Genomic DNA, 113,977 nt, shown 5'->3' on the forward strand with positions numbered 1-113,977 from the left:
TGGGGAACCCGATTCTTTCCTCAAGGGAGAATCTGATTTTGACCTTAGAGACGACACGGTCGTTGCAACTCCCAAAAGATCTGGGTGTTGCAACGACCGTTAGAACCCGCCTTTTCCGGGCGGGGCTTTTTTGCGGACTTGAAGTTGCGGACTTAGAGTTCGACGCCGAGCAGGGCGTCGACTGCGTCCCCGAACAGCGCAGCGTCCACTTCCGACGCTGCCGGGCTGCCGGCGTCGACGGCGGCCTTTGCCCATTCGTCGACCGCGGCAAGCGCGCCGGGTGCGTTCAGGTCGTTCGAAAGTTCGCCGCGCATCCGGCCCAGCAGCGCCGCAACGGTTCCGGCCGGCGCAGCGTCGCGGGCCGCGCGCCAAAGCGCAAGGCGTTCCTTCGCCGCTTCAAAGCCGTCCGCGGTCCACGACCAGTCGGCGCGGTAATGGTTGGCAAGGATCGCCAGGCGGATTGCCGCGGCTTCTTCCCCGTCGGCGCGCAACTTGGAGACCAGCACGAGGTTGCCGAGAGACTTGCTCATCTTCTCGCCGTCGAGCCCCACCATCCCGGCGTGGGTGTAGTGCCGGGCAAGCGGCACCCCGCCGATCGACCATGCGTGGCCCGCTCCCATTTCATGGTGCGGGAACACCAGATCGGATCCCCCGCCCTGCACTGTGAAGGGCGCGGGCAGGTACTCGCGGGCGATCACCGTACACTCAATGTGCCATCCGGGCCTGCCCTCCCCCAGGCTGGCGCCGGGCCAGCTCGGCTCGCCCTCACGCGCCACCCGCCACAGGAGCGGGTCGAGCGCATTCCGCTTGCCGGCACGTCCGGGGTCGCCGCCGCGTTCGGCGAACAGCGGCAGCATGTCCGCCTCGCTCAGACCGGAGACGTCGCCAAGCCGCCACGCTTCTTCACTGTCCGAATGCTTTCCGGCCTCGTCGACGTCGTAGTAGACATCGCCGTCGGGCTCGCCGCCGGTGCCGTCCACGCGGTAGGCGAGGCCGTCGGCGATCAGCTTTTCAATGGCGGGCACGATCAGCGGTATGGCCTCGACCGCGCCGACATAATGGTCCGGAGCGAGGACGTTCAGCGCCGCCATGTCGGTCTGGAACAGCTCGATCTGGCTGGCAGCGAGCTCCCGCCAGTCCACACCCGTTGCATTGGCGCGCTCCAGCAACGGATCGTCGATGTCGGTGACGTTCTGCACGTAGGACACGCGCTGTCCGCCGTCGCGCCAGGCACGGTTCAGCAGGTCGAAGGCCACGTAGCTTGAGGCATGGCCCATGTGAGTGGCGTCATAGGGCGTAATGCCGCAGACATAGAGGGATTGTTCCGCCCGGACCGGGATATCCACCATGGCGTTTTTGGCGGTGTCGAAGAGCCGCAGCTGGGGCATGGAGCCGGGAAGCTCGGGTACTGGGCGGGAGGTCCACGATTTCACAGCCTCAACGATAGTGCTAGGCGCTGATGACATTGAAACCGAGGAGCAGGTAGAGGGCGAGGCCGAGGAGGATCCGGTACCAGACGAACAAGCGGTAGCTGCGGGTGGAGACGTACTTCAGGAACCAGCCGATGATCACATAGCCCACAGCGAACGCGATCACCGTGGCGAGGGCAGTTTCAGGCAGGCCGTAGGGCCCGGTGATTCCGTCCTTGCTGAGTACCTTGTACAGCTGGTACAGGCCGCTGCCGAAGACTGCCGGAATTGCCAGCAGGAAGGAGTAGCGGGCCGCGGCTTCGCGGGTGTACCCCATGAACAGGCCGGCCGTGATCGTGCCGCCGGAACGTGAAACACCGGGAACCAAGGCCAGGGCCTGCGCGAGACCGTAGAGGATGCCGTGCTTGTAGCTGAGATGGGTGAGGTCACGTTTCTGCTTGCCCGTTGCATCAGCCACGGCGAGGATCATGCCGAAGACGATCAGCATGGTGGCCACGATCCACATGCTGCGGAAGACCGATTCGATCTGGTCCTGGAAGAGCAGGCCCAGGACGATGATCGGCAGGCTGCCCAGAATCACCAGCCAGCCCATCCGGGCGTCGGGATCATTCCTGCTGACCCTGCCCCGCAACGAGCCGAACCATGCCTGGACGATCCGGACGATGTCCCGCCAGAAAAACACGATGACGGCGGTCTCCGTACCCAGCTGGGTGATCGCCGTAAAAGCGGCGCCGGGATCGGCCGAATTGGGCAGGAAAGCGCCGACAATCCGCAGATGGGCGCTCGAGGAAATCGGCAGGAATTCGGTGAGTCCCTGTACCAGGCCGAGGAAGGCTGCTTCTATCCAGTTCACGTGAATGACCCTACGTCATGATGTCCCTGAAGTGCCCGTAAGCTAGCACCATGCAGCAGCGTTACGTCGGCAACAGCGGCCTGAGGGCCTCGGTTCTTTCCCTGGGCACCATGTCCTGGGCGCAGGAGACCGATGAGCAGGATGCAGTGGAGCTGCTCCATACTTTTGTCGACGCCGGCGGCACCGTAGTGGACACCGCGGCGTCCTACTCGGGGGGCGAAGCCGAGGCCATGCTTGGTTCCATGCTTGGTGATGTGGTTGCGCGCTCCGAACTGGTTATTTCCAGCAAGGCCGGAGCCTGGAGCAGGGAGGGCCGCCAGAGGGTGGACGCCTCGCGCGGCGCGATGCTCTCCACCCTTGATGCCAGCCTTGCGCGGCTCGGAACGGATTACCTCGACATCTGGTTCGTCCAGTGCTGGGACGGCAACGTTCCGCTCGAGGAAACCTTGTCTGCCCTGGAGCTCGCGCTGCGCAGCGGACGGGCACGCTACGTGGGCATCTCGAACTTCAACGGCTGGCAAAGTGCCAAGGCCGCCGCCGTCGCGGGGTTCCCGATCGTGGCCAACCAGTCCGAGTACTCCTTGCTTAACCGCAGTCCGGAAGCTGAACTGCTGCCCGCCGTCGAAGATGCGGGGCTCGGCCTCATTGCCTGGGCTCCGCTGGGCCGCGGCGTGCTGAGCGGAAAATACCGCGGGCAGATTCCCGCCGGGTCCCGCGCGGCCGGCGACCGCCTGGCCGGCTATGTGGGCAAGTACCTTGAAGCAAGGGATGCCCGGGTGGTCGAGGCGGTGCAGATGGCGGCAAAGGGCCTGGGCCGGTCGGCCGTTGATGTCTCACTGGCATGGCTGCTGAACCGTCCGGCCGTGGCCACTGCGGTGGTGGGGCCGCGGGACGCGGTCCAGTTGAAGGAACTCCTCGACGCCAAGCCTGCGCCACTTCCGGCCGAAATCGCGCGGGCGCTGGAAGACGTCTCCGCCTAGCTGCGGCGCTACTGGAGGCTACTGGGCCGTCCTACAGATCGCGTTTATTGATCGAGGATTTCCAGTTCGTCTTCGTCGAGCAGTTCGTCATCTTCGTCATCGCCGTCGTCCTCTTCGTCGAAGACCTGCAATGGCGTGACTTCCGCGTAAGCCTCGTACAGGGCATCTTCGTAAACTTCAAAGGCGTCCGCGACGGCAAAGAACGCCGCTTCGACGGTAGGATCGCCTTCACCCCGGCGGGCGGAAGCGGCAACGAGATGCTCCTCCAAAGCTGCTGTCAGTGACTGAAGCGCGACACGCGGATCGATGCTCATGACTTCACGTTAGCCCGAAAAAGACGAAAATGGAGAGGGATGAGGGAACAAATTCTAGGCAGTTCCGTGGAACGCCAAAGGGACAACGCAAGGCAGTACGAATACCTGGTACTGACAGTGTCGCCTGACGATTCCGTGCCGGATGCCCGCCGCCGCCTCGTTGAACACTCCGAGTACGGCAAGTGGGAACTGGAGCGCAGCGTGCTCTACATGGGCGGCGGCCGCCGTTACTGGATGCGCCGGAGGGTGTTCAGCGTCCAGCGCACCGTCTAGTGCTTGCCGCTTCCGGGGTCAACGCTCCAGCGGCCCGAGCCAGGCATTGGCCACCGTGTTGTGCGCGGACTCATCGTTGGACGGATGGAAGATCCCGGCCAGCACGTCCCGGTACAGCCGTTCGAGCTCCGCTCCCCTGAAGTAGCTCGCACCCCCGGATACGCGGATGGCGGTGTCCACCACCGCGCGGGCGGTTTCCGTGGCACGCAGCTTCAGGCCCACCAGCTTCGCAAACCAAAGGCTTCCGTGGTCCGCCCCGGTATCCACGTCACGGGCGAGGCCCGCCAGCTGCGTCTGCACGGATTCCAATGCCATGGCGGCGTCGGCGATTTTCCAGCGGATGTCCGGATCCTGGGCGAAGCTCCGCCCGCCGAACTTGGCCGAAGTACGGCGTTTGACAGCGTCCAGGGCGAGCTCGAAGGCGCGCTCTGCCAGGCCGGTGTAGACGGCGGCAAGGAGGGTTTCGAAGCAGGCAAAGATCGCGAATATCAGGGGATCCTGGTTGGGGCCGGGCGGCAGCTTCCGGAAGATCCGTTCCGGGGGAATCACTGCACCCTCGAGCAGTGTCGAGTTGGACTGGCTGGCACGCATGCCGAGCGTATCCCAGTCCTCGGCGGTGGAGTGCCCCGGCGCTTCCCGGTTGAGGATTCCGAAGACCAGTTCGCCGGCGCCGTCCCGGGCGGAACTGTCCTTGCCGAAGGTTCCCAGGCGGGTCCATGCCGGTGAGAGGCTTGTGAAGATCTTACGTCCGGTGAAGCTGTACCCGCCGTCCGCCAGCGGCGTTGCAACGGTACCGGAATCGAAAAGCATGGAGTCATTGCCGGCCTCCGAGATTGCGAAGCCGAACACCTCACCCCGCCCCGCGTCCTCCAGCACGAAGGAAAGGGAATTGTCGCCCAGGCTGGCCAGGACGCGCGCGACGCCGGTCCACACCAAGTGCATGTTCACTCCGAGCGCCGTGGCGGGCGCCGCCCCGGCAAGCCGGCGCTGCAGGGCGGCGACCTCAGCAAGCCCGAGGCCGCGTCCGCCGTCGGACTCCGGAACGAAAAGCTTCAGGTAGCCGGCGTCGGCCAGTTCCCGGAGGTCTTCATGGAAGAAGGCATTGTCCCGGTCATAGCCTGCTGCCCGGGAGCGGATCCGTTCCAGCAGTTCGTCCGGCAAGATGTCCTCGGGGATCACGGCGGGCTCCTAGTAGTTGCTCAGAAGCCTGTTCAGGACCCGTGTCCCGAACTTCAGGGATTCGGCGGGGACGCGTTCGTCCACACCGTGGAACATGCCGGTGAAGTCGAGTTCGTCCGGGAGCATCAGCGGGGCGAAGCCGTATCCGGTAATGCCGATCTTGCTCAAGGACTTGTTGTCGGTTCCGCCGGAGAGCGTGTAGGGAAGGACCTTCGCGCCCGGGTCCTCGGCGTGCAGGGCATCGATCATGGAGTCCACGAGGTTGCCCGCGAACGGCACTTCGAGCGAGACATCGCTGTTGACGTAGCTGACCTCAACGCCTTCGCCTGCCAGCTGTTTGATGGTCTCGAAGACGAGTTCCTGCTGTCCGGGCAGCGTGCGGCAATCCACGAGGGCCTCGGCGGACTCCGGGATCACGTTGTGCTTGTACCCCGAACGCAGCAGGGTGGGGTTGGAGGTATTCTGCAAGGTGGCGCCCACGAACCGTGCCACCGTGCCGAGTTCCTTGAGAAGGAGATCCGGGTTGTCGGCGTCGAATTCGACGCCGGTGAGTTCGGTGACCCCGTCCAGGAACTGCCGTGTAGTGGGCGTCAGTTCGATCGGCCACTGGTACTCGCCGATCCTGGTGACGGCCCCGGCAAGCCGGGTGATGGCGTTGTCCGTGTTGATTTGGGAGCCGTGGCCTGCCCGGCCGTGCGCCATGAGGCGGAGCCAGGAAATGCCCTTCTCCGCGGTCTGCAGAAGGTAGGTGCGCTTGCCGCCGATTGTTGCCGAAAACCCGCCGACCTCGGAAATCGCTTCAGTGGCGCCGTCGAACAGTTCGCGGCGGTGCTCGACGGCGTAGCGCGCCCCGTAGGTACCGCCGGCCTCCTCGTCGGCGAAGAATGCGAAGACGATGTCGCGCTTGGGTTTGCGTCCGCTGCGCGCGAAGTCGCGCATCACGGAAAGGATCATGGCGTCCATGTCCTTCATGTCCACGGCGCCGCGGCCCCAGATCAGGCCGTCCTTCAGTTCGCCGCTGAAGGGGTCCACCGTCCATTGGTCCTTGAGCGCGGGAACGACGTCGAGGTGGCCGTGGACCACCAGGGCGCCGGCCGAAGAATCCTCGCCGGCCATCCGGGTGACGACGCTCGCCCGGCCGGGTGCGGACTCGAAGATTTCGACGTCGAGGCCCACTTCGCTGATCAGTCCGGCGGTGTACTCCGCCGCGGCCCGCTCACCCGGCCCCGAGTCGTCGCCGAAATTCGAAGAGTCTATCCGGATGAGTTCCTGGCAGATCCGGACAACTTCGTCTTCGGGGCGGATCTCAGTCATGGAACTCTCCTTGCTGGGTTCGGGGCACGTTCATCCGGCTGCACAGCATGGCAGGCGCGGCACTCCCCAGCCTACCTACGCGCGGGCGGGTGCAGGGGCAGGGCGTTGATGTTTCCTCTGCCGCGGAATGCCCGGGCGCCTGCCGGCGCGCGCCCTCGGCACGTCAGCGCCGGAAACACGCCTAATGCGTGGAATTCATGAGACATGAGTCACATTGGCGGAAATTGCAAAAATTCGTCATTAAACAAACGAGGCGGAAAAACAACGAGGCCCGAATTCATCAATTGAATTCGGGCCTCGTATTTGTGCGCGGAGGGGGACTTGAACCCCCACCCCCTTTCGAGGACTAGCACCTCAAGCTAGCGCGTCTGCCATTCCGCCACCCGCGCAGGTGGTATTCGGAGCATCCTCAACGCCTTGCGGCGCTTTGCTTTCCTCCGAAGCAGCGAGAAAAACTCTAACACGGTTCGCGGCGATTAAAAAATCGGGAGGCGGCGGATGGCGCCGGAAATGCCGGTGCCCGTGATCGTCCGGCGGCGGACGCACCCCAAGCAAACGGAACGCCCGTGGCGGGAGGCCCGGTTAATCCAGGGCCGCCACCGAACCCCTGAAATGGCGACGGCCGCCGCGCGGGTTCCACCCCGCGAAGTCCGAACGGGACCACTGCCCCGCATCGTCGCGGGACGTGCTGATTTCCAGCGCCACGCGGGCCGGGAGGAAAACCGGGGTCTCGAAGGCGACCTCCCAGCTGAAGGCATCGCTCCTGGCCGGTCCAACCTCAGCGAGGGCCCGTGACGCGAGGTACATGCCATGGGCGATTGAGCGCTTCAGTCCCAAGGCTTTAGCTGACAGCACACTCAGGTGAATCGGATTGAAGTCACCGGAGACGCCCGCATAGGTTCGTCCCGCATCCACGCCAAGGGTCCACAGGGCAGTGGGGTCGGGTGGGCTGAACGGGGTGTCAGTGCGGGCCGCCTGGACGCCGTTCTTGTCCGTTCCCGGGAGGAAGAAGCCTTTGGCGAGGTAGGCGGACACCCCCTTCCACAAAAGGCCGCCGTCGGTGCCCCTTACTTCGGCCACCAGGTCCACCAGGGTCCCCGCCCGGTGGCCGCGCAGGTTCTCGACCACCGCCGTGATGTCCAGGGGTTCCGAAAAGTGAACGGCCCGGTACTGCTCCACCCGGTTCTCCAAGTGGATCATGCCCAGGAGCGGGAGCGGGAAATCGTCCCGGTTCAGCACGCTCATTGCAACAGGGAAGCACAACGCATGAATGAAGCCGGCAGGCAGGTAATCCCCGGCACTCTCGCCGAGCAAGTGCTGAAAGGCCGTCAGCTTTTCGACATCGACTTTTACGTCGCGGAGTTCGTGCCGGACGCGGGGAAGGACAGCGGCCGGCCGGACGCCGGAAATCCGCCGCCGTGCCGCCGTTGCCGCCGCGTTCAGGTAGAGCATGGACAGCGCCGGCGCCTCCTGCAGGAGTACCGTCTCGCCGGCGTCACCGCCTGTCTCCGGGCTCATGCGCCCACCAGGTTTTGTCCGCAAACCCGCAGCACCTCGCCGGAGATTCCGCCGGCGGCATCCGAGGCCAGGAATGCAATGGCCTCTGCGACGTCGCCGGGGGCGCCGCCCTGCTGCAGCGAGTTCAGCCGGCGCGCGACTTCCCGGGTCAGGAGCGGGATCCGGGCGGTCATTTCTGTTTCGATGAAACCGGGGGCCACCGCGTTGATGGAGCCGCCGCGGGCAGCCAGGAGGGGTGCGCTGGCGCGGACCATGCCGATCACGCCGCCCTTGGACGCGGCGTAATTGCTTTGGCCGCGGTTGCCGGCGATGCCGCTGGTGGATGCCACGGACACGATCCGCGGCGCCACGGGAAGGGCCGCTGAACCGAGGACGGCGTCGTTGATGCGCAGCTGCGCGGCGATGTTTACGGCGATGACCGAGCGCCAGCGTCCTTCGTCCATGTTGGCCAGGAGCTTGTCCCGTGTGATGCCCGCATTGTGGACGAGGACGTCGAGGCTTCCGTGCCGTTCCAATGCATGGTGGATGATCCGCTCCCCGGCGCCGGGGACGGTGATGTCCAACTGCAGGGCCGTTCCCTTCACCTCGTTGGCGACCTCCGCCAGGTGGTCCCCCGCCATGGGAACGTCGACGGCCACGATCGTGGCGCCGTCGCGGCGAAGGGTCCGCGCTATGGCGGCACCGATCCCCCTGGCTGCCCCGGTAACGACCGCGACCTTCCCTTCGAGCGGCTTGTCCGGGTCGCCGGGCTGCCTGCCGGAAGCCGTCGAAACGGCAAGGAACTGGCCGTCGACGAAGGCGGAACGGCCGGAGAGGAAGAAACGCAGCGCGCCCAGCGCTCCCGGGCTTTGGGGCTCTGCATCGCTGCCGAGCAGGATGCCGTTGGCCGTGGCCCCGTCACGAAGTTCCTTGGCCAACGAGCGCACCAGCCCGTCGATGCCCTGGCGGGCAGCCGCTTCGGCCGGATCCGTTGCTGATTCCGCCGCGCGTGAAACGGCGACGACCCGCCCGCCGGGGGCAAGGTCACGCAGGGAGCGGGCACCAGTCAGCACGGGGATTTCAAGGTCCTCCGGCCGCCGGACATCGTCCAGCATCAGGATGATGGCCCCGAGCTTTTCCTTGGGCAAGGCGTTGCGCCGCACGTCCAGGCCCCACGAGAGGAGTTCCGCCGCCAGGGCTTCCGCTCCCCGTCCTTGGCCCTCATCCTGCCTGCCGATAACGAGCACAGGCCCGGGCACCAGCGGGTCGCCCGCCTTGTACCTGCGCAATTCGACCGGCCGGGGCAAGCCGAGCCTCCCTGCGAGGTCGCGGCCCAATCCGTGGCTGACGAATTGTGTGTACTTGTCGCTCATGCCTGCTCCCCCTCCGCAGCCGGGTACGCCTCGAGAATGGCCACCACGCCCTGTCCGCCTGCCGCGCAGATGGAAATCAGGCCCCGGGTCGGGCGCCCGTCCACGACGCCGCGGTCGTGGAGCATTTTCGCCAGGGAGGCAACGATGCGGCCGCCGGTTGCGGCGAATGGGTGGCCGGCCGCGAGCGAGGAACCATTGACGTTGAGCTTGTTGCGGTCGATTGAGCCGTACGCACCCGGAAGGCCGAGCCTTTCGCGTCCGAACTCCTCGTCTTCCCAGGCAGCAAGGGTGCTGAGCACGGTGCCCGCGAATGCTTCGTGGATTTCAAAGAAGTCGAAGTCCTCGAGGGTGAGTCCGTTGCGGGCCAGGAGCCGCGGCACCGCGAACGCCGGCGCCATCAGCAGACCGTCCTTGCCATGGACGAAGTCGACGGCCGCGGCCTCTCCGTCCAGGACGGTGGCCAGCTTGGGCAGGCCCCTTTGGTCCGCCCATTCTTCGCTCCCCAGCAGCACTGTGGCCGCGCCGTCGGTGAGCGGTGTGGAGTTCCCGGCCGTCATGGTCGCTTCAGTGCCAAGGGTCTTGCCGAACACGGGCTTCAGGGTGGCGAGCTTCTCCAGGGAAGTGTCCGGGCGCAGGTTCGAATCCCGGTTCAGGCCCCGGTAAGGGGTGAGCAGGTCGTCGAAAAAGCCGCGATCATACGCTGCAGCGAGGTTGTGGTGGCTGTTGTAGGCGAGTTCGTCCTGGGCTTCGCGGGTGATCTTCCACTGCGCCGTGGTGAGTGCCTGGTGCTCGCCCATCGACAGGCCTGTGCGGGGCTCACCTGTATCCGGGGCATCCGGTGCGATGTCCTTGGGACGGAGCCGGGACAACGCCTTCAGGCGCGCCGGAAGCGTCTTGGCGCGGTTGAGATCGAGCAGCACTTCGCGCAGCCCTTCGCTGACGGCGATCGGGGCGTCGGAGGCCGAGTCCACGCCACCGGCCACCGCGGAATCGATCTGGCCCAGCTTGATCTTGTTGGCCAGTCCGAGCACGGTCTCCAGGCCCGTGGCACAGGCCTGCTGCAGATCGTAGGCGGGGGTTTCCGCGGACAGGGCCGAACCAAGGACGGCTTCACGAGTCAGGTTGAAGTCCCGGGAATGCTTCAGCACGGCACCTGCGGCAACCTCTCCGAGCCGCTCCCCCTGCAGGCCGAAACGGGCAATCAATCCGTCCAGTGCGGCGGTGAGCATGTCCTGGTTGGAGGACCGCGTGTATGCGCCGCCGCTGCGGGCGAAGGGAATCCTGTTGCCGCCGATGACCACCGCCCTGCGGAGGCCGCTCGCTTCAGGCGAACGCCGTCCCTGCTGCTGCTGCGCGTGGCTTTCTTCCGGTGACAGTGCTGCTTCGGGCATCCGTTGCTCCTTCGCTCGTTCGGGTTACTGATACCCAGCGTACCTGATACGCTGGGTATCGTGAACAGCGTCACAGCATCCAAGCAAGCCCCATCCAAGCAAGCGGCCGCGGGCTCCGCCGGCAACGCCGGAACGGGGCCGGCGGATTTCGTTGCGCCCGCCGTCGACGGCCGTGCAGCCCGCTGGCAGGGGCACCGGGAAGAGCGCCGTCGGGACTTGATCAAAGCAGCACGCAAAGCCGTCCACACGCTGGGCCGCGACGCCTCCATGGAGGACATTGCGGCAGCGGCCGGCACCTCGAAGCCGGTGTTCTACCGATACTTCGGCGACAAGGCCGGGCTCCAGCAAGCCATGGGGGAAGTGGTCCTGGCCCAGATGCAACGGAAGATGAAGGAGGCGTTGGCTACTGCCACGACGGCACGCGAGGGCCTGTTCGCGATGGTTTCTGCTTATCTGCAGATGGCCGAGTCGAGCCCGAATGTCTACGCCTTCGTTACCCGGTTGCCGCACGGCGACGCCGGCCAGCAGGATGCGATCGCGGCCTCCGGCGCCTTGGGGCACTTCTTCGAATCGGTCAGCGCCATGATGGCCGCCCCGATGCGCGAACACCTCGGTCCCGACGCCGAGATCCTGATCGGCTATTGGCCGACGGCAGCCATCGGCATGGTGCGCAATGCCGGCGAGCTGTGGCTCAGTTCCCCGGCCTCCCCCGCCAAGCCCGATCAGCACGCCATGGCCGCGCACATCACCGATTGGCTCTGTGTTGGGATCGCGCCCGGGAGCAGAGCCGCGCAGAACCAGCAATGACCAAAGCCAGCAATGACCCACCGTTTGGAAACCGCGAAGGAATCACATGACTGAAGTAGTGGACCGCGCCGCATCCGGCATCAAGCCCGCCGGATCCGGAAACGCCGGCGCGCCGGCCGTCGATGTCGCAGCGCTCGGCGAACAGTTGCTCGGCCGCTGGGCGGATGTCCGCCGTACGGCCCGCGAGCTGGCCGCCCGCCCCGAGGTGCACAAGATCGAGGGTTTGACCCACACGGACCACCGGAAGCGCGTGTTCGCGCAACTGGGCTACCTGGTGGAGAACAATGCCGTGCACCGGGCTTTTCCCGCGCGGCTGGGCGGCTCGGACGACCATGGCGGGAACATCGCAGGGTTCGAAGAGCTGGTCACGGCGGATCCGTCGCTGCAGATCAAGGCCGGCGTCCAATGGGGCCTTTTCGGCTCAGCTGTCCTTCACCTTGGCACGGCCGGGCACCACGACAAGTGGCTGCCCGGCATCATGAGCCTGGAGATCCCGGGCTGCTTCGCCATGACCGAAACCGGCCACGGCTCTGATGTTGCCAGCATCGCCACTACGGCCACCTACGACGAGGCCGCGCAGGAATTCGTCATCCATACGCCGTTCAGGGCCGCGTGGAAGGACTACATCGGCAACGCTGCGAACGATGGCCTCGCCGCCGTCGTCTTCGCCCAGCTTGTGACCCGCAACGTCAACCACGGTGTCCACGCCTTCTACGTCCCGCTGCGCGACCCGCAGAGTAAGGAATTCCTCCCCGGCATAGGGGGCGAGGACGACGGCGTCAAGGGCGGGCTCAACGGCATAGACAACGGCCGCCTGCACTTCAGCAACGTGCGGATCCCGCGGACGAACCTGCTTAACCGCTATGGCAGCGTCTCCCCCGAGGGCGAATACAGCTCGCCGATCGCCAGCCCCGGCCGGCGCTTCTTCACCATGCTCGGGACCCTGGTGCAGGGCCGGGTGTCACTGGATGGCGCCGCCGTGGCCGCGAGCAAGGTCGCGCTGAAGGCAGCCATCCAATACGCCAGCGAACGGCGCCAGTTCAACTCCTCCTCCCCCGTGGAAGAAGAGGTGTTGCTCGACTACCAGCGCCACCAGCGGCGCCTGTTCACCCGCCTCGCCACCACCTACGCGGCAGGGTTCGCCCACGAGCAGCTCTTGGCGAAGTTCGATGGCGTCTTTTCCGGAAAACAGGACACCGACGCCGACCGGCAGGATCTTGAAACACTTGCCGCCGCGCTCAAACCGCTGAGCACATGGCACGCCCTGGACACCCTCCAGGAATGCCGCGAAGCGTGCGGCGGAGCCGGCTTCCTGATCGAGAACCGCTTCGCCTCGCTGCGCTCCGACCTCGACGTCTATGCCACCTTCGAAGGCGACAACACGGTACTGCTCCAGCTCGTGGCAAAGCGGCTGCTGGCGGACTACGCCAAGGAATTCCGTTCCGTGGACTTCGGTGTGCTTGCCCGCTTCGTGGTGTCGCAGGCCGCAGACGTCGCACTACACCGCACGGGCCTGCGTCAGGTGGCCCAGTTCGTCGCCGATACCGGTTCCGTGCAGAGGGCCGCGTTGGCCCTGCGGGACGAGGAAGGCCAGCGCACCCTCCTGACGGACCGGGTGCAGTCGATGGTCGCCGAGGTCGGCTCGGCACTGAAGGGCGCGAACAGGCTGCCCCAGCACCAGGCGGCGGCCTTGTTCAACCAGCATCAGGACGACCTCATCGACGCCGCCCGCGCCCACGCGGAACTCTTGCAGTGGGAGGCCTTCACCGAAGCGCTCGCCTCGGTGAAGGACCCGGGCACCCTGCAGGTGCTGACCTGGCTGCGCGACCTCTTCGGTCTGTCCCTGATCGAGACCCACCTGTCCTGGTACCTCATGAACGGCCGGCTTTCGATGCAGCGCGGGCGGACTGTCGGCGCCTACATCAACCGGCTGCTGGTGAAAATCCGCCCGCACGCCCTCGACCTGGTGGACGCCTTCGGATACGGTCCGGAACACCTCCGTGCAGCCATCGCCTCGGGAGCCGAGCAGCAGCGCCAGGACGAGGCACGCGACTACTTCCAGGCACAACGGGCCAGCGGCTCCACCCCGGTGGAGGAAAAGAACCTCCCGGCGATCAAACGCTGAATCGCGCTCAAACGCTGAATCGCCGGAAGTAGAAAACAGCGACGGCGGCGCCGCACCTACGCAAGATTGCTTGCCGAGGTGCGGCGCCGCCGTCGTCCTTCTACCGGTCGGTTCCTTGCCTAGCGGAGCCCGGGCTTATCGAGCACCGAGCGGTAGACCTCAAGGGTGGTCTGGGTGATCGATTCCCACGAGAAATGGACTTCGGCCCGGGCCCGGCCGGCGACGCCCATGGCCTTCGCGCGCTCGGGGTCTGATACCACCTCGGTGAGGGCCGCAGAGAAGTCTGCCACGAACTTCTCCGGATCCAGCGGGGTGCCCGTCCCGTCGGTCACCTGCTCCAGTTCCACCAACAGGCCTGTTTCGCCGTGGTTGACGACCTCCGGGATGCCGCCGGTGGCGCTGGCGACTACCGCGGCACCGCAAGCCATGGCTTCGAGGTTCACGATGCCGAGCGGTTCGTAAATGGACGGGCAGGCGAAGGCCGTGGCGTGGCTCAGGACCTGGATGAGTTCCTTGCGCGGCAGCATGCGTTCGATCACGATGACGCCGTCCCGTCTGCCCTGCAGGTCTTCGATCAGGGCTGCGGTTTCGGCGGCGAGTTCCGGAGTGTCCGCGGCCCCGAGGCAAAGGACCAGCTGGACGTCGTCCGGCAGCTTGGACGCGGCACGGAGCAGGTAGGGCACACCCTTCTGGCGGGTGTTGCGTCCGACGAACACCACACTCGGCTTGGCCGGATCGATGCCCAGGGCACGGACATGTTCCTCGCCGGCATCGGGCTGCCACAGCTCCACGTCGATGCCGTTGTGGACCACGCGCACCTTGGCGGGATCGACCTCCGGGTAGCTGCGCAGGATGTCCTGCCGCATGCCCTCGGACACGGCGATGATCGCGGCCGCCGCTTCGTAGGCGGTCTTCTCCACCCAGGAAGAGAGCGCATAACCGCCGCCGAGCTGCTCCGCCTTCCACGGGCGCAGCGGCTCCAGGCTGTGCGCACTGAGGACGTGCGGAATCCCGTGCAGCAGCGATGCGAGATGGCCGGCCATGTTCGCGTACCAGGTATGCGAATGCACGAGGTCCGCCCCGGCGATGTCGGGCACGATCCGCAGATCGACGCCCAGCGTCTGAACGGCGGCGTTGGCCGCGGAGAGATCTTCCGGCGTCGAATATGACGTCACAGTTGCCCCGTGGAAGTCGGCGTCGCGGGGTGCGCCGAAAGCGCGGACCTGCAACTCGACATGTTTGGCAAGGACCCGGCTGAGCTCGGCAACATGCACTCCGGCACCGCCGTAGATCTCGGGAGGAAATTCTTTAGTCACAATGTCTACGCGCATGGTGCCTAACGTAGTCGTTCCCCGGTATCTGTTCTAGTGTGAAGGAGTCCGGCAGCCCGGGCTCTCGGGGGGCTTCAAGACGTACAGGGAGAAATACACCAATGGCGTTGAAAAAAGTATTGGCGATCGTATTGGCTGGCGGCGAAGGGAACCGCCTCATGCCACTGACGGCGGATCGGGCTAAACCGGCGGTGCCGTTCGCCGGCGGGTATCGATTGATAGATTTCGCGTTGTCGAACCTGGTCAATTCGGGGTACCTGCAGATCGTTGTGCTCACTCAATACAAGTCGCACAGCCTTGACCGCCATATTTCGGAAACGTGGCGCATGTCCACTCAGCTCGGCAGGTATGTCGCCTCGGTTCCGGCCCAGCAGCGCGTGGGCAAGAGCTGGTTCCTCGGCAGCGCCAACGCGATTTACCAGTCGCTGAACCTGATCCATGACGCCAACCCGGACATCGTCGTGGTGGTCGGCGCGGACCACGTCTACCGGATGGACTTCTCGCAGATGGTGGAGCAGCACATCGCCAGCGGGGCCAAGGCCACCGTCGCCGCCGTGCGCCAGCCGCTGTCCATGGCCAACCAGTTCGGTGTCATCGAAGTGGACCAGAACGATCCCCAGAAGATCTCGGCCTTCGTCGAGAAGCCGGCCGAAACCGCCGGCCTCGAGGCGGATCCCAGCCAGTTCCTGGCCTCCATGGGCAACTACGTCTTCGACGCCGACGCCCTGGTGGATGCGCTCCGCCTCGACGCCGAGCGCCTGGACACCAAGCACGACATGGGCGGAGACATCATTCCCTATTTCGTGGGCAAGGGCGAAGCCGGCGTGTACGACTTCACGCTCAACGACATCCCGGGATCCACTGAACGCGACCGCACCTACTGGCGCGACGTAGGGACCATCGATTCGTTCTATGACGCCCACATGGACCTCATTTCGCCCGTGCCGGTGTTCAACCTCTACAACTCCGAATGGCCGATCTACACGCGCCAGAGCATTTCCCCGCCCGCCAAGTTCGTGCGCGGAGAAAACCAGACGGTGGGCTCGGCGTTGGATTCGATCGTGGCCAGCGGCGTGGTGGTTTCCGGGGGCATCGTGGAGGGTTCCGTGCTCGCCAACGACGTCTACGTAGGCACCGCCAGCCGGGTCCAGGACTCCGTGTTGATGGATAAGGTCCGCATCGGTGAAGGCGCCGTGGTCAACCGGGCGATCGTCGACAAGAACGTCCAGATCCCGGCCGGCGCCGCCATCGGCCTCGATCCGGAACTGGACCGGGCCCGCGGCTTCAAGGTTACCCAGTCCGGGATCACCGTCCTCGCCAAGGGGCAGCTGGTCCCGGAACCCGAGGAAGCTGAGCTGGCGCTTTCCGCCGAGTACCGGCGCACCCTGCCGAAGGCCGTCAAGGCAGTAACCGAGGGCCTTCCCGAAGCCCGTGAGTCCTTGGAGAAGACCGCCGAAGCCCAAGCGACCGCCGTCTAGCTCCCGACGGCCGGGCGCCGATAAGAAGCAGCTGCTCCCCGTGCACCGCGCGGGAGGCAGCTGCTTTTGAGGCCCTTCCGCGGGCCTGTAAAATCGGAGCAATGAGCTCCGAGTTGACCCCTGATGAGATCCAGGCCTGCCTTAAGGTCCTGAACACGATCCACGCCTACGACGAGGAGCACCCGGACTACCTCGCCGTCCGCCGTGCCACCGGCAAGATGTTCAAGGCGGTCAAGCGCCACCGCCGGGTCACCAAGCGGGATTCCATCGCCGAAGCGGACCGCGCCGTGATGGCCTTGACCGCGACAGCGGCTCCCGACCGGATCGACGACGAAACCCGCGGCAACAAGCTCGCCAGCTCGGCCACCGGTGAGATCGCCGGACACCTGATCCGTTCCCGGCCCTGCTACATCTGCAAGCAGCACTACACCCAGGTGGACGCCTTCTACCACCAGCTCTGCCCGGAGTGCGCCGCCTTCAGCCACGGCAAGCGGGACGCCCGGACGGACCTGACAGGCCGCCGCGCCCTCCTCACCGGCGGGCGGGCCAAGATCGGCATGTACATCGCCCTGCGGCTTCTGCGGGACGGTGCCCACACCACCATCACGACGCGCTTCCCCAAGGACGCCGCCCGCCGATTCGCCGCGATGGAGGACAGCGCCGAGTGGCTGCACCGCCTAAAGATCGTCGGGATCGACCTGCGCGACCCGTCGCAGGTTATGGCACTGACGGACTCGGTGAATGCGGCCGGCCCGCTGGACATCATCATCAATAACGCGGCCCAGACGGTGCGTCGCTCCGGCAACGCCTACAAGCCCCTCGTGGATGCGGAGGACGAGCCGCTGCCTGCGGCCCTGCAGGCCGGCAACGGTGGCCCTGAGCTCGTCACCTTCGGCCACGCCCACGACAAGCACCCCCTGGCCATTGCCCACACCGTCAGGGAACACCCGGTCCTGGCCGGGGATGCCATCACCTCGCTGGCGTTGTCCACGGGCTCCGCTTCGCTGGAACGCATCGCCACCGGCACGGCCATCGACGCCGGCGGCCTGGTCCCGGACCTTGCTACGGTGAACAGCTGGACGCAGGTGGTGGACGAGGTGGACCCGCTGGAAATGCTTGAGGTCCAGCTGTGCAACGTCACCGCGCCGTTCCTGCTGGTGAGCCGGCTGCGCGAGGCCATGAAGCGCTCCACCGCGCGCCGGAAGTACATCGTGAACGTCTCCGCCATGGAAGGGCAGTTCTCCCGGGTCTACAAGGGTCCCGGCCACCCGCACACCAATATGGCGAAGGCGGCGCTGAACATGATGACGCGTACCAGTGCCCAGGAAATGCTGGACAGTGACGGCATCCTCATGACCGCTGTGGACACCGGCTGGATCACCGATGAACGCCCGCACTACACGAAGGTCCGGCTCATGGAGGAGGGCTTCCACGCCCCGCTGGACCTGGTGGACGGCGCGGCCCGCGTCTACGATCCCATCGTCATGGGTGAGCAGGGCGTGGACCAGTTCGGGGTCTTCCTCAAGGATTACAAGTCCTGCCCCTGGTAAGCCAGACAACAAACAAAAAGGGACAGCCCAAGGGCGGGAGCCGGATCATCCGGCGCCCGCCCTTTGGCTTTGTCTCCCAGCCTCAGGCCAGGCGGGTGACCTCCACGGTCACGGTCAGGGCCGATCCCCCGCCACCGGACAGGATGCCCTTCAGCGGCGGCACGTCGCGGTAGTCCCGGCCGCGCGCCACGGTCACGTGGTGGTCACCGGCCGGCTTGTGGTTGGTAGGGTCCCAGCTGCGCCACTCGCCGTCCCACCACTCCAGCCACGCATGGGACTGGCCGGCCACGGTCTCGCCGATTTCCGCCGTCGAACGCGGATGGATGTAGCCGGAAACGTAACGCGCCGGAATACCGCAGCTGCGCAGCGAGCCGATCGCCAGGTGTGCCAGGTCCTGGCAGACGCCCTGGCGCTGGGTCCATGCCTGCTCGGCATTCGTGGTCACCCCGGTGCTGCCCTTCATGTAGGTCATCTCGCCGCGCATCCATTCGAAGACGGACATGGCGGAGTCGTGCGGGTTCCGGCCCGCCACCACCCCGGGGATGATGGACAGGACTTCGTCACCGGGACCGCTCAGCCGGGACTGCGGAAGCCAGTCGCTGAACTGGTCCCGCACGGCGTCGGAGTCGAGCGTTTCCCAGTCGACAATCTGCTCCGGCAGCGCAATCTTCTCGACCCGGTGCACCTCGACGGTGCTGGTGGCCACGACTTCCAGCCGTTCGTGGGGCATCTGCATGTCGAAAGCGGTGACGCGGGTGCCCCAGTAGTCGCGGTAGCTGCTGACGGCAGCCTGCGACGGCGTGATCTTCAGCGACGATTCCAGGACCACCTGCTGGGGGTCCGTCAGCGGGGTCATCCGGGCTTCGTTGTAGGACAGGGTGACGCGCTTGTTGTACTTGTACGCGGTCTTGTGGACGATGCTCAGCCGGGTCATGAAACTTCTCCCACCCAGGCCAGTTCATCCGCCTGATTGAAGTACTTACGGGAAATGGCGTCGGAGGCCTGCGTGACGGCCTTCTGCACACGGTCCATGTGCTCCGGAAGCTCGGCCATGAGGTCATCCGTGCGGTGGAATTCCAGGAAGGTCCTGGCCTGGCCCACGATCCGGCGGGCGTCGTTGATGAAGCCGACGCGCTGGGCCGAAGGGTCAAGCTTGGCCAGGCACTCGTCGGCGTCACGCAGCGCGTACACGATGGAGCGCGGGAACAGCCGGTCCAGGAGCAGGAACTCCGCGGCGTGCTGGTCGCCGAAGGCTGCCCGGCGGGTGCGCAGGAAGGACTCGTATGCACCGGCGCAGCGCAGCATGTTCACCCAGGACATGCCCGCCGAGAGCACGTCCCGGGTGGAGAGCATGCGGGCTGTCATGTCGGCGCGTTCCAGGGACCGGCCGAGGACCAGGAAGAGCCAGCTTTCGTCGTGGCTGACCGTGGTGTCGGCGAGGCCGCGGACCATCGCAGTGCGTTCCAGGACCCAGTTGCAGAACCGGTAGGTGCCCACCACGTCCTTGCGGTGCTGGTTCAGCCCGTAGTAGGTGGTGTTGAGGCATTCCCACAGGGAGGAGGACACAGTTTCGCGGGCGCGCCGGGCGTTCTCGCGCGCGGCCCCGAGGGATCCGGCGATCGAGGAAGCGCTGGACTTGTCGTAGGCCAGTGCGTGGAGCAGCTCCGGCAGGCCGAACTCCTCGCTCTGCGGCCGCGCGCCCATCACCGCCAGCAGCTCACGGGCGACGCTGCGCTGCTCGTCGAGCGGCAGGTGGTTCAAGCGCTCCAGGTGGACATCCAGGATCCGGGCGGTGCCGTCGGCACGCTCCACATAGCGGCCGATCCAGAAGAGTGACTCGGCGATACGGCTCAGCACGGGCCTGCCTCCTTGGCGTTCGGGGTCTTGTCAAAAGTACGGGCGGGCTGGAAGGAGCTCATTGCTGTTCCTGCTCCGACTGGCGGTCCCGCCAGTTGCTTTCCACGGGCCAGACCGACACCTGCTCGCGGACGCTGATGCTCGGCCGCAGAAGGTCCGGGCCGGTCAGCTGCGGGGAATCGGAAAGCACCCAGGTGTCCTTCGAGCCGCCGCCCTGGCTGGAGTTCACGATCAGCGAGCCCTCCTTGAGGGCCACGCGGGTGAGCCCGCCGGGCAGCACCCAGACGTCGTCGCCGTCGTTCACGGCAAAGGGGCGCAGATCCACGTGGCGGGGGCCGAACTTGTCTCCGGAAAGCGTCGGCACGGTGGAGAGCTGCAGCACGGGCTGCGCGATCCAGCCGCGCGGGTCCGCCAGGATCCGTTGGCGCAGGGCGTCGAGTTCGTCCTTGGATGCGGCCGGGCCGATCACGAGACCCTTGCCGCCGGAACCGTCCACCGGCTTGACGACCAGTTCATCCAGGCGGTCCAGGACGTGTTCGCGGGCTTCCTTCTCTTCGAGCCGGAAGGTGTCCACGTTGGCGATGACCGGCTCTTCGTGCAGGTAGTACCGGATCAGGTCCGGAACGTAGCTGTAGACCAGTTTGTCGTCGGCGACGCCGTTGCCCACCGCGTTGGCGATGGTGACCCCGCCGGCGCGGGCGGCGTTGACCAGCCCCGGGCAGCCGAGCATGGAATCGGAGCGGAACTGCAGCGGATCGAGGAAGTCGTCGTCGATGCGCTTGTAGATGACGTCCACGCGCTGTTCGCCGGCGGTGGTGCGCATGTAGACGCGGTTGCCGCGGCAGATGAGGTCGCGGCCCTCCACCAACTCCACGCCCATGAGGCCGGCCAGGAGGGTGTGTTCGAAGTATGCGCTATTGAACACCCCCGGGGTGAGGACGACGACGGTGGGATCGTCGACGCCGGACGGTGCGGTCTTGCGCAGCGCGGACAGCAGCCGGCGCGGGTATTCCTCGACGGGACGGATGTGCTGCTGGCCGAACGCTTCGGGCAGGCCCTTGGCCATTGCGCGGCGGTTCTCCAGCACGTAGCTGACGCCCGAGGGCACCCGGACGTTGTCCTCGAGGACGCGGAAGGTGCCGGCGGCGTCGCGGACGACGTCGATGCCGGAGACGTGCACGCGCACCCCGCCCGCGGGCTCGAACCCATGCACGGCCCGGTGGAAGTGGGCGCTAGTGGTGACAAGCTGGCGCGGGATGACGCCGTCGGATACCACGGACATGCGGCCGTAGACGTCGTCGAGGAAGGCTTCGAGGGCCCGCACGCGTTGGGCGACCCCTCGTTCCAGGGTCTCCCATTCGTCGGCGGGAATCACCCGGGGCACGATGTCCAGCGGGAAGGGCCGCTCCTCCCCCGCGTAATCGAAGGTGACGCCGCGGTCCAGGAAGGTCCGCGCCATGGAGTCGGCACGGGCACTGACGTCTGCCAGTGACAGCTCCTTCAAGGCCCCTTCGACCTGGCCGTACGATCTCCTGGCGATCTGGCCCGGCGCGAACATCTCGTCATAGGCACCGGAACGTGCCACGGCCTCGGAATAATCCTGGAATAGCTCTGACATGGGACTCAGGTAATCACCTATTCATTACGGGCGCATTTCACGCCGATTATGTGACGCACTTCACGTCCTCACCGCTGCGGAACCGGCGCCGGATGAGCACGCTTGTTCCGGTGTTTCCCGGCTCCGTAGCTGCCAATATATACCTGCCCGACGGTATGTACCGGTGGCCGGCCGCGCCGCCCCGGCCGAGCCCGTGCGTGATTAGATAAGTGAGTGTCGAACCTCACCCGCGATGAAGCAGCCGCCCGGTCCGCACTGGTGAGGACCCACCGGTACGACGTCTCGCTGGATGTGCGGCACGCTGCGGACCCCGCCGTCGGGGGTTACACCAGCCGAACCTTCATCGCCTTCTCGGCGGCTCCGGGCTCGGACACTTTCCTCGATTTCATCCACGGCGGCGTGCACAGCGTCTTCCTGAACGGCAAGCAACTGGACCTTGCGTCCGCCGTCGACGGCAACCGGATCCACCTGCGGAACCTGGGCGCCGATAACGAGGTGATCGTCACCGGCACCGCCTTATACAGCCGCTCCGGCGAAGGCATGCACCGCTTCTTCGATCCCGCGGACGGCAAGTGTTACGTCTATACCCAGTACGAGCCGGCCGATGCCCGGCGCGTGTTCGCGAATTTCGAACAGCCGGACCTGAAGGCGCAGTTCACTTTCCATGTCACGGCACCGTCGGACTGGCACGTGGCCTCCAACGGCGCGGAGTCAGGCCGCGCCCCGCTGGCCACCGATCCGGGCGCCAGCACCTGGGACTTCGTTACCACCAAGCGCATGTCCACCTACATCACCTCGGTCCTGGCGGGGCCGTACTTCCGCGCCGAGGACAGCTGGAGCACGGTGCTCGACGACGGCGCCCGGCTTGAGGTGCCGCTGGCCCTGTACTGCCGCGCGTCACTGGCCGGGTCGTTCGACGCCCCGGAAATCTTCACGCTGACGAAGGCCGGGCTGGACTTCTTCAACCGGCTCTTCGACTACCCCTATCCCTGGGGCAAGTACGAGCAGGCGTTCGTCCCCGAGTACAACCTCGGCGCCATGGAGAACCCTGGCCTGGTGACCTTCACCGAAAAATACGTCTTCACTTCCCGCGCCACCGACGCGCAGTACGAGGCCCGGGCCAACACGCTGATGCACGAGATGGCGCACATGTGGTTCGGCGACCTGGTGACCATGCGCTGGTGGGACGACCTGTGGCTCAAGGAATCCTTCGCCGATTTCATGGGGACACTGGGCGTGGACCGGGCAACCTCGTGGGAATCGGCGTGGGTGAACTTCGCCAACAAGCGGAAGGCCTGGGCCTACCTGCAGGATCAGCTTCCCACCACCCACCCGATCGTCGCGGACATCCCGGACCTGGAAGCGGCGAAGCAGAACTTCGACGGCATCACCTACGCCAAGGGCGCCTCCGTACTGAAGCAGCTGGTGGCGTACGTCGGCTTCGAGGCTTTCATTGAGGGTTCCCGCCGGTACTTCCGTGAACACGCATTCGGCAACACCTCCCTGGCCGAGCTGCTGGAGGCGCTGGAGGCGGCCTCCGGCCGGGACCTCGGCGGCTGGAGCCGGCAATGGCTGCAGACCTCCGGCATCTCCACCCTGACCGCAGAGGTGACCGATGGCCCCGACGGCACCATGGACTCCGTGATCCTGCGCCAGGACTCCCTTGACCCGGCCACGGGCCGGCAGGTACACCGGCCGCACCGGCTCAGGCTGGGCCTCTACGACTTTGACGGCGTCTCCGGTGCGCTGCGGCGGACGGACAGCCTGGAGCTCGACGTCGAGGGGCAGCTGACTGCGGTGGCCGCCCTGGCGGGCAAGCCACGCCCGGCCCTGCTGCTGGTCAACGACGAGGACCTCAGCTACGCCAAGGTCCGCCTCGATGCCCGGTCCGAGTCCACGGTCCGCGAGGCCCTGGACAGGATCGACGATCCGATGGCGCGGGCGCTCTGCTGGACTGCGCTCTGGGATTCGGCCCGCGACGCCGCGACCCCGGCGGAACTGTACGTCGCCGCCGTCGAACACTTCGCCCCGGCCGAAAGCGGCGTCGGCGTGCTGCTGAACATCCTGGCCAATGCTGCGACGGCGGTGGAACGCTATGTCCCTGCCGCGCGGCGGGACCGGGTGCGCAGCGGCCTGCTCAACACGGCAGCGGACCGCCTCCGGGATTCGATACCCGGCTCCGACCAGCAACTGGCCTGGGCGCGCTCGCTCGCCGGATTGTCCCGGCACGACGGCGGCCAGCTCCCGCTGCTCCGCGGGCTGCTGTCCGGGACGGAGGAGATAGCGGGCCTGGCCGTGGACGCCGAGCTGCGCTGGAGCCTCTGGCAGGCCCTCGCCGCCAACGACGCGGCGACGACCGCTGAACTCGACGCGGAACTGGCGAAGGATGCCACAGCCTCGGGACGGGAAGGCCATGCACTCGCGTCTGCGGCGAGGCCTGATGCCGGCGTGAAGGCCGTGGCCTGGAAAGCCGCCGTGGAGTCGACGGAACTGTCCAACGAGATCCTGGCGGCCACGATCGCCGGCTTCATGACGGCGCCCGCCGGCCTGCTGGACGCCTACATCGAACCGTACTTCGACTGCTTGGAGCGGGTCTGGCGGGAGCGCAGCATTGAGATCGCCGGCCGGATCGTGCGCGGTCTGTTCCCGGCCGGGCAGGACCTCCAGGAAGGGGCGGCGCCTGAGGACCACCCCGTGCTGCGCAGCACGGACGACTGGCTGGCCGCGCACGCGGAGGCGCCCCGGGCGCTGCGCCGGATCGTCCTGGAGCAGCGCGACCACCTGCTGCGGTCCCTGCGCGCGCAGGCCGTGTCACGTCCTGCAGGCTAGGGAATGCGGTATAGCCATTCGTCGGTGCCGAACTTGCTCCGCACGCGTTCCTGCGCCGTGGCCAGTTCGGCGTCGGTGATGCGCGATTCCACGGCACCGTAGCGTTCGGCGAAGACTTCCTGCATCGCCTTGATGATGGCATCCCGCGGCAGGCCGCTTTGCCTGCGCAACGGGTCCACCCGCTTCTTCGCGCTGCGCGTTCCCTTGTCGGAGAGCTTTTCCTTGCCGATCCGCAGCACCTCGACCATTTTGTCGGCGTCGATGTCGTAGCTCATGGTGACGTGATGCAGCATTCCGCCGTTGGCCAGGCGCTTCTGTGCCGCTCCGCCGATCTTTCCCTGCTCCGTGGCGATGTCGTTCAGGGGCACATAGAAGGCCGTGATCCCAAGCTTTTCCAGCGCCGCCATCACCCAGGCGTCCAGGAAGGCGTAGGAGTCAGCGAAGCTGATGCCGTCCACCAGGGTCTGCGGCAGGTAGAGGGAGTAGGTGATGCAGTTGCCCGCTTCCATGAACATGGCACCCCCGCCGCTGATGCGGCGCACCACCGTGATCCCGTGGCGCGCGACGCCGTCGGGGTCCACTTCGTTGCGCACCGACTGGAAGCTGCCGATCACCACCGAGGGCTCCTCCCAGTCCCAGAAGCGCAGGGTGGGGTTGCGGCGCCCGGCCCCGACTTCCTCGGTGAGGACTTCGTCGAGGGCCACATTTACGTGGGTGGGAAGGACCGACGGCGGAATCACCTCCCACTGATGGTCCAGCCAGCCAGTGGCTTTGGACAGAGCACGGCGGACCGCCACCGCCACAGCTTCGGCGGAAAAGCCGAACAGGACGGCGTCCGCCGGCAGCGCTGCGGTCACGGCGGCGGCCAGTTCGCCCGGCGTCGACTCCGCAGGCTGGCCGGTGAGGGCGCGGTTGATGTCCTGCAACGCTTCGTCCGGTTCGAGGAAGAAGTCGCCGCTGACAGAGACCTCCGCCAGCCTGCCGTCAACCACCCGGCAATCCACCACGACGAGCTTGCCGCCGGGAACCTTGAATTCGCCGTGAAGGCGGCCGGCGTCGGACCCTTGGGAATCAAGACGGGAAGTCATGTCCACCATCCTGCCCGAAAACAACTCTGACCATTAACAGCAGAGCCCGCGTCCCTTGGCGGGACGCGGGCTCTGCCGGGTGACTTTGATGAAGTCGATTACTTCTTGGCGCCGAAGCCCTTGAAGCGAGCGTTGAAGCGCTCGACACGGCCTGCGGAGTCCATGATGCGCTGCTTGCCCGTGTAGAACGGGTGGGACTCGGAGGAGATTTCGACGTCGATGACCGGGTAGGTGTTGCCGTCTTCCCACTCGATGGTCTTGGAGGAAGACACGGTGGACTTGGTCAGGAACTTGACGCCGGAAGCCAGGTCGTTGAAAACAACAGCTTCGTACTTCGGGTGGATATCAGACTTCATAATTGGACCTTTGTTCGCGCAGCTGGATTTTGCCAGCTGCCAGGTATGAATGGAGGTGGTCCGTGCACCTGCGGACGATGGACGTTCCGCGGCTCCCGGGCCAACAAACAATCCTAGCGGATGCGGCGGGAACTGGCGAACCGGCGCTGCCCTGGCCTGCGCCGTAGGCGCTCTACCTTGGTGCGTGGTCGTTGCCGCGCATGCGGAAGGCGACGAGGAGGCCTGATGCGGCAGTGATCGCAGCGACGGCAGCGATAGCGGCCGGGATCCCGTACAGGTCCGCGAGGACGCCGGACAGAAGCGCCCCCACCGCGAAACCGCCGTCGCGCCAGAGCCGGTAGACGCCGACGGAGCGGGCCCGCCAAGCGGGGTGGGCGACGTCGCCGATGGCGGCGAGCAGCGTCGGGTACACCATCGCCGTCCCCAGCCCCAGGAGCACTGCGGCAGCCAGCCAGGGCCCGAAGCTGCGCGAGGTGGCGACGATTGCCAGTCCGACGGCCTGGGTCAGCATGCCGGCGACGATGAGCCACTTGCGCCCCCACCGGTCCGAGGCCGCCCCGGTGAAGAGCTGCCCGGCGCCCCATACGGCCGGATAGGCCGCGGCGAGGATACCGATTTGGCCAAGGCTCAGCCCGGCGCCTGCAAACAGGACCGGAAGGAGGCCCCAGGCGAGGCCGTCGTTGAGGTTGTTCACCATGCCGGCCTGGCTGACCGCCGCGAGGGAACGGTCGCGGAAGCTGGTCAGGGTGAAGACCTGCCGGTCCGTTAGCCCGCCGTGGGCGTGCTCGTGCGCATCGATGTGGGCGCGGGCCTCAACGAGGGAATGGCCGCGGGTCTCGCGCACAGCCGTGACGGACAACCCAAGGCCGAGGGCGATGAAGGCCGCGCCAAGCAGGAACGGGACTGGCCGCAGGCCGTATTCGGACGCAAGGTACCCGGTGGCCAGGGCGGTGGTCGCGACGCCCAGATAGCCCGCCGCCTCGTTCAGGCCCATGGCGAGTCCCCTCCGGGACGGGCCCACGAGATCCAACTTCATCACCACGGTCGTGGACCACGTGAGTCCTTGGCTGATGCCCAGGAGCACGTTCGCCCCGACGATCCATGCCCATGCCTGCCCGGAGATGAGCATGAACGGAACCGGGATCGCTGCCAGCCATCCCGCCAGGAGTACCGGCCTGCGGCCGAATCGGTCTGAGAGGGTCCCGGCGAAGTAGTTCATCGCCGCTTTGGACAGCCCGAAGGCGAGGATGTACGTCAGGGCGCCGGTATAGCGGTCGACGCGAAAAACGTCGCTGGCCAGCAGGGGCAGGACGGTTCTTTCCTGGCCGAGGGTGCCGCCAACGCAAGCGTTGACGGCGATGAGCAGGATGAACTGGGCCAGGTTCTGACGCAGCCCCAGCACCGGCCCTGGCTCCGGCGAGTGCCTATGCCCTCTCGGGTCCGTGATCCCCTCCAGTCCCGGTTGTTCGCGCGGTTGGCAGCTGGTGCGGCATTACGCCTTCGCTGGGGCTTTCATGGCTGTGAATGCCAACACGACTCCGACAAGGAAGATAAGGACGGCGAGATAGATCAGGCCGAGGTGGCCGAGGGTCGCCAGGCCCCAGGGGTAGTGGGCGGGCAAGGCAACGCCGAGCCCGACAACAGGAACGACGACGGCCGTGCCGAAGGCCCACCGTTCACCGCGGCGCACCCCATACCAGGACAGGGCTGCGACGGCCAGTCCGGCAGCCGCGATGAAGCCGCTGACGGCGGCCATTTGCCACCGCCCCCTTTCTTATTCAAGTAGGTTCTTGAATAACACCTCCGGTGCAATACTCTTGTCAAGAGAGCTCTTGAATAGCTTTTCCGAAGGAGGGCTGGCATGGGAGACCATCGGGCCAAGGAAGCGGTCTTCGACGTCCTTGTCGAAGCTGCCAAGGCGCTGGGGAACGGTCGGCGGGCGGAACTGGTGGACGTCCTCGCCCAGGGCGAGCGGTCGGTGGAAGAACTGGCCGCGGAGATCCGCCAGAGCGTCGCCAACACCTCCCAGCACCTGCAGCGCCTGCTGCGGGCAGGGGTGGTGACCTCCAGGCGGTCAGGAACCCGCGCCTACTATTCCCTGGCGGGACCAGCTGTCGAGCGGCTTTGGCGGGCGCTGCGGGAAACAGCCGAGGCGCATGCGGGCGAGCTGGGGGCGCTTGCCCTCTCATACCTGGGTGACCGAACCAGCCTGAGCACCATTGACCGTGAGGAGTTGCAGCGGCGGCTGAAGCAGGGCGATGTCGTCGTGCTCGACGTCAGGCCGCGCCCCGAGTATGAGGCCGCGCATATCCCGGGCGCCCTTTCAGTGCCAGTTGACGATTTGAAGGCCCGGCTGAGGCAGATTCCCGAAGGGCGCGATATTGTGGCGTACTGCCGCGGTTCGTACTGCGTCTACGCGGACGACGCCGTGCGTGAGCTTAGCGATGTCGGGCGCCCGGCGATGAGGCTCGAAGAAGGCTTTCCTGAGTGGAAAGCTGCCGGGTTCCCGGTCGAGTCGGCCACCGGCTCGCAGGTTCCACCGCCTGCTTAGTCCCTCGGGCGGAGTTCCCAGAACGCGACGGCGGACGCGGCGGCGACGTTCAGCGAGTCCACTCCCGCGCGCATCGGGATCTTGACGGCGAGGTCGACGGCGGCCAGCGTCTCCGGGCTCATTCCGGCACCCTCGGTGCCCAGTACCAGGGCGAGCTTCTCCGGGCCGCGAGCCGCGAGCTCGTCCAGGTCAACGGCGTCGTCCGTCAGTTCCATCGCCGCGACGGTGAAGCCCTGGGCCTTGAGGCATGCCAGGTCCCCCGGCCAGCTTTCGAGCCGCGCCCACGGGACCTGGAAGACGGTGCCCATGCTCACCCGGACGGCGCGCCGGTACAGCGGGTCGCCGCAGCGCGGAGTCACGAGCACGGCGTCCAGGCCCAGCGCGGCGGCGGAGCGGAAGATCGTGCCGACGTTAGTAGGCGCCGCAATCTGCTCGGGAGCGAGAGCGACTGTCGCCCAACTGGTTGAAGTGTGCTGCAAGATGCTGCTGCACCCTGGCCGCCCATCGTGTCGGAACCGTGACCACACCTGCTTGTATCAATTCTCCTGCAGGAGTGAGCGACTCCGTCAGCCGCACGGCCCGACCGTACCTGCGCACCGGAGGATTCCCCTGGGCAGACGGCCGGGTTTACTGTAAGTGCGTGCGCGGGCGCATCGAAGCCGACTATCTGGTGGTCGGCGCTGGGACAGCGGGGATGGTCTTCACCGACCGGATCCTCGCGCATTCGGATGCCACGGTCGCGATCGTCGATCGTCGGCACGCGCCCGGGGGACACTGGCAGGACGCATATCCGTTCGTTCGGCTGCACCAGCCCGCGAACCTCTATGGCGTCGAATCCGTGCCATTCGGAGCCAACAGGCGCGACGTCAGCGGCACGAACGCAGGCATGTACGAGCTGGCCGGCCCGAGCGAGATCTGCGCGCATTTCGAAGAGGCGATGACGAGGGTCTTCCTGCCGACCGGTCGTGTACTGTACCTGCCCGAGTTCGAGTTCGTTGACGAGGGTCGGATCGTCTCCCGCCTGGACGGCCGCACCGTGCCCGTCACCGTGCGCCGCCGCGTGGTGGATGCCAGGTATCTCGAGGGCCGCATCCCCGCCACCTCCGCCCCGCCGTTCGCCGTGGCCGATGGAGTCCGATGCATCCCCACCGGCGGGCTCGCCCGACTCGCCCACCCGGCCGGACGCTTCACCGTGATCGGCGCGGGAAAGACCGCCCTCGACACATGCGTGTGGCTTCTCGAGCGGGGTGTCGATCCCGCCGACCTCACGTGGATCAAACCGCGCGAGGGCTGGTGGCCGAATAGACGCTACCTGCAGCCGCACGACCTAGTCGTCGACCAGTACGTCGCGAACGCCGCACAGATCGAGGCCATGGCCCAAGCGACGACGGTTGACGATCTCTTCGCACGGCTCGACGAACAGGGAATCCTGCTACGGGTTGATCCCTCGGTGCCACCCACGATGTTCCACGGGGCGATTGTCGGAGAAGCCGAGATCGCCCTCCTCCGGCAAATCGAGGATGTCGTCCGCCTCGGCCACGTGCGTACTGTCGAGCGCGACCGCATCATCCTCGACGACGGTGTCATCCCCACGACACGCGAAACGCTGCACGTCCACTGCGCGGCGTCGGGGCTCGTCCGGCCTCCACTTCGTCCGATCTTCGAACCTGGCCGCATCACGCTTCAGCCGATGTTCTGGGGCACCGTCTCGTTCCAGTACGCGATGCTTGGCGTCGTCGAAGCCGAACTCCACGACGACGACCAGAAGAACAAGCTGTGCCGCCCGCTGCACCTCTGGGATCGGAATGTCGACTTCCTCATCGCCTACGCCGCGCTGATGGCGAACGCCCGGGCACGCGGCCAGCATCCGGCCGTGTCCGCCTGGTCGCGCACGAGCCGGCTGTATCCTTTCGCCGAGCTGGAGCGTTACGCCGACGACCCACGCATCCCCGAGGCTCGCGAGCGCAGCCGAGCCCATGCCGCCGGAGCGCTCTCCAACCTCCCCCGCCTCATCGCCTCCCGTCACTACTCGAAGCCGGCGGAGTCAGGCCCCGAACACCCCCAAATGCGGTGAGCCACTTAACCTTCTCCCGCCCGCGAGCCGGTACGTCGCCAACATCAGTTTGCGGCTCAATGCCTTCACAGGTGGCGGCCAGGACGGCACCGCGGCCTTACAAACCCGGCCTGATCTCCCTGGCTGGATCGCCCCCACCTGGAACAGGCCGGTTTCCTCGCTGGCGTCCGCCCCGGTCATGCCAACGACGGCGACGGCGACGGGCATATACGACACCAGCAACCCGCTCGGCTGCAACAAACACGTCCAATCACCGAAAGCGTAAAGACCCGCCCGCTCAACTGCAGTCAGTCGAGCAGCGCTACGCCGAACTCAGCGACGACGGCCCGCAATTCCCTGAGGTAGCGCTGCGCTTGGTCGGTAAGCGGAATCGCGGCGTAACCGATCCAGCCGATCTCGATGCGTTCGTCAACGTCAAGCGGGATGGCGACGATCTCGGGGTCGAGCTGCCCGCTGATGATGCCCGTCGAGATCGTGTATCCGTGGAGCCCGATCATGAGGTTGAAGATCGTGGCCCGGTCAGAGACCCGGATTTCCTGCTTACTGGACAAGGTGGAGAGAATCTCCTCGGCGAAGTAAAAGGAGTTGTTCGCACCTTGATCGAAGGTTAGCCGGGGCAAGCCGGCGAGATCGGCGAGAGTCGCACGCTCTTTTGAGGCGAGCGGGTGGTTCCGTGAAATGAAAATGTGCGGATCGGCGAGGAAAAGCGGAGTGAACGCGAGCCCGGATTCCCGGAGCAGCTTGTCGATGACCTTCCGGTTGAAATCGTTCCGGTAGAGGATGCCTATCTCGCTGCGGAGCGTCCGGACATCCTCGATGATGTCCCAAGTACGGGACTCACGCAGCGAGAACTCGTATTCGGCCACATCAGTGGCCTTGACCATCCGGACGAAGGCGTCCACCGCGAACGAGTAGTGCTGCGTTGACACCCCGAGCAGACGTCGCCGCGGTGGCCTACCAAGGTAGCGCTGCTCGAGGAGAGCGAACTGCTCGACGACCTGCCTCGCGTAGCCGAGGAACTCTACCCCGTCGGCGGTAAGGGTGACTCCGCGGGCGGAGCGAACCAGGAGCGCACGGCCAACCCGGGCCTCAAGGTCCTTCATCGCGGCGGACATTGTCGGCTGCGCTACGAAGAGAAGATCGGCGGCCGCGGAGATCGACCCCTCAGCCGCAACTTCTATGAAGTAACGGAGCTGCTGTAGGGTCAATCCGCTCGAAATCTGAGGCATAGGAAGATTCTATATGAATGCATAGTAACCACTAGTTACTTGATACCCCTCGGAAGGCTGCACCATGGATACATCCCCTTCGAAAGGCCGTCTCCGGCCCATCAACGGATTGGCAGCACATGGCAGACGACTTCACCTTCAGCATCACCACGACCCCCTTCGACGAGGACTACTCCCCGTCGGAAGGCTCGCGGATCACGACGAATTTCGCCAACCTGGCACGGGGCGAGCACCGCCAGGAGAACCTCCGCAACGCCTTGACCATGATTCGCCGCCGCTTCAACGATCTCGCAAGCTGGGACAACCCGGACCGGGACCGCTACACGGTCGAGCTTGAGATCGTGTCCGTGCAGATAGAGTTCACTGCGGAAGGTACGGATCAGCAGTTCCCGCTGTTCGAGGTTCTCGACATCCAGATCGTCGACCAGCTGAACGGGGTCCGCCACCAAGGGATCGTGGGGAACAACTTCTCCTCCTACGTGCGTGACTTCGACTTCAGCGTCGTACTGCCAGCGGCAGCAGGGGACTCGGGCAAGCCCACCGTTCCCGAGGACTTCGGCGATCTTCACGGCAAACTGTTCCAGCAATTCCTCGATTCCCCTGCATGCCAGGAACGCTTCCCGCAGCCGCCAGTGGTGTGCATCAGCGTTTCCACGAGCAAGACGTACCGGCGAACGGAGAACCGTCACCCGATCCTGGGCGTCGAGTACCAGCAGGACGAGTTCTCGCTGACGGACGCGTACTTCGCAAAGATGGGGCTGCAGGTTCGCTACTTCATGCCACGCGGCAGCGTTGCGCCGCTCGCCTTCTATTTCCGCGGCGACCTGCTCAACGACTACTCCAACCTGCAGCTCATCGGCACGATCAGCACCATGGAGACGTTCCAGAAGATCTACCGCCCGGAGATCTACAACGCGAACTCCGCCGCCGCCCACGTCTACCAGCCGAGCCTGGGAGAGCAGGATTACTCGCGGACCCAGATTGCTTACGACCGCGTCGAGCGCGGTCAGCTCGCGATCACGCAGGCGAAGTACACAGAGGAGCACTTCATCACGCCCCACAAGGATCTATTGGACCAGTGGACCGCCAAATACCCCGCTCTCGTCAACTGACCCACGGAGAATCGTCAATCATGAACACACTTTTGCCCACCACCGTTGTCGGAAGCCTGCCCAAACCATCGTGGCTCGCACAGCCGGAGACTCTTTGGTCCCCGTGGAAGCTGGAGGGAGATGCGCTGCTCGAAGGCAAGCAGGATGCGCTGCGCATCGCGCTCCACGAGCAGAGCCGACGCGGCATCGACATCGTCAGCGACGGCGAGCAAACCCGCCAGCACTTCGTCACGACCTTCATCGAGCATCTCAGCGGGGTCGACTTCGAACAGCGCAAGACCGTGCGCATCCGCGATCGCTACGACGCCAGCGTGCCGACCGTCGTCGGAGCGGTGCGCCGCGAGCGGCCGGTATTCGTGGAAGACGCAAAGTTCCTCCGCGCAGCCACCGACCGGCCGATCAAATGGACTCTTCCCGGTCCAATGACCATGGTCGACACGCTCTACGATGACCACTACAAGAGTCGCGAGAAGCTGGCCTGGGAGTTCGCTGCGATCCTGAACCAGGAGGCGAAGGAACTGGAGGCGGCCGGCGTGGACATCATCCAGTTCGACGAGCCCGCGTTCAACGTCTTCCTCGATGAGGTCAAGGAATGGGGCGTGGCTGCGCTTGAGAGAGCGGCGGAAGGGCTGCGTGCGGAGACCGCCGTGCATATCTGCTACGGCTACGGGATCAAGGCGAATAATGACTGGAAGGCGACGCTCGGCTCACAGTGGCGGCAGTACGAGGAAACGTTCCCGCTGCTTCAGAGCTCCAGCATCGACATCATCTCGCTGGAATCCCAGAACTCCCACGTGCCCATGGACCTCATCGAGCTCCTCCGCGGCAAGAAAGTCATGCTCGGGGCAATCGACGTCGCAAGCGAGACCATCGAGACCCCGGAGGACATCGCCAGCACCCTCCGCAAGGCCCTGCAGTTCGTCGATGCGGACAAGCTTATCGCCAGCTCCAACTGCGGCATGGCACCGTTCCCCCGGGACGTCGCACTGGCCAAGCTGAGTGCTCTCAGCGCAGGGACGAACATCATTCGCGAGGAACTCGCCCGCTCCGCCCCCAGGGTGTCCTAACGATGTTTCACGCCTACCCCGCAGACACCTGGCTCGAGGCTCCGAAGCAAAGCTTCCCGTCCTCCCTCTCGGCCGACGAATTCAAAGCACTGTTCCGTGGCCACCCGGGAGGTGTCGCCGTCATCACGGCTGATGCCGGCGAAGGACCGGTGGCACTGACGGTATCGTCGGTCGTGTCAGTGAGTGCGGAACCTCCGTTGCTGATTTTCTCGGTCTCGGCACTGTCCTCCGCGTCCGTGGTGCTTTCGCGCGCCGAAACCGTCGTCGTGCACCTGCTGGACGCACACGACGTCGACTTGGCGAAGTTTGGAGCGACCCCCGGCGCCGACCGCTTTGACCAGACGCACCGATGGTCGGCCCTTGCAACCGGCGAAGCGGTGTATGACGATGTCCGCGCCTGGGTGCGCTGCGCCGTCATCAATCGCATGGAGGTGGGGACCTCCACAATCATCGCCGTTCACGCCCTAGAGTCCCGCGTGATGCGTGACGTCCAAGCGGGCGAACCCGGCGACGCTCTGGTCTACCACAACCGTTCATGGCACCGTCTGGGCGAGCATTCCAAGCTTGAAGGCTGAGCGCCGCGCCAACAATGCGAGGCAGGAAGCCGAGCGGCTCACGACGGCGGAAGCATAACTCCCGCCGTCCGCGCTTCGCGGTTGGCGGCATGGACGCACAGACGGCCAACGACCACATCCTTGCCGAGGGCCTGATTGACGATGACACCCTTGCCCAGTTGGGCGAGACAACGTTCACGATCCTGAACGGCAACTGGCCGGGACGACCTTGTCGCCCCTTCCATGATTGCACGTCGACGCTACGATGGCGCCCTAGCCGCCGGCGCAGATCCCCGGAGCGACGGCATCGCCTTAGTTGCCAGCCAGTCCATCTAAAACCACCAACAAGCATGTCCGAGGGGTGGTCATAGAAACCACCCCTCACGATGAAGGATCCCTTAAACCATGACATCAGCCGTAGCCAGCTCAGGTACCAAAACCGCCTCTACCCCGCAAGAAAATGCGTCGTCTCCGGAAAAGTTCCGACTGATGCTCATGATGGCCCTCACGCTCGTTACAGGTGTGGTTGACGCGGTCGGCTACCTTGGACTTGATCACGTCTTCACCGGAAACATGACCGGCAACGTGGTGATTCTTGCGATGGCGTTGGCCGGGGCGGCGAACCTGCCAACTTTGGGCCCACTGGTAGCACTTGGCGCCTTTCTCCTCGGCGCGGCGGTTGCCGGATCTACGCTCCAGTCAAGCCCGAAAGGCTGGAACCGCAGGGTCACGCTCCTTCTCACAGCGGGTTGTATCGCGTTGACGGGAACCGCCGCCATCTCTCTCATCGTGGAAGACGTCGGCCGGCAGTCCATTGGTGTCATTGTTGCCGCCGTTATCGCCATGCACATGGGCTCCCAGGCCCTGATTGCGCGGCATTTGGGCGTACGAGACATGACCACAGTGGTCATTACTTCCACCATGACTTCCCTCGCCGGAGAGTCACTTGTGGGCAAGCAACGGCCCCGGTTACTCAACCGACGGCTGGGCGCTGTCCTCGCTATGTTCGCCGGGGCCGTCATCGGAGTACTCCTGCTCCAGATCCATTTCAGCGTCCCGATCGGCCTCGGCATCGCCATCACCGCCGCTGTGACGGTCCTGGGGAGTCGCCGCTGGCATTGATGCGGTACATCACCGAGGGTCTCGAGGTGGAACCGGATCTGAGTGGCGAGCTGGGTAGGCGAGTTCAACGTCTGGGGCTCCTGGACTGGCACCGGTGTCTTCCTTTAGTCGCTCGAGGTGTGACGACCTCCATGCCGGGGCATCTGGTGTGGCTGGTCACGTCCGTCGCCTGCCGATCCATACCAAGTGCTTCTCAGCGAGAGTCTGTCCCCGCAACAGACGGCCGATGACGTCCGCATCGGATGGCCCTGTCGGCATCGCCACAAAGTCGTCGACGCTCAAGGCCCCGACCTGCCAGTCGATCCCCCTGAGGTCGATGTCACCGTAGTCGTTCAGGAAGGGGTCATATCCGCCGTGGTCGAACACCCATTGCTCCAGCACGTCACCGGGCCAGCGCAGCTCCCTGGCCTTGGCCAGCCGCCGGAACTCTGCGAATCCGTAACCTTCCTCGCGGCACCGGAGCGCGTCCAGGGAGAAGTCAGCCAGGTGTAGTCCAGCGTTGGTGGTTGGTGTCTTCTGGCACCCTCCCGTATTTCGTGGTCGCGCTTCCTGCGGCTATCACTGAAGCTATAGTCCGGCATTGGCTACCGCGTCGCGTAGAACGCCACAGCAGAGGACGCCGCGACATTGAGCGAGTCGACGCCGTTCATCATCGGGATTGTTACGCGCGCGTCGAGCGCCTGATCGGTCTCAGGCCTCAATCCTTCACCCTCGGTGCCGAAGACTAGCGCGAGGTTTTGATGGTCCTGGGCGACCAGCTCGTCGAGCGTGATGGCCCCTTCGCCAAGCGACATGCCGGCCACGAAGTAACCTGCTTCCTTAAGGACCTCAAGGTCTCCAGGCCACGACTCGATCCGGGTCCATGGCACCTGGAACACAGTGCCCATCGACACCCGGATGTCAGCGTTCCTCGTATCTTCCGGTCAGGACGCGGTCTCGGCGGTCAGCGCCGAGACCACATCCAGCTGTTCCTGGGTGAGCTCGACATCTGCAGCGGCGGCGTTGGCGCGGAGCTCGTCGGCCGTCTCGGCTCCGACGATCACCGATGCCACGGCCGGGCGGGACAACAGCCAGGCCAGCGAAACCTGCTGCATCCCCAGCCCCCACTCGCGGGCCAGTTGGTCGAGTTGGCGGGCGACCGCGATCTCGGCATCGGAGTATCCGGGCCCGCCATAGCGCTTGCCTCCGGCGATCGGGCGGTCCAGGACCGAAAGGTCGGCCAGCAGCCCGCCGTGCAGCGGGGCATAGGGAATGATCGACAGGCCGAACCGCACGCACGCGGCGGCGAGCTCCTTTTCGGCGCTTCGGTCCAAGAGGTTGTACATGACCTGCGCGGCAACGGGGGCGGAGACCAGCCGGCGGTCCTCGGCGATCCACAGAGCCTCGGTCATCTGCCAGGCCGGGTGGTTGGACAAAGCGACATACCGGAGCTTCCCCTGCCGGATCAGATCGTCGTAGACAGCAAGTGTCTGCTCCAACGGCGTGTTCGGGTCAGGGAAATGCGCGTAATAGAGGTCGATGCGGTCGGTGCGCAGCCGGCGCAGGCTCTGTTCGACCTGTTGGATGATGTACCGGCGCGAAAGACCGGCATCCGGATCGAACCTCCGCTCCCCCGACTTGGTCGCCAGCACCACCTCATCCCGCCGGTCGGCCAGGGAGCGGCCGAGGATCTCCTCGGCGGACTCCCGCTCTGCCGCCGGGGGAATGCCGGGCCGGTCGAACGTCGACGTTGAACCGTAGACGTCAGCGGTGTCGAAGAAGTTGATGCCCAGATCCAGGGCCGCCCCCACGACGCCATCGGCTTCCTGTGCGCGCGGTGCCACTCCGAAGGTCGCCGTGCCCACGCAGATGCGGGACACGCGCACGCCGGTCGGGCCGAGAACGGAGTACTTCATCTAAAGGATTCCCATCTGCGAGTTTCAGAACCGAGCTGACAAGTGCAGCGATCAGTCAACGAGGTCCCGTGCGGCGACCAGCCGTGTCGAACTTAAACACTAACCGACTGGTTACATTTCGGCAATGGTCATGAGAAAGTAGTGACATGCCAGAAAGCGCAGAGACCAGAACACGGGGCCCCTACCGCACAGGGGTCCGCCGACGCGAGCAGCTCATCGGCATCGCGATGGAGGTCTTCGGCGAACACGGCTTCGCCGGCGGCTCCCTCCGCACGATTGCCGAGCAGGCCGGCGTCAACCACGCCACCCTGATCCAACACTTCGGCAGTAAGGAAGGCCTCCTCACCGCCGTGCTTGAGGAATGGGACCGACGCACCGTGGAGAACGGCCTCACCGACGTCAGTGGATTGGACTACTTCCGGCGGCTGCCAGAGGTCATGGCCACCCACAAAGAAAACCGCGGCCTGCTCGAGCTGTTCACCACCATCGCGGCCGAAGCCTCCAGTCCGGCCCACCCAGGCCACGCGTTCATCACCCAGCGCTACACCTCAAACCTGGCAACCCTTGCAGCGCACTTGCAGGAAGCAGTCGAAAGTGGCGACGTTGTTCACCTCTCCCCCGCGCAGATTGAGATTGAAGTGCGGTTATTCACTGCCGTGATGGACGGCATCGGCCTGCAATGGCTCCTCAACCCCGAAACCGATATACACGCCAGCGTCACAACCTATGTCGAACGCGCCATCGCCGCGTGGGGAAGCCAGAAGACTCCATCGCTGACCACTGAGTAGCCTCTTCGAGCGCTGTGCCGAGGCCTTCGGTGAACGCCAGTTGGCAACTTCAATGTTTTAGGCGGCGAAGTCGGCCGCGAACGCGGGCGGATTGCCGATCACATGGGCTGCATCACCTGCACGTTTTAGGACATGCTCCCGGAGGAGTGCGAAAAATGCTGTGAAACGTGGTGCTGCGATCTCTGCAATACCAGGGGAAACGGTGTGACTACCACATGAACATCAACCCTCACCCTCTCACTGCTCCGTTGATCGATTCGAGGTAACGCAGGAGTAGGAAAGACCATGCTCCACGTCCGGTTGCCAGGACCACGACTCTCCGATTGTCTGACAGGGGCATTCACTCTGGAGACACCGGTGCGCGTCCCTTTGGGTGTAATGACGGTTCCTCCCTCATGCGCGTGCGCCGCCGTAGCGTCGATCCCAGGGAACAGGATGCTCCCGTGTCGATCTCAAGGAGGCGTTGCATGATGGAGAAGAAGAGCCGAGCGCAGCAGTTGGTGGGTGATGTCGCGCCCAAGCTTGCTGAGCTGACGGATGAAGTGTTGTTCGGCGACGTCTGGGCTAGAGCGGGGCTGTCGCGCCGTGACCGCAGCCTGGTCACCGTCGCAGCGCTGACGACCCTGGGGCGAACCGATCAGCTTCGCTCGCACCTGAGCCTGGCGCTCGAGAACGGCGTCACTGAGCAGGAGCTGGTAGAAGTCGCTACGCATCTGGCCTTCTACGCCGGGTGGCCGGCCGGGATGACGGCCGCGACGACGCTGAAGGAGGTCCTCCGTGATCGCTGAGCAGCAGGACGGCACGATGATCCTGCTCCCGAAGCCGGCGACGACAAAGGGTCCTGTAGAGCGGTTCGCCGGCGACGTCTGGGTAGATGGCATCACTGGCGGCTCGGGCCCGGGGACGGCCACCCTTGCGGCGGTGCGCTTCTCCCCCAGCGCGAGGACGGCCTGGCACTGCCACGAGAATGGCCAGACCCTGCGTGTGACCGAGGGCGTCGGCGTGCTCCAGTCCCGCGACGGCCGCATCATCGTGATACGCCCCGGCGACACGGTCGAGACTCCTCCGGGCGTGTGGCATTGGCACGGTGCATTACCGGAGTCGTTCATGTCGCACCTCGCCCTGTCCGTCGCCGGTGGCGAGGTCGAGTGGGGCGAGCACGTCGGTGACGAGGAGTACAAGGCGGCCGTCGGTGACGCGCAGGGTCACGATTGAGCCGTAGCTCTCCGGTTCCGCACTCCAAGACATCGGGCCTTGCATCCGTGGTGCGGATGCAAGGCCCGATGTCTTGGTCGAGGTAGGGCGTTTCAGGCCTCGGGGATATCCCGGTGGAAGTTCTCCAGGGTGATGATGTCGGGGTCCGGGCCGCTGCGCACGCCGGTGTCGAGGGCGTCTATCCGGGCGATCTCGTCGACGGTCAGTTCGAAGTCGAAGACATCGAAGTTCGCAGCAATGCGCTCGGGCTTGACTGACTTCGGGATCGCGGATCGGCCCTCCTGCAGGTGCCAGTGCAGCATGACCTGGGCTGGCGTCTTGCTGTGCTGGTTGGCGATCTCACCGATGACCGGATCGTTGAAGGTGGACCGGCTGGCGTCGCCGCGGTAGCTGGTGATCCCACCCATCGGCGACCAGGCCTGGGTGAGGATGCCGTGCTTGGCGTCGGCTTTCTGCACGTCGGGCTGGGAGAAATACGGGTGTCCCTCGACCTGGTTCACTGCGGGGATGACGCTGGTCTCGGCGAGCAGGCGCTCCAGTACCTCGGGCATGAAGTTGGAGACGCCGATCGCGCGGACCTTCCCGTCGGCCAGCAGCGTCTCCAGCGCCTTGTACGCGCCGATCGTCTTCTCGAAGTCGGCGGTCAGCGGCTGGTGGAGCAAGAGCAGGTCGATCTGCTCGACGCCGAGCTTGCCGGCGGACTTGTCGAAGGAATGCAGGGCTTCGTCGTACCCGTAGTCGCTGATCCACAGCTTGGTCTCGATGAACACCTCGGAACGGTCCAGACCCGACTGCTTGATGCCTTCGCCGACCTCGCGTTCGTTGCCGTAGGACGCGGCCGTGTCGATCAGCCGGTAGCCGACCTTCAGGGCCTCGGCGACGGAGGCGACGGTCTCTTCGGGCGGGGTCTGGAAGACGCCGAAGCCCAGGGCGGGCATCTCGACGCCGTTGTTCAGGGTGATGTTCATGCTTTCTCCTTGTGTTCAGTCTGTGAGGTCTCGGCGGCGAGGCTGCCCAGCAGTCTCAGGCGCTCCTCGCTCGGGGATCCGGGTTCGGCAGTGTAGCCGAACATGAACCATTCCGGGTTCGCCGGGAAGTCCATCGCCTCATACACCAGCTCCAGGTCTCCGACCTGAGGGTGGTGCAGGCGTTTGAGCCCGGTGCGGTGGTGCCGGACATCGTGCGCGGCCCAGCGCATCCGGAAGTCGTCGCTACGGGTGACGAGTTCTCCGATGAGGTCCGTCAGGCGTTTGTCCCTGGGGTTCTGCCCGGCGTAGCTGCGCAGCGAGGCTACGATGTCGGACGCGCCCTGCTCCCAGTCGGGGAAGAACACCCGGGCGGCTGGGCTGAAGAAGGTGAACCGGGCAGTGTTGCCCTGGCTCGCCGGATCCTGAAGCAGCGGCGAGTATAGGGCACGGCCGATCGGGTTGGCCGCGACGAAGTCCATGCGCCGGTCCCTCACCCAGACGGGCATCGCGACCGAGTCGATGAAGCGCTGCAGGCTTGGACGGAACGGCTGCTCTGCTTTCGTCCCGCGCCGGCGTGCCGGTTGCGGTCCGGCGGCCTCAGCGAGGGCGTGTAGATGGTCGATCTCTGCCTCGTTCATGCGCAGGGTCCTGGCGATGCTTTCGAGCACCTCGGCGGAGACGCCGCGGAGGTCACCGCGTTCCATCCGGGCGTAGTATTCGACGCTGACTCCGGCCAGCATCGCGACCTCTTCACGCCTCAATCCCGGGACTCGGCGGCGGGTGCCGGCCAGGATCCCGGCCTGCTCCGGTGTGATCCGGTCGCGCCGGGTCCGCAGGAACTCTCCCACAGCATTTCGTTGGTCCATGTCTTCAACGCTACGGCCGAAACCAATCCCGTGGGAGGAACTGCCATTACACCGATAACCGGTGCCTTCTTCCCTCTTCTGCGGATTGATTGCATTGAAGAGAACCAGATCCCACACCCGAAAGCCGAGCATGTCCGAGACCTCTTCCACTGTTCGTACGACCGATACCGCCAAGCCGCGCATGTCGCTGGCCGTGGCGATGCTCGGCTTCTTCGTCGTCGCACTCGACGCTCAGATCGTCAACGTCGCCCTACCCCACATCCGCAGTGAGCTCGGCGGAGGCCTCTCGGGTCTGCAGTGGATCGTCACCGGCTACACCCTGATGTTCTCCGCCCTGCAGCTCTTCGGCGGGTCCATCTCCGACCGGATCGGTGCCCGGCGGGCCTACGGGATCGGCATGGCAGTGTTCGTCCTCGGCTCCGCCGCCTGCGGCGCAGCCCCCAACCTGGGGATCCTGATTGTCGGCCGTGTCGTACAGGGCATCGGGGCGGCAATGATCACCCCGACCTCGCTGGCACTGATTCGCGAGGCCTTCCACGACGCGGTGCAGCGCGGACGGGCGATCACCTATTGGGCGCTCGGCGGATCCGTCGCCGCAGCCGCTGGCCCCGTCCTAGGCGGTGTGCTCACCCAGTTCGGCTGGCGCTGGATCTTCTTCGTCAACCTGCCGGCCGGTGTTCTGGCGTTGCTCGTGCTCTCCCGAGTCGCCCCCTCTGCACGCCGGCTCGCACCCTTTGATTGGACCGGGCAGATCGCCGCGATCGCTGCGCTTGGCGGGCTCACCTACGGGATCATCGAGGGCGGCTCCCTCGGTTACGGTGCCCCTGAAGTGCTGGGCGCATTCGCCCTGGCGGTAATCAGTGCCGTCGTCTTCCTCATCGCCCAGGCCCGCGGACGGCACCCGATGATGCCCCTGGACCTGTTCCGCTCCACCACAGTCTCCGCCGGCCTGGGCATCGCCTTCATCACCATGGCCGCCTTCTACGGGGTCGTGTTCGTCCAGAGCCTCTACTTCCAGGAACAGCGCAGCGTGAGCTCGCTCATCACCGGTCTACTTTTCCTGCCCATGACTGGGCTCGTGGCCCTGTTGAACCCGATCGTCGGCCGCGCCATGGAACGCCTCGGCAAGATCGTCACCACTATCGGCGGCATGGTGCTGATGGCCGCCGGTCTCATCTCCCTGGCCCTATTGCCCGCGGACGCACCCGTCCTGGTCTGCGCTCTGCTCATGGTCCCGGTCGGGCTCGGCGGCTCCTTCACCGTACCCCCGCTCACCGCCCTGATCCTGGACCACATCCCCGCCGAACGAGCCGGCACCGCCAGCGGGGTCCTGAACACCGCCCGCCAGATGGGCGGCTCCCTCGGCATCGCGATCTTCGGCGCAGTCCTGGCCGTCCAGCCAGCTTTCCAGGCCGGCCTGCGCATCGACTACCTCGTCACCGGCGCAGTGCTCATCGTGCTCGCTGCCTTGACCCTTCGTCTCCGGAAAACCGCCTAAAGAAGCGATGCCGGACCCATGACCGACCAGACCCGCAGAGCCTTCGTCGGCGCGGCCGGAGTCATAGCCCTCGCGGCCATCACCGGTTGCGCTCCACAGACTCAACCGACACCGGTAGGAACACCCGACATGACGCCCGGCCAGCAGCCCTCGAAAAGATCAAAGACCCTGCTCGTCCATTTCTCCCGCGCTGGCGAGAACTACTGGGAAGGTGGCCGGCGTGAGCTGGTGGTCGGCAACACCAAACGGCTGGCACAGCTGATCTCCCAACGCATCACCTGCGGCGTCTACGAGATCACCGAGGCGGATCCCTACCCCACGGCGTATGACCCCACCGTCCAGCGCAACGTGCGGGAACAGAACACCGACGCACGACCCGCGATCGCCGGTCAACTGCCAGACGTGAGCGGGTATGACACCGTGCTGCTGGGCAGCCCCGTCTGGAACGTGCGCGCGCCCATGATCATGTCCACCTTCATCGAACGCGTCGACCTCACCGGCAAACGGGTCCTGCCGTTCGTCACTTACGCCGTCTCCGGCATGGCCGGCATCGACAAGATGTACCGCGACGCCCTGCGCGCCAGCGAAGTTCGAGAAGGGCTCGCAGTCCGCGGCGAAGACGTCGACGCAGCAGGAACGCCAGCAGCAGTCGAAGCCTGGCTCCGCAGCAACAACCTGATATGACCCGAACCGCTGGCGAGAGTGGAACTCGTAGTTCCTTCCTCCCGGCGCGCGGCCCTGGTCCGATGAACAGAGCAAGAACCAACAACACAAGGAGTCTCCAGTGACTGACCCCCAGAACAGCACCCGCGTCGCAGTGATCACCGGCGCATCCTCCGGCATCGGAGCCGCCACCGCCCGCGCCCTCGCCGCCGACGGCTACAAGATCGCGCTCCTGGCCCGCCGCATGGACCGCATCGAAGCCATCGCCCAAGAACTGGCCAACGGCTCCATCGCTATCCAGGCCGACGTCACCGACCGCAAGTCCCTCCTCGCCGCCGCACAGCGCGTGCAGGACGAGCTCGGCGGGGCCGACGTCCTGATGAACAACGCCGGAATCATGCTCCTCGGTCCCTTCTCCACTACGCAGCACCAGGACTACCGAGCCATGATCGAAGCCAACCTCCTCGGCGCGATCACCTCCACTGAGGTCTTCCTCGACCAACTCAAGGACGGTGAGGCCGGTGACCTGATCAACGTCTCCTCCGTCGCCGGCCGCACCGCACGCGCTGGCAACGGCGTCTACGCCGCCTCCAAGTGGGGAATCAACGGATGGTCGGAGTCTCTGCGTCAGGAGCTCCTGCCCGGTGTCCGGGTCACTCTCATTGAGCCCGGCGTCGTCGACACCGAACTGCCGACCCACATCACCCACGAAGCCACCCGCGAGGCCGTGCAGAAGGGTTACGACCAGGCCATGGTGAAGCCCGAAGAGGTTGCAGAGGTCATCGCTTTCATCCTCGCCCGTCCCCGGCACCTGGCTATCAACGAGGTCCTACTCCGCCCCTCCGACCAGCTCGGCTGAGTATTTCACAAGTACAAAATCGCAGAGAATAGCTTGGGGACCCGGTGGGCCGACCAAGAGCTGGTGATGCCCTCCCGCGCCTTCCGGTGGTGGCAAAAGGTGCTCTGACCTGCGGCTTCGCCTCAGAAACCAGGGCATCTCTAGCTCTTCATTTGGGCCTGACACCGCGGTCAGATGGTTGCAGTCGCGCTCAGCCGCTACCTGGTCGCATAAAACGCAACAGCCGATGACGCCGCGACATTCAGTGAATCGACGCCGTTCATCATCGGAATCGTGACGCGCCGGTCGAGCACTATGTCCGTTTCCGGGGTCAGCCCCTCTCCCTCGGTGCCGAAGACCAGCGCGAGGTTCGGATGGTCCTGGGCGACAAGCTCGTCGAGCGTGATGGCCCCTTCGCCGAGCGACATGCCGGCCACAAAGTAACCTGCTTCCTTAAGGACCTCAAGGTCTCCAGGCCACGACTCGATCCGGGTCCATGGCACCTGGAACACAGTGCCCATCGACACCCGGATGGAGCGCCGGTACAGCGGGTCGGCGCACTGGGGCGAGACCAGGACAGCGTCGACGCCGATGGCTGCGGCGCTTCGGAAAATCGCCCCAACGTTTGTATGGTCGGTAAGGTTCTCAAGGACTGCAATCCGTGATCGTCCTCGTAGTTGAGTGGTTTCCGGCCCTTGTAATTTGCGACCACTCACAGTGGTGTGGTCCACGATGTCCTCCAGGACCGCCACCCGGCGGGCGCCCGCCAGGAGGGTTTCCAGCGGGACCGGGGCGGGCCGGTGCATGGCGGCCATCGCGCCGCGGTGCAGGTGGAATCCGGTGATCTGCTCGAGCAGCATCGCTTCCCCGATGTAGACCGGAACGTCCGGGAACTGCCGGAAAACGTCGTCGAGGTCCTCAAGCCATTTTTCGGCCAGGAAGAAGGACCGGGGCTGGTGGCCGGCGGCGAGGGCGCGCCGAAGCACCCGGGAGGATTCGGCGATGTACATGCCCTCTTCCGGCTCCCTGAGCTTGCGCAGGTGCACGTCGGTGAGCTGCGTGTAGTCGGAGACGCGCGGATCGTCGGCGGATTCGAGGTAGTGGAAAGTCACCGGGCGTTTCTCTCAGCAGTTATTTCAGCAGGTTGGCGACCATGAAGCCGAGCGCCACCAGGCCGAGGACGAAGATGACCCCGCGCAGCACGGGCGGAGACAGTCGGCGGCCCACTTTGGAGCCCATCAGGCCGCCGATGGTCGAGCTGACAGCGATCAGGGCCACCACGGTCCAGTTGATCCGGCCGAAGGCGAAGAGCATGTAGGAAACGGCGGCCACCATGTTCACGCCGAGCACGAGGATGTTCTTCATGGCGTTGGCGTTCTGGATGGTCCCGGTCATGAACACGCCAAGGATCCCCACGAGCAGGATGCCCTGCGCCGCCACGAAGTAGCCGCCGTAGACGCCGGCCAGGTAGACGAGCACCACCAGCAGGACGCCGTGGTTCTTGTCCTTGATGGCGTGCTCCGGGTTTTCCTCGCGCCGCCGCACCCAGGCCTGCAATCGCGGCTGGAAGATGACCATGAGCAGGGCCAGGACCAGGAGCACCGGGGCAACGACGAAGAAGACCTTCTCCGGCAGGTGCAGCAGCAGCCAGGCACCCGTGATGCCGCCCAGCAGCGACGCCGGAAGAAGCTGCAGCAACTGCTTGCCGCGGCCCGTCAGTTCGCGCCGATAGCCCCACGCGCCGGCGGCTGCGCCGGCCACGAGGCCCATGGCGTTGCTCATTGAGGCGACGACGGGAGTGATTCCGAGGGCGATGAGCACCGGGAAGGTCACGAGCGTGCCGGAACCGACCACTGCGTTGATGGTGCCGGCCCACAGGCCGGCGATGAACGTGATGACGCCGCTGAGCAACTCCACTGTTTCGGAAGCGGCCGGCTCAGCGGCGGGCGGTGGCGGTGTAGCGTCCCGCGTTCTCGGTGACGTCCAAGTCCACGCCGAAGGTGGTGCTGAGGTGTTCCGCCGTCAGGACTTCGTCGATGGGCCCGGCGGCGACCACGCCGCCGTCGCGCAACAGCATCGCGTGCGTGAAGCCCGGCGGGACTTCCTCGAGGTGGTGTGTCACCAGGACCATCACCGGAGCGTCCTCATCATTGGCGAGCTCGGCAAGGCGGTGAACCAGTTCCTCGCGTCCGCCCAGGTCCAGGCCGGCGCCCGGTTCATCCAGGAGCAGGAGCTCGGGATCGGTCATGAGGGCGCGGGCGATCTGTACCCGCTTGCGCTCCCCCTCGGACAGCGAGGCGAAGGTGCGGTTCAGGAGGGGGCCCATGCCCCATTCGTTGAGCAGGGCGAAGGCGCGGCGCTCGTCGTCGCGCTCGTAGCCTTCCCGCCAGCGGCCGGTGACGCCGTACGCGGCGGTGACCACGACGTTGAGGACCTTCTCGTGTTCCGGGATGTGGTTGGCCAGGGCCGCCGAGGAGAGGCCGATGCGGGGGCGCAGTTCGAAGACGTCCACGCGGCCAAGGGTTTCGTCGAGGATGCCGGCCGTTCCGCTGCTGGGGTGCATGCGGGCAGCGGCGATCTGGAGAAGCGTGGTCTTGCCTGCGCCGTTGGGACCAAGGATGACCCAGCGTTCGCCGTCGTTGACCTGCCAGTCCACCTTGTCCAGCAAAGTCTTTGAACCCCGGACGACACTGACAGAAGTCAGCTCAAGAACATCACTCATAGGAATAGACACTAGGACAAAATCCGGGCCGATTGATAACCGGCCGGCAGTCATACGGCGGGCCGTCATATCGAATTCAGGGTGCCCCGCCGCGCTGGCTAAGATTGCAGCCATGAGTTCGAACGTGACCGCCGTCAGCTATGGCGTGAATCTGTCCCCCCTGGAGCTGGAAAACCTGCGGAATGTGCTTTCCTCGGCCGGCGCTTCCCTGACCTCCGAGGCACGCTCCGGGGACGAGCGGTTCAGTGTCTACACGGTGGGCCTTTCCGTGGACAACGGACTCTCCGCCGACCTCACGCCGCTGCGCCGACTGCTGGCCGGTGCCGCCGGCGCCGGCGTGGATACCGCAGTCGTTCCGGACAGCCTGCGCCAGGCGCCCCGCAAGCTGCTCATCATGGATGTCGATTCCACGCTCATCCAGCAGGAAGTGATCGAGCTCCTCGCCGCCCACGCGGGCAAGCGCGAGGAAGTCGCGGCCGTCACCGAAGCCGCCATGCGCGGCGAACTGGACTTCGCCCAGAGCCTGCACGCCCGGGTGGCCGTGCTCGCCGGGCTGCCGGCCGACGTCGTCGATTCCGTCCGCGCCGAGGTGCGCCTGAGCGAGGGAGCGGCCGAACTCGTGGCGGCCTTCAAGGCAGCAGGCCACGCCGTGGCCGTGGTGTCCGGCGGCTTCAACCAGATCCTGCGCCCGATCGCCGAGGAGCTGGGCCTGGACTACTGGATTGCCAACGAACTGGAAATCGTGGATGGCGCCCTGACCGGCAGGGTACTCGGCGACGTGATCGACCGCGCCGCCAAGGAGAAATACCTGCGCCAGTGGTCGGCCGCGGAGGGCATCGACCTGGGGCACACGATCGCGGTGGGCGACGGCGCCAACGACCTTGACATGCTCGGCGCCGCGGGAATCGGCGTCGCCTTCAACGCCAAGCCGGCGGTGCGCGCCGTGGCCGACGCCGCCATCAACATGCCCTACCTGGACGCGGTCCGGCACATCGCCGGCGTCTGAGTCCGGTCCCTTAGACGGCACAGTTCCCGAAACGGCGAAGGCCGTGGCCCCATCCCGCTTGGAGGGGGCCACGGCCTTCTGCGTATCCGGATCAGCCGAGGGTGGCGAGCAGTTCCTGCATCTCCTTGATCTCCGCCTGCTGCGCCGTGACAATCGCGGTGGCCAGCTTCACGGCGGACGAATCCTTGCCGTTCGCCGTTTGATCCTTGGCCATGCTGACCGCGCCTTCGTGGTGGGCGATCATCTGGGTGAGGAACATCCTGGCCGCTTCCTTGCCCTGGGCGGTGTCCAGCTTGGCCAGTTCCTCCTCGCTGAGCATGCCTTCCATGGAGTGCCCGGCGTGGCCGGCAGCCATTTCCACGGGTTCGTTCCAGGCTTTGAGCCAGGCGGTCATGCCGGCGATTTCCGGACCCTGGGCATCTTTCATCCGCTGCGCCAGGGCGGTCACGGACTGTGGGAGGTCCTTCTTCCCGAGCATGCTTTCGCTCATGTCGAGGGCCTGCTGGTGGTGGACGATCATGGCCTGCGCAAAAGCGGTATCTGCCTGGTTGTGCGCTGCGGCGGACTGGCCCTGCTGGTGCATTCCGGCGTCGTGCCCGTTCCCCGAGGGAGCGCCGCTTCCCGTTCCGCCAGCGCAGGCGGTGAGCGTGAGTCCGGCGGCGAGCAGCACCGCGGCGGCAGCGGCGCGCGGCTTCGTGAAGGTGTTCTGGATGGTCATTGCAGGTTCCTTGTCTGGGGTTGTACCGGTGCGGGCTTGTGCTTGCGGCGGCTGCCAAAGGGCGGCCGCTTAGGCGACCGCTCAGCACCGGCTGATGCACAACTCCTGCAAGGAGGGACTGCGCGGATCCGCGACCACGGGGGCGCTCAACCGCATGACCGGCGGGGCCGGCGGCAGCACCAGCGGTGAGCCGCCCGGCGCATCCAAGCTCAGGTTGCTCGGCATCGGAACACAGGAGGGATGTGTTTCGGAGACCTCGGGACATGGACCGGAACAACCGCAGCCGCGGGCGTCCAGGGAGTGCATGGCGTGAACCGCGGCGGCCTCTGCTGGCAACAGGTCCATGGCTGCGGCACCGGCCGTGTGCCCGGCATGCTGGCCGTTGAGCACGTGCATGCCAAGGAGTCCGGCGATAACCGCGGCCACGGCAAGAAACAATGCCAGCCTGGCTGCCAATGCCCGCATGCCTGCCACTCCCCGGTCGTTCCACACGAATTTTTACGATACCCCTAGGGGGTATAAATCGCAACGAAAGAAGCCCCGGACGGCACCTGCCGTCCGGGACTTCCGTTGCCCCTGCGGGGCGGAAAAAGCTAGGCGCTCTTTCCGAAGTAGTCGGCGCCGCCGACGTACTCGGTGTGGCCGCTTTCGACGTCGGCGGTCACCATCTTGGCCACCTCGGCGGCGAACTCTTCCACCGAATAGAGCTTGCCGGCCTCGGCGCGGCGGGCCTCGATGGCGCCCGGGTTGGAGCGGTCAAGCAGCGTCGCGGTGACGGTGCCTTCGATCATGTCGCCGGAGACGACCACGAGGGAGATGCCCTTGTCCTCGAGGCTCGGCAGCAGTTCGCGCAGCGCCAGCTCACCGGCGCGCTTGCTGCGCGCCACCGGCTCGTATTCCGGCATGGTGGGGATGGTGTCAATGAAGTGTGCCTGGTGGCTGGTCACGAAGACTACCCGGGAACCTTCGGCCATCAGCGGGACGGCCGCGTTGAGCATGTTCAGCTGCGCGTCGCGGTTGAGCTTGAGCGCGTAGCCTTCCTCCATGCCCGATTCCATGCCGCCGGAAGCGTTGAGGACCAGGACGTCGAGGGAACCGAATTCCTCCATGGCTGCGCTGGCCAGCGCGTGCACGCCTTCCACGGTGGTCAGGTCTGCGCCCACGGCCACGGCACGGCCGCCGGCCTCCTGGATTCCGGCGACAACCTTGTTGGCCCGCGGGGCCTTCTGGCGGTAGTTGACGACGACGGCGGCACCCTCGCCTGCGAGGATCTTGGCAATCTCCGCGCCGATGCCCCGGGACGATCCGGTGACGATTGCGGTCTTGTTATCGAGCAGTCCCATTCGAGCTCCTTTTGTTCATGACGTCCAAAACAGTGTGGGTCCGGTATCCATCATGCCAGCGCAGCGCCGTTTTCCTTTTGTGGGCATTCCACAAAAGAGGCGGCACGGAATCGCGGCAGCAGGACCGGCGGTGGAAGCGAAAGCTCCGTTAATGGCCCATGCCCAGGCCGCCGTCGACCGGGATGACGGCGCCGGAGATGTACGCGGCCTCGTCGCTGGCGATCCAGCGGACCACGTTCGCCACCTCAGTGGGCTCGGCGAAACGGCCGGCAGGGATGCTCGCCAGGTAGTCCTTCTGGGTCTCCTCGGGGAGCTCGGCGGTCATGTCGGTGTTGATGAAGCCCGGCGCCACGACGTTCGCGGTGATGCCGCGGCTGCCGAGTTCGCGGGTCAGGGAGCGGGCGATGCCCACCAGGCCGGCCTTGGAGGCGGAGTAGTTGATCTGGCCCGGCGCGCCGTACAGGCCGGACACGGAGGAGATCAGCACCACGCGGCCCTTGCGCAGGCGGATCATGCCCTTGGAAGCGCGCTTGATCGCGCGGAACGCGCCGGTGAGGTTCGTGTCCAATACGGAGGTGAAGTCGTCTTCGCTCATCCGCAGCAGCAGGGTGTCCTTGGTGATGCCGGCGTTGGCAACGAGCACCTCGACGGGTCCGTGGGCGGCTTCGACTTCCTTGAACGCGGCGTCGAGGGAGGCCTCGTCCGTCACATCTGCGCGGACGCCGAGGATGCCTTCGGGAAGCGGGGACTCCCTGCGGTAGGTCACGGCCACCTTGTCTCCGTTGGCAAGGAAGGCCTCGGCGATGGCCAGGCCAATGCCGCGGTTGCCGCCGGTGATGAGTACGCTCCGACCGTTTGCTGTTTCAGACATGCTCTGTGCTCCGTGATCCCGCGGCAGGAAGCTGCCGCACTGTGAAGAAGGATGTTTCCCGGATCGATCTTAGCCGCGGCCCGGCGCCCCCGCGGAAAGGCATACCGGCCGTCAGCGGACGTGACGGCGCAGCTGCGGTTCAGGCGCGGTTTGGGCGCCAAGTGCCGTGGTGAGAGAATTGAAGGGAGCATTTTGGAGCGTGGTGAACAAGCTGTGACAAGACATGACCGCCCCCTGGACCGGGGAGCAGGGAACCCGGTGCCGGATTCTGCGTACCCGGAAGTCCACAGCATCACCGACGCCGCGGCCGCGCATTCGGAAGACATGCGCGAACGGATGATCAAGTATGCCGTGGCCATGGGCATCCGCATGGTCTGCATCATCCTGATCTTCGTGGTGGACGGCTGGTTCAAGCTCGTTGCGGTGGCCGGGGCTGTCCTCCTGCCGTGGATCGCGGTGGTTATCGCCAATGGCAGCGACAGGGCCGAGGTCCACAGCGATGCCCTGCTGGACTACGTTCCGGCGGCTGAACTGGAGGGTCCTGATCGCTCGCAGGAAACAGGAACACCAGAGGAAGCGGAGACCGAGCAGCCGATGACCATCATGGAAGGCGAAATCGTCGACGAGAACGATGTGCCCGACTCTCAAAGCCGGCCCGACGACGGCCGCGGGCAGGCGGCGTCGTGAGCCTGCTTTTCCCCGGCTCCCCCGCAGGCGGTCCAGAAGGCGCCCCCGCTATCTGTTCCCGCAAAGCCTGCCGCGCCGAGGCAAGCTGGCAACTGCTGTGGAACAACCCCCGCATCCACACCCCCGAACGGCGGAAGGTGTGGCTCTCCTGCGCAGAGCACCGCGACTGGCTGGAGGACTACCTGCAGACCCGCGGACTTTGGAAGGAGACCGTTCCCTTCACCCCGGAGACGGCCGTAGGAACAACAGGCCCGGCACAGGATGGAAACCACTGAATGTACCGGTTCCTCTTCTCCAGCAAATGGCTGGGCTACTTCGTGCTGGCGCTGATCTTCGCCACCGGCTGCGTGCTTCTGGGACGCTGGCAGATGGACCGGCGCGCCGAAACCCTCGCCGAGATCAACCGCGTGGTCAGCAACTACTCGGCCACGCCCATCCCCTTCAGCCAGGCAAAAGCCCAGTTCCAGTCCCTGGACCCGGCGAAGGAATGGACCCAGGTTGAGCTCAGCGGCCGCTACGACGTGGCGGGCCAACGCGTGGTGCGCAACCGCCCGCTCAACGGCCAGCCGGGCTACGAAGTGGTGGTCCCCTTCCGTCTGGACAGCGGCGAGGCCGTCGTGGTCGACCGCGGCTGGCTGCCCATCGGCAACAAGACCCCCGGCCGGCCGGACAGCATCCCGGCCCCGCCCTCCGGTGAGGTGACCGTCGTCGTGCGCCTCAAGCCCGGTGAAGCGAAACTGGACCGCGGCGCCGTCGAGGGCCAGCTGGCCTCAATCGACCTGCCCGGTTTCGGAACCGAACTCCCCTATCCTCTGCTGACCGGCGCCTACGGCCAGCTGGCCGGCGAAACCCCGGCACCGGCGTCGATGCCCGTTGCCTTCCCCAAGCCGGCCACGGATGAAGGCACGCACCTGTCCTACTCCCTGCAGTGGTTTGCGTTCGGTGTGCTCATGTTCGTGGGCTTTGGCTACGCCGCCCGGCAGCAGGCCCGCAACGCGCGGATCGACGCCGAAGGCGAGGACGACGACTTCGGCGCCGCTGCCCGGGTCAAGGCCTCCGGTTCGAAGCCTGCCCGCAAGTCCAAGCGCCGCACATCCGAAGAAGAGGAAGACGCGATTCTCGATGCCCAAGGCTACTGACGCGCAAGCCGCCGGTTCCCCGGAGGCCGTGGACAACGTCAGGAGCGCGCTCCTCGCGGCCGGGCTGCCAGACACGATGCAGCTTTTCAGCGCCGGTGTGCCCACTGCCGCGGCCGCCGCGGAACAGCTGGGGTGCGATGTCGCGGCGATTGCCAACAGCCTGGTCTTCGAGCACGACGGCGGCCCCCTCCTGATCCTCGCCAGCGGCGCGGCACGCGTGGACACCTCACTTGTGGCCGCCCAGTTGGGCAGCGGAAAGGTCCGCCGTGCCAGCCCGGACTTCGTCCTTGAGCACACCGGCCAGGAGGTGGGCGGCGTGGCTCCGGTCGGACATCCCCGGCGCATCCGGACCATCCTGGACGAATCCCTTGAACGGCATCCGCTGCTGTGGGCAGGCGGCGGCGACCACTCCTCGATGTTCTCGATCAGCTACCAGGACCTCGCCCGGATCACGGGAGCAGAGCCGCTGCGAGTCCGCTGAGCCCAAGCAGCTCGCAACTAAGGCCGCTTTGACTGTTCAAAACGGCCTTAGTGCGAGTCAGTCGGGCGTGCCGCCCGCGAAAGCTAGGCCAGGGTGATGAGGTCCAGGTAGTCGGAGTTCCAGAGATCCTCGACGCCGTCCGGCAGCAGCACCACGCGCTCCGGGTTGAGCGCCTCCACGGCGCCTTCGTCGTGGCTCACCAGCACGACGGCGCCGCTGTAGTTGCGCAGGGCGCCAAGGATTTCGGCGCGGCTGGCGGGGTCGAGGTTGTTGGTCGGTTCGTCCAGGAGCAGGACATTCGCACTGGAAGCCACGATGGTGGCCAGCGCCAAACGGGTCTTCTCGCCGCCGGAGAGCACTCCTGCCGGCTTGTCGACGTCGTCGCCGGAGAACAGGAACGAACCGAGGATGCCGCGGACCTCTGCATCCTTCATGTCCGGGGCGGAGGAACGCATGTTCTCCAGCACGGTGCGGTCGTGGTCCAGGGTTTCGTGTTCCTGGGCGTAGTAGCCCACCTTCAGGCCGTGCCCCGGAACGATCTCACCGGAATCGGGCGTATCCACCCCGGCGAGCATCCGCAGCAGGGTGGTCTTGCCGGCACCGTTGAGGCCCAGGATGACCACCTTGGAGCCGCGGTCGATGGCGAGGTCCACGTCCGTGAAGATTTCGAGCGACCCGTAGGACTTGCTCAGGCCTTCGGCGGTGAGCGGGGTCTTGCCGCAAGGTGCGGGCTCCGGGAAGCGCAAGGCTGCCACGCGATCCTGCTCGCGGACGGCCTCAAGGCCGCTGAGGAGCCGTTCGGCCCGCTTGGCCATGTTCTGCGCCGCGACGGCCTTGGTGGCTTTGGCGCGCATCTTGTTGGCCTGGTCGATCAGCACCTGGGCCTTCTTCTCGGCGTTGGCGCGTTCGCGCTTGCGGGCGCGCTCATCTGTTTCGCGTTGCTGCAGGTACCGCTTCCAACCCATGTTGTAGTAGTCGATCTGGGCCCGGTTGGCGTCCAGGTGGTAGACCTTGTTCACCGTGGCTTCGAGGAGCTCCACGTCGTGGCTGATGACGATCAGTCCGCCCTGGTGGCCCTTCAGGAAGTCCCGGAGCCAGGAGATCGAGTCAGCATCGAGGTGGTTGGTCGGTTCGTCCAGGAGCAGGGTCTCGGCGTCCGAGTACAGGATCCGGGCCAGCTCTACGCGGCGGCGCTGGCCGCCGGAGAGGGTCTTCAGCGGCTGGTTTAGGATGCGCTCCGGGAGGGCCAGGTTCGAGGAAATGGCTGCAGCCTCGGCCTCGGCAGCGTAGCCGCCGCCGGCCAGGAACTCCGCTTCGAGGCGGTCATAGCGGTTCATGGCCTTGCGCTGCACGGCCGCGTCCTCGCTGGACATCTCGGCCTGGGCCTTCTTCAGTTTCCCGACGACGATGTCCAGGCCGCGCGCGGAAAGGATCCGGTCCCGGGCGAGCTGCTCCATGTCCGGGGTGCGGGGATCCTGCGGCAGGTAGCCGATCTCGCCGCTGCGGGTCACCTTGCCGGCGGCGGGAAGCCCTTCACCGGCGAGGACGCGGGTGAGCGTGGTCTTGCCGGCGCCGTTGCGGCCCACCAGCCCGATTTTGTCCCCCTTGTCCACCCTGAAGTTGACCTGGTCCATCAGCAGGCGGGCGCCGGCGCGGAGTTCGAGTTCCTGGACGGTGATCAATTCTTCGGGTGCCTTTCAACGGGGACGCCGCGGCACATCGAAGCTGCCGGCGGCGGGGAGGACCGCGAATGCGGCCCGTCCAAGTCTACCGGTCCGTCCGGCGGCGGCCGCGCACGGAGCAGGCGGCGCTGGCCGGCGTTTTGTACACAGCCTGACAAAGCGGCGCCGGGCGGCTTGTCTGAAGCCTCCAAAAACGGCGGCGCCCCGCATAACTACCCTCGGAAGAGGGGAACCCACCCACCCGCACCAGGCCTTAACCGACAGGACCGCAATGAGCCAGAACGACACCGCCACCCGCCCGCAAGTGCGCAAGCAATGGAACGCCACCGACCTCGGCCTGATCGCCGTCTTCGCGGCTCTCGTGGCCGCGGCCGCCTTCGTGCCCGGCGTCCCGATGGGCGCCCTCGGCGTGCCGATCACCATCCAGACCCTCACTGTCATGCTCACCGGCCTGGTGCTGGGCGCGGGGCGCGGTTTCGCTGCCGTCGGACTGTATGTCCTCATCGGCCTGGCCGGACTGCCGATCTTCAGCGGCGGCCGGAGCGGCCTGGGCATCCTGGCCGGCCCGTCGGCCGGCTACATCATCGCCTTCCCGTTGGCCGCCGCCGCCGTGGGCTGGCTGGCCGCCGTCGTCATCCGCAGGACGGTCAAGTACCGCGCCGTGTTCTTCTTCGCCGCCGCCATGGTGGTCAGCATCGTGCTCGTCCACGGGCTCGGCGTCCTCGGCATGATGGTCAACGGCAAGCTGGACCTCGGCAAGGCCTTCCTCGCCGACCTCGTCTACTACCCCGGCGATATCATCAAGAACGTCCTGGCCGCGATCATTGCCGTCTCGCTGCACAAGGCATTCCCGGATCTGCTGGTCCGCCGCGTCAAGTAACGTCCGCCAACAACGGCCAAGCAACCCAAGGACATCATGATCGAGCTGAAGGACGTTTCAGTCCGCGTCACCGTGGACGGCCAGGACGCGCCGAAAACACTGCTCGACGGGGTGAACCTGGAACTTACTGAGCGCCGCATCGGGGTGATCGGCGCCAACGGCTCGGGCAAGTCCACCCTGCTGCGGCTGCTCAACGGCCTGGTGCTGCCCAGCGGCGGCACAGTGCGCATCAACGGCGCCGGCACGGTGGAGCAGGTGCGCAAGGTCCGCGGCCAGGTGGGGTTCGTCTTCACCGATCCGCTGTCCCAGCTGGTGATGCCAACGGGCCGTGAGGACGTGGAGCTGTCCCTGCGCCGCACCGTGAAGAACGCACCCGAGCGCGTTGCCCGGGCGGAATCGGTGCTGGACCGTTTCGGCCTGCTGCACCTCGCGGACCAGAGCATCTATGAGCTCTCCGGCGGTGAACGGCAGCTGCTCGCGCTGGCCGTGGTTCTTGCGGTCGACCCCGCGGTGCTCGTCCTCGATGAGCCCTCCACCCTGCTGGACCTGCGCAACAAGGAACTGCTCCGCCGCACCGTTGCGGGCCTGGCACAGCAGGTGGTCATGTCCACGCACGATCTCGAACTGGCCCTCGACATGGACCGCGTCCTGGTGGTGGACAACGCGCGGATCGTGTTCGACGGCGGCCCGGCACCCGCCGTCGACCATTACCGCGCGCTGTGTGCGGCGTCGTTCGAGGACGCCCCGTGAGGGGCCACGGCTTCCTCCTGGCCAACCACATTCCAGGGAACTCGCTGCTGCACCGGACGCCGTTGTGGGCGAAATTCCTGCTGGTGGCCGGCTGCGGGGCGGCGTCCTTCCTGATCGTCGACTGGCTGGTGTCCGCCGTCGTGTTCGCGGTGATGTGCGGGCTGTTCCTGCTCAGCGGCGCGGGGGTACGGCGCCTGCTCCGGGCCTTGTGGCTCATGGCGCCCGTGCTGCTGCTGATCGGCCTGTTCCAATGGTGGCAGCTCGGCGGGCCGACGGCCGCCCGGATCGTCCTCAACGTGCTGGTATGCGTGGTAGCGGCGTCGGTGCTGACCGCCACCACGCCCGTCCAGGACCTGCTCGACGGCGTCGCCGGGCTCGCGCGCCCGTTCCGCCGTTTCGGGGCCGACCCGGAACGGTTCGCCCTGACGATCGCCGTGATGCTGCGCAGCATTCCGTTCATCGCGGGCACCTTCGCCGACGTCCGCGACGCGGCCCGTGCCCGGGGCCTGGAACGCAACCCGCGGGCCCTGGTGCTGCCGGTGTTCATTTCCACGGTGGCCTACGCCCGGCAGACCGGTGACGCCCTCGCGGCCCGGGGACTGGGCGACGCCGACCATTAAGCGGCGGCCACTAGAAACGCAGGTACCTGAACAGGGCCGCTGTTCCCATTCCGCCCGCGATGCTGATCATGGCCAACGCGCTGGTCCCGTCCCGTCCGGCAGAGCGGGCCTGCGCCAGCAGCCGGGTGACGAGGACCGCGCCCGAGGCCCCGTAGCCATGCCCCAGGGCGAGGGCGCCGCCGTCGAGGTTGGCCCGGTGCGGATCGATCCCCAAGGCGTCGAAGCAGGCGATCGCCTGGGCGGCGAACGCCTCGTTGAATTCCACGAGGTCCACCTCCGCGGCCGGTGTGCCGTGGCGTTCCAGCAGCCGTGCCGCCGCGGCGGCCGCGCCGACGCCCAGGAGTTCCGGATCGACGCCCGCCGTCTCGCTGCCGAGCACCAGCAGCGCGTCCGGGACCCCGAGTTCGCGGGCCCGCCGCAGCGAGGTGATGACGACGGCGGAGGCGGCGTCGGCGTCGAAGCAGGAGTTCCCGGCGGTGACGGTTCCTTCCGGGACGAAGGCGGGCGGGAAGCGCCGCAGGACCGCAGCGCTGAGCGCGGGGCGGGGACCGTCGTCGGACGCCACCGTTGTCCCGGCCACCGCCAGCGGCAGGATTTCGCCGTCGAAGCGTCCGGCCTCCCGGGCCGCAATCGCCCGCTGGTGGCTGCGCAGGGCGAAGCCGTCTTGGCGTTCCCGGCTGATCCCGTACTCACGGGCCACGTTCTCGGCCGCGACCCCCATGTCCGGATCGCCGAACTGCGGCGGCACGAAGCGTGCGCGGGTGTAGAACCCGGGAGCCTCATCCGGGGTCCGGCCCGGGTAGGCACGCAACGGGGCGGTGCTGATGCTCTCCACGCCGCCGGCCAGGTAGATCCCGTCACCGCCGGCGGCGAGCAAGCGGGACGCCAGCACGATCGCGTCCAGCCCCGAGCCGCACTGCCGGTCCACCACCATGCCCGGCACACTGACAGGCAGGCCCGCCAGCAGGGCGGCGTGACGGGCCAGGTTGCCGCCTCCACCCACGGCGTTGCCGATCACCACATCGCTGACCTGGCCACCCGCGATGCCGGTGGCATCCAGGAGGGAACGCAGCACGGGCGCCAGGAGCTCTTCGGCGCGCAGGGACTTCAGCTGTCCGCCGGCCCGGCAGACCGGCGTGCGGAGGGCCGCGATGACGACCGGCTGCAGCTCCGGGTCACGCCGGGGCTCCGCAGCCGGTGCCGGAATGCCCTTAGCCAAGGATCCGGGCCCGCGGGTCATTGTCCGCGATCCATTCCAGGAGCACCCGCCGGCTGACCTTGCCGCGGTCCGTGACGGGAAGTTCGGTGAGCAGGTAATACTGCAGCGGCCGCTTTTCGCGGGCGAGCAGCCCGTCCAGTCCGGTGCGGATCTGGGTGGCGGTGACGGCCCCGAATGCCGGCAGGATTCCGGCGACCACGCGCTGGCCACGCAGCTCATCCGGCATGCCGGCGGCCACCGCCGCGGAGACCCCTGGCACAGCTGCCAGCGCCAGCTCCACCTCATGCGGGTAGACGTTCCGTCCGGCGGACAGGATCATGTCGGAGCGGCGGCCCAGGATGTGCAGTACCCCGTCCTCCAGGTACCCCTGGTCCCCCACCGTGTACCAGTCGCCGAAAGAACGCAGCGCATGCCCGTCGTCGCCCCACAGATAGCCGTTGGACACCATGCCGCTGCGCACGCAGATGTTGCCGTGCCCGCCCGAAGCAACTTCCGTGCCGGAATCATCCCGGATGGAAACTTCGACGCCGGGGAACGGTCCGCCGATCCCGGTGCCGCCGGCGTCGAGCGGCTCCCCCGCGGCCAGGCAGGTGCCGGAGACGAAGCTGAGCTCGGAGGCGCCGTAGTACTCGAAGATCGCCGCATTCGGGGCCCAGCGGCGGGCTGCCTCGAGCGTGCGGGAGTCAAGCTTGGAACCGGCGCAGATGATGCTGCGGATCCCGGAGGCGTCCACGCCGCCGGCCAGCCCGCGTTCGCTGAGCAGCCGCAGCACGGTAGGGGTAAGCACCAGGCGGGTGACGCCGTCGTGGGCGATTGCCGCGTGGGCGTCGCCGACGTCGAAATGCTCCAGGGTGTGGAAGGCGGCCCCCGCATAGAGGCACTCGGACAAGGCGTAGAGATTCAGGCTCGCGGCCAGGGGGCCGGGCGCCAGGGTCACGTCGTCCTGATCGAGGCCGAAGAATTCGACGGACGCGTCGAAGGAGAGCTGCCAGGAGCGGCGCGAACGGGTGAAGGCCTTGGGAACGGAAGTCGTGCCGGAGGTCAGGCCGACCAGGAAGTCCGAGTCCGGCGGCCCGTCCAGCAGTCCATCGCCGTCAGCAAACCCGCCCCCGGGGCCGATGCGACGGGATACTTCCTCGATCAGCGGCGCCGGCCAGAGCGGGTCGAGCACGGCGCAACGTCGCCCGCCCGCGACGGCGGCTGCAAAGGACACCACGAACTGCAGCGAGTTCGCTTCCGTCAGCACCGTGGTGGCAGGGGTTTCGTCCAGGCGCAGCGTCGCATCATCGCGCAGCTGCGCCCAGGTCAGCCGTTTCCCGCCTACGGCGACGGCAGTTTCGTCGGGACGGTCTTCGGCCCAGAGCTGAAGCTTGTTCAGGAAAGGCACCAGAGCATTTTAGCTCCCGCAGCACCTTGCCCGCCCCCTGTGACGTTCTATGGTTGGCACTATGAGTTTCAATGACGGAGCGCAGCTGGATCCCAGCCAGGTGCAGGACCGCCGTGGCGGCGGATCGGGCCGGGGAGTGAAGATCGGCGGCGGCATCGGCGGCGGAATTGTTGCCCTGATCCTGGTGCTGCTGGGGGTCAATCCGCAGATCCTCGAAGGCATCACCGGAAGTGGCCAGCCGCCGGCGGTCGGCCCCGGGACCACGCAATCTTCCGGCGGCACCCAGGAATGCCGCACCGGTGCGGACGCTGACAAGCGCCTGGATTGCCGGATCCTTGGCACGGTCAACAGCCTCAACAGCTTCTGGCCGGCATACCTGGCCGACTACCAGGTGAAGTACCCGCGCCCGCAGACCGTGATCTTCAGCCAGGCTACTTCCACCGGCTGCGGCACAGCCACCAGCGAAGTGGGGCCTTTCTACTGCCCGTCGGACCGGACGGCCTACTTCGACCCGGGCTTCTTCCAGGAGCTGGTGGACCGCTTCGGTTCGTCCGGAGGTCCGCTCGCCCAGGAGTATGTGGTGGCCCACGAATTCGGGCACCACGTCCAGAACCTGCTCGGAAACCTGGACCGCGCCCAGGAGGACCCCCAGGGACCGCAATCGGGTGCCGTCCGTGTGGAACTGCAGGCCGACTGCTATGCCGGCCTGTGGGCGCGGTACGCAAGCACGGCCAAGGATCCGGGCACCGGCAAGGCCTTCCTCGATCCGCTCACCAAGCAGGACCTGGCCGATGCGCTGTCCGCTGCCTCCGCCGTCGGCGATGACCGCATCCAGAAAGCCGCCACCGGCAGGGTCTCCCCCGAAGCCTGGACCCACGGCTCAAGTGCGCAGCGGCAGAAATGGTTCAGCCAGGGCTACAACACGGGGGACATCAACAAGTGCGACACCTTCGCGGTCGCCCGGCCTTAAGCCGGATTATTAACGCCGACGACGGCGGGCCGCCTTCCGTGTGGAAGGTGACCCGCCGCCGTCGTCGTCAGGCTGTGGAGACGCTTAGATGTTGAAGCCGAGGGCCCGCATCTGGTCCTTGCCGTCGTCGGTGATCCGCTCGGGACCCCACGGCGGCATCCAAACCCAGTTCAGCCGCCAGTCGTCCACGACGCCGTCCAAGGCCTTGCCGACCTGTTCCTCAAGGACATCGGTCAGCGGGCAGGCCGCGGTGGTCAGCGTCATGTCGATCAGCAGAGCGCCGTCTTCTTCGGAGTACTTCAGACCGTAGAGCAGCCCAAGGTCCACCACGTTGACACCCAATTCGGGGTCGATGACGTCCTTGAGTGCCTCTTCGACATCTTCCAGGCTCGTACGGGCTGCGTTGATTTCGGTCATAAGGTGATCCTAACTAGGCCTGGGCAGCGGGAGCAACGGCTGCGCCGGCGCCGCTCAGGTAGCGGTCGTAACCCTCTTCTTCGAGACGGTCGGCGAGCTCGGGGCCGCCCTCTTCCACAACCTTGCCGTCAACGAAGACGTGCACGAATTCCGGCTTGATGTAGCGCAGGATGCGGGTGTAGTGGGTGATGAGCAAGGTGCCCATGTTGCCGGTGGAGTGGGCGCGGTTGACGCCCTCGGAAACGACCTTGAGGGCGTCGACGTCCAGGCCGGAGTCGGTTTCGTCCAGCACGGCGAACTTCGGCTTGAAGAGCTCCAGCTGGAGGATCTCCACGCGCTTCTTCTCACCGCCGGAGAAGCCTTCGTTGACGTTGCGCTGTGCGAAATCGGCGTCGATGCGCAATTCCTGCATGGCGGCCTTGACGTCCTTGGTCCAGGTGCGCAGGGCGGGGGCTTCGCCGTCGATCGCGGTCTTGGCGGTGCGCAGGAAGTTGGTCATGGTGACGCCCGGAACTTCCACGGGGTACTGCATGGCCAGGAAGACGCCGGCGCGGGCACGCTCGTCGACGCTCATCTCCAGGACGTTTTCGCCGTCCAGGGTGATGCTGCCGCTGGTCACGGTGTAGCGGGGGTGGCCGGCGATGGTGGAAGCGAGGGTGGACTTGCCCGAACCGTTGGGGCCCATGATCGCGTGGGTCTCGCCGGTCTTGATGGCGAGGCTGACGCCCTTCAGGATCTCCTTGGTGCCCTGCTCAGTCTCGATGCTGACGTGCAGGTCCTTGATCTCAAGAGTAGACATGCTCTTCTTTCTTTCGTTCTTAAAGTCTCGGTTTGCGGCGCGCTCAGTAGTTGTGGACCGGGGCGCCGTTCACAACGTTGCTCACGTCCACGTAGACGTCGTCGCCGTCGAGGGCGACGGCGAAGACGGGGACGGGATCGTAGGCGGGAAGCTGGAGCGGCTGGCCGCTGCGCAGGTCGAACTGGGAACCGTGGCCCCAGCATTCGATCGCGCAGCCTTCGATTTCGCCCTCGGCGAGGGAGATATCCGCATGCGAGCAGGTGTCCCCGATGGCGTGGATGTCGCCCATCGAGTCCTTCACGATGGCTACCGGGTAGTCGTCGATGAGGATGCGCAGCGCCTGCTTGACCTGGATGTCGTTGGCGTTGCACACCAGTTCGCCGTGGGGTTTGTCGCTCATGGTCTGTTTCCTGCCTGGCCGGTCTTAGTTCTCGACCGCGGAGAGTTCGCGCTCGACGGCGTCCGTCAGGCGCTCTTCCAGGGCCGGGACCTTGATCTTCTGGATGATTTCGTTGAGGAAGCCGCGCACCACGAGGCGCCGCGCAATATCTTCGGGGATACCGCGAGCCATGAGGTAGAACAGGTGCTCGTCGTCGAAACGGCCCGTGGCGCTGGCATGGCCAGCACCCTCGATGAGCCCTGTTTCGATTTCGAGGTTCGGCACGGAGTCTGCACGGCAGCCGTCGGTCAGCACCAGGTTCTGGTTCTTCTCGTAGCTGTCGGTGCCCTCGGCCTGCTTCTGGATCAGGACGTCGCCGACCCACACGGTGTGGGCGTCCCTGCCCTGCAGCGCACCCTTGTACAGGACGTTGGACTTGCAGTTCGGCTGCGAGTGGTCAACGAAAGTGCGGTGCTCAAGGTGCTGGCCGGCGTCGGCGTAGTACAGGCCGAAGAGTTCGACCTCACCGCCGGGGGCGGCAAAGCGGGCCGTCGGGGTCACACGCACCACGTTGCCGCCGAGGCTGACCACGATGTGCTTGAACTTGGCGTCGCGGCCGATCTTGGCCTGCTGCGAGGAAGCGTGGACGGAATCGTCGTTCCATTCCTGCAGGGAGACGACCGTGAGTTCGGCGCCGTCTTCGAGGACGATTTCAACGTTCTCGGACACGACCGCCGTGCCCTCGTGGCCGAGGACAACCATGGCCTTGGAGAACTTCTCGGCCACAATCACCAGGTGCTGGGCGGAAGCCTCGGAGCCCTGGCCGGCCAGGACCACGGTGACTTCGTTTTCAAGAGTGGTCTCGGCCGGAACCGTGATGACGGTGGCTTCCTTGAAGTTGGCCCAGGCGTTGGCCGAGACCCGGTCTTCGGGGATGCCCGCGGAACCGACGCGCTTGTCGTCGCGGCCCACGGTCTCGACCGTGACGCCGTCGGGCGCGGTCACGCTGACGGCGGGGGCGGCACCGCTGAGGGCCTCCGTGTGGAGTCCGCGCAGGCGGCGCAGCGGGGTGAAGCGCCAGTCTTCTTCCAGGCCGGTCAGTGCCTTGAAGTCCTCAAGCGTGTAGGAGGTCAGGCGTCCGGCGCGCGAGCTGTCCGGGACGCCGACGCCGCCGCCGTGCGAGTGGCCCTTGGCGGAGCTGCCCGCGAGAGGACCGGACGACGGCGCCACGACGGTGCCGTTGGCGTTGATCGGCGAGAGGTTCTCGCCTTCCTCGGTGAACCCGTTGATGAACGGCTGGGCGGAGGGCGCGCCGATGCGCGCCTTTTCAGTAGTGGTCTCAGTCATCGTTAACCGACGGATCCTTCCATCTGCAGTTCAATCAGGCGGTTCAGCTCGAGAGCGTATTCCATGGGCAATTCGCGGGCGATCGGCTCGATGAAGCCGCGCACGATCATCGCCATGGCCTCGTCCTCGGGCAGGCCGCGGGACATCAGATAGAAGAGCTGCTCTTCGCTGACGCGGGAAACGGTTGCCTCGTGGCCAAGCACAACGTCATCCTCGCGGATGTCGATGTACGGGTAGGTGTCCGAGCGGGAAATGGTGTCCACCAGGAGGGCGTCGCAGCGCACGGTGTTGGCCGAGTGCTTTGCGCCTTCACGGATCTGGACCAGGCCGCGGTAGGCGGCGCGGCCGCCGCCGCGGGCCACCGACTTGGAGATGATGGAGCTCTTGGTGTTCGGAGCGATGTGGACCATCTTGGAGCCGGTGTCCTGGTGCTGGCCCTCGCCGGCGAAGGCGATGGACAGGGTTTCGCCCTTGGCGTGCTCGCCCACCAGGTACACGGCCGGGTACTTCATGGTCACCTTGGAGCCGATGTTGCCATCGATCCATTCCATCGTGGCGCCTTCTTCGCAGATGGCGCGCTTGGTGACCAGGTTGTACACGTTGGTGGACCAGTTCTGGATGGTCGTGTAGCGGACGCGGGCGCCCTTCTTCACGATGATCTCTACGACGGCCGAGTGCAGGGAGTCCGAGGTGTAGATCGGCGCGGTGCAGCCTTCGATGTAGTGGACGTAGGAGTCCTCGTCGGCGATGATCAGGGTGCGCTCGAACTGGCCCATGTTTTCCGTGTTGATGCGGAAGTAGGCCTGGAGCGGGATTTCCACGTGAACGCCCTTGGGCACGTACACGAAGGAACCGCCGGACCACACGGCAGTGTTCAGGGAGGCGAACTTGTTGTCGCCCACCGGAATGACGGTGCCGAAGTATTCCTGGAAGATCTCCGGGTGTTCCTTCAGCGCGGTGTCGGTGTCCAGGAAGATGACGCCCTGCTTCTCCAGGTCCTCACGGATCTGGTGGTACACGACCTCGGATTCGTACTGGGCGGCGACGCCGGCCACCAGGCGGTTGCGTTCGGCTTCCGGGATGCCCAGCTTCTCGTAGGTGTTGCGGATGTCCTCGGGCAGATCCTCCCAGGAAGCAGCCTGCTTCTCGGTGGAACGCACGAAGTACTTGATGTTGTCGAAGTCGATGCCGGAGAGGTCGGCGCCCCAGGTGGGCATGGGCTTCCGGTCGAAGTACTTCAGGCCCTTGAGGCGCAAGTCGAGCATCCATTCGGGCTCGCTCTTCTTGTCCGAGATGTCACGGACAACCTCTTCGTTGAGTCCACGGCGCGCATTGGCGCCGACATCGTTCTTGTCGGCCCAGCCGTACTCGTAGTTGCCGATGCCGTGAAGTTCGGGATTCCTTTCCAGAATCTCCGAGATCACAGTGCCGTCAGCTACCGCCTTCTCCGCTATTTGGTCCGTCATTACGGCCTTCCTTGCTGATTGTTTGATTCTTTACGGGACGCGACCCGGCCTTCAGGAGAATGGGTGCTCTCCTTCGAGGCGGGCCTGCCGGTGGGTATGTGGGTGGTGCAGACGTGTCCGCCCCGCGCAAGGGTGGAGAGCCTGCGGACATCGACGCCAAGGAGCCGGGAAAACACGTCGGTTTCGGCTTCGCAGAATTCGGGGAAGTCGGCCGCCAGGTGCTGGATGGGGCAGTGACCCTGGCACAGCTGCACGCTGGACAGCGATGCGGGCAGCGGGGCCTTGCTTTCGATGGAGGCGGCTGAGGCGACGTAACCGTCGCGGCTCAGCGCCCTGGACAGGGCCATGGCACGGGCAGTGATGTCGCTGCCGGCGGAGTCGATCTCGGGCGCATAGCGCTGTTCCATGTCGGCGAAGCGTTCGACGGCGAAGTCACGCACGGCATCGTTGCCGGCCAGTTCCTTCAGGTGTCGCAGCGCGGTGCCTGCGATGTTCAGGTAGTCGTCGCCGATCTTCGACTGGCCCTGGGAGCTCAGCACGTAGCGGCGTGCGGGACGGCCTGCGCCTGCCCCGGCTTTGGCAACCCGCTTCACTTCGATGACGCCGGCGCGTTCCAGGTGATCGAGGTGGCGGCGGACAGCTGCGGGCGTGAAGCCAAGAAGCTCCCCGAGCTCGGCGGCGCTGACGGGGCCGTGCTCCAGCACCGCGTTCAATACGCGGTCGCGCGTCCGGTCCTCCGAATCGGCGACGACGGAGGCAGCGGCCGGCGGCACCGCGACGGCGGTGCTGTGCCGCTTCGCGGGCACAGAAAGAGAGCTGCTCATGGAATACACAACACAATCATGTCGTAATCTAATCCCCGCATCCAGTAAGGCAAGGCTGACCTGACGCCGGGGCCGGGGCGGCATCTGCGGGCTTGGAGCCGCCCGCTACTACTTCCCGTAGAATACTCTGGTGCGTTCCCCCGAATCTCCCGTCCTCTCGATTGAAGGACTCATCAAGGACGTCGGCCCGCTGGCCGCCCTTGACGGCAAGATGTTGCGGGTTGTCAACGGCGTCAGCCTGCATGCCGGGCGCGGGCAGGTCACCGCGCTTCTCGGGGCAAACGGCGCCGGCAAGACGACCACCCTCGAATGCGCCCAGGGCCTCCAGAAGAGGTCCGGCGGCAGCATCCGGCTCCTGGGCGAAGACCCGGACCTGGCCGGAGCTGCCTTGCGCTCCCGCGTCGGCGTGATGCTGCAGGACGGCGGCCTGCCGCCGTCGGCCCGTCCGCTCCCGCTGCTGCGCCACATCGCCGGAATGTACGCCAATCCCCTGCCGCTCGAACACCTCGTGGAGCGGCTCGGGATCGACTCCTTCAGCCGCAGCAGCGTGCGCCGCCTTTCCGGCGGCCAGAAGCAGCGCCTGGCCCTCGCTGCCGCGCTGGTCGGCAACCCTGAGGTGCTGTTCCTCGACGAGCCGAGCGCGGGGCTGGATCCGCAGTCGCGCCAGATCGTCTTCGAACTCATCGCCGAACTGCGCGACTCCGGGATGGGCATCATCCTCACCACCCACCTCATGGACGACGCCCAACGCCTGGCGGACTACGTCTACATCATCGACGCCGGCCATAACGTCGCCGAAGGAACGGTCGCCGAGCTCCTGCAGCACGGCGAGTCCGGCAAGGACGGAATCACCGAACGCACGCTGTCCTTCGATGCACCGGCGGGGCTGGACCTCCGCACGGCGCTGGGTGCGCTGGGCGAGGGGCTTGCGTTGTCTGAGGACCGCGCCGGAAGCTACACGGTTACGGGCGCCCTCGCCCCCGAGCACCTGGCCCGGTTGACGGCCTGGTGGGCGGAGAAGGGCATCATGCCGGCGTCGCTGCGGCTTGAGGCGCGCAGCCTTGAGGACGTTTTCCTGGACATCTCGGGAAGGGACATCCGATGAGCAACCGTTCCGCCACAGGCCTGACACCCGTGAGCCCCGGACCGTCCACCCCGGCTCCCCTGTTCCGGCGGATACTGCTCCAGGGAAAGTATGAAACCCTGGCCATGATCCGCAACGGCGAACAGCTGATCCTCGCAATCATCCTGCCGCTTCTGGCCTTGTTCGGACTGACGGTCACGCCCCTGCTCGACGGACTCGGCGCGCCCCGCGTGGACATCGCCGTACCCGGCATCCTCGCCCTGTGCGCCATGTCCACCGCCTTCACCGGCCAGGGCATCGCCACCGGCTTCGACCGTCGCTACGGCGTCCTGCGCTTCCTTTCCACCACTCCCCTGGGCCGCACCGGACTCATCGCCGGCAAGATCCTGGCCGTGCTGGCCGTCCTGGCCCTGCAGCTTGCGGTGGTCGGTGCGGTCGCGGCGGCCCTTGGCTGGCGCCCGACTCCCGGCGGCTGGCTGCCGGGTTTGACGATGCTCGTGCTGGGCGCTGCGGCGTTCACGGCCCTGGGCCTGCTCGTTGCCGGAACCGTGCGTCCCGAAGCAACCCTGGCCATCACCAACCTCCTGTGGATCCTCCTGGGCGCCCTGGGCGGCATTGTGGTTCCGGCGGTGCGGCTGCCCGCCGTGGCCAGCAACCTCGCACACTTCCTGCCTTCCGGCGCCCTGGGCGAAGCCATGCGGGAAGCCTTCCTGCACGGCACCTTCGCGCTGCCCCAATTGTTCGTCCTGCTGCTCTGGACCGTGGTGCCCGGCGCCGCGGCCGTCCGCTGGTTCAAATGGAATTGAGAGAACTGTGAACACGGCTTCCCGCCTCCCCGACTTCGTCCAGCGGCTTGCCGCCAGGCTCCCGCACCAAGTGGACAACACGGTGCGCAGGCTGGCCATGCTCTCGCTGGTCGGCCAGATCATCCTGGTAGTGACCGGCGGCGCCGTCCGCCTCACGTCCTCGGGACTTGGCTGCCCCACCTGGCCGCGCTGCACCGCTGAATCCCTGGTCAACACCCCGGAGATGGGCATCCACGGTTTCATCGAGTTCGGCAACCGCATGCTCACCTTCGCCCTGGCCGCCGTCGCCGCGCTCATGCTGGTGTACCTGTGGAAGCTGCGGACGGAACGCCGCGACTTGTTCCTGCTCGCATTGGGGCTGCTCGCCAGCATCCCGGCCCAGGCAGTCATCGGCGGCATCACGGTCCTCACCCGGCTCAACCCCTGGGTGGTCGGCCTGCACTTCCTGGTTTCCATGGCCCTCGTTGTCCTTGCGACACTTCTGGTCAACAGGGCCTACGGCCGCACCGGCCGCTTCACGGACCGCACCCTTGCGACACTTCCCGCAGTGACGAGCCCGGTGATGAACGCCGTCGCGCTCTTCTCCGCCGCCGCCGTCATGCTCGGCGTCGCGGTCACCGGCGCAGGTCCGCACGCGGGCGACGCCAACGCCCCCCGCAATGACCTCGACTGGGACCTGGTCAGCCATATCCACGCCGTGCCCGCGTACCTGGTGACCGCGGGCACCGCCTTCGCCGTCTTCCTGGTACTCCGCAAGGACATCGCCGGTCCGTTCCGCGCCGCGGTGTTCCTGCTCCTCGGCGTCACCGTGCTGCAGGCGGTCATCGGGTTCACCCAGTACTACAACGGGATCCCGGCCCTCCTGGTCGGCGCGCACATGCTCGGCGCGGCGCTGCTCATGGCAGCGGCGACCAACGCTGCCGACCTGGCACGCTCCAGCCCGCGCAGCTAATCGCCGGGCGCGGCAAACACCACCCCTGCCAGCCGGAAGGCCTGGCCCCAAACGGAAGCGCCACCCGCCGTCCTCTGTGGACTGCGGGTGGCGCTTTCTCGTATCGGCCGGGAACCCGGCGGGAACTTGCGGAGGGCTCAGCCGCCCATCAGCGGACCGCCGACGAACGGGTCCACGGCCAGGGCGATGAACAGCAGGGTCAGGTAGCTGATGGAGCCGTGGAAGACCTTCATGGCGCCCTTGTTGGACACCTCGCCCTTCTGGGCGCGTTCGTAGAGGGCGTGGGATTCGTAGAGGAACCAGGCGCCTGCCAGGACAGCGGCGATGGTGTACACCCAGCCGGCGCCGCCCAGCGGGACCATCAGCAGCGAACAGGCCACCATGGCCCACGCGTAAAGCACCACCTGCACGGAAACCACCTTGGCTCCGGCGATCGCGCCGAGCATGGGGACGTTGGCCTTGCGGTAGTCCTCGCCGTAGCGCATGGACAGCGGCCAGTAGTGCGGCGGCGTCCAGAGGAAGATGACCATGAACAGCACGACGGCGGGCCATTCGACCGTGTTCGTCACTGCGGACCAGGCGATCAGCACCGGGAAGCAGCCGGCGGCGCCGCCCCAGACGATGTTCTGCGCCGTGCGGCGCTTGAGGATCATCGTGTAGATGACGACGTAGAAGACGATGGCGGCCAGGCCCAGCCAGGCCGAGAGCGGGTTGGCCCCGAACCAGAGGATCGCGATCGCCGCGGCTCCCAGGATCCAGCCGAACACCAATGCTTCGCGTGGTGAGACCTCGCCCGTGACCAGCGGCCGGTTTTCAGTGCGGTGCATGAGTTTGTCGATGTCGCGGTCGATATAGCAGTTGAAGACCCCGGCGCTGCCGGCGGCGAACGCGCCGCCCACGAGGGTGGCCAGGATCAGCCCGATGGACGGAAACCCGCGCTGGGCGAAGATCATGGTGGGCAGGGTGCTCACCAGCAACAACTCGATGACCCGCGGCTTTGTCAGTGCCAGATACGCCTTGAACTTCCGGGAAATTCCACTCCCCTGCATAGCGGCAGAGGCATCGAGGTTGGTATCGCTTGTGCTCACGGTGGCAGTCACTCTGTTCTTTAGCTCTGGTGTTCCCGCGGCGAAGCAACCGCGCCGTTCCGATTGAAGGGACTTCAAGGTCCGGGGTTGCACATGCCGCTGGCGGCCTCCGAATATCATACCGTGGCGCGGATGCACAGAAGGAACCTGCGAAACACGCATGTTTCGGAATGTTCACGGCGGCCCGGGCGCCATGGTGATTCATAAATCGGAATTTTGCGGACAAATTTCGTGAATCCCACCAAAAGGCCCGTTCCCTCGGGCTAAGCTGTCAGCAGATCAGCTCGTGCAGCCTTCTGAGAAAACGCATTCTCAGAAGTCCGGGTCTGGATGATAGATCAACGTTTCAATGGTGAACGGCTGGTGGACACCTCGCAGCGGGCACCGTTTCCTGCCCCGCGCCTGCTGTTCACCCCCGCCGCCGTCAGCACAGAGAGGGGCTCGGTTTACGTGCCACATTTGGAAGAGCAAGAACTGACTTGGACCAGCCTGGACCAGCGTGCAGTGGACACCGTGCGTGTCCTGGCCGCCGACGCTGTGGAGAAGGTCGGTAACGGCCACCCCGGCACGGCGATGAGCCTGGCACCGGCGGCATACCTGCTGTTCCAGAAACTGATGCGCCACGACCCGAAGAACCCGGACTGGATCGGCCGCGACCGTTTCATCCTCTCCCCCGGCCACACGTCCCTGACCCTGTACATCCAGCTGTTCCTCTCCGGTTACGGCCTGGAACTGAAGGACCTTGAGGCTCTGCGCACCTGGGGTTCCCTGACCCCAGGCCACCCGGAGTACAAGCACACCGCGGGTGTGGAGATCACCACCGGCCCGCTCGGCCAGGGCCTGGCCTCCTCGGTCGGCTTCGCGTACTCCCAGCGCCGCCAGCGCGGCCTGTTCGACGCCGATGCTCCCGCCGGCGAGTCGCCCTTCGACCACACCATCTGGGTGATCGCGTCCGACGGCGACCTGCAGGAAGGCGTGACCTCCGAGGCATCCTCGCTGGCCGGCCACCAGGAGCTGGGCAACCTCGTTGTCATCTACGACGAGAACCACATCTCCATCGAAGACGACACCGACATCTCCTTCACCGAAGACGTCCTGAAGCGTTACGAGTCCTACGGCTGGCACACGCAGCGCGTGGACTGGACCAAGACCGGCGAATACGTCGAAGACGTCCATGAACTCTACGGCGCACTGCTGGCGGCCAAGGCCGAGACCTCCAAGCCGTCCATCATTTCGCTGCGCACGATCATCGGCTACCCGGCACCGAAGAAGCAGAACACCGGCAAGATCCACGGTTCGGCCCTGGGCGGCGAGGAAGTCAAGGCCCTGAAGGAAGTCCTGGGCTTCGACCCCGCACGTTCCTTCCAGGTCGACGAGGACGTCCTGGCCCACGCCCGCCAGCTGGTCGGGCGCGGCGCCGCCGCCCGTACCGAATGGCAGGCCTCCTTCGAGGCATGGCAGTCCGCCAACCCCGAAGGCGCGGCCCTGCTTGAGCGCATCGAGGCCAAGAAGCTCCCGGCCGACCTCGACGCCGCACTGCCGGTGTTCGAAGCCGGCAAGGACGTGTCCACCCGCGCCGCCTCCGGCAAGGTCCTGAACGCCATCGGCCCGGTCCTCCCGGAGCTGTGGGGCGGTTCTGCCGACCTCGCCGAGTCGAACAACACCACCATCGAGGGCTCGCCGTCGTTCATCCCGGCATCGCGTTCCACCGGCGCCTGGTCCGGCAACCCGTACGGCCGGGTGCTGCACTTCGGCATCCGTGAGCACGCCGCCGCGTCGATCGTGAACGGCATCTCCCTGCACGGTCGCACCCGCGCATTCTCCGGCACCTTCCTGATCTTCTCCGACTACCAGCGCCCCGCGATCCGCCTCGGCGCGCTGATGGGTGTCCCGTCCCTGTACGTGTGGACGCACGACTCCATCGGCCTCGGCGAAGACGGCCCCACCCACCAGCCGGTGGAACAGCTCGCCTCGCTGCGCGCCATCCCGGGCCTGGACGTGGTCCGTCCCGGTGACGCGAACGAGGTCGCCGTGGCATGGAAGACCATGCTGGAGAACCACGAAAACCCGGCCGGCATCGTGCTGACCCGCCAGAACATCCCCACCTGGGCCCGCGGCACCGGTGACGCCGAGGGTGACACCTTCGGCTCCACCGCAGGCGTGGCCAAGGGCGCGTACGTGCTGGCCGAAGCCTCCAAGGACGGTGCCACCGTTCCGGCCCAGGTGATCCTGATCGCCACCGGTTCCGAGGTCCAGCTGGCCGTGACGGCCCGTGAGAACCTGCAGGCCGAAGGCATCGCAACCCGCGTGGTGTCCGTGCCCTGCGTGGAATGGTTCAAGAAGCAGGACCCGGCCTACCGCGAATCCGTCCTCCCGGCAGCCGTGAAAGCCCGCGTCTCTGTCGAGGCCGGCCTGGCCCTGGGCTGGTCCGAGTTCGTCGGCGACGCCGGCCGCTCCATCAGCCTGGAACACTACGGCGCCTCCGCAGACTACAAGCGCCTCTTCAACGAGTTCGGCATCACCGCCGACGCCGTCACCGCGGCAGCCAAAGACTCCCTCGCCGGCCTTTCGGCCTGAATTTCCAAGGAGAAACACCAATGACTACTCCCACCCAGCAGCTTTCCGACGTCGGCGTTTCGATCTGGCTCGACGACCTGTCCCGTGAGCGCCTCTCCAGCGGCAGCCTGCGGAAGCTGATCGAAGAAAAGAACGTCGTCGGCGTCACCACCAACCCGTCAATCTTCCACGCGGCCATCACCTCGGGCAGCGACTACGACGCGAAGATCGCCGAAGAAGCAGCCAAGGGCGCGTCGGTGGAAGAGACCATCTTCGAAATCACCACCACCGACGTCGCCGACGCCTGCGATCTGTTCGCTCCGGTCGCTGCGGCCACCAAGGGTGTCGACGGCCGCGTGTCCATCGAGGTGGACCCCCGCCTGGCTTGGGACACCGAGGGCACCATCGCCGAGGCCAAACACCTCTACAAGAAGGTCAACAAGGACAACGTCCACATCAAGATCCCGGCAACCGTTGAAGGCCTCGCAGCCATCACCGCAGTCCTCGGCGAAGGCATCAGCGTCAACGTGACCCTGATCTTCTCCCTCGAGCGCTACCGTGCCGTGATCAACGCCTTCCAGTCCGGCCTCGAACTGGCCAAGGAAAACGGCCACGACCTCTCCACGATCCACTCCGTCGCGTCCTTCTTCGTCTCCCGCGTGGACACCGAGATCGACAAGCGCCTGGATGCGATCGGTACCGAGGAGGCCAAGGCCCTCAAGGGCAAGGCCGGAGTGGCCAACGCCCGCCTGGCCTTCCAGGTCTACGAAGAGCTCTTCGCCACCGAACGCTGGGCCGTGCTGGCCGAAGCCGGCGCCCTGCCGCAGCGCCCCCTGTGGGCCTCCACCGGCGTCAAGGACCCGGCCTACCCGGACACCCTCTACGTCACCGAACTGGCTGCTGCCGGCGTCGTGAACACCATGCCGGAAAAGACCCTCGAGGCCACCTTCGACCACGGCGTCATCACCGGTGACACCATCTCCGGCAGCTACGAGGAAGCCAATGCGGTCCTCAATGCCCTCGAAGGCCTCGGCGTCTCCTACAACGACGTCGTCGCCATCCTGGAATCCGAAGGCCTGGACAAGTTCGTCGCCAGCTGGAAGGAACTCCTCGGAGACGTCGAAGGCGCCCTCGCATCCGCACGGAAGGCTTCCTGACACCTCATGAGCACACTCAGCTACGACGCAAGCGGTGCCGCGCAGCAGGCCATCGGGCAGCACGTCCCGGCACTTGTTGAAGACAGGATTGCCAGCCGGATCTTCGCGAAGGACTACACCCTCTGGGGTGCCGACGCGGAATCCGAATCGGCGATCCGCCTCGGATGGGTGGAAGCGGCCACCGTTTCCCAGCCCCTGGTCGAAGGGATCCTGGAACTCCGGGACGCCCTGAACGCAGAAGGCGTCACCCGGATTGTCCTGTGCGGCATGGGCGGCTCCTCGCTGGCCCCTGAAGTCATTGCCGGAACCGCCGGCGTCGAGCTGACCGTGCTGGACAGCACCGACCCCGAACAGGTCGGTGCTGTCCTCGCGGAGCGCCTCGCCGAGACCGCGATCGTGGTTTCGTCCAAGTCCGGCTCCACGGTGGAAACCGACTCCCAGCGGCGTGTCTTCGAGAAGGCGTTCAACGACGCCGGCATCGATGCCAAGAGCCGGATCATCATCGTCACCGATCCCGGCTCGCCGCTGGACAAGGCGTCCCGCGAGGCCGGCTACCGTGCGGTCTTCAACGCCGACCCCAACGTCGGTGGCCGTTTCTCGGCCCTGACCGCTTTCGGCTTGGTCCCCTCCGGCCTGGCCGGCGTGGACATCCAGGCGTTCCTGGACGAAGCCGAAGAGGCAGCGGAAGTCCTCCGCGAGGATTCCGAGGACAACATCGGCCTGCGCCTGGGCGCAGCACTGGGCGGCACCTCCCCGCTGCGCAACAAGATCGTCATCGCCGAGGACGGCTCGGGCATTGTTGGTTTCGCCGACTGGGCCGAGCAGCTCATCGCCGAATCCACCGGCAAGCTCGGCACGGGCGTGCTGCCCGTCGTCGCGGGCCCTGCCGCCCCCGAGGTCAGCAGCGGCGCCGAGGACGTCCTGGTGGTCCGCCTCGTCGGTGCCGACACGGAGGTCGAGCTCGGAGCCAACGAAGCGGCGATCGCCGGAGGCCTCGCAACACAGATGTTTGTCTGGGAGTTCGCCACTGCCGTGGCTGGCCGCCTGCTGGGCATCAACCCCTTTGACCAGCCCGACGTCGAAGCCGCCAAGGTGGCCGCGCGCGGCCTGCTGGACGCACGCCCCGAGCCCACCCCGGCCGACTTCACCGACGGCGCCATCGAGGTCCGCGGCGGAGACTGGCTGGGCGGCGCAGCCACTGTGGAGGACGCCGTGAAGGCGCTGCTCGGCCAGCTTGGCCAGGACGGCTACCTCAGCGTCCAGGCCTACTTCGACAGGATTGCCTACGCCCCCTTTGAAGCCGTCAGGGACCAGCTCGCTGCTGTCAGCGGCCGTCCGGTGACCTTCGGCTGGGGCCCGCGGTTCCTGCACTCCACCGGCCAGTTCCACAAGGGCGGCCCGGCCATCGGCTCCTTCCTGCAGATCACCGCTGCGGGGACCGGGGATGTCGAAATCCCTGAGCGTCCCTTCACCTTCGGTGAGCTGATCGCAGCCCAGGCCGCAGGAGATGCCCAGGTCCTCGAAAACCACGGCCGTCCCGTCCTCCGCCTGCACCTTGTTGAGCGGAGCGCCGGGGTCGCCCAGCTCCAGGAAATCGTCGCCGCGCTGGCCTCCCGGGCCACCGCGCTCGAAAGCTAAGGCACAAATCCCAACATGCCAGAAACTGAAAACGGCAGGAAGACTGCCGTCCGCAATCCCCTGCGGGATCCGCGCGACCGGCGCCTGAACCGTATTGCGGGGCCGTCGTCGCTGGTGTTCTTCGGCGTCACCGGCGACCTCGCCCGGAAGAAGCTCATGCCGGCGGTCTACGACCTCGCGAACCGGGGGCTGCTGCCCCCGAGCTTCGCGCTGGTCGGCTTCGGCCGCCGCGACTGGAGCAACGAGGACTTCGCCAACGAGGTGCGGGAGAACGTCAAGGCGCACTCCCGCACGCCATTCGACGAGGCGGTCTGGAACCAGCTGTCCGAGGGGATCCGTTTCGTCCAGGGCGCGTTCGACGACGACGAGGCATTCAAGCGCCTCGACGCCACGCTCGCCGAACTGGACGAAAACCGGGGCACCCGCGGCAACCACGGCTTCTACCTGTCGATTCCGCCCAAGGCGTTCGAGCAGGTCTGCCGGCAGCTGTCCCGCCACGGCCTGGCGCAGGCCGCCGACGGGCAGTGGCGCCGCGTGGTCATCGAGAAGCCTTTCGGCCACGACCTCGAGTCGGCCCGGAAGCTCAACGACATTGTCGAGTCCGTGTTCCCGCAGGACGCGGTGTTCCGCATCGACCACTACCTGGGCAAGGAAACGGTCCAGAACATCCTGGCGCTGCGCTTCGCGAACCAGCTGTTCGAACCGATCTGGAACGCCAACTACGTGGACCACGTGCAGATCACCATGGCCGAGGACATCGGCACAGGCGGCCGTGCGGGCTACTACGACGGCGTGGGCGCGGCCCGCGACGTCATCCAGAACCACCTGCTGCAGCTGCTGGCCCTGACGGCCATGGAGGAACCCATCTCCTTCAACGCGGACGACCTGCGCGCCGAGAAGGAGAAGGTCCTGGCCGCCGTCAAGCTGCCCGAGGACCTGTCCACGCATTCGGCGCGCGGGCAGTTCACCGGCGGCTGGCAGGGCGGGGAGCTGGTGCAGGGTTACCTTGAGGAAGACGGCATCCCTGCCGATTCCAAAACCGAAACCTATGCAGCGATCCGGCTGGACATCAACACCCGCCGCTGGTCCGGGGCGCCGTTTTACCTGCGCGCTGGCAAGCGCCTTGGCCGCCGCGTCACCGAGATCGCGGTCGTGTTCAAGCGCGCCCCCAACCTGCTGTTCGGGGGTCACCACAGCGAGGACGACTTCGGCCAGAACGCCGTGGTGATCCGTGTCCAGCCGGACGAGGGCGCCACGATCCGCTTCGGGTCCAAGGTCCCGGGCACCCAGATGGAAGTCCGCGATGTCACCATGGACTTCGGTTACGGCCACTCCTTCACGGAGTCCAGCCCCGAAGCCTACGAGCGGCTGATCCTGGACGTGCTGCTGGGCGAACCACCGCTGTTCCCCCGCCACCAGGAAGTCGAGGAGTCCTGGAAGATCCTGGACCCCTTCGAGGAATACTGGGCAGGCCTGGACGAGCAGCCCGAACCATACGCACCGGGCAGCTGGGGGCCGGCTTCGGCCGACGAACTGCTGGCCCGTGACGGACGAAGCTGGAGAAGGCCATGATCGTAGATCTCCCCGACACCACCACCTCCAAGATCTCAAAGAAGATCACCTCGCTGCGCGAACAGGGCGGCGTCATCGCCCTGGGCAGGGTGCTGACCCTCGTGGTCGTCACCAAGTCCGGCCTGGAGGAAGAAGCCATCGAGGCGGCCAACGAGGCCAGCCGCGAGCACCCTTGCCGGATCATCGTGCTGGCCGACGCCGGCGCCGAGGCTCCGGACCGGCTGGACGCCCAGATCCGGGTAGGCGGCGACGCCGGAGCCTCCGAAGTGATCGTGCTGCGCGGTTTCGGTTCGCTGGCCAAGGAGAGCGAGTCGCTCGTGGCCGGGCTGCTGCTGCCGGATGCCCCGATCGTGGCCTGGTGGCCGCACGGCGCACCCGACAACGCCTGCGAAACCTCGATCGGCCGGATCTCGCACCGCCGCATCACGGATTCGGCCAACGAGCCCGATCCTGCCGCGGCCCTGGAACGGATCCGCACCACCTACCGCGCCGGCGACACCGACCTCGCCTGGACCCGATTGACGAACTGGCGCCTGCAGCTCGCCGCGGCCCTGGACCAGGTGGACGACTCCCCCGTCACGGCCATCACCGTGGAAGGCGCCTCGGACTCGCCCAGCACCCTGCTGCTGGCGGCCTGGCTGACCCTCTTCCTCGATGCCCCGGTGGAAATCGTCGAAGACCCGGCTGGCACCGGCATCCGCCGGGTGCTGCTCAACCGCGCCACCGGCGACGTCCAGCTGCACCGGCCGGGACTGACCGTGGCCGAACTGACCCAGCCCGGCCAGCCGGCCCAGCGCATTTCGCTGCCCCGCCGCAGCCTGCGTGATTGCCTCGCGGAGGAGTTGCGCCGGCTCGACCCGGACGACGTCTTCGGTGAAGTGATTACTATGGGACTGCCCCGCACCGACACCAAGGAGTAGCGTTCCGTGACCGTTGAGCCCAGAGTAAGCATCCATCCCGACTCCAACGTTCTCATGGCCGCGATTGCGGCCCGGCTCATCACCAAGCTGGTCGATGTGCAGGACAAACACGGGGAAGCCACCGTCGTCCTGACGGGCGGCACCGTGGGAATCGGAACCCTCAAGGCCGTTGCGGCCTCTCCGGCGGCCCCGGCCGTGGACTGGTCACGGGTCAACCTCTGGTGGGGAGACGAGCGTTTCGTGGCCAAGGACAGCCCGGACCGCAACACCCGTCAGGCACACGAAGCGCTGCTGTCCGTCCTGCCGCTGGATCCGGCGCGCATCCATGAGCCTGGTTCCTCGGACGAGTTCGCCTCGGCCGAAGACGCTGCCGCGGACTACGCGGCACGGCTGAAGGCAGCCGCTGAGGCAGAGCATGCCGCCGACATGTCGGATAACCGTCCGGCGGAAGCCGGTGAGCTGCCGCGCTTTGATGTGCTGCTGCTCGGCGTCGGCCCCGATGCGCATGTGGCCTCCCTGTTCCCGGAACAGGCGGGCATCCGTGTTCAGGACCGCACCGTGGTGGGGGTCGAGAACTCCCCCAAGCCGCCGCCGTCGCGCGTCTCGCTGACCCTGCCGGCAATCAATTCGGCACAGGAGATCTGGATGGTCGTCGCAGGTGAGGACAAGGCCGGCGCAGTCGGCCTGGCCCTTGCCGGGGCTAACCCGGTGCAGGTTCCCGCGGCCGGCCCGCACGGCCGCTCACGCACCCTGTGGCTGATCGACGAGAACGCCGCATCGCGGGTTCCGCAGCAGCTAGTCCGAAAGGACCCCGCGGGAGCGTAACCTCTTCAGCGCTCCAGCCAGGACCCGTTCGGCGTCCTGGCTGGAGCGCCTTTCTTTAACGTAATCGAGGTGGCTCTTGAACACCTCGTCATCCTGGCGTTCGCACGGCGCCACGCCAGGCTCCCGGGCAGCGACCAGGCCGCATTTCGGGCAATCCCAAACCTGCGGGATCTGGTCTTCCGGCAGCTTAAGAAAAACAAGCCGCGTTTCGTGTCCGTTGGCGCACCAATACGGAACACGAATACGCGGCAAGCTTTCGCCGGCATTGCTGCCGGACTGGTTTGTGGGCCCGGAACCGGCGGTTACGCCGGCCCTGGTGCCACGGAATCCTTGGGTGCCGTGAACCATCTTCAAGCTCCTTGAGAGTCGGCTGCATCGCGTGAAGCCACGCAGCCAAGTCTAATGCCGGGAGCCCGACGGCGGCAGTGCCGGTTTCCGTCTCGGAAGGCCGTGGGAGATCAGGAGTCTCCGCCGGAAGTGAAGCGCATGATCAGGCCGAGGGCGATGATCACCACGCCCCAGGTGCAGCCAAGGACGATGGTGAAGCGGTTCAGGTTGCGCTCCGCGACACCCGACGAGCTGAGCCCGGAGGTCATGCCGCCGCCGAACATATCGGACAGGCCGCCACCGCGTCCTTTGTGCAGCAGGATGAGGAGGGTCAGCAGGAGGCTGGTGATGCCCAGCAGGATCTGCAGGATAACTTGAAGAACGTCCACGACGGCCTTTCAGAAGTGCGGAAAGCGGGAGCGCTGCCGGGCTAAGCCGCGGTGATGTGGCTCTCGAACCTGACAATGTTAGCAAACTCAGCCGGGTCGAGGCTGGCGCCACCCACGAGGAGCCCGTCCACATCGGCTTCGCCCATGATCGCGGCGGCGTTGTTGGCCTTGACGGAACCGCCGTAGAGGAGGCGGGTGCCTGCGGCCACGGCGTCATCGAACAAGGAGCCCAGTTCGGCACGGATGGCGGCACACATTTCCTGTGCGTCTTCCGGCCCCGCGACCTCACCGGTGCCGATGGCCCAGACGGGCTCATAGGCCACGACGAGTTCCTTTGCCTGCTCGGCCGTGAGGCCTTCGACGCCGGCGCGCAGCTGGGCCAGGGTGTGCTCGACGTGGGTGCCGGCCTGGCGGATTTCGAGGCCTTCCCCGACACAGAGCACCGGGGTGACCCCGTGGCGGAAGGCGGCCTTGACCTTGGCGTTGAGGACCTCGTCGGACTCGTTGTGGATGGTGCGTCGTTCGCTGTGGCCGACCAGCACGTAGGAGCAGCCGAGCTTGCTCAGGAACTGGCCGGAAATGTCGCCGGTGTAGGCGCCGGAGTCGAACTGGGACAGGTCCTGTCCGCCGTAGACAACCTTGAGTTCGTCACCTTGGACGAGGGTCTGTACGCCCCGGAGGTCGGTGAATGGCGGGAAGACGGCAACCTCTACGCGGCTGTAGTCGTGCTTGGCGTCGGACAGGGTCCAGGCAAGCTTCTGCAGCAGGGTGATGCCCTGGACGTGGTCCATGTTCATTTTCCAGTTGCCGGCGATGAACGGCGTGCGGACAAAGTTTCCATTGGCAGAGGTTGTCACATGTGCTCCAAAAAAAGTGTTGAAAAGGGAGGCCGGCAGGGTGCTGCTCCGGAAGGAGCGGCACCCTGCCGGCCTGGTGCCTGCTGGCGGGGTGTTGCTGCCTAGCGGTCGAGGACGCTCAGGCCCGGGAGTTCCTTGCCCTCAAGGTATTCCAGGCTGGCGCCGCCGCCCGTGGAAATGTGGCCGAACTGCGAATCCTCGAAGCCGAGCGTGCGCACGGCCGCAGCGGAGTCACCGCCGCCGACCACGGTGAAGGCTTCCGTCTCAGTCAGTGCCTGCGCGATCGCGCGGGTACCGGCGGCGAAGGCCTCGAACTCGAAGACGCCCATGGGGCCGTTCCAGAATACGGTGCGTGCACCCTTGATCTGTTCGGCGAACAGGGCCGACGATTCCGGACCGATGTCCAGGCCGATGCCTGCGGCGCCGAAGGAGCTTCCTTCAATGGCATCCGCGGCAACGGTCTCGTGCTCGGCATCCGCGGCGAAGCGGCTGGCCACGACGACGTCCACGGGGATCACGAAGCTGGTGCCGGCGTCGGAGGCGCGTTTGAGGTAGTCCTGGACCACCGGGATCTGGTCTTCTTCGAGGAGGCTGCTTCCCACCTTGTGCCCGGCAGCGGCCAGGAAGGTGAAGAGCATGCCGCCGCCAACCAGGATGGTGTCGGCCTTGCCGAGCAGGTTGTCGATCACGGCGAGCTTGTCCGAGACCTTGGATCCACCGAGCACCACGACGTAGGGACGCTGGGTGTCGGCCGTAAGCTTCCGCAGGACCTCCACCTCGGTGTGCACGAGGTCGCCCTGGTAGGACGGCAGCCGGGTGGCGACGTCGTAGACGCTGGCGTGCTTGCGGTGCACCGCGCCGAAGGCGTCGTCCACGAAGGCGCCGCTGTCCCCGGTAAGGGCTACCAGCTCGTCGGCGAAGGCACCGCGGGCGGCGTCGTCCTTGCTGGTTTCACGGGCGTCGAAGCGCACGTTCTCCAGGACCAGCACTTCGCCGTCCTGCAGCGCGGCCGCGGCCTCCTTGGCGGCGGTACCGACGGTATCCGCAGCCAGGGCAACCCGGAAGTCTGCCAGCTCGGCAAGGCGCGCCACGGCGGGCTTCAGCGAGTACTTGTCCTCGGGGGTGCCCTTGGGGCGGCCGAGATGGGCGGTTACGAGCACACGGGCACCGGCGTCCGAGAGCTTCTTGAGGACCGGGAGGGAGGCCTTGACGCGGCCGTCGTCGGTCACTGTAGAGCCGTCGAGCGGCACGTTCAGGTCACTTCTGACGAGAACGTACCGCCCGCGGACACCTTCAGCGATGAGTTCGTTGAGGGTGTGAGATGTCATGTGTCTACCCTAGCCCAGCTTGGATGCGACGAGCTCCGTGAGGTCGACGAGGCGGTTGGAGTAGCCCCACTCGTTGTCATACCAGGAAACAACCTTGACCTGGTTGCCGATGACCTTGGTCAGGCCGGAGTCGAAGATCGAGGAAGAGGGGTCGCCGACGATGTCGGAGGAGACGATCGGGGCGTCGGTGTAGCTCAGGATGCCCTTGAGGCTGGACTCGGCAGCGGCCTTGACCGCGGCGTTGACCTCGTCGACCGTGACTTCGCGGGAAACGGTGACGGTGAGGTCCGTCGCGGAGCCCGTGGGGACGGGAACGCGGATGGCGTAGCCGTCGAGCTTGCCCTTCAGTTCCGGCAGGACCAGGCCGATGGCCTTGGCTGCGCCGGTGGAGGTGGGGACCATGTTGATGGCGGCGGCGCGGGCGCGGCGGAGGTCGCTGTGCGGGCCGTCCTGCAGGTTCTGGTCGGCAGTGTAGGCGTGGACTGTGGTCATCAGGCCGCGTTCGATGCCGAAGGAGTCGTTGATGACCTTGGCGAGCGGGCCGAGGCAGTTGGTGGTGCAGGAAGCGTTGGAGATGATGTTGTGCGCTGCGGTGTCGTAGAGACCGTCGTTCACACCCATCACGATGGTGATGTCTTCGTCCGAGGCGGGAGCGGAGATCAGGACCTTCTTGGCACCGGCGTCGATGTGCTTCTGTGCAGCGGCGGCCTTGGTGAAGAAGCCGGTGGACTCGATGACGATGTCCACGCCGAGCTCGCCCCAGGGCAGGTTTGCGGGATCGCGTTCGGCGAGGACCTTGATGGCCTTGCCGTCCACCACGAGCTGGCCGTCGACAACCTCGACGGACTGGGTCAGGCGACCACCGACGGAGTCGTACTTCAGCAAGTGTGCCAGCGCCTCGGGGCTGGTGAGGTCGTTGACCGCGACGATCTCGAGATCGGCGCCCTGGGCCAGCGCTGCGCGGAAGTAGTTGCGTCCGATACGGCCGAAGCCGTTGATACCAATACGGGTGGTCACTTTTTGTCTCCTTGGTGCTCTCTCAAGCACATCTAGTGAGTCGGATCTTGATTCCAACTAACAAATCCCGCACGTCTTTGGGCAGAAGTGATTATCAGATCGGAGGGCGACCAGCCACGTTGCTGAAGGCTGACGCCTTCCGTGACCTATCTTACGTTCAAGAAAGCCCGCCCCTGCAACTGCAAGGGCGGGCTTTCCGCCATTTGGGCGAAATTCACGCGAATGTGAAGTTTGTTACATCTGCGTGTCTTCCGGGTCACCGGCTAGAGGACGATGAGTCCCGTGGCGTTGGCGCGGGCGGCTTCGAAGCGCTTGGCGACGTCGGCCCAGTTGACGATGTTCCAGAAAGCCTTGACGTAGTCGGCCTTGACGTTGACGTAGTCCAGGTAGAAGGCGTGCTCCCACATGTCCAGCATCAGCAGCGGGGTGGTGCCGACGGCGACGTTGCCCTGCTGGTCGTAGAGCTGCTCGATCAGCAGGTTGCCGGCGATGGGCTCGTAGGCAAGGAAGGCCCAGCCGGAGCCCTGGAGGCCGAGGGCGGCCGCGGTGAACTGCGCGCGGAATGCGTCGAAGGAGCCGAAAGCGTCCTCGATGGCAGCTGCGAGTTCGCCTTCCGGCTTGTCGCCGCCGTCCGGGGAGATGTTGTTCCAGAACACCGAGTGGTTGATGTGGCCGCCGGTGTGGAAAGCCAGGTCCTTCGAGAGGCGGTTGATGTTGGCGAAGTCGCCCTTTTCGCGGGCTTCGGCCAGCTGGGCCAGGGCGTTGTTGGCACCGGCAACGTAGGCAGCGTGGTGCTTGCTGTGGTGCAGCTCCATGATCTTCGCCGAAATGTGCGGCTCAAGCGCCGCGTAGTCGTAGCCAAGCTCGGGAAGTACGTACTCTGTCACGAAACCCTCCAATGTCGTGGACCGTCGGTCCTGTTGCTAACTCTGGTTGTGTTCATCCGGCCGAAGCACCGGCCGGAAATCCCTGGGGAGCACTGCATTCCCGGCGGACCATCCGCATAACCGGAGGGGCCGGCCGGGTATTTCCCCCCGCCGTGTCGATTCTAGGCACGGAGGCTATTCGTCCATCATTTCCGGAGTCACATTTGCCTCGGTGCCCGGGATGTCGAGCTCCGCGGCGCGTTTGTCGGCCATGGCCAGCAGGCGGCGGATCCGGCCGGCGATTGCATCTTTGGTCATGGGCGGGTCAGCGAGGCGGCCGAGTTCATCCAGGCTTGCCTGCTTGTGTGCCACCCGCAGTTCGCCTGCGTACTTGAGGTGATCGGGGACGTCGTCGCCCAGGATCTCCAGGGCGCGGTCCACCCTGGCGCCCGCGGCGACTGCAGCCTGGGCCGAGCGGCGCAGGTTGGCGTCGTCGAAGTTGGCCAGCCGGTTGGCGGTTGCGCGCACTTCCTTGCGCATCCTCCGCTCTTCCCACACCATCAAGGCGTCATGGGCGCCCATCCGGGTCAGGAGCTCGGCAATGGTGTCGCCGTCGCGGATCACTACCCGGTCGACGCCGCGTACCTCGCGGGCCTTGGCCTGGATGCCAAGCCGGCGGGCTGCGCCAACCAGTGCGAGGGCCGACTCCGGCCCCGGGCAGGTCACTTCCAAGGACGAGGAGCGGCCGGGTTCCGTCAGCGAGCCGTGGGCGAGGAAGGCGCCGCGCCAGACGGCTTCGGCATCGGCCGCGGAGCCGTTGACGACGGCGGACGGCAGCCCGCGCACGGGGCGGCCCCGGCCGTCCAGCAAGCCGGTCTGCCGGGCGAGGGCCTCGCCGTCGCGCACCACGCGGACGACGTAGCGGCTGCCGCGCCGCAGTCCCCCGCCTGAGACGACGATGATCTCGCTCTGGTGGCCGTAGACCTCGGCGATGGCCGCGCGCAGTCGCCGGGCGGTGGAGGCGAGGTCGACTTCGGCCTCGATGACGATGCGGCCCGAGATGATGTGCAGCCCACCCGCGAAGCGCAGCATGGCCGAGACTTCGGCCTTGCGCACGGAGGACTTCTTGATATCCAGCCGGGAAAGTTCTTCCTTGACCGATGCGGTCAGTGCCATGCCGTGTTCCTAACTGTTCCCGAAAATATCGTGGTACGCCGCCGCCAGGAGGAGGGGGTCGTGGACCGGGCGGCGCCGGGACGCACCTACTCTACCGAAGACGACCTCCGCACCGATGCGGCCGGCGGCCTTTTCGAAGGCCGGGACATCGGAGACGGACTCCGGATCCGCAAGGACGACGTCCACGCTGAACTCCGGAGCGTACTTGCGGAGGGCGTCCAGATGGTCCGCCGCGCTCATGCCCGACGTTTCCTTGGTGTCCATCGCCAGGTTCATGGTGAGGCAGCGTTTGGCGGCGGTGCCCACCAGGGCCTGTCGCATCTCGGGAAGCAACAGGTGCGGCAGCACGGAGGTGTACCAGGAGCCGGGCCCGAGGACCACCCAGTCCGCCAGCTCGATGGCCGTCAGGGCGTCGGTGCAGGCCGGAGCGTCCTGCGGGATCAGGCGGACGTCTTCGAGTGACCCGGCCACCGCGCATTTTGCCTGGCCCGTGATGGTCTGCACTCCGTAGCCGCCCTCGGGCAGCGGAACGCGGACGTCGCCTTCGATGGTCAGGGGCACGCTGGACATGGGCAGCACCTGGCCGCGGGCGCCGAGCAGGGCTCCGGCCCATTTCAGTCCGCCCACCGTGTCTCCGAGAAGCTCCCAGAGCGTCACGATCAGCAGGTTGCCCATGGCGTGGTCGTCAAGCGGGCTTTCGCGGCCTTCCGGCGCCTTGAAGCGGTGCTGCATGACGTCGCGCCAGGTCCGTCCCCAGTCGGTGTCGTCACAGAGGGCGCTCAGCGCCATGCGCAGGTCTCCGGGCGGGAGGACGCCGAACTGTTCGCGGAGGCGCCCGGAGGAGCCGCCGTCGTCGGCCACCGTCACGATGGCGGTCAGCTCGGACGTCAGCAGGCGCAGGGCCGACAGCGACGCCGCCAGCCCGTGGCCGCCGCCGAGGGCCGCCACCGAACGGCTCTTGTCCTTCTGGCTGCCGGGGGTCCCTTTTGGCGGGATGAGCGGCAGCGGACCTGTCAGGACTCCCATTACTCCCGGCCCAGGTCGCGGTGGGTGGTGGTGACATTCACGCGCGGATACTGCGCCAGACGCTTGGAAAGCTCGACGGCGACCGCCACCGAGCGATGCTTGCCGCCGGTGCAGCCCACGGCGATGGTGGCGTAGTGCTTGTTCTCCGTGCGGTAACCGTCCAGCACAGGTTCAAGGGCCTGGACGTACCGGTCCACGAATTCCTGGACCCCCGCGGCCTCGAGCACATAGTCCCGGACGTCGGCGTCGAGCCCGGTGTGCGGGCGCAGCTGCGGGACCCAGTGCGGGTTGGGGATGAAGCGGGCGTCGGCCACGAAGTTGGCGTCGACGGGAAGGCCGTACTTGAAGCCGAAGCTCATGACGTTCAGGCGGAGCGTCACCGGGCCGGTTTCGCTGAAGAGCTGGGTGATGGCAGTGGCAAGGCCATGGACGTTGAAGGCGCTGGTGTCCAGGACAATGTCCGCGGACTCGCGCAGTTCCTTCAACACCTCGCGTTCGGCCGCGATGCCGTCCAGGATGCGTCCGCCGCCCTGCAGCGGGTGCGGGCGCCGGCCCTGCTCGAAGCGCCGCACCAGGACCTCGTCGCTGGCATCAAGGAAGAGCACCCGGAAGGTGATTCCGCTGGCACTCAGGGCACCGAGTGCGGTGCGGATGTCGGTGAACAGCCCCTTGCTCCGGACGTCGACCACGATCGCGAGCTTCGGGATGGAACCGGGCGCGTGGGAGACGATCTCGGCCAGCGTTCCGAGCATCTGCGGCGGAAGGCCCTCCACGACGTACCAGCCGTGGTCCTCCAAGGCGTCGGAGGCGGTGCTCCGGCCGGCACCGGACATGCCTGTCACCACCAGCAGTTCCGCTTCGACAGGCTTGACGGGAACGAGCCCGTCCTGCTCCGCGCCGGATCCTGCCGTTGGCTCTGACATCAAATCTCTCCCCGTTTTCGAGATGGTCCGTTTCCCGGAGCCGCTGCGGCAGCGGTCCGTTCCTACCCTAGCTAAGATTCAAGGATTTCGCCGGTGGCCATGTTGACCGCCACGGCGGCTCCGTTGCGTTCGGCTGCCTCGCCCAGGTGCCTGCTGATCGCCTCCGCCAGCGCGGGGCCGATGCCCTTGGCCGCGGTGAGTTCGACGGCGGTCGCGGCCTTGATCTTCTTGAGCGAACCGAAGTGTGCAAGGAGTGCCTTCCGCTTGGCTTCCCCGAGGCCAGGGACGCCGTCCAGTGCCGAGACCGTCATGGCCTTCCCGCGCTTCTGCCGGTGGAAGGTGATCGCGAAGCGGTGGGCCTCGTCGCGGATGCGCTGGAGCAGGTACAAGCCCTGCGAGGTACGCGGCAGGATCACGGGGAAATCGCTGTCCGGCAGCCAGACCTCTTCGAGCCGCTTTGCCAGGCCCACCACGTAGACGTCGTCGATGCCAAGGTCCCCGAGGGCCCGCGCCGCGGCATTCACCTGCGGCTGGCCGCCGTCGACGACGACGAGGTTGGGCGGGTAGGCGAACTTGGCTTTCGCCGTGGGAGCGGCCGCCTCCGCCTCTTCATCCTGTTGCCCGTCGGGCCGGACCTCCCCTACGGGAGTTCCTGCCGGCGGGATCTCCCCCGATTTGGGCGGCTGTGCAGCCTTGTCCTGCAGGTAATGCCGGAAGCGTCGGGTCAGGACGTCGTGCATGGCCGCGGTGTCATCCCGGGCGGCCTCGCCGGTGATGGAGAACTTGCGGTAGTCGGCCTTCTTGGGCAGTCCGTCTTCGACCACCACCATGGAGGCGACCACGTTGGTGCCCTGGACATGGGAGATGTCGAAGCATTCGATCCGGAGCAGCGGAACCGGCAATTCCAAGGCCTCTTGGAGTTCCTGCAGCGCCTGGGAACGCACGGTGATGTCGCCGGCGCGGCGCACCTTGTGCAGCTTCAGCGCCTGTTCCGCATTCTCGCGGACCGTGGACATCAGGGCGGCCTTGTCGCCCCGCTGCGGAACCCGGACGTCAACCTTTGCTCCGCGCAACCCGCCGAGCCATTCGATGAGTTCAGCATGGTTGGCCGGGGTCTCCGGTACCAGGACCTCACGGGGAATCCGCTCCTGGTACTCGCCGTCTTCACCGTAGACCTGCTGCAGCAGGTGCTCTATCAGTTCGGGCGTGGTCACGTCCTCGACCTTTTCGACCACCCATCCCCGCTGGCCGCGGATGCGTCCGCCGCGCACGTGGAAGACCTGTACGGAAGCTTCCAGGTCGTCTTCGTGGAGGGCGAACACATCCGCTTCAGTGTCCTCCGACAGCACTACGGCGTTGCGTTCGAAGACCTTGCGCAATGCGGCGATGTCGTCGCGCACCCGGGCGGCGCGTTCGTAGTCGAGCCCCGCGACGGCGTCGGCCATCTCTTTCTCCAGGCGGCGGATGAACCTGCCTGCTTCGCCGCCCATGAAGGCGCAGAAGTCCTCGGCCAGTTGCCGGTGTTCCTCCGGGGTGACCCGGCCGACGCACGGGGCGGAGCACTTGTCGATGTAGCCCAGCAGGCACGGCCTGCCGCTGGCCTGGGCGCGCTTCAGAACCCCCGGGCTGCAGCTCCGGACGGGGAAGACCCGCAGCAGGGTGTCCATGGTTTCGCGGATGGCGCCGGCCGTATAAGGACCGAAGTAGCGGGTTCCTTTGCGCCGTTCGCCGCGCATCACCTGCACCCGGGGCAGCTTCTCCCCCATGGTCACGGCGAGGTAGGGGTAGCTCTTGTCGTCCCGGAAGACGACATTGAAGCGCGGCTTGAATTCTTTGATCCAGGTGTATTCCAGCTGCAGCGATTCCAGCTCGCTCGCGACGACGGTCCATTCGACGCTGCTGGCGGCGTGCACCATCGCGTGCGTCTTCGGCAGGAGCCCGGCGGGGTTGGCAAAGTAGGAGTTCAGCCGGGAACGGAGGTTCTTGGCCTTCCCCACATAGATCACCCGGCCGTGCGGGTCCCGGAAACGGTACACGCCCGGCGTCGTTGGAATTTCGCCCGTGCTGGGCCGGTAACTCGCTGGATCTGCCACGGATCCAGTCTAGTAAGGGAAACCGGGCCCTGCGGCCGGCGCTACTCCGCGCTCTTGCTCTGGTTGTAGCCGGCCGAACGTTCCTGCCCGCTCAGCTCCGCGATGGCATCCATGATCCGGTCCGTGACCTCGCGCCGTGCCGGGAGGGAGTGGTCCGGCCCCGTCTTGTCGAAGTACAGGGGCTCCCCCACCTTCATGGTGAAGTGCTGCGGACGGATGGCGTTGGTTTCGATCGACTGGAGCTTGTCCGTGCCGATGAGGCCGACCGGGACCACCGGTGCTCCGGTGGTGAGGGCAAGCCAGCCGACGCCGGTCCTGCCGCGGTAGAGAAGGCCGTCGCGGGAGCGGGTTCCTTCCGGGTAGATGCCGATGCCCCTGCCGGCTTCGAGGATGTCCAGCAGGGTCTTGAGGGCCTGCACGCTGGCCGCCTGCTCCCCGCGTTCCACCGGAATTGACCCCACGGCCTCGAAGAACGCCTTCATGGCACGGCCCTTGAAGCCCTTGCCTGTGAAGTATTCGGCCTTCGCGAAGAAGGCCACGCCACGGGGCATCAGCGCCTGGACAATAACGCTGTCCAGGAAGGAAAGGTGGTTCGGCGCGACAATGAACGGGCCGTCCTTGGGCACGTTTTCCCGGCCGATGACCGTGGGCCGGCAGCTGCCGGAGATCAGTCCGCGGGTTGTCCAGCGGATGACATCAAAGGCTTCCATCGTTCTGCACCTCGCTCAGCGCCGCCGCACGGACAACGTCCAGTTCTTCAAGCTTCTTCCGCAACTCATCAGCCGTCCGGACCACCGCAATGGCACCGGCCCGCTCAAGCTCACCGTCGGGCGCGAATCCCCAGCCGACGCCGACACAGTCCAGCCCGTTGGCCAGCGCCCCTGCGACGTCCTGGTGCCGGTCTCCGACCATCACTGCACATTGGGCACCCAGCCCGGCGAGGGCCGCGCCGACGATTTCGACCTTACCGACGGGAACGCTTCTGCCCGATGGCAGGACGGCATCAGGAGACTCGTCGTCGGATGAGCCGCAGATCGCTGTGAAGAACCCGGCAATGCCGTGATGATCCAGGACCACCCGTGCCAGCCGCTGCGGTTTCTGGGTCGCCACGGCGACCGGCCGGCCGGCTCCGGCAAAGTAGTCAAGCAGTCCGTGGATGCCCGGGTAGAGGCGGCTTGCCGCGATTCCGGTATCCAGATAATGGGCCCGGTAACGGGTGATCGCTTCGTCGACGAGTTCCGCGGGAACCCCCGCGATGGTGCCGAACGAGTCGCTGAGCTTGGGGCCGACCATGGAATCCAGGGTTTCCTGGTCCGGGACCGGCAACCCCATTTCACTCAACGCGGCGGCGATCCCGCCTGTGATTCCGCCTGCAGGATCGACAAGGGTGCCGTCCAGATCGAAGATTACGGGCACCGATGTTTGAGTCACCGGGTTAGTTTCTCACGAGTTCAGGCATGCCTGAAATTCACATTCCGGCCGGGGAATACTTCCGGGCTGCCCGGTGCGCGCTGCCCTATTCCCCGGCCGTGGCGCCTAGTCCCGGCCCAGGATCTCCGCGAGGAAGGTACCCGTGTGGCTGTCCGGAGACTTGGCGACCTGTTCCGGCGTACCCGTTGCCACGATGAGACCGCCGCCCGAACCGCCGTTGGGACCGAGGTCGACAATCCAGTCGGCGGACTTGATCACGTCCAGGTTGTGCTCGATGGTGATCACCGTGTTTCCCTTGTCCACCAGGCCCTGGAGCACCAGCAGGAGCTTGCGGATGTCCTCGAAATGCAGACCGGTGGTGGGTTCGTCCAGCACGTAAATGCTGCGTCCGTTGGAACGCTTCTGGAGTTCCGAGGCGAGCTTGACGCGCTGCGCCTCGCCGCCGGAGAGGGTGGTGGCCGGCTGCCCCAGGCGGACATAGCCCAGGCCGACGTCCACCAGCGTGTTCAAATGCCGTGCGATCGGCGTGAAGGCCGCGAAGAACTCCGCGCCTTCCTCGATGGGCATGTTCAGCACGTCGGCGATGGTCTTGCCCTTGTAGTGGACTTCCAAAGTTTCGCGGTTGTAGCGCGCACCGTGGCATACCTCACAGGGGACGTAGACGTCCGGGAGGAAATTCATCTCGATCTTCAGGGTGCCGTCGCCCGAACAGGCTTCGCAGCGGCCGCCCTTGACATTGAAGGAGAAGCGGCCGGGCTGGTAGCCGCGGACCTTGGCCTCAGTGGTCTCGGCGAAGAGCTTGCGGATGTTGTCGAACACGCCCGTGTAGGTCGCCGGGTTGGAGCGCGGGGTGCGGCCGATGGGACTCTGGTCCACGTGCACCACCTTGTCCAGATGCTCGAGGCCCTGGACGGAGCGGTGGCGCCCCGCCACCTGCTTTGCGCCGTTGAGCTTGTTCGCCAGCACCTTGTACAGGATCTCGTTGACCAGGGTGGACTTCCCCGAGCCGCTGACACCGGTCACCGCGGTGAGCAGGCCGAGCGGGAAGGTGGCGTCCACGTTGTTGAGGTTGTTCTCGCGGGCACCGATGACCTTCAGCTCACGCTTCTTGTCGTACTTGCGCCGCTTCGCGGGAAGCTCGATGCTGCGCCGGCCGGAGAGGTAGTCGCCGGTCAGCGACTCCCGGTTTTCCAGCAGCTCGCTGTAGGGCCCGGAGTGCACCACCTGGCCGCCGTGTTCGCCGGCGCCGGGTCCGATGTCCACCACCCAGTCGGCTTCATGGATGGTGTCTTCGTCATGTTCGACGACGATCAGGGTGTTGCCGAGGTCGCGCAGCCGGGTGAGGGTCTCGATCAGCCGGCGGTTGTCCTTCTGGTGCAGGCCGATGGAGGGTTCGTCCAGGACATACAGCACGCCGACAAGGCCCGAACCGATCTGGGTGGCCAGGCGGATGCGCTGGGCTTCACCGCCGGACAGGGTGCCGGAGGGCCGTTCCAGGTTCAGGTATTCGAGCCCGACGTCCAGGAGGAAGGTCAGGCGCGCCTGGATCTCCTTGAGGACCTGGTGCGCGATCTGGGCCTCGCGGCCGCTCAGTGTGAGGTTGCCGAGGAACGACGCGCATTCGCGCATCGGCAGGGCGGATACTTCCGCGATGGACTTACCGTTGATAAGCACGGACAAGGAAGCCGGGTTCAGGCGCGCACCGTTGCATGCCGGGCACGGGATCTGGCGCATGTACTCTTCGTAACGGTCACGGGCCCAGTCCGAATCGGTCTCGCCGTGCTTACGGTGCACATACTGGATGGCGCCTTCGAATCCGGTGCTGTACTTGCGCTCCCGGCCGAAACGGTTGCGGTACTGCACCACGACCTTGTGGTCTTTTCCGTGCAACACGGTGCTGCGGACATCTGCGGGCAGCTTCTCCCAGGCGGTGTCCATGGAGAAGCCGAGCTCCATGGCCAGGCCTTCCAGCAGCCGGTTCCAGTACTCGGTGGTGGCGGTGCCGAGGGACCACGGGGCGATGGCCCCCTGATTGAGCGAGAGCTCGGGGTTGGGAACCACCAGTTCCTCGTCTACCTCGAGCTTGGTGCCGATGCCGGTGCAGGCGGGGCATGCGCCGAAGGGGTTGTTGAAGGAGAAGGACCGGGGCTCGATCTCGTCGATGGCCAGCGGGTGCTCGTTGGGGCACGCCAGGTTCTCCGAGAACGCGCGGATTCGGGCGGGGTCCTCGGCATCGAGGTCCACGAATTCCGCAAGCACGCGGCCCTCGGCCAGGGACAACGCGGTTTCGATGGAATCGGTGAGGCGCTGGCTGATGCCTTCCTTGACCACCAGCCGGTCCACCACCACTTCGATGGTGTGTTTGAACTGCTTCCCCAACTTGGGCGGATCGTTCAGCTGGACCAGCTCGCCATCGACGCGGGCTCGGGCGTAGCCCTTGGCGGTGAGCTCCTTGAAAAGCTCCACGAATTCACCCTTGCGCCCGCGGACCACCGGCGCCAGGACCTGGAAGCGGGTTCCGGTGTCGAGCTCGAGGAGCTGGTCGACGATCTGCTGCGGCGTCTGGCGGGTGATGGGCTCGTGGCACACAGGGCAGTGCGGGTGGCCGACGCGCGCCCACAGCAGGCGCATGTAGTCGTAGATCTCGGTGATGGTGCCCACCGTGGAGCGCGGGTTCTTGCTGGTGGACTTCTGGTCGATGGACACCGCCGGGGACAGGCCTTCGATGAAGTCCACGTCCGGCTTGTCCACCTGGCCGAGGAACTGCCTTGCATAGGCCGACAGTGACTCCACGTAGCGCCGCTGGCCTTCGGCGAAGATGGTGTCGAAAGCAAGGGATGACTTGCCGGACCCGGACAGGCCGGTGAACACGATCATGGCGTCGCGGGGCAGGTCGAGGTCGACGTTGCGGAGGTTGTGCTCCCGCGCGCCCTTGACCACGAGCCGGGACAGGTCATGTCCGGCAGGCTGTACAGGGACAGGGGGAACGCTCTTGAGGGTTTCGACGGCGGAGTCTTCAGCTACGGCTTTGGGCACCCACTAATGCTAATCGAAAACTTCTTCGAATTTCCATGTGCGGGTGCGGGTACCCGCCGCACCGGCGCGACAGGGCCCGACGCCCGCCCGTAGCACCGCGGTGCGCGTAAGCGTCGTCCCGAGGGCCCCGCCGCGAGCTTGCGAGCGGTGGGAAGGGACCTACGCGCTACGCTTCGTCGTAGGCGGCCGCGAGAAGCTGCACGGCCTCGGCGAAACTGGCGCCCTGCGCCCTGGCCGCGGCGGCGTATTCGGCGGCGACGGCGGCAAGCACGCTGTGCCGTTCGTCGCGGGCGCAGACCACTGTTCCGTTCCTGCCGCGGGTGGCCACGACGCCGGCGGCCTCGAGTTCCTTGTACGAGCGCGCCACGGTGTGCGGCGCGACGTCGAGCTGCTCGGCCAGCTTGCGCACGGCGGGCAGCCTGCTGCCGACCGGGAGGGTGCCGCTGTCTGCGAGGTCGATGATCCGCAGGCGGAGCTGTTCGAAAAGCGGGACCGAACTCGTCTGGCTCGGCCGCCACTCCCCCGGGAACACCCCCGGGGAGCTCATCGGACAGTCCCGGTGCCGGCGTCGTCGAGGGGCGTTTCGGCGTCGTCGCTCCCGGCGAACTGGGCATCGTGCAGCCGGGCATAATGGCCGCCCCGGGCCAGCAGGGTCTGGTGCGTGCCGTGCTCGACTATCCGTCCGTGGTCCATGACGAGAATTAGATCAGCGTCCCTGATCGTGGACAAGCGGTGCGCAATGACGAAGGACGTCCGGTTGCTGCGGAGCCGGTGCATGGCGCGCCGGATCAGCACCTCCGTGCGCGTATCCACCCAACTTGTGGCCTCGTCCAGGACCAGGACGGGCCGCCCCGAAAGACGTGCCCGGGCGATGCTGAGCAGTTGGCGCTGGCCCTGGCTCAGGGGCTCCCCGCCATTGCTGAGCATGGTCGCGTAGCCGTCCGGGAGGGAGCGTACGAAATGGTCCACGTGGCTCGCCCCGGCGGCGGCGACGATCTCGGCGTCGCTGGCGTCGGGGTTGCCATACGCGATGTTTTCCCGGATGGTTCCCGTGAAGATCCAGGGCTCCTGCAGGACGACGCCGAAATGCTGCCGGAGTGCGTCGCGGGGCATCTCCGAGATATCCACGCCATCAACGGTGATCCGTCCGGCGTCCGGCTCATGGAAACGCATGAGAAGGTTCACCAAGGTGGTCTTCCCCGCCCCGGTGTGGCCGACTATGGCAACGGTCTGGCCCGGATCCACACTGAAGGAGAGGTCCTCGAGCACCGGGGTATCGGGCCGGTAGCGGAAGGAAATGTGCTCAAAGGACACCGCGCCGCGGCGGCCGTTTGCGGAAGCGGCGTCCGGCAGGGATACGGGCTCCGGCGGGAGCTCGGGGGCATCGAGCAGTTCGAAGATCCTTGCAGCGGAAGCCGAGCAGGATTGAAAGGCTTGGACCATGCCGCCGATCTGTCCGAGCGGCTGGCTGAACAGGCGGTTGAACTGGATGAACGCCTGGATCCCGCCGATCGTCATGGCGCCGGCGAGGAACTGCAGCCCGCCCACCAAGGCGACGCCCACATAGCTGGCATTCGAGACGAAGGCCATGAGCGGCTGCACCATGCCCGAAAGGAACTGGGCCCGGGCACTGGCAACGTACAGGCTCTTGTTCCGCGTCGCGAAGCGGTCTGCCATCAACCCCCGCGCGCCAAATAGCTTGACGGTCTCGTGGCCGGAAGCAGTTTCCTCCACGATCGAATTCACCTCACCCGTGGCCGCCCATTGCCGCGCGAAGTAGCCTTGCGTCGGCCGGCTCACGGCATAGGACACGAGGGCGGAGACCGGCACGGTGAGGAGGGCCACCAGGGCCAGCAACGGTGAAATCAGCAGCATCATGCACAACGAGGCGAAGGCCATCAGCAAGGACGTAATCAACTGGCCCAGCAGCTGGTTGAGAAGCTGGGCCACATTGTCCAGGTCGTTGCTCGCCCGGCTCAGTAGGTCACCGCGGCTGCGGCCGTCGTAATAGGCCACCGCAACGCGGTGCAGCTTGTCTTCGACAGCTTCCCGAAGCCGGTACGCAAGTCCCTGGACGGCGGCGGCGGTCAATCTGCCCTGGGCCCAGCTCAGCAAAGAAGCGATGATGTACATCGCCGCGACCGGGACCAGCAGGGAAGCGAACCGCTGGGAATCGAAGCGTCCGCCCATTACCGCTCCGGCCACGACGTCGGTGGCGTCCCCAAGGATCTTGGGGGCGGAGACGTTGAGGACCACGAAGCACGCGATGCACAGAAGCGCACCGATCATTGTCGCGCGGGACGGGGACAGCATGTCGATCAGGCGGAGCAGCGCCCATCCCCGGCGCCGGTGCGGCAGGTCTTCGCGTTCGCCTGCAGGGCTTGCGGGCCGCGTCACGGCTCGTCCGCCGTTTCGAGCTGGGAGGCCACGATCTCCCGGTAGTGCCGCGACCCTGCCAGCAGTCCGGCATGGGTGCCACTGCCGACGATCCTGCCGTTGTCCACCACCAGGATCCGGTCCGCAGCCTCGATGCTCCGGACCCGTTGGGCCACCATGAGCACGACAGACGTGGCAAGGCGCGGCCGCATGGCCTCGAAGATCCGGGATTCAGTGAGGGAATCCAGCGCGGAGAAGCTGTCGTCAAAGAGATGGATCGACGCCGGCCGGAGGAGGGCGCGGGCGATGCACAGGCGCTGCTTCTGCCCGCCGGAGAGTCCGCCACCCTGGGCGAGGACCGTGTGGATGCCGTCCGGGAGGGCGGACACGAACGACGCCGCCTGCGCCGTTTCCAGCGCATCCCACAGTTGCGCGTCGCTCGCGGAGGGCAGGGAGATCCTGAGGTTGTCGGCGACGCTTCCGTCGAACAGCCAGTTCCGTTGCGGCACGGCGGCAATGCTGCGGCGCAGGGCATCCAACGGCGTGGCTGAGGTGTCCTGTCCCCCGACGGTGATGGACCCGCTGCTTACTTCAAGCAGTCTGGGGACCAGCCGCAGAAGGGTGGATTTTCCGCTCCCGGTGGAGCCGATGATGGCGGTGGTCGTGCCCGGCAATGCCTCGAAACTGATGTCTTCCAGCACGCTCGCTTCGGCCCCGGGAAAGGCGAAGGAAACGTCCTCGAAGCGTAGGGCTGCGCTGGAAGGCGGGAGTGCCGCCGTTTGGGAATGCCTGCCATGCCGGGCGGCCGGGGCGGCCGGGAGGGCCGCATGGGGTGCTTCCCCGCGTCCGGCTGCCTGCCCCTCGTCGGGGATTGCAAGGACTTCACCGATCCGTTCAGCGCTGACCTCTGCGCGGGGAACGGCGGAGAGCACGTACATGGCCATCATGATGGCCAGCAGGATTTGCATGATGTACGCCGTGAAGGCGGTCAGTGCACCCAGTTCCATCGCGCCGCTGACGATCCGGAGTCCGCCCAGCCAGACCACCGCCACGGAGGAAAGGTTCACCACGATCATGACCAACGGGAGCATTACCGCCACGATCCGGGCCGAACGCAGGTTGTTGGCCGTCAGCGCGCCGTTGGCGGCGGCGAAGCGTTTTCGTTCATAGGAGCGCCGCACGAATGCACGGATCACCATCACGCCGAGGATCTGTTCCCGGACCACGGTGTTGATGCGGTCCACCAGTCCCTGGCCTTGGCGGTAGAGGGGAACCAGTTTGTTCACGATCCGGAGCATGATGAGCATCAGCAAGGGAATGATGGCGAAAACCAGCCACGCAAGGGTTCCGTCCTGGGCTACGGCGAGCAGGACGCCGCCGATGCCCATGACCGGCGCGGCGACGAGCATGCTGGTCACGAGGATCACTGCCGTTTGGACTTGGAGGACGTCGTTCGTGGTGCGCACCACCAGGCTGGCCGGGCCGAAGCGCTCTGCCTCCTGGGTGGGCAACGCGTGGATCTTCTCGAAGAGTTCCTGCCGGAGCCGGCGCCCGATCTTCATCGCGACGACGGCTCCCAGGTAGGCAGCGGACACAGCCGCCAGCACCTGGACGAGGGCCAGCGCCAGCATCCGTCCGCCGAGCTCCAGTACCACGGCGCTGTTGCCGGCGACCAGGCCGTCGTCGACGATCTGGGCATTCAAGGTGGGAAGCAGGAGGGTGGCGCCGACCTGGAGCAACTGAAGGGACGCGATGGCCGCGACGTGCAGCCGGTACGGAGCAAGGCGCCGCAGTACGAGCGCTGCGAGCATCCGGCCTCCGTTCCATGTCCGGGGGCTGCGGCCGCCAAACGAATGCAGCCCCCACTGTCGCGCTTGTCATTGTAGTGCAGATCACAGGCTGCGCGGCTTATGCGCGCCGGCCTCCCGGCGGCGCGCCCGCCGGGGTAGTTCCGGGCTTGTGCCCGACCGCGAAGATCCGCCGGAACGGGAACACCGTGCCGTGCCGGCTTTCCGGGTACGCCTCGCGCAACAGCGCCGCATATTGCCGTTCGAAACGGTCCGCCGCCGCCGGGGGCAAGGCAGCCAGCACGGGTCGGAGGCCTGTCCCGCGGACCCATTCGAGCACGGGATCCGGACCCGGAAGCAGCTGTTGGTAGCTGGTCTCCCAGGCGTCGGCCGTCCAACCGGCGTCGAGCATCACGGTGAGGTAGTCCGCGGGCTCGCCGACGGCGTCGTCATGGCGCAGCACGCCGTCCAGCTGCGCCGACCATTCCGGGGACCCGGCGAGCCCGCGCATCAGGGTGTGCGACGGAGCTCCGAAGTTGCCGGGGACCTGCAGCGCGAACCACGCCCCGGGCGGCAGGGCCTCCAGCCAGCGCGGCAGCAGCTCCAGGTGCCCGGGAACCCATTGCAGGGCGGCGTTGCTGACCACGACGTCGCAGTCGGGCGCCGGCGTCCAGTCCCGGATGTCGGCTGCTTCGAAGGCAAGCCCGGGCCGTGTTTCCGCCAGCCGGGCGGCGCGCCGCAGCATGTCGGGCGAAGAGTCGACGCCCAGTACCCGGGCCTCCGGCCAGCGTGCTGCCAGGGTTGCGGTCAGGTTTCCGGGCCCGCAGCCGAGGTCCACCACCTGGCGGGGCGCATCCGCGGTGATCCGTGCGGTGAGGTCGAAGAAGGGCCTGTCCCGGTAGTCGCCGAACTGCACGTATTTGCCGGGGTCCCATATCATCGCCTGTGCCATCAGCTGCCTCCTCGTGGGTGTCTGGCTCCACACTAAGCTGGAGGCAATGAAACTTCTTGAGCAGCTCTCCGGCATGTCACTCGGCGGCCCGGACGGCGGATCCCCCGACCCGGACGACATCTACACCCGCTTCGTTGAATGGACGGAGAGCCGCGGGCTCCAGCTCTACCCGGCGCAGGATGAGGCCATCATGGAGCTGTCCTCGGGCGGGAACGTCATCCTCGCCACGCCCACGGGTTCCGGGAAGTCCCACGTTGCCATCGCCGCGCATTTCGCCGCGATGGCCCGCGGCGGCCGCAGCTACTACACGGCCCCGATCAAGGCGCTGGTTTCCGAGAAGTTCTTTGCTCTGTGCGACATCTTCGGCGCGGAGAACGTCGGCATGATCACCGGTGATTCGGGCGTCAACCAGGACGCGCCGATCATCTGCTGCACCGCCGAGATCCTGGCCAATACGGCCCTGCGCGAGGGTGCCGCCGCGGACCTCACAACAGTGATCATGGACGAGTTCCACTTCTATGCCGACCCGCAGCGCGGCTGGGCGTGGCAGGTGCCGCTGCTCGAACTGCCGCAGGCCCAGTTCCTGCTGATGTCCGCGACACTTGGGGACGTGAGCCGCTTCGAGGACGGACTGACGGAACTCACGGGACGTCCGACGGCGACCGTCAGTTCAGCGGAACGTCCCATTCCGCTGCACTACTACTACCAGGAGACGCCGGTCCACGAGACCCTTGAGGAACTGCTGGAGACCAAGCAGGTCCCGGTGTACGTGGTGCACTTCAGCCAGCTCGAGGCGATCGAACGGGCACAGAACCTGATGAGCATTAACATGTGCACCCGCGAGGAGAAGGACCGGATCGCGGAGCTGATCGCAGGTTTCCGCTTCGCCGCCGGTTTCGGCAAGACGCTCAACCGCCTGGTGCGGCACGGGATCGGCGTGCACCATGCCGGCATGCTGCCGAAGTACCGCCGGCTGGTGGAGCAGCTGGCCCAGGCCGGACTCCTGAAGGTCATCTGCGGCACCGACACGCTCGGCGTCGGGATCAATGTGCCGATCCGTACGGTGCTGCTCACCGCGCTGAGCAAGTACGACGGCGTCCGCACCCGGCAGCTGAACTCCCGCGAGTTCCACCAGATCGCCGGGCGGGCCGGCCGGGCGGGCTATGACACCGCCGGCACGGTGGTGGTCCAGGCGCCGGAACACGTGGTCGAAAACGCCAAGGCGATGGCAAAGGCGACCGCGAAATTCGGCGACGACCAGAAGAAGCTGCGCCAGGTGGTCAAGAAGCGCCCGCCCGAAGGCTTCGTCTCCTGGGGCCAGCCCACGTTCAACAAGCTGGTGGAGTCGGTGCCGGATCCGCTGTCGTCCAGCTTCACCATCACCCACGCGATGGTCCTGAACCTGATGGAGCGCCCGGGTGACCCCTTCGTTGCGGCCCGGCGCCTGCTGAGCGAAAACCATGAAACCCGTCCGGCCCAGCTGAAGCTGATGAAGAAGGCCCTGGGCATCTGCCGGGAACTGCTTGCCGCCGGCGTCGTGGAACGCATACCCGAGGACGAACAGGCGGCGGAGGGCCGCGCCCTGCGGCTCACGGTCCACCTGCAGCCGAACTTCGCCCTCAACCAGCCGCTCTCGCCGTTTGCGCTGGCGGCGCTGGAACTGCTCGACCCGGAGTCGCCGTCGTACGCCCTTGACGTCGTCTCCGTGATCGAAGCGACCCTCGAAAAGCCCCGCCAGATCCTTTCCGCGCAGGAGAAGAAGGCCCGGGGCGAAGCGGTGGCCGCCATGAAGGCCGACGGCATCGAGTACGAGCAGCGGATGGCCATGCTCGAATCCGTCAGCTATCCGAAGCCGCTTGCCGAGATCCTCGGCGAGGCGTTCGAGGTGTACCGTCGGGCGGCGCCCTGGGTGGGCGACTTCGAACTGGCCCCCAAATCGGTGATCCGGGACATGTACGAGCGCGCCATGAACTTCGGCGAATTCGTGCAGTTCTACGGACTCGCCCGTTCCGAGGGCATCGTGCTGCGCTACCTGGCAGACGGCTTCCGCGCCCTGCGGCAGACCGTGCCGCAGGACGCGCTGCGGGAAGACCTGGAGGACCTCATCGCCTGGCTGGGCGAATTGGTCCGCCAGGTGGATTCCAGTCTGCTCGACGAGTGGGAGGAGCTCACCTCGGGCGCGGCCCCCACACCGCACGACGCTCCCCCGCCCCCGCCGCCGGCCCTGACCTCGAACATCCGGGCTTTCCGGGTGATGGTCCGCAACGAGATGTTCCGCCGGGTGGAACTGTTCGCGGCCGAAGATTCGGACGCGCTGGGCGATCTCGACGGCGCCAGCGGCTGGGATTCCGGGCGATGGGAAGAGGCCCTGGATGACTACTTCGACGAACACGACGACATCGGCGACGGACCGGATGCCCGCGGCCCCGGCCTGCTGATCATCACCGAGGAACCGGGGATCTGGCGCGTGCGGCAGATTTTCGACGACCCCGCCCGGAACCACGACTGGGGCATCTCGGCGGAAATCGACCTGGCGGCTTCGGATGAAAGCGGCACGGCCGTGGTGACGGTGACGGCGGTCAACCGGCTCTGAGCGGCAGTCATGGAGCCGGTGGGTGGGCCCACGCCGGCGAGGGTCGCGGGCCGGGCGGAGCGAGGTTTGGGAGCCGGCGGGTGGGCCCACGCCGGCGAGGGTCCCGGACTGAGCGGAGCGAGGTTTGGGAGCCGGTGGGGATAAGCTCGAAGCCATGAGTGTGATCCGCCCCGCAACCCCTGCCGATGTCCCCGCAATCCTCCGGATGATCCATGATCTGGCCATCTACGAAAAAGAGCCGGACGCCGTGAAGAACACCCCGGAGATGCTGCACGGTGCCTTGTTCGGCGACAACCCCCGCGTCTACGCCAACATCGCGGAGAACGACGCCGGCGAGGTCCGGGGATTCGCCCTCTGGTTCCTGAACTACTCCACGTGGGAGGGCGTGCACGGGATCTACCTCGAGGACCTCTATGTCACCCCGGAGGCCCGCGGCGAGGGCCACGGCAAGGCGCTGCTCCGGCACCTGGCCGCCACGGCCGTCGAGAACGGCTATGCCCGGGTGGAATGGAGCGTGCTGGACTGGAACGAACCATCCATCGCGTTCTACAAGAGCCTGGGTGCCGTGCCGATGGACGAATGGACCACCTTCCGCCTCACCGGCGACGCCCTTTCCTCGTTCGGTGCGGGCTCGTTCGGTACGGCCTCCCTTGGCGAAAGCCTGGCCCGTGGCTGAGGCTTTTGCTGCCCTGACCGCCCGAAATCCGGCAGGCGCAACCCTGGAGGCCGGCCACGCCATTGGCGCCCGCCACGAATTCCGCGGCGTGCGGACCGTGGAGCATTTCTTCACGGTCCCGCTGGACCACTCGCGCCCGGCCGGCGCGGAGATCACGGTCTTTGCCCGGGAATATGCGTCCACGGACCACACCGACGCCGAAGCCGCCGCGCTGCCCTGGCTGCTGTTCCTGCAGGGCGGGCCCGGCGGCCGGGGCAACCGGGTCACCTCGCTTTCCGGGTGGATGAAGGCAGCCGCGCGCGACTTCAGGATCCTGATGCTGGACCAGCGCGGCACCGGCCTTTCCACCCCCGTGGACCGCAACACCCTGCCTCTGCAGGGCATCGCGGCGGACCAGGCCGACTACCTGAGCCATTTCCGGGCCGACGCCATCGTCGCCGACGCTGAACTGATCAGGGCCGCGCTCGGCGCCGGGCCCTGGACGGTCCTGGGACAGAGCTTCGGCGGCTTCTGCGCCCTGACGTACCTGTCCTTCGCCCCGGCCGGGCTGAAGGAAGTCCTCATCACCGGCGGGCTGGCACCCCTTCAGGGCCCGGCGGAGAATGTCTACCGGGCCACCTTCGAACGCGTGGCCGCACGCAACGCCGAATACTTCGCCTCGTACCCCGAGGACCGCGAACGCGTGACCCGGATTGTGCGCCACCTGGAGCGGCACGAGGAGCTGCTTCCGGACGGCAGCCGCCTCACCCCGGAGCGTTTCCAGCTGGTCGGTTCCTTCCTGGGCGGCAACACACGCGTGGACGCGCTGCACTACCTCCTCGAGGACGCCTTCGTGGCCACCCCGGACGGTGAACGGCTCTCCGATGCCTTCCTGGAGCAGGTGCGCGCCCAGGTGTCGCGGGCAGCCAATCCGCTGTACGCAGTGCTGCACGAATCGATCTACGGCCAAGCCAAGGCCACGGACTGGGCGGCGTGGCGGGTGCTGGAGGAGTTCCCCCGGTTCCGGCCTGAGGCTGAGGAACCCCTGCTCACCGGTGAAATGGTGTACCCCTGGTACTTCGAGCAGGACCCCGCATTGCAGCCCCTGGGCGAGGTCGCCGGACTGCTGGCCGCGAAGCCGGACTGGGCTCCGCTGTACGACCTGGAGCAGCTGGCGGCCAACACCGTCCCGGTTGCCGCGGCGGTTTACCGGGACGACATCTACGTCGACTACACCCTGTCGATGGAGACGGCGGCGGCTGTCCGCGGACTGCAGGCGTGGACCACCGCCGACTTCCACCACGACGGCATCGGCGAGGACGGCGAAGGCATCTTCAAACGGCTGCTCGCCATGGTCCGCGCCTGAAGCGGAGTGAGCGCCGCACCGGGAGCTACGGCACCGGTTCGACCGAGTCCACGGCGTACGGTTTGCTCGCGGACCGGAGCAACGGACGGCGCAGGCGCACCTGATACGGTCCGTTCCGGAACGTTGCGCGGGGATCCATTTGGACAACCACCAGTGGCTCGTCACGCCCGGCGTCCAGGCGCACCACCATGCCGTCCCGCCGTCCGCCCACGTACATCGGTGTCGCCGGCTCCACCGCGGTGTCCTTGAGGCGTTCCCGATGTTCCGGCCCGGCCGCCAGGAAGAGGATTCCGTGGGCGATCCCCACGACCTTCAGCGGGATCACCGCGCCAGGCGGAGGGGGTTCCGGAGTGGGCCGGGTTGGCGTTTGGTGTTCCTGCGCGGGCTGCGCCGTGGCTGAGTTCAGGACCCGGACACATTCCTTGCACCGGGCCCGGCCGCCGACGTCGGACAACAGCGTGACGAGCAGTCCCCTGGGTGCGTGGGCCCATTTGTCGGCCACAACCTGGCACCACGCCGGATGGTACTTGGTGCCATGTTTCATCACGTAGACCTGGTCGTCGCCCAGGAGGGGCATGCCTTCCCGCCGGGCCGCCGGCTCGACCGGCCTGATTTCGCCGAGGCCGCGGGTCACGGGATGGTCCGGATGATTGGTTTTGAGGTATTTGCGGATCAGGGGATTGGGTTGCCATTTTGCGCGTGGCACGGAATGCGGGGCCTCTCTCTGCGGCGGGAGTGCGTCTCGCCCGCACCCCTGGTTACCCCCTACCTAGCTTGATGGCTTTTCCCGCAAGTTACCAGTCGGGGCGAGCCAAAAACAGGACACCCGGCTAGGCCGCGGCCGGTTCCTTCCGGAACATCCGGAGCAGGACGGCAGCAATGACGACGGCGGCCAGGGCTACTGCGGCCATGTTCAGGCCCTGATAGCCGAGCAATGCCAGGAGCAGTCCTGAGAAGCCGCCGCCCACTGCGCCCGCGGCGCCCATGAGCGTGTCCGAGACTCCCTGCACCCTGACGCGTTCCTCCTGGGGGACGCTTTCAGCCAGCAGCGTGGAACCGGCAATGGTCGAGGCGGACCAGCCCAGGCCCAGGATCACCAGGCCGGCCGTGACGGCCGCAGGTTCATGCTGGCCGAAGCCCGCTACGAAGGCGGCCGCTATCAGCAGCACGTACCCCAGGGCGATGGTGGGCAGCCGGCCGGCTTTGTCGGTCAGCCAGCCCATCACAGGCGAAAGGGCGAACATGCCGGCGATGTGCAACGAGATCGTGAAACCGATGATGGTCAGCGCATCGGTGCCCACATGGTGCGCGCCGTGGTCCGCCATCGGTCCTTCGACAAGTTGCTGCAGGTGCAACGGCGTCATCGACATGACGCTGACCATGATGCCGTGCGCAGCCACCACCGAGGCCAGCGCAAGCAAGGACATCGGCGAGGACCGGACCGCCTTCAGCCCCAGCGTCAGGGACCGGCGGCGCGGACCGGGGCGGCCGGCGTCGGGCTCCGTCCCGCTCAGCCTGCGCGCAAGCAGCAGGGGGTCCGGACGCAACCCCGCGAGGAGCAGGACCGCTGCCAACAGGAGCCCCGCCACCGAGAAGATGAACGGCCCGGCGGTGGCCGGAAGCCCGAGCGCCTCGCCGACGGCGGCACCGGGCTGGATCAGGTTGGGCCCCGCGACTGCGCCCACGGTGATCGACCAGACCACCGTGGAGAGATCGCGCCCGCGGCGTTCCGGCGCGGCGAGGTCGACGGCGGCGAACCGGGCCTGGAGGTTGGCAGCGGAGCCGAGGCCCAGCAGGGCGGCACCGAGCAGGAGCAGCACAAAGCTGCCGGCGGTGGCCGCCACGATCACCATCAAGGCGCCGAGCATCGCGGCGAGGAGGCCGGTGACGAGTCCGATGCGGCGGCCGCGGCGTTCGGCGAGTCCTGCCAGCGGCAGCGCGGTGACGGCGGCGGCGAGCGTCAGGATGGTGGTCACGGAACCTGCCCATGCCTCCGAACCGCTGAGCTGGACCGCCAGCAGCGAGCCGATGGAAAGGGTGGCACCGTTGCCGACGCCGCTGAGCAGCTGCGCCGCGCTCAGGAGGACAACGGCACGGCGCTGGGCTGCTGCGGGGTCGATCGTTTCTGTCGGAGTCAAAGCCACCACCCGAGCATATCCCCGCGACGCCGTGCGGATCCCGGAAACGGCGGAACCCCGGTCACATCAGTGACCGGGGTTCCGGACTACGCCATTACGGGGTCAGTCGACGTCGCTCAGGCTCTTGCGGGAGTCCTCTTCGAGGCGGGCGTCGAGCTTGGACTGCTTGGCCGCCGGGCTGAGCAGGCTGGCCACCACCGCGATGATGATGGTGCCGATGATGACGGCCAGGGACACGAAGGTGGGTATCTCCGGGGCCCACTCGATGTGGTGGCCGCCGTTGATGAACGGCAGTTCGTTGACGTGCATCGCGTGCAGCACCAGCTTCACGCCGATGAAGGCCAGGATGACCGACAGCGCGTGCTTGAGGTAGACCAGGCGGTTCATGAGGCCGCCCAGGAGGAAGTACAGCTGGCGCAGGCCCATGAGGGCGAAGATGTTGGCGGTGAACACGATGAAGGCGCTCTGGGTGAGGCCGAAGATCGCCGGGATGGAGTCGACGGCGAACAGCAGGTCGGTCATGCCGATGGTCACGAAGACGATCAGCATCGGGGTGAAGAGCTTCTTGCCGTCGACCGTGGTGCGCAGCTTGCCGCCGTCGAACTTCTCCGACATCGGCAGGACCTTGCGGAGCTTGCCGATCAGCGGGTTCTCGGAGCCTTCTTCCTCGTCCTCGCCTTCATCCTTGGCCTGCTTCCAGGCGGTCCAGAGCAGGAAGGCACCGAAGATGTAGAACACCCAGCTGAACTGTTCGATGACTACGGCGCCGAGGGCAATGAAGATGCCGCGCAGGACCAGCGCGATGATGATGCCCACCATCAGCACTTCCTGCTGGTATTTCCGCGGCACCGCGAAGCGGGCCATGATGATGATGAAAACGAACAGGTTGTCGATGCTCAGGCTGTACTCGGTCACCCAGCCCGCGAGGAACTGGCTGCCGTGCTCCACGCCGTCGAAAGCGAAGATGGCGCCGGCAAAGGCCAGGGCGAGGGCAACATAGAAGCCCACCCACAGGCCCGCTTCCTTCATGGAGGGTTCGTGCGGGCGCTTGACCACCAGCAGGAGGTCGACGAGCAGGATGATTCCAAGGACGACAAACGAGCCGATCTCGAACCACAGGGGAAGCTGCATGGAAATGCCTTTCGCAGGGTACGTCAAAGCGGTGTAAGTCTCTCCGGCCTGCCCGCGCACTTGGTGCTGATTGGGCGGCCCGCTGCGTCCGGCGAGGCGTCTGTGCCTGGCGTGCTGACGGACGTAGCGCTCGGGATACTCCCCTACGTTCGCACCACTTTACCTTAGGCGTGCCCTGCCGACTGCATCTGGCGCAGCTCCCGCTTCAGTTCACCTACTTCGTCACGCAGGCGTGCCGCGATTTCGAACTGCAGTTCCGCCGCGGCGGCGTGCATCTGCTCCGTGAGTTGTTCGATCAGTCCCACAAGGTCTTCAGCCGGGGCCGCTGCGAGTCCGTCGCTGCGGACGATGGCCGCACCCTTCTTGGCCCCCTTGCCCGACTTCGCACCGGGCTTGGCCGCCGAGGTAATACCGCGCTTGCCCTTGCCATAGTCGAAGCTGCCCAACAGCGCATCGGTGTCGGCATCCTCACGGGCAAGCTGGTCTGTGATGTCCGCGATCTTCTTCCGAAGCGGCTGGGGATCGATGCCGTTTTCGGTGTTGAACTTCACCTGGATGTCGCGGCGCCGGTTGGTTTCCTCGATGGCATGGGCCATGGAATCGGTAATCCGGTCCGCGTACATGTGCACCTGCCCGGAGACGTTACGGGCTGCACGGCCGATGGTCTGGATCAGGGAGGTGGACGAACGCAGGAAGCCTTCCTTGTCCGCGTCCAGGATGCTCACCAGGGAAACTTCCGGCAGGTCCAGGCCTTCGCGGAGCAGGTTGATGCCGACCAGGACATCGAACACGCCCAGCCGGAGTTCCCTCAGCAGTTCGACGCGGCGCAGGGTGTCGACGTCGGAGTGCAGGTACTGGACCTTGACGCCGTGGCCCAGCAGGTAGTCCGTGAGGTCCTCGGCCATGCGCTTGGTGAGGGTGGTGACCAGGACGCGCTCGTCCCGGTCCACGCGGGTGCGGATTTCCCCGAGGAGGTCATCGATCTGGCCTTTCGTGGGCTTGACGACCACTTCGGGGTCGATCAGGCCGGTGGGGCGGATGATCTGCTGCACGAATCCGTCGGCCTTGCCGAGCTCGTATTTGCCGGGGGTCGCCGACAGGTACACGGTCTGGCCGATGCGTTCCAGGAACTCGTCCCACTTCAGCGGCCGGTTGTCCATGGCCGAGGGCAGGCGGAAGCCGTGGTCCACCAGGGTGCGCTTGCGGGACATGTCACCTTCGTACATGGCGCCGATCTGCGGCACGGTCACGTGGGATTCGTCGATGACGAGAAGGAAATCGTCCGGGAAGTAGTCGAGGAGGCAGTGCGGAGCGGTGCCTTGGCCGCGTCCGTCGATGTGCCGGGAGTAGTTCTCGATGCCGTTGCAGAAGCCCATCTGCTGCATCATTTCGAGGTCGTAGGTGGTGCGCATGCGAAGTCGCTGGGCCTCGACCAGCTTGTTCTGGCCTTCCAGCACCTTGAGGCGGTCAGCCAGCTCGTCCTCGATGCCGGTGATGGCCCGGCCCATCCGTTCCGGACCGGCGACGTAGTGCGACGCCGGGAACACATACATCTCGGTCTCTTCCCTGATGACTTCTCCCGTGACCGGGTGCAGGGTGTAGATGTTCTCGATCTCGTCGCCGAAGAACTCGATCCGCAGCGCCAGTTCCTCGTACATGGGGATGATTTCCACGGTGTCGCCGCGCACCCGGAAGGTGCCGCGGTGGAAGTCCATGTCATTGCGGGCGTACTGCATGGACACGAACTTGCGCAGGAGGTGGTCCCGGTTCATTTCGGCGCCCTTGCGCAGGGTGACCATTCCGGCGATGTACTCTTCAGGCGTGCCAAGGCCGTAGATGCAGGACACGGTGGCGACGACGATGACGTCCCGCCGGGTCAGCAGGGCGTTGGTGGCCGAGTGGCGCAGCCGCTCCACTTCCTCGTTGATCGAGGAGTCCTTCTCAATGAAGGTGTCCGTCTGCGGGACGTAGGCCTCCGGCTGGTAGTAGTCGTAGTAGGAAACGAAATACTCCACCGCGTTGTTCGGCAGCAGTTCCCGGAACTCGTTGGCCAGCTGCGCCGCGAGGGTCTTGTTCTGGACCATCACCAGCGTGGGCCGCTGGACCTGCTCGATCAGCCAGGCCGTGGTGGCGCTCTTGCCGGTACCGGTGGCACCGAGCAGCACGACGTCCTTTTCACCGTTGTTGATGCGTTCAGTCAGCTCCGCGATGGCAGCCGGCTGGTCACCGGCGGGCTGGTATTCACTGACGACTTCGAAGGGCGCGACGACTCGGTTGATTTCCTGGGCGAGGCTCATGCATCAAATCTACCCCTGCCCGCGGACAGTTACTGTCCGCGTTCCGGCGGCAAATCGCGCCGCCGGCGTGGCAGGATGACGCCATGGAAATCACCTTCGTGCAGCCCGAGGGACTGGTCCGCAGCCCCGCATTCAGCCATGCCGCCGTCGTTCCGGCGGGTGCCGCCACCATCTACCTGGGCGGCCAGAACGGCGTGGACGCCAGCGGCGCCGTCGTCTCGGACGATATTGCCGAGCAGTCGCTCAGGGCAATAGCGAATGCCCGCCTCGCATTGGAAGCAGCAGGTGCTTCGCTGGCCGATGTGGTGCAGTGGACCGTGCTCATCCACGTCGACGCAGACGTGCGCGCCGCGTACGGCGCCATCGCCCCGCACCTGGCCCGGGACGGCGCCCCTCCTCTGGTCACGGCGGCCCGTGTTGCCGGCCTGGGCGTGCCCGGCGCCCTCATCGAGGTGAGCGCCATCGCGGCTGTCCTGCCCTGAGGCGCCGGGTTCCGCAGGCGTCAGGAGTACGACGGCGGCCGCCAGCCGCTGCTTTCAGCCCAGGCTTCCATGCGGGGCAGCGCCTGCCCGCTGAACCACGGCTCCTTCGCTTCGGCATAACGGGCGGTGCCCGCGTCGTCGGCGAACTGCGCCACGAGGGTCTCCTTCTCGACGGCGTAGTCCGCCCGCGCATCCGCGTCGGAGCGCAGCCAGTCCCGGAACAGGAGGGCGTAGCGCCAGCCCGGGCTGCCGGCGACCCGGAGATGGATATTGGCTGCCCGCCCGGGATCGGCGTTCGCATGGAAGCGCTTCTGCCATAGCTCCGGATCCTCGAAGCCGGGTTTCGCCGTGTCCCGCCAGGCGCCGGGCACCGCGGGGAAGCCGGCCTCGCCGAGCGCGGGGGCGAGCCTGTCCGCCGTCGCGAGCGAATCAACGGTGAGCTGCAGGTCGATGACGTCCTTCGCGGGCATCCCCGGTACCGCCGTCGAGCCAATATGGTCGACCGCAAGCAGTTCGGGTGCGGCCGTGCGGATCCGCGCCGCGAGGCGTTCCGCGGCGGCAGCCCAGGCGGGGTCTGACGGCAGTATCCGGGCACTACCCGGGCGTTCGGCGCGGCTCCCGGAGGCGAGGTTCCGGGCGAAGGGCGCAAGGCGTTCCGCCCACAGGCGGTCCACCTGCGCCAGGATGTCCTCCCGCGGGCCGGAGTTTTCGAGGACTATGTCAGCAGCCGCGAGCCGTTCGTCCCGGCTTGCCTGCGCAGCAATCCGGGAACGCGCTTCGGCTTCCGCCATTCCGCGCAGGGAGGTCATCCGTTGCACACGGAGCTCCTCAGGGGCGTCGACGACGAGGACCAGGTGGAAGCTGCTCCCCTGCCCGGTCTCGACGAGCAACGGGATGTCCTGGACCACGATGTCCCCGGGGGCCGCCGCCTCCAGCAGTTCGGCGGCGCGCCCGCGGACCAGCGGATGGACAATCCCGTTGAGGATTTCACGGCGGCGGGGGTCGGCGAAGACGATGTCGCCCAGCCGGGCACGGTCCAGCCCGCCATCTTGGTGCAGGATGTCAGGACCGAAGGCGTCCACGATCCGGCGCAGGCCCTCGGTGCCGGGCTCCACGACCTCGCGGGCGAGCACGTCGGCGTCGACCAGCGTTGCCCCCAGCTCCCTGAACCGCTGGGCCACCAGGGATTTTCCGGAGGCGATCCCGCCGGTGAGTCCGATTTTCAACACCCCTCCACCTTAATCCCCGCCGTCCCCCTAGGCTCGCTCCGCTCACCCAGGGAACCCTGACGACGTGGGCCCACGTAACGCCTTATCCAGCCTGTTTAGAATTAGCCGGTGCCAGAACAAGAGAGCCGGGCCACCGCGTACACCACGCTTGCGGCCGGCGGCGACCTCCGCCATGAACTTGAGATCAAGCGTTCCCGCTTTATTACCGTGCTGCGCCGTTCCGCCGACGAGGACGCGGCGCGTTCCCTGGTAACGGATCTGCGCAAGGAGTTCCACGACGCCCGGCACCACTGCTCGGCCTTCGTGCTCGGAGCTGACCGCGAAGTGCAGCGTTCCAGCGACGACGGCGAACCTTCCGGCACGGCCGGCATTCCGATGCTGGAGGCCCTGGTCAAACGCGAGACCCTGCCCGGGGTGAGCGACCTGAGCGACATCAGCGCCGTCGTCGTGCGCTATTTCGGCGGCATCCTGCTGGGCGCGGGCGGGCTTGTGCGCGCCTATTCCGAATCCGTGTCCTCGGCGCTGGACGCCGCTCCGCTGGTCCGGCGCAGCCGGCTCCGGATCTGCGCGGTGCCCATCCCGCACGCCCAGGCCGGGCGCCTCGAAAACGAACTGCGGGCGGCGGGATTCGTGATGGCGGACAGCAGCTACGAGGCGGTGAACACCGTGTTGCGGCTCGCGCTGCCGGACAACGCGGCGGACATCGCCGACGCCGGTGCGCGTCTCGCCGCGCTGACGGCGGGCAGCGCTGGGCTGCTGCCGCAGGGTACTGAGTGGGTTGACACCGGCTTGGATTAAGCAGAAAAGGACCCCCGCCAAACGGCGGGGGTCCTTTTCGTAGCTATTCAGCTGTTCCCGTGAGGGAAAGCGGAATTAGTTGCCGGTGAGCTTCTCGCGCAGGGCGGCGAGGGCTTCATCCGAAGCCAGGGTGCCCGAGGAAACCTCGGAAGCAGCCGGCTCGGAGGAGTAGCTGGTGGCAGCAGACTCGTTGTCGCCGGAAACGGCGGCAGCGGCGTCGTCAGCAGCGTGCTGTGCAACCTGCTTCTTGTGGGCTTCCCAACGGGCCTGGGCGTCAGCGTACTGCTGCTCCCATGCGGCGCGCTGTGCTTCGTAGCCTTCGAGCCATTCGTTGGACTCGGGGTCGAAGCCCTCGGGGTACTTGTAGTTGCCCTCTTCGTCGTACTCGGCGGCCATACCGTACAGAGCCGGGTCGAACTCGGTGCTGTCGGCGTCAACGCCCTCGTTCGCCTGCTTGAGGGAGAGGGAGATTCGGCGGCGCTCGAGGTCGATGTCGATGACCTTGACGAACAGTTCGTCGCCAACGGAGACAACCTGCTCAGCCAGTTCAACGTGGCGGACAGCCAGCTCGGAGATGTGGACCAGGCCTTCGATGCCGTCTTCGACGCGAACGAACGCACCGAACGGAACGAGCTTGGTGACCTTACCCGGAACAACCTGGCCGAGGGCGTGGGTGCGGGCGAAGGTCTGCCACGGGTCTTCCTGGGTGGCCTTGAGGGACAGGGAGACACGCTCGCGGTCCAGATCCACTTCGAGGACCTCGACGGTGACTTCCTGGCCGACCTCGACAACCTCGGACGGGTGGTCGATGTGCTTCCAGGACAGCTCGGAAACGTGGACGAGGCCGTCTACGCCGCCCAGGTCCACGAAGGCACCGAAGTTGACGATGGAGGAAACGACACCGGGACGGACCTGGCCCTTTTCCAGCTTGTTGAGGAAGGTGGAGCGGACCTCGGACTGGGTCTGCTCGAGCCATGCACGGCGGGACAGCACAACGTTGTTGCGGTTCTTGTCCAGCTCGATGATCTTGGCTTCGATCTGCTGACCGATGTACGGAGCCAGGTCGCGCACGCGGCGCATCTCGACGAGGGATGCGGGGAGGAAGCCGCGCAGGCCGATGTCGAGGATAAGACCACCCTTGACGACCTCGATGACGGTACCGGTGACAACACCGTCTTCTTCCTTGACCTTCTCGATGTCGCCCCAGGCGCGCTCGTACTGAGCACGCTTCTTGGAGAGGATCAGGCGGCCTTCTTTGTCTTCCTTGGTGAGCACCAGGGCTTCGACCTGATCGCCGACGGCGACAACTTCGCCCGGGTCAACGTCGTGCTTGATGGAAAGCTCGCGGGAGGGGATGACACCTTCGGTCTTGTAACCGATGTCGAGCAGAACTTCGTCGCGGTCGACCTTGACGACGGTACCTTCGACGAGGTCACCGTCGTTGAAGTACTTGATGGTGGCGTCGACTGCTGCGAGGAAGTCCTCGGCGGTGCCGATGTCGTTGATTGCGACGACGGGGGCACCGGGCTTCTCGGTGGAGGTGATGGTCATGTAGTAGGGGCTCCGTTGTGGATAGTATGTCGGTCAGGCAAACCGCCCGCCGCCCGCTTCCGGGCTTCGGGACACAGCACAAGGCCAGGTCATCCTGAATTGTGGATTGTATTGATCGCGCGCACGTAGTACGCGCCCGTTCATTCTAGTCGCACCCGCCAACGAGGGTCAAAACCGGCGCTCCCGCGGCCGTTCCGTTGCATTGGACGGCCCCCGCTACAAGAGCCTTCCGACGTCGCCGAGCCGGGCAAAGACCACGCCCCGTTCGAGCAGCCCGGGCAAGGCCGCCGCGTAGCCGGCAGCCGTGCCGCTCTCCGGGTGGTTGAAGTGCGAAATCACGACGTCGCCGCCCCGCACCCCGGCCAGTTCGGCGGCGACCTGCGCGCCGCTGAAGCTCGCCCCGGCATCGCCGTTCACGCTGAAGTTCACCGGAACCTGGCCAAGCCGCCGCGCAATGGCGGCGGCGACGTCGTCGTAGTGGGCGGTGCCCGAGCGGAAGAACCGGCAGGGCTTGCCGCTCAGCTCTTCCAGCACCGCTTTGGCGCCCATCAGTTCGTCATACACCTCACCGACGTTCGAGGTACCGGGGATCCCGTAGGCCTGGCGTCCGTCCACGGAGAGCGGGCGGTGCAAGGTGCCGTGGTTCGCCAGTTCGAACAGGGGGTCCGCGGCCAGTGCGGCGGCGCGCGCCGGGTTGGCCGCAATCCAGCGCCCGTTGAGGAACAGTGTGGCGGGCACCTTCAGTTCGCGCAGGGTATGAAGGAGCCGTTCGTCGAATCCCGCTCCCCCGGGACCGCCGCAGGCGTCGAAGGTAAGGACCACTTTCCTGGAGCTGCTGCGGGTGGCCACCCCGCGCACCTGCGTGCCCCACTCCACCGGCTGCCGGCCCCCGTAGCGGGCGATGACGTCCTTCCGCGAGATCCGCGGTATCACCGGACGCCCGCCCGAGGGGCGCGGTGCCGGCCGTGCGGCAGCGCCCTGGGCCGCCGGATTTGAGGAAACGCCCGACGCACTTGGAGTTCCTTGGGGTTCCGGGCCCGTGCACGCCCCGAGCGCCGTGGCCACCAGCCCGGCGGCAGCAAGAAGTACGGTGCGGCGCCCGGCCGCCGTGGACTGCAGGGCACCGGTTCCGGCGCCGCCAGCGATGGAGTCCCCCATGGATTCCTGTTTCTGTGATAGCCCGCCGGAGCGGGCTGGTGTAGCGGTGTCTGGAAGTGGTTGCCGTCTAGAAGTGGGTGGCGCAGTGCGCCGGACGTTCGACTGCGAAAAGCTGCTGGGCGCGGAAAACGGCACCCGGCGTGTGCTCCTGGATCCGGCCGGCGCCCTGAAGCGTGACCGGGCTGACCGCGCCGAGGTAGATCGAGCCGAGGTCCGCGACGTCGAGGGACAGGTCCGCCGCGGCGCCTTCAGGGGCCGGAACCACACGGGCCCCGCTCTCTGCGGCATCCAGAATCCAGCGGCCTTCGGCGTGGCCAAGGCCGTCACCGACGTCGAGCACCAGCCGGTCGGTGCCGGCGTAGCTCCTGGCTGCCAGCGCGGCGGGAACGTCGAGGATCCGCAGCCACAGCATGTCCCGGTGGTCCGAATCCGTGACGCAGCGCGGGTCGGACAGAGCCCAGGCCAGCGGGTCGTTGACGGGCGCCTCCTGCCAGGAAATCTGTTCAACGAGGTCGAGACTGCCCAGGAACTGCCACAGCTCCAGGTAGGCGGCGTCGGATCCGGCAACCAGGTCCAGGACGTCCACGGTGTAGGGCTTGCTGTCCCA

The 113,977-nt window shown here is 66.4% G+C and carries 105 protein-coding genes, 1 tRNA gene and 2 pseudogenes (1 of these 108 cut by a window edge); 42 read left to right on the forward strand and 66 right to left on the reverse strand.

All coding sequences use genetic code 11. The features are described 5' to 3' along the window. Positions 1-152: 152 nt before the first annotated feature. Together mshC and ACNQPB_RS08320 are read right to left on the reverse strand one after the other, a co-directional pair. Positions 153-1,433, reverse strand: coding sequence for a cysteine--1-D-myo-inosityl 2-amino-2-deoxy-alpha-D-glucopyranoside ligase (gene mshC, locus ACNQPB_RS08315; RefSeq protein WP_498750739.1), 1,281 nt, complete (start codon positions 1,431-1,433; stop codon positions 153-155). A gap of 16 nt (positions 1,434-1,449) precedes the next feature. Beyond that, the gene (locus ACNQPB_RS08320) at positions 1,450-2,283 is read right to left on the reverse strand and encodes an undecaprenyl-diphosphate phosphatase (RefSeq protein WP_498750741.1); all 834 of its coding nucleotides are present in this window, start codon (positions 2,281-2,283) and stop codon (positions 1,450-1,452) included. A 50-nt stretch (positions 2,284-2,333) separates the two neighbouring features. On the opposite strand from ACNQPB_RS08320, the gene ACNQPB_RS08325 reads away from it, so the two are divergent. After that, on the forward strand, positions 2,334-3,263 hold the full coding sequence (locus ACNQPB_RS08325) for an aldo/keto reductase (protein WP_498750743.1): 930 nt from the start codon (positions 2,334-2,336) through the stop codon (positions 3,261-3,263). 44 nt (positions 3,264-3,307) lie between these two features. Here the strand turns inward: ACNQPB_RS08325 and ACNQPB_RS08330 are convergent, their stop codons facing one another. Then, entirely contained in the window at positions 3,308-3,577 is a 270-nt protein-coding gene (locus tag ACNQPB_RS08330; protein WP_498750745.1) for a hypothetical protein, read from the reverse strand. Between the two features lie 39 nt (positions 3,578-3,616). Between ACNQPB_RS08330 and ACNQPB_RS08335 the strand changes: the two genes are divergently transcribed. Then, the gene (locus ACNQPB_RS08335; RefSeq protein ID WP_498750747.1) at positions 3,617-3,850 is read left to right on the forward strand and encodes a DUF5703 family protein; all 234 of its coding nucleotides are present in this window, start codon (positions 3,617-3,619) and stop codon (positions 3,848-3,850) included. 18 nt (positions 3,851-3,868) lie between these two features. Here ACNQPB_RS08335 and ACNQPB_RS08340 read toward each other — a convergent pair whose 3' ends face one another. The 6 genes from ACNQPB_RS08340 to ACNQPB_RS08365 form a co-directional block, all read right to left on the reverse strand. After that, positions 3,869-5,029, reverse strand: a complete 1,161-nt coding sequence (locus ACNQPB_RS08340) for an acyl-CoA dehydrogenase family protein (protein WP_498750749.1) — start codon at positions 5,027-5,029, stop codon at positions 3,869-3,871. 9 nt (positions 5,030-5,038) lie between these two features. Continuing rightward, the gene (locus ACNQPB_RS08345; RefSeq protein WP_498750751.1) at positions 5,039-6,343 is read right to left on the reverse strand and encodes a M20/M25/M40 family metallo-hydrolase; all 1,305 of its coding nucleotides are present in this window, start codon (positions 6,341-6,343) and stop codon (positions 5,039-5,041) included. Positions 6,344-6,649: 306 nt separating this feature from the next. Then, a tRNA-Leu gene (locus ACNQPB_RS08350) sits at positions 6,650-6,732 on the reverse strand. 193 nt (positions 6,733-6,925) lie between these two features. Next, positions 6,926-7,861 (reverse strand): MaoC family dehydratase, encoded by a 936-nt coding sequence (locus ACNQPB_RS08355; RefSeq protein WP_498750753.1) that lies wholly within the window; start codon positions 7,859-7,861, stop codon positions 6,926-6,928. Then, positions 7,858-9,213, reverse strand: a complete 1,356-nt coding sequence (locus tag ACNQPB_RS08360) for a 3-oxoacyl-ACP reductase (RefSeq protein WP_498750755.1) — start codon at positions 9,211-9,213, stop codon at positions 7,858-7,860. Before ACNQPB_RS08360 ends, ACNQPB_RS08355 begins: the two co-directional genes overlap by 4 nt. Beyond that, entirely contained in the window at positions 9,210-10,604 is a 1,395-nt protein-coding gene (locus tag ACNQPB_RS08365) for an acetyl-CoA C-acetyltransferase (protein WP_498750757.1), read from the reverse strand. The genes ACNQPB_RS08360 and ACNQPB_RS08365 overlap by 4 nt, the downstream gene beginning before the upstream one ends. 60 nt (positions 10,605-10,664) lie before the next feature. On the opposite strand from ACNQPB_RS08365, the gene ACNQPB_RS08370 reads away from it, so the two are divergent. Further along, positions 10,665-11,411, forward strand: a complete 747-nt coding sequence (locus tag ACNQPB_RS08370) for a TetR family transcriptional regulator (RefSeq protein WP_498750759.1) — start codon at positions 10,665-10,667, stop codon at positions 11,409-11,411. A gap of 46 nt (positions 11,412-11,457) precedes the next feature. After that, positions 11,458-13,536, forward strand: coding sequence for an acyl-CoA dehydrogenase family protein (locus tag ACNQPB_RS08375; RefSeq protein ID WP_498750761.1), 2,079 nt, complete (start codon positions 11,458-11,460; stop codon positions 13,534-13,536). A gap of 119 nt (positions 13,537-13,655) precedes the next feature. Here ACNQPB_RS08375 and glgA read toward each other — a convergent pair whose 3' ends face one another. Continuing rightward, positions 13,656-14,867 (reverse strand): glycogen synthase, encoded by a 1,212-nt coding sequence (glgA, locus tag ACNQPB_RS08380; RefSeq protein ID WP_498750763.1) that lies wholly within the window; start codon positions 14,865-14,867, stop codon positions 13,656-13,658. 101 nt (positions 14,868-14,968) lie between these two features. Here glgA and glgC point away from each other — a divergent pair, with 101 nt between their 5' ends. Further along, on the forward strand, positions 14,969-16,345 hold the full coding sequence (gene glgC, locus ACNQPB_RS08385) for a glucose-1-phosphate adenylyltransferase (protein ID WP_498750764.1): 1,377 nt from the start codon (positions 14,969-14,971) through the stop codon (positions 16,343-16,345). Between the two features lie 101 nt (positions 16,346-16,446). Next, positions 16,447-17,895, forward strand: a complete 1,449-nt coding sequence (locus tag ACNQPB_RS08390; RefSeq protein WP_498750765.1) for an SDR family NAD(P)-dependent oxidoreductase — start codon at positions 16,447-16,449, stop codon at positions 17,893-17,895. A gap of 82 nt (positions 17,896-17,977) precedes the next feature. Here ACNQPB_RS08390 and ACNQPB_RS08395 read toward each other — a convergent pair whose 3' ends face one another. The 3 genes from ACNQPB_RS08395 to ACNQPB_RS08405 are packed head-to-tail and all read right to left on the reverse strand — an operon-like array spanning position 17,978 to position 21,370. Beyond that, positions 17,978-18,829: a transglutaminase family protein gene (locus tag ACNQPB_RS08395; RefSeq protein ID WP_498750767.1), complete on the reverse strand. Its 852-nt coding sequence runs from the start codon at positions 18,827-18,829 to the stop codon at positions 17,978-17,980. Next, positions 18,826-19,752 carry an alpha-E domain-containing protein gene (locus ACNQPB_RS08400; RefSeq protein WP_498750769.1) on the reverse strand — a complete coding sequence of 309 codons (927 nt, stop codon included), beginning with the start codon at positions 19,750-19,752 and terminating at the stop codon, positions 18,826-18,828. The genes ACNQPB_RS08395 and ACNQPB_RS08400 overlap by 4 nt, the downstream gene beginning before the upstream one ends. Before the next feature lie 58 nt (positions 19,753-19,810). Beyond that, positions 19,811-21,370, reverse strand: a complete 1,560-nt coding sequence (locus tag ACNQPB_RS08405; protein WP_498750771.1) for a circularly permuted type 2 ATP-grasp protein — start codon at positions 21,368-21,370, stop codon at positions 19,811-19,813. A 213-nt stretch (positions 21,371-21,583) separates the two neighbouring features. Here ACNQPB_RS08405 and pepN point away from each other — a divergent pair, with 213 nt between their 5' ends. Further along, a complete protein-coding gene (gene pepN / locus ACNQPB_RS08410) occupies positions 21,584-24,199 on the forward strand; it encodes an aminopeptidase N (RefSeq protein ID WP_498750772.1) in 2,616 nt (871 codons plus the stop codon). On the opposite strand, the gene lplAB is transcribed toward pepN, so the two are convergent. The 4 genes from lplAB to ACNQPB_RS08430 all read right to left on the reverse strand — a co-directional run bounded on the left by lplAB (position 24,196) and on the right by ACNQPB_RS08430 (position 27,399). Then, on the reverse strand, positions 24,196-25,296 hold the full coding sequence (lplAB, locus tag ACNQPB_RS08415) for a lipoate-protein ligase LplAB (RefSeq protein WP_498750774.1): 1,101 nt from the start codon (positions 25,294-25,296) through the stop codon (positions 24,196-24,198). The genes pepN and lplAB overlap by 4 nt on opposite strands. 89 nt (positions 25,297-25,385) lie before the next feature. Next, a complete protein-coding gene (locus ACNQPB_RS08420) occupies positions 25,386-25,643 on the reverse strand; it encodes a type B 50S ribosomal protein L31 (RefSeq protein WP_074589571.1) in 258 nt (85 codons plus the stop codon). A 172-nt stretch (positions 25,644-25,815) separates the two neighbouring features. Continuing rightward, positions 25,816-27,045, reverse strand: a complete 1,230-nt coding sequence (locus ACNQPB_RS08425) for an MFS transporter (protein ID WP_498750776.1) — start codon at positions 27,043-27,045, stop codon at positions 25,816-25,818. Between the two features lie 90 nt (positions 27,046-27,135). Then, positions 27,136-27,399, reverse strand: a complete 264-nt coding sequence (locus ACNQPB_RS08430) for a hypothetical protein (RefSeq protein WP_498750777.1) — start codon at positions 27,397-27,399, stop codon at positions 27,136-27,138. 105 nt (positions 27,400-27,504) lie between these two features. Here ACNQPB_RS08430 and ACNQPB_RS08435 point away from each other — a divergent pair, with 105 nt between their 5' ends. Further along, a complete protein-coding gene (locus ACNQPB_RS08435) occupies positions 27,505-28,194 on the forward strand; it encodes an ArsR/SmtB family transcription factor (protein ID WP_498750779.1) in 690 nt (229 codons plus the stop codon). Here the strand turns inward: ACNQPB_RS08435 and ACNQPB_RS08440 are convergent. After that, positions 28,191-28,628: pseudogene (locus tag ACNQPB_RS08440) on the reverse strand (TrmH family RNA methyltransferase); the annotation flags it as partial. The gene ACNQPB_RS08435 and the pseudogene ACNQPB_RS08440 overlap by 4 nt on opposite strands. Before the next feature lie 206 nt (positions 28,629-28,834). Here ACNQPB_RS08440 and ACNQPB_RS08445 point away from each other — a divergent pair. Then, positions 28,835-30,268 carry an NAD(P)-binding protein gene (locus ACNQPB_RS08445; protein ID WP_498750781.1) on the forward strand — a complete coding sequence of 478 codons (1,434 nt, stop codon included), beginning with the start codon at positions 28,835-28,837 and terminating at the stop codon, positions 30,266-30,268. 287 nt (positions 30,269-30,555) lie between these two features. Here the strand turns inward: ACNQPB_RS08445 and ACNQPB_RS08450 are convergent, their stop codons facing one another. Further along, on the reverse strand, positions 30,556-31,497 hold the full coding sequence (locus ACNQPB_RS08450) for a LysR family transcriptional regulator (RefSeq protein WP_426297529.1): 942 nt from the start codon (positions 31,495-31,497) through the stop codon (positions 30,556-30,558). 119 nt (positions 31,498-31,616) lie between these two features. On the opposite strand from ACNQPB_RS08450, the gene ACNQPB_RS08455 reads away from it, so the two are divergent. From ACNQPB_RS08455 to ACNQPB_RS08470, 4 genes are all read left to right on the forward strand, one after another. Continuing rightward, complete coding sequence (locus ACNQPB_RS08455; protein ID WP_498750783.1) at positions 31,617-32,609, forward strand: DUF1852 domain-containing protein; 993 nt, start codon at positions 31,617-31,619, stop codon at positions 32,607-32,609. 20 nt (positions 32,610-32,629) lie between these two features. Next, entirely contained in the window at positions 32,630-33,676 is a 1,047-nt protein-coding gene (locus ACNQPB_RS08460) for a methionine synthase (protein WP_498750785.1), read from the forward strand. Positions 33,677-33,678: 2 nt separating this feature from the next. After that, positions 33,679-34,251 carry a flavin reductase family protein gene (locus ACNQPB_RS08465; protein WP_426297523.1) on the forward strand — a complete coding sequence of 191 codons (573 nt, stop codon included), beginning with the start codon at positions 33,679-33,681 and terminating at the stop codon, positions 34,249-34,251. A 384-nt stretch (positions 34,252-34,635) separates the two neighbouring features. Then, on the forward strand, positions 34,636-35,352 hold the full coding sequence (locus tag ACNQPB_RS08470) for a YoaK family protein (protein ID WP_476049754.1): 717 nt from the start codon (positions 34,636-34,638) through the stop codon (positions 35,350-35,352). A 156-nt stretch (positions 35,353-35,508) separates the two neighbouring features. Here ACNQPB_RS08470 and ACNQPB_RS08475 read toward each other — a convergent pair whose 3' ends face one another. The 3 genes and pseudogenes from ACNQPB_RS08475 to ACNQPB_RS08485 form a co-directional block, all read right to left on the reverse strand. After that, positions 35,509-35,733: a hypothetical protein gene (locus tag ACNQPB_RS08475; protein ID WP_498750787.1), complete on the reverse strand. Its 225-nt coding sequence runs from the start codon at positions 35,731-35,733 to the stop codon at positions 35,509-35,511. 203 nt (positions 35,734-35,936) lie between these two features. Then, positions 35,937-36,251: pseudogene (locus ACNQPB_RS08480) on the reverse strand (TrmH family RNA methyltransferase); the annotation flags it as partial. Positions 36,252-36,275: 24 nt separating this feature from the next. After that, positions 36,276-37,247 (reverse strand): aldo/keto reductase, encoded by a 972-nt coding sequence (locus ACNQPB_RS08485; protein WP_498750789.1) that lies wholly within the window; start codon positions 37,245-37,247, stop codon positions 36,276-36,278. Between the two features lie 146 nt (positions 37,248-37,393). On the opposite strand from ACNQPB_RS08485, the gene ACNQPB_RS08490 reads away from it, so the two are divergent. The 3 genes from ACNQPB_RS08490 to ACNQPB_RS08500 all read left to right on the forward strand — a co-directional run bounded on the left by ACNQPB_RS08490 (position 37,394) and on the right by ACNQPB_RS08500 (position 39,250). Beyond that, positions 37,394-38,035 (forward strand): TetR/AcrR family transcriptional regulator, encoded by a 642-nt coding sequence (locus tag ACNQPB_RS08490; protein ID WP_498750791.1) that lies wholly within the window; start codon positions 37,394-37,396, stop codon positions 38,033-38,035. Between the two features lie 467 nt (positions 38,036-38,502). After that, a complete protein-coding gene (locus ACNQPB_RS08495) occupies positions 38,503-38,823 on the forward strand; it encodes a carboxymuconolactone decarboxylase family protein (protein WP_498750793.1) in 321 nt (106 codons plus the stop codon). Further along, entirely contained in the window at positions 38,813-39,250 is a 438-nt protein-coding gene (locus ACNQPB_RS08500; RefSeq protein WP_498750794.1) for a (R)-mandelonitrile lyase, read from the forward strand. Before ACNQPB_RS08495 ends, ACNQPB_RS08500 begins: the two co-directional genes overlap by 11 nt. A 92-nt stretch (positions 39,251-39,342) precedes the next feature. On the opposite strand, the gene ACNQPB_RS08505 is transcribed toward ACNQPB_RS08500, so the two are convergent. Together ACNQPB_RS08505 and ACNQPB_RS08510 are read right to left on the reverse strand one after the other, a co-directional pair. Further along, a complete protein-coding gene (locus tag ACNQPB_RS08505) occupies positions 39,343-40,218 on the reverse strand; it encodes an aldo/keto reductase (RefSeq protein ID WP_498750795.1) in 876 nt (291 codons plus the stop codon). Then, entirely contained in the window at positions 40,215-41,084 is an 870-nt protein-coding gene (locus ACNQPB_RS08510) for a helix-turn-helix domain-containing protein (protein WP_498750796.1), read from the reverse strand. Before ACNQPB_RS08510 ends, ACNQPB_RS08505 begins: the two co-directional genes overlap by 4 nt. A 130-nt stretch (positions 41,085-41,214) precedes the next feature. On the opposite strand from ACNQPB_RS08510, the gene ACNQPB_RS08515 reads away from it, so the two are divergent. The 3 genes from ACNQPB_RS08515 to ACNQPB_RS08525 all read left to right on the forward strand — a co-directional run bounded on the left by ACNQPB_RS08515 (position 41,215) and on the right by ACNQPB_RS08525 (position 44,104). After that, a complete protein-coding gene (locus ACNQPB_RS08515) occupies positions 41,215-42,582 on the forward strand; it encodes an MFS transporter (RefSeq protein ID WP_498750797.1) in 1,368 nt (455 codons plus the stop codon). Between the two features lie 129 nt (positions 42,583-42,711). After that, positions 42,712-43,266 carry a flavodoxin gene (locus tag ACNQPB_RS08520; RefSeq protein ID WP_498750799.1) on the forward strand — a complete coding sequence of 185 codons (555 nt, stop codon included), beginning with the start codon at positions 42,712-42,714 and terminating at the stop codon, positions 43,264-43,266. A 100-nt stretch (positions 43,267-43,366) separates the two neighbouring features. Continuing rightward, positions 43,367-44,104 (forward strand): SDR family oxidoreductase, encoded by a 738-nt coding sequence (locus ACNQPB_RS08525; protein ID WP_498750800.1) that lies wholly within the window; start codon positions 43,367-43,369, stop codon positions 44,102-44,104. A 197-nt stretch (positions 44,105-44,301) separates the two neighbouring features. On the opposite strand, the gene ACNQPB_RS08530 is transcribed toward ACNQPB_RS08525, so the two are convergent. From ACNQPB_RS08530 to ACNQPB_RS08540, 3 genes are read right to left on the reverse strand one after another with little or no spacing between them, the layout of a single operon-like run. Beyond that, positions 44,302-45,195 carry a TrmH family RNA methyltransferase gene (locus ACNQPB_RS08530; RefSeq protein WP_498750802.1) on the reverse strand — a complete coding sequence of 298 codons (894 nt, stop codon included), beginning with the start codon at positions 45,193-45,195 and terminating at the stop codon, positions 44,302-44,304. 19 nt (positions 45,196-45,214) lie between these two features. Beyond that, entirely contained in the window at positions 45,215-46,000 is a 786-nt protein-coding gene (locus ACNQPB_RS08535; RefSeq protein ID WP_498750804.1) for a sulfite exporter TauE/SafE family protein, read from the reverse strand. A gap of 19 nt (positions 46,001-46,019) precedes the next feature. After that, the gene (locus ACNQPB_RS08540; RefSeq protein WP_498750806.1) at positions 46,020-46,805 is read right to left on the reverse strand and encodes an ABC transporter ATP-binding protein; all 786 of its coding nucleotides are present in this window, start codon (positions 46,803-46,805) and stop codon (positions 46,020-46,022) included. A gap of 112 nt (positions 46,806-46,917) precedes the next feature. Here ACNQPB_RS08540 and serB point away from each other — a divergent pair, with 112 nt between their 5' ends. Next, entirely contained in the window at positions 46,918-47,811 is an 894-nt protein-coding gene (gene serB / locus ACNQPB_RS08545; RefSeq protein WP_498750808.1) for a phosphoserine phosphatase SerB, read from the forward strand. Positions 47,812-47,902: 91 nt separating this feature from the next. On the opposite strand, the gene ACNQPB_RS08550 is transcribed toward serB, so the two are convergent. The 4 genes from ACNQPB_RS08550 to ACNQPB_RS08565 form a co-directional block, all read right to left on the reverse strand. Next, on the reverse strand, positions 47,903-48,529 hold the full coding sequence (locus ACNQPB_RS08550) for a DUF305 domain-containing protein (protein ID WP_498750810.1): 627 nt from the start codon (positions 48,527-48,529) through the stop codon (positions 47,903-47,905). Between the two features lie 81 nt (positions 48,530-48,610). Then, complete coding sequence (locus ACNQPB_RS08555; protein ID WP_498750812.1) at positions 48,611-48,994, reverse strand: hypothetical protein; 384 nt, start codon at positions 48,992-48,994, stop codon at positions 48,611-48,613. Positions 48,995-49,122: 128 nt separating this feature from the next. Beyond that, the gene (locus ACNQPB_RS08560; protein ID WP_498750813.1) at positions 49,123-49,872 is read right to left on the reverse strand and encodes an SDR family oxidoreductase; all 750 of its coding nucleotides are present in this window, start codon (positions 49,870-49,872) and stop codon (positions 49,123-49,125) included. Positions 49,873-50,020: 148 nt separating this feature from the next. Beyond that, positions 50,021-50,743, reverse strand: coding sequence for a beta-ketoacyl-ACP reductase (locus tag ACNQPB_RS08565; RefSeq protein ID WP_498750815.1), 723 nt, complete (start codon positions 50,741-50,743; stop codon positions 50,021-50,023). A gap of 213 nt (positions 50,744-50,956) precedes the next feature. Here ACNQPB_RS08565 and ACNQPB_RS08570 point away from each other — a divergent pair, with 213 nt between their 5' ends. Genes ACNQPB_RS08570 through ACNQPB_RS08585 form a run of 4 tightly spaced genes read left to right on the forward strand, consistent with a single transcriptional unit; the run spans position 50,957 to position 53,050 of the window. Continuing rightward, positions 50,957-51,430, forward strand: coding sequence for a DUF3099 domain-containing protein (locus tag ACNQPB_RS08570; RefSeq protein WP_498750817.1), 474 nt, complete (start codon positions 50,957-50,959; stop codon positions 51,428-51,430). Further along, a complete protein-coding gene (locus tag ACNQPB_RS08575) occupies positions 51,427-51,705 on the forward strand; it encodes a hypothetical protein (protein WP_498750819.1) in 279 nt (92 codons plus the stop codon). The genes ACNQPB_RS08570 and ACNQPB_RS08575 overlap by 4 nt, the downstream gene beginning before the upstream one ends. Beyond that, positions 51,706-52,569, forward strand: a complete 864-nt coding sequence (locus tag ACNQPB_RS08580) for an SURF1 family cytochrome oxidase biogenesis protein (protein ID WP_498750821.1) — start codon at positions 51,706-51,708, stop codon at positions 52,567-52,569. It begins immediately after the preceding gene. Further along, positions 52,553-53,050 (forward strand): YbaK/EbsC family protein, encoded by a 498-nt coding sequence (locus ACNQPB_RS08585; RefSeq protein WP_498750823.1) that lies wholly within the window; start codon positions 52,553-52,555, stop codon positions 53,048-53,050. Before ACNQPB_RS08580 ends, ACNQPB_RS08585 begins: the two co-directional genes overlap by 17 nt. An 83-nt stretch (positions 53,051-53,133) precedes the next feature. Here ACNQPB_RS08585 and ACNQPB_RS08590 read toward each other — a convergent pair whose 3' ends face one another. Further along, positions 53,134-54,732, reverse strand: a complete 1,599-nt coding sequence (locus ACNQPB_RS08590; RefSeq protein ID WP_498750825.1) for an ABC-F family ATP-binding cassette domain-containing protein — start codon at positions 54,730-54,732, stop codon at positions 53,134-53,136. Positions 54,733-55,003: 271 nt separating this feature from the next. Here ACNQPB_RS08590 and ACNQPB_RS08595 point away from each other — a divergent pair, with 271 nt between their 5' ends. The 3 genes from ACNQPB_RS08595 to ACNQPB_RS08605 are packed head-to-tail and all read left to right on the forward strand — an operon-like array spanning position 55,004 to position 56,982. After that, the gene (locus ACNQPB_RS08595) at positions 55,004-55,612 is read left to right on the forward strand and encodes a biotin transporter BioY (protein ID WP_498750827.1); all 609 of its coding nucleotides are present in this window, start codon (positions 55,004-55,006) and stop codon (positions 55,610-55,612) included. Between the two features lie 36 nt (positions 55,613-55,648). Next, positions 55,649-56,362 (forward strand): energy-coupling factor ABC transporter ATP-binding protein, encoded by a 714-nt coding sequence (locus tag ACNQPB_RS08600; protein WP_498750829.1) that lies wholly within the window; start codon positions 55,649-55,651, stop codon positions 56,360-56,362. Then, positions 56,359-56,982, forward strand: coding sequence for an energy-coupling factor transporter transmembrane component T family protein (locus ACNQPB_RS08605; RefSeq protein WP_498750831.1), 624 nt, complete (start codon positions 56,359-56,361; stop codon positions 56,980-56,982). Before ACNQPB_RS08600 ends, ACNQPB_RS08605 begins: the two co-directional genes overlap by 4 nt. Before the next feature lie 10 nt (positions 56,983-56,992). On the opposite strand, the gene ACNQPB_RS08610 is transcribed toward ACNQPB_RS08605, so the two are convergent. Both ACNQPB_RS08610 and ACNQPB_RS08615 read right to left on the reverse strand, forming a co-directional pair. Continuing rightward, positions 56,993-58,222, reverse strand: a complete 1,230-nt coding sequence (locus tag ACNQPB_RS08610; protein ID WP_498750833.1) for a thiolase family protein — start codon at positions 58,220-58,222, stop codon at positions 56,993-56,995. Continuing rightward, positions 58,194-59,588 carry a class I adenylate-forming enzyme family protein gene (locus ACNQPB_RS08615; RefSeq protein WP_498750835.1) on the reverse strand — a complete coding sequence of 465 codons (1,395 nt, stop codon included), beginning with the start codon at positions 59,586-59,588 and terminating at the stop codon, positions 58,194-58,196. Before ACNQPB_RS08615 ends, ACNQPB_RS08610 begins: the two co-directional genes overlap by 29 nt. Positions 59,589-59,649: 61 nt before the next feature. On the opposite strand from ACNQPB_RS08615, the gene ypfJ reads away from it, so the two are divergent. Continuing rightward, the gene (ypfJ, locus tag ACNQPB_RS08620; protein WP_498750837.1) at positions 59,650-60,558 is read left to right on the forward strand and encodes a KPN_02809 family neutral zinc metallopeptidase; all 909 of its coding nucleotides are present in this window, start codon (positions 59,650-59,652) and stop codon (positions 60,556-60,558) included. An 84-nt stretch (positions 60,559-60,642) separates the two neighbouring features. On the opposite strand, the gene ACNQPB_RS08625 is transcribed toward ypfJ, so the two are convergent. From ACNQPB_RS08625 to ACNQPB_RS08650, 6 genes are read right to left on the reverse strand one after another with little or no spacing between them, the layout of a single operon-like run. Next, positions 60,643-60,975, reverse strand: a complete 333-nt coding sequence (locus tag ACNQPB_RS08625) for a metal-sulfur cluster assembly factor (protein WP_070349509.1) — start codon at positions 60,973-60,975, stop codon at positions 60,643-60,645. Between the two features lie 13 nt (positions 60,976-60,988). Next, positions 60,989-61,774 carry a Fe-S cluster assembly ATPase SufC gene (sufC, locus tag ACNQPB_RS08630; RefSeq protein ID WP_498750839.1) on the reverse strand — a complete coding sequence of 262 codons (786 nt, stop codon included), beginning with the start codon at positions 61,772-61,774 and terminating at the stop codon, positions 60,989-60,991. Positions 61,775-61,817: 43 nt separating this feature from the next. Beyond that, entirely contained in the window at positions 61,818-62,174 is a 357-nt protein-coding gene (locus ACNQPB_RS08635; protein WP_498750841.1) for a non-heme iron oxygenase ferredoxin subunit, read from the reverse strand. A gap of 24 nt (positions 62,175-62,198) precedes the next feature. Beyond that, a complete protein-coding gene (gene sufD / locus ACNQPB_RS08640; protein ID WP_498750843.1) occupies positions 62,199-63,500 on the reverse strand; it encodes a Fe-S cluster assembly protein SufD in 1,302 nt (433 codons plus the stop codon). A gap of 2 nt (positions 63,501-63,502) precedes the next feature. Beyond that, the gene (sufB, locus tag ACNQPB_RS08645; protein ID WP_498750845.1) at positions 63,503-64,966 is read right to left on the reverse strand and encodes a Fe-S cluster assembly protein SufB; all 1,464 of its coding nucleotides are present in this window, start codon (positions 64,964-64,966) and stop codon (positions 63,503-63,505) included. Further along, positions 64,966-65,790 carry a helix-turn-helix transcriptional regulator gene (locus ACNQPB_RS08650; RefSeq protein WP_498750846.1) on the reverse strand — a complete coding sequence of 275 codons (825 nt, stop codon included), beginning with the start codon at positions 65,788-65,790 and terminating at the stop codon, positions 64,966-64,968. The genes sufB and ACNQPB_RS08650 overlap by 1 nt, the downstream gene beginning before the upstream one ends. A gap of 130 nt (positions 65,791-65,920) precedes the next feature. On the opposite strand from ACNQPB_RS08650, the gene ACNQPB_RS08655 reads away from it, so the two are divergent. The 3 genes from ACNQPB_RS08655 to ACNQPB_RS08665 are packed head-to-tail and all read left to right on the forward strand — an operon-like array spanning position 65,921 to position 68,632. Then, positions 65,921-66,895, forward strand: a complete 975-nt coding sequence (locus ACNQPB_RS08655; protein WP_498750848.1) for an ABC transporter ATP-binding protein — start codon at positions 65,921-65,923, stop codon at positions 66,893-66,895. Further along, complete coding sequence (locus ACNQPB_RS08660; protein ID WP_498750850.1) at positions 66,892-67,680, forward strand: ABC transporter permease; 789 nt, start codon at positions 66,892-66,894, stop codon at positions 67,678-67,680. The genes ACNQPB_RS08655 and ACNQPB_RS08660 overlap by 4 nt, the downstream gene beginning before the upstream one ends. Positions 67,681-67,687: 7 nt before the next feature. After that, a complete protein-coding gene (locus tag ACNQPB_RS08665; protein WP_498750852.1) occupies positions 67,688-68,632 on the forward strand; it encodes a COX15/CtaA family protein in 945 nt (314 codons plus the stop codon). A 137-nt stretch (positions 68,633-68,769) separates the two neighbouring features. On the opposite strand, the gene ACNQPB_RS08670 is transcribed toward ACNQPB_RS08665, so the two are convergent. Further along, positions 68,770-69,732 carry a heme o synthase gene (locus ACNQPB_RS08670; protein ID WP_498750853.1) on the reverse strand — a complete coding sequence of 321 codons (963 nt, stop codon included), beginning with the start codon at positions 69,730-69,732 and terminating at the stop codon, positions 68,770-68,772. A gap of 447 nt (positions 69,733-70,179) precedes the next feature. Here ACNQPB_RS08670 and tkt point away from each other — a divergent pair, with 447 nt between their 5' ends. Genes tkt through pgl form a run of 6 tightly spaced genes read left to right on the forward strand, consistent with a single transcriptional unit; the run spans position 70,180 to position 78,388 of the window. Next, positions 70,180-72,297: a transketolase gene (tkt, locus tag ACNQPB_RS08675; RefSeq protein ID WP_498751282.1), complete on the forward strand. Its 2,118-nt coding sequence runs from the start codon at positions 70,180-70,182 to the stop codon at positions 72,295-72,297. Positions 72,298-72,317: 20 nt separating this feature from the next. Continuing rightward, the gene (gene tal, locus ACNQPB_RS08680; RefSeq protein ID WP_498750855.1) at positions 72,318-73,433 is read left to right on the forward strand and encodes a transaldolase; all 1,116 of its coding nucleotides are present in this window, start codon (positions 72,318-72,320) and stop codon (positions 73,431-73,433) included. Between the two features lie 6 nt (positions 73,434-73,439). Further along, the gene (locus ACNQPB_RS08685; RefSeq protein WP_498750857.1) at positions 73,440-75,071 is read left to right on the forward strand and encodes a phosphoglucose isomerase-related protein; all 1,632 of its coding nucleotides are present in this window, start codon (positions 73,440-73,442) and stop codon (positions 75,069-75,071) included. A gap of 15 nt (positions 75,072-75,086) precedes the next feature. Continuing rightward, positions 75,087-76,643: a glucose-6-phosphate dehydrogenase gene (gene zwf / locus ACNQPB_RS08690; protein ID WP_498750859.1), complete on the forward strand. Its 1,557-nt coding sequence runs from the start codon at positions 75,087-75,089 to the stop codon at positions 76,641-76,643. Then, positions 76,640-77,563, forward strand: a complete 924-nt coding sequence (locus tag ACNQPB_RS08695) for a glucose-6-phosphate dehydrogenase assembly protein OpcA (protein WP_498750860.1) — start codon at positions 76,640-76,642, stop codon at positions 77,561-77,563. Before zwf ends, ACNQPB_RS08695 begins: the two co-directional genes overlap by 4 nt. 6 nt (positions 77,564-77,569) lie before the next feature. Next, positions 77,570-78,388, forward strand: coding sequence for a 6-phosphogluconolactonase (gene pgl / locus ACNQPB_RS08700; protein WP_498750862.1), 819 nt, complete (start codon positions 77,570-77,572; stop codon positions 78,386-78,388). On the opposite strand, the gene ACNQPB_RS08705 is transcribed toward pgl, so the two are convergent. The 17 genes from ACNQPB_RS08705 to ACNQPB_RS08785 form a co-directional block, all read right to left on the reverse strand. Then, positions 78,359-78,736, reverse strand: coding sequence for an RNA polymerase-binding protein RbpA (locus ACNQPB_RS08705; protein ID WP_498750863.1), 378 nt, complete (start codon positions 78,734-78,736; stop codon positions 78,359-78,361). The genes pgl and ACNQPB_RS08705 overlap by 30 nt on opposite strands. 110 nt (positions 78,737-78,846) lie before the next feature. Beyond that, a complete protein-coding gene (gene secG, locus ACNQPB_RS08710) occupies positions 78,847-79,104 on the reverse strand; it encodes a preprotein translocase subunit SecG (RefSeq protein ID WP_498750864.1) in 258 nt (85 codons plus the stop codon). 41 nt (positions 79,105-79,145) lie between these two features. Continuing rightward, positions 79,146-79,961 carry a triose-phosphate isomerase gene (gene tpiA, locus ACNQPB_RS08715; protein ID WP_498750866.1) on the reverse strand — a complete coding sequence of 272 codons (816 nt, stop codon included), beginning with the start codon at positions 79,959-79,961 and terminating at the stop codon, positions 79,146-79,148. 101 nt (positions 79,962-80,062) lie between these two features. Then, on the reverse strand, positions 80,063-81,289 hold the full coding sequence (locus ACNQPB_RS08720) for a phosphoglycerate kinase (RefSeq protein WP_498750868.1): 1,227 nt from the start codon (positions 81,287-81,289) through the stop codon (positions 80,063-80,065). A 9-nt stretch (positions 81,290-81,298) separates the two neighbouring features. Continuing rightward, entirely contained in the window at positions 81,299-82,306 is a 1,008-nt protein-coding gene (gene gap / locus ACNQPB_RS08725) for a type I glyceraldehyde-3-phosphate dehydrogenase (protein WP_498750870.1), read from the reverse strand. Between the two features lie 263 nt (positions 82,307-82,569). After that, entirely contained in the window at positions 82,570-83,193 is a 624-nt protein-coding gene (locus tag ACNQPB_RS08730) for a superoxide dismutase (protein WP_115787362.1), read from the reverse strand. 174 nt (positions 83,194-83,367) lie between these two features. After that, a complete protein-coding gene (gene whiA, locus ACNQPB_RS08735; RefSeq protein WP_070349529.1) occupies positions 83,368-84,348 on the reverse strand; it encodes a DNA-binding protein WhiA in 981 nt (326 codons plus the stop codon). Between the two features lie 9 nt (positions 84,349-84,357). Continuing rightward, positions 84,358-85,374: a gluconeogenesis factor YvcK family protein gene (locus ACNQPB_RS08740; protein WP_498750872.1), complete on the reverse strand. Its 1,017-nt coding sequence runs from the start codon at positions 85,372-85,374 to the stop codon at positions 84,358-84,360. Next, positions 85,374-86,297 carry an RNase adapter RapZ gene (gene rapZ / locus ACNQPB_RS08745; RefSeq protein ID WP_498750874.1) on the reverse strand — a complete coding sequence of 308 codons (924 nt, stop codon included), beginning with the start codon at positions 86,295-86,297 and terminating at the stop codon, positions 85,374-85,376. Before rapZ ends, ACNQPB_RS08740 begins: the two co-directional genes overlap by 1 nt. A 71-nt stretch (positions 86,298-86,368) precedes the next feature. After that, on the reverse strand, positions 86,369-88,390 hold the full coding sequence (gene uvrC / locus ACNQPB_RS08750) for an excinuclease ABC subunit UvrC (RefSeq protein WP_498750876.1): 2,022 nt from the start codon (positions 88,388-88,390) through the stop codon (positions 86,369-86,371). A gap of 41 nt (positions 88,391-88,431) precedes the next feature. Beyond that, positions 88,432-89,100 (reverse strand): lysophospholipid acyltransferase family protein, encoded by a 669-nt coding sequence (locus tag ACNQPB_RS08755; protein WP_498750878.1) that lies wholly within the window; start codon positions 89,098-89,100, stop codon positions 88,432-88,434. After that, positions 89,087-89,821, reverse strand: coding sequence for an HAD hydrolase-like protein (locus ACNQPB_RS08760; protein WP_498750880.1), 735 nt, complete (start codon positions 89,819-89,821; stop codon positions 89,087-89,089). Before ACNQPB_RS08760 ends, ACNQPB_RS08755 begins: the two co-directional genes overlap by 14 nt. Before the next feature lie 105 nt (positions 89,822-89,926). After that, the gene (gene uvrA, locus ACNQPB_RS08765; RefSeq protein WP_498750882.1) at positions 89,927-92,857 is read right to left on the reverse strand and encodes an excinuclease ABC subunit UvrA; all 2,931 of its coding nucleotides are present in this window, start codon (positions 92,855-92,857) and stop codon (positions 89,927-89,929) included. Between the two features lie 166 nt (positions 92,858-93,023). Continuing rightward, the gene (locus ACNQPB_RS08770; RefSeq protein ID WP_498750884.1) at positions 93,024-93,404 is read right to left on the reverse strand and encodes a GntR family transcriptional regulator; all 381 of its coding nucleotides are present in this window, start codon (positions 93,402-93,404) and stop codon (positions 93,024-93,026) included. After that, the gene (locus tag ACNQPB_RS08775) at positions 93,401-95,146 is read right to left on the reverse strand and encodes an ABC transporter ATP-binding protein (protein WP_498751284.1); all 1,746 of its coding nucleotides are present in this window, start codon (positions 95,144-95,146) and stop codon (positions 93,401-93,403) included. Before ACNQPB_RS08775 ends, ACNQPB_RS08770 begins: the two co-directional genes overlap by 4 nt. Positions 95,147-95,250: 104 nt before the next feature. Then, positions 95,251-97,044, reverse strand: a complete 1,794-nt coding sequence (locus ACNQPB_RS08780) for an ABC transporter ATP-binding protein (protein ID WP_498750886.1) — start codon at positions 97,042-97,044, stop codon at positions 95,251-95,253. Positions 97,045-97,141: 97 nt separating this feature from the next. Then, positions 97,142-97,960 (reverse strand): trans-aconitate 2-methyltransferase, encoded by an 819-nt coding sequence (locus ACNQPB_RS08785; protein WP_498751285.1) that lies wholly within the window; start codon positions 97,958-97,960, stop codon positions 97,142-97,144. 58 nt (positions 97,961-98,018) lie between these two features. On the opposite strand from ACNQPB_RS08785, the gene ACNQPB_RS08790 reads away from it, so the two are divergent. From ACNQPB_RS08790 to ACNQPB_RS08800, 3 genes are all read left to right on the forward strand, one after another. Continuing rightward, positions 98,019-100,565, forward strand: a complete 2,547-nt coding sequence (locus ACNQPB_RS08790) for a DEAD/DEAH box helicase (protein ID WP_498750888.1) — start codon at positions 98,019-98,021, stop codon at positions 100,563-100,565. A 154-nt stretch (positions 100,566-100,719) separates the two neighbouring features. After that, on the forward strand, positions 100,720-101,241 hold the full coding sequence (locus ACNQPB_RS08795) for a GNAT family N-acetyltransferase (RefSeq protein ID WP_498750889.1): 522 nt from the start codon (positions 100,720-100,722) through the stop codon (positions 101,239-101,241). A 13-nt stretch (positions 101,242-101,254) separates the two neighbouring features. After that, positions 101,255-102,586: an alpha/beta fold hydrolase gene (locus ACNQPB_RS08800; protein WP_498751287.1), complete on the forward strand. Its 1,332-nt coding sequence runs from the start codon at positions 101,255-101,257 to the stop codon at positions 102,584-102,586. 25 nt (positions 102,587-102,611) lie between these two features. Here the strand turns inward: ACNQPB_RS08800 and ACNQPB_RS08805 are convergent, their stop codons facing one another. From ACNQPB_RS08805 to uvrB, 4 genes are all read right to left on the reverse strand, one after another. After that, positions 102,612-103,220 carry a hypothetical protein gene (locus tag ACNQPB_RS08805; protein ID WP_498750890.1) on the reverse strand — a complete coding sequence of 203 codons (609 nt, stop codon included), beginning with the start codon at positions 103,218-103,220 and terminating at the stop codon, positions 102,612-102,614. Between the two features lie 196 nt (positions 103,221-103,416). Then, positions 103,417-104,730: an MFS transporter gene (locus tag ACNQPB_RS08810; RefSeq protein WP_498750892.1), complete on the reverse strand. Its 1,314-nt coding sequence runs from the start codon at positions 104,728-104,730 to the stop codon at positions 103,417-103,419. A gap of 96 nt (positions 104,731-104,826) precedes the next feature. Further along, the gene (locus ACNQPB_RS08815) at positions 104,827-105,855 is read right to left on the reverse strand and encodes a TerC family protein (RefSeq protein ID WP_498750894.1); all 1,029 of its coding nucleotides are present in this window, start codon (positions 105,853-105,855) and stop codon (positions 104,827-104,829) included. A gap of 164 nt (positions 105,856-106,019) precedes the next feature. Further along, complete coding sequence (uvrB, locus tag ACNQPB_RS08820; RefSeq protein WP_498750896.1) at positions 106,020-108,152, reverse strand: excinuclease ABC subunit UvrB; 2,133 nt, start codon at positions 108,150-108,152, stop codon at positions 106,020-106,022. 83 nt (positions 108,153-108,235) lie between these two features. On the opposite strand from uvrB, the gene ACNQPB_RS08825 reads away from it, so the two are divergent. Further along, the gene (locus ACNQPB_RS08825; protein ID WP_498750898.1) at positions 108,236-108,634 is read left to right on the forward strand and encodes a RidA family protein; all 399 of its coding nucleotides are present in this window, start codon (positions 108,236-108,238) and stop codon (positions 108,632-108,634) included. Positions 108,635-108,654: 20 nt separating this feature from the next. Here the strand turns inward: ACNQPB_RS08825 and coaE are convergent, their stop codons facing one another. Continuing rightward, entirely contained in the window at positions 108,655-109,863 is a 1,209-nt protein-coding gene (gene coaE / locus ACNQPB_RS08830; RefSeq protein ID WP_498750900.1) for a dephospho-CoA kinase, read from the reverse strand. 108 nt (positions 109,864-109,971) lie between these two features. On the opposite strand from coaE, the gene ACNQPB_RS08835 reads away from it, so the two are divergent. Beyond that, a complete protein-coding gene (locus ACNQPB_RS08835; protein WP_498750902.1) occupies positions 109,972-110,661 on the forward strand; it encodes an IMPACT family protein in 690 nt (229 codons plus the stop codon). A gap of 75 nt (positions 110,662-110,736) precedes the next feature. On the opposite strand, the gene rpsA is transcribed toward ACNQPB_RS08835, so the two are convergent. From rpsA to ACNQPB_RS08850, 3 genes are all read right to left on the reverse strand, one after another. Continuing rightward, positions 110,737-112,212 carry a 30S ribosomal protein S1 gene (gene rpsA / locus ACNQPB_RS08840; RefSeq protein WP_498750904.1) on the reverse strand — a complete coding sequence of 492 codons (1,476 nt, stop codon included), beginning with the start codon at positions 112,210-112,212 and terminating at the stop codon, positions 110,737-110,739. 216 nt (positions 112,213-112,428) lie between these two features. After that, on the reverse strand, positions 112,429-113,370 hold the full coding sequence (locus ACNQPB_RS08845; RefSeq protein ID WP_498750906.1) for a polysaccharide deacetylase family protein: 942 nt from the start codon (positions 113,368-113,370) through the stop codon (positions 112,429-112,431). Positions 113,371-113,437: 67 nt separating this feature from the next. Further along, positions 113,438-113,977, reverse strand: the end of a protein-coding gene (locus tag ACNQPB_RS08850) for a GNAT family N-acetyltransferase (RefSeq protein WP_498750908.1). The gene runs 759 nt beyond the window's last position; the window shows 540 of its 1,299 coding nt (coding positions 760-1,299); its start codon lies beyond the right edge, outside the window; its stop codon occupies positions 113,438-113,440.

Source organism: Curtobacterium sp. LFS079, from assembly GCF_047977865.1.
Classification (GTDB): Bacteria; Actinomycetota; Actinomycetes; order Actinomycetales; family Micrococcaceae; genus Arthrobacter.

Bases quoted from the DNA above. Each gene is read 5' to 3' on its own strand.
- ACNQPB_RS08325 (WP_498750743.1), top strand. From the start codon at position 2,334: ATGCAGCAGCGTTACGTCGGCAACAGCGGCCTGAGGGCCTCGGTTCTT.
- ACNQPB_RS08330 (WP_498750745.1), bottom strand. From the start codon at position 3,577: ATGAGCATCGATCCGCGTGTCGCGCTTCAGTCACTGACAGCAGCTTTG.
- ACNQPB_RS08335 (WP_498750747.1), top strand. From the start codon at position 3,617: ATGAGGGAACAAATTCTAGGCAGTTCCGTGGAACGCCAAAGGGACAAC.
- ACNQPB_RS08345 (WP_498750751.1), bottom strand. From the start codon at position 6,343: ATGACTGAGATCCGCCCCGAAGACGAAGTTGTCCGGATCTGCCAGGAA.
- ACNQPB_RS08355 (WP_498750753.1), bottom strand. From the start codon at position 7,861: ATGAGCCCGGAGACAGGCGGTGACGCCGGCGAGACGGTACTCCTGCAG.
- ACNQPB_RS08360 (WP_498750755.1), bottom strand. From the start codon at position 9,213: ATGAGCGACAAGTACACACAATTCGTCAGCCACGGATTGGGCCGCGAC.
- ACNQPB_RS08365 (WP_498750757.1), bottom strand. From the start codon at position 10,604: ATGCCCGAAGCAGCACTGTCACCGGAAGAAAGCCACGCGCAGCAGCAG.
- ACNQPB_RS08375 (WP_498750761.1), top strand. From the start codon at position 11,458: ATGACTGAAGTAGTGGACCGCGCCGCATCCGGCATCAAGCCCGCCGGA.
- glgA (WP_498750763.1), bottom strand. From the start codon at position 14,867: ATGCGCGTAGACATTGTGACTAAAGAATTTCCTCCCGAGATCTACGGC.
- glgC (WP_498750764.1), top strand. From the start codon at position 14,969: ATGGCGTTGAAAAAAGTATTGGCGATCGTATTGGCTGGCGGCGAAGGG.
- ACNQPB_RS08390 (WP_498750765.1), top strand. From the start codon at position 16,447: ATGAGCTCCGAGTTGACCCCTGATGAGATCCAGGCCTGCCTTAAGGTC.
- ACNQPB_RS08395 (WP_498750767.1), bottom strand. From the start codon at position 18,829: ATGACCCGGCTGAGCATCGTCCACAAGACCGCGTACAAGTACAACAAG.
- ACNQPB_RS08405 (WP_498750771.1), bottom strand. From the start codon at position 21,370: ATGTCAGAGCTATTCCAGGATTATTCCGAGGCCGTGGCACGTTCCGGT.
- lplAB (WP_498750774.1), bottom strand. From the start codon at position 25,296: ATGGTGGACATGACTTCCCGTCTTGATTCCCAAGGGTCCGACGCCGGC.
- ACNQPB_RS08420 (WP_074589571.1), bottom strand. From the start codon at position 25,643: ATGAAGTCTGATATCCACCCGAAGTACGAAGCTGTTGTTTTCAACGAC.
- ACNQPB_RS08430 (WP_498750777.1), bottom strand. From the start codon at position 27,399: ATGGCCGCCGTCAGCGGCTTCATCGCGGCTGCCGGACTGGCCGTCGCA.
- ACNQPB_RS08435 (WP_498750779.1), top strand. From the start codon at position 27,505: ATGGGAGACCATCGGGCCAAGGAAGCGGTCTTCGACGTCCTTGTCGAA.
- ACNQPB_RS08450 (WP_426297529.1), bottom strand. From the start codon at position 31,497: ATGCCTCAGATTTCGAGCGGATTGACCCTACAGCAGCTCCGTTACTTC.
- ACNQPB_RS08455 (WP_498750783.1), top strand. From the start codon at position 31,617: ATGGCAGACGACTTCACCTTCAGCATCACCACGACCCCCTTCGACGAG.
- ACNQPB_RS08460 (WP_498750785.1), top strand. From the start codon at position 32,630: ATGAACACACTTTTGCCCACCACCGTTGTCGGAAGCCTGCCCAAACCA.
- ACNQPB_RS08465 (WP_426297523.1), top strand. From the start codon at position 33,679: ATGTTTCACGCCTACCCCGCAGACACCTGGCTCGAGGCTCCGAAGCAA.
- ACNQPB_RS08470 (WP_476049754.1), top strand. From the start codon at position 34,636: ATGACATCAGCCGTAGCCAGCTCAGGTACCAAAACCGCCTCTACCCCG.
- ACNQPB_RS08485 (WP_498750789.1), bottom strand. From the start codon at position 37,247: ATGAAGTACTCCGTTCTCGGCCCGACCGGCGTGCGCGTGTCCCGCATC.
- ACNQPB_RS08490 (WP_498750791.1), top strand. From the start codon at position 37,394: ATGCCAGAAAGCGCAGAGACCAGAACACGGGGCCCCTACCGCACAGGG.
- ACNQPB_RS08495 (WP_498750793.1), top strand. From the start codon at position 38,503: ATGATGGAGAAGAAGAGCCGAGCGCAGCAGTTGGTGGGTGATGTCGCG.
- ACNQPB_RS08505 (WP_498750795.1), bottom strand. From the start codon at position 40,218: ATGAACATCACCCTGAACAACGGCGTCGAGATGCCCGCCCTGGGCTTC.
- ACNQPB_RS08510 (WP_498750796.1), bottom strand. From the start codon at position 41,084: ATGGACCAACGAAATGCTGTGGGAGAGTTCCTGCGGACCCGGCGCGAC.
- ACNQPB_RS08515 (WP_498750797.1), top strand. From the start codon at position 41,215: ATGTCCGAGACCTCTTCCACTGTTCGTACGACCGATACCGCCAAGCCG.
- ACNQPB_RS08520 (WP_498750799.1), top strand. From the start codon at position 42,712: ATGACGCCCGGCCAGCAGCCCTCGAAAAGATCAAAGACCCTGCTCGTC.
- ACNQPB_RS08540 (WP_498750806.1), bottom strand. From the start codon at position 46,805: ATGAGTGATGTTCTTGAGCTGACTTCTGTCAGTGTCGTCCGGGGTTCA.
- serB (WP_498750808.1), top strand. From the start codon at position 46,918: ATGAGTTCGAACGTGACCGCCGTCAGCTATGGCGTGAATCTGTCCCCC.
- ACNQPB_RS08550 (WP_498750810.1), bottom strand. From the start codon at position 48,529: ATGACCATCCAGAACACCTTCACGAAGCCGCGCGCCGCTGCCGCCGCG.
- ACNQPB_RS08555 (WP_498750812.1), bottom strand. From the start codon at position 48,994: ATGCGGGCATTGGCAGCCAGGCTGGCATTGTTTCTTGCCGTGGCCGCG.
- ACNQPB_RS08560 (WP_498750813.1), bottom strand. From the start codon at position 49,872: ATGGGACTGCTCGATAACAAGACCGCAATCGTCACCGGATCGTCCCGG.
- ACNQPB_RS08565 (WP_498750815.1), bottom strand. From the start codon at position 50,743: ATGTCTGAAACAGCAAACGGTCGGAGCGTACTCATCACCGGCGGCAAC.
- ACNQPB_RS08580 (WP_498750821.1), top strand. From the start codon at position 51,706: ATGTACCGGTTCCTCTTCTCCAGCAAATGGCTGGGCTACTTCGTGCTG.
- ACNQPB_RS08585 (WP_498750823.1), top strand. From the start codon at position 52,553: ATGCCCAAGGCTACTGACGCGCAAGCCGCCGGTTCCCCGGAGGCCGTG.
- ACNQPB_RS08595 (WP_498750827.1), top strand. From the start codon at position 55,004: ATGAGCCAGAACGACACCGCCACCCGCCCGCAAGTGCGCAAGCAATGG.
- ACNQPB_RS08600 (WP_498750829.1), top strand. From the start codon at position 55,649: ATGATCGAGCTGAAGGACGTTTCAGTCCGCGTCACCGTGGACGGCCAG.
- ACNQPB_RS08610 (WP_498750833.1), bottom strand. From the start codon at position 58,222: ATGACCCGCGGGCCCGGATCCTTGGCTAAGGGCATTCCGGCACCGGCT.
- ypfJ (WP_498750837.1), top strand. From the start codon at position 59,650: ATGAGTTTCAATGACGGAGCGCAGCTGGATCCCAGCCAGGTGCAGGAC.
- ACNQPB_RS08625 (WP_070349509.1), bottom strand. From the start codon at position 60,975: ATGACCGAAATCAACGCAGCCCGTACGAGCCTGGAAGATGTCGAAGAG.
- sufC (WP_498750839.1), bottom strand. From the start codon at position 61,774: ATGTCTACTCTTGAGATCAAGGACCTGCACGTCAGCATCGAGACTGAG.
- ACNQPB_RS08635 (WP_498750841.1), bottom strand. From the start codon at position 62,174: ATGAGCGACAAACCCCACGGCGAACTGGTGTGCAACGCCAACGACATC.
- sufD (WP_498750843.1), bottom strand. From the start codon at position 63,500: ATGACTGAGACCACTACTGAAAAGGCGCGCATCGGCGCGCCCTCCGCC.
- sufB (WP_498750845.1), bottom strand. From the start codon at position 64,966: ATGACGGACCAAATAGCGGAGAAGGCGGTAGCTGACGGCACTGTGATC.
- ACNQPB_RS08650 (WP_498750846.1), bottom strand. From the start codon at position 65,790: ATGAGCAGCTCTCTTTCTGTGCCCGCGAAGCGGCACAGCACCGCCGTC.
- ACNQPB_RS08660 (WP_498750850.1), top strand. From the start codon at position 66,892: ATGAGCAACCGTTCCGCCACAGGCCTGACACCCGTGAGCCCCGGACCG.
- tal (WP_498750855.1), top strand. From the start codon at position 72,318: ATGACTACTCCCACCCAGCAGCTTTCCGACGTCGGCGTTTCGATCTGG.
- ACNQPB_RS08685 (WP_498750857.1), top strand. From the start codon at position 73,440: ATGAGCACACTCAGCTACGACGCAAGCGGTGCCGCGCAGCAGGCCATC.
- zwf (WP_498750859.1), top strand. From the start codon at position 75,087: ATGCCAGAAACTGAAAACGGCAGGAAGACTGCCGTCCGCAATCCCCTG.
- ACNQPB_RS08695 (WP_498750860.1), top strand. From the start codon at position 76,640: ATGATCGTAGATCTCCCCGACACCACCACCTCCAAGATCTCAAAGAAG.
- ACNQPB_RS08705 (WP_498750863.1), bottom strand. From the start codon at position 78,736: ATGGTTCACGGCACCCAAGGATTCCGTGGCACCAGGGCCGGCGTAACC.
- ACNQPB_RS08720 (WP_498750868.1), bottom strand. From the start codon at position 81,289: ATGACATCTCACACCCTCAACGAACTCATCGCTGAAGGTGTCCGCGGG.
- whiA (WP_070349529.1), bottom strand. From the start codon at position 84,348: ATGGCACTGACCGCATCGGTCAAGGAAGAACTTTCCCGGCTGGATATC.
- ACNQPB_RS08740 (WP_498750872.1), bottom strand. From the start codon at position 85,374: ATGGGAGTCCTGACAGGTCCGCTGCCGCTCATCCCGCCAAAAGGGACC.
- rapZ (WP_498750874.1), bottom strand. From the start codon at position 86,297: ATGTCAGAGCCAACGGCAGGATCCGGCGCGGAGCAGGACGGGCTCGTT.
- ACNQPB_RS08755 (WP_498750878.1), bottom strand. From the start codon at position 89,100: ATGGAAGCCTTTGATGTCATCCGCTGGACAACCCGCGGACTGATCTCC.
- ACNQPB_RS08770 (WP_498750884.1), bottom strand. From the start codon at position 93,404: ATGAGCTCCCCGGGGGTGTTCCCGGGGGAGTGGCGGCCGAGCCAGACG.
- ACNQPB_RS08775 (WP_498751284.1), bottom strand. From the start codon at position 95,146: ATGATCGGTGCGCTTCTGTGCATCGCGTGCTTCGTGGTCCTCAACGTC.
- ACNQPB_RS08780 (WP_498750886.1), bottom strand. From the start codon at position 97,044: ATGCTCGCAGCGCTCGTACTGCGGCGCCTTGCTCCGTACCGGCTGCAC.
- ACNQPB_RS08785 (WP_498751285.1), bottom strand. From the start codon at position 97,960: ATGATATGGGACCCCGGCAAATACGTGCAGTTCGGCGACTACCGGGAC.
- ACNQPB_RS08790 (WP_498750888.1), top strand. From the start codon at position 98,019: ATGAAACTTCTTGAGCAGCTCTCCGGCATGTCACTCGGCGGCCCGGAC.
- ACNQPB_RS08795 (WP_498750889.1), top strand. From the start codon at position 100,720: ATGAGTGTGATCCGCCCCGCAACCCCTGCCGATGTCCCCGCAATCCTC.
- ACNQPB_RS08815 (WP_498750894.1), bottom strand. From the start codon at position 105,855: ATGCAGCTTCCCCTGTGGTTCGAGATCGGCTCGTTTGTCGTCCTTGGA.
- uvrB (WP_498750896.1), bottom strand. From the start codon at position 108,152: ATGAGCCTCGCCCAGGAAATCAACCGAGTCGTCGCGCCCTTCGAAGTC.
- ACNQPB_RS08825 (WP_498750898.1), top strand. From the start codon at position 108,236: ATGGAAATCACCTTCGTGCAGCCCGAGGGACTGGTCCGCAGCCCCGCA.
- rpsA (WP_498750904.1), bottom strand. From the start codon at position 112,212: ATGACCATCACCTCCACCGAGAAGCCCGGTGCCCCCGTCGTCGCAATC.
- ACNQPB_RS08845 (WP_498750906.1), bottom strand. From the start codon at position 113,370: ATGGGGGACTCCATCGCTGGCGGCGCCGGAACCGGTGCCCTGCAGTCC.